This window comes from Mesorhizobium sp. CO1-1-7 (assembly GCF_020164885.1).
Lineage (GTDB): Bacteria > Pseudomonadota > Alphaproteobacteria > Rhizobiales > Rhizobiaceae > Mesorhizobium > Mesorhizobium australicum.
Window position 1 is genome coordinate 115,344 of the sequence record NZ_JAIUHA010000007.1, and the last position, 109,410, is coordinate 224,753.

119 protein-coding genes, 4 tRNA genes and 1 pseudogene (2 of these 124 running past the window's edge) are annotated in these 109,410 nt (G+C 62.2%); 67 read left to right on the forward strand and 57 right to left on the reverse strand.

Features of this window, described 5'->3' with window-relative positions; genetic code table 11:
• A protein-coding gene (locus LB516_RS16685) for a DUF1993 family protein (RefSeq protein WP_015318115.1) crosses the window boundary here: on the forward strand, positions 1-412 show its 3' portion. Its footprint begins 95 nt before the window's first position; the window shows 412 of its 507 coding nt (coding positions 96-507); its start codon lies off the left edge, out of view; it ends in the stop codon at positions 410-412.
• A 50-nt stretch (positions 413-462) separates the two neighbouring features.
• Here LB516_RS16685 and LB516_RS16690 read toward each other — a convergent pair whose 3' ends face one another.
• Positions 463-627, reverse strand: coding sequence for a hypothetical protein (locus LB516_RS16690; protein WP_015318114.1), 165 nt, complete (start codon positions 625-627; stop codon positions 463-465).
• A gap of 334 nt (positions 628-961) precedes the next feature.
• Between LB516_RS16690 and LB516_RS16695 the strand changes: the two genes are divergently transcribed.
• The 3 genes from LB516_RS16695 (at position 962) to LB516_RS16705 (ending at position 3,970) form a co-directional block, all read left to right on the forward strand.
• Entirely contained in the window at positions 962-1,471 is a 510-nt protein-coding gene (locus LB516_RS16695; protein WP_015318113.1) for a hypothetical protein, read from the forward strand.
• A 120-nt stretch (positions 1,472-1,591) separates the two neighbouring features.
• On the forward strand, positions 1,592-2,659 hold the full coding sequence (locus tag LB516_RS16700; RefSeq protein WP_224720015.1) for an aldo/keto reductase: 1,068 nt from the start codon (positions 1,592-1,594) through the stop codon (positions 2,657-2,659).
• Positions 2,660-2,701: 42 nt separating this feature from the next.
• Positions 2,702-3,970, forward strand: coding sequence for a cysteine desulfurase-like protein (locus LB516_RS16705; RefSeq protein WP_224720017.1), 1,269 nt, complete (start codon positions 2,702-2,704; stop codon positions 3,968-3,970).
• Positions 3,971-3,983: 13 nt separating this feature from the next.
• Here LB516_RS16705 and LB516_RS16710 read toward each other — a convergent pair whose 3' ends face one another.
• From LB516_RS16710 to LB516_RS16730, 5 genes are read right to left on the reverse strand one after another with little or no spacing between them, the layout of a single operon-like run.
• Positions 3,984-5,012, reverse strand: coding sequence for a histone deacetylase family protein (locus LB516_RS16710; RefSeq protein ID WP_224720018.1), 1,029 nt, complete (start codon positions 5,010-5,012; stop codon positions 3,984-3,986).
• Entirely contained in the window at positions 5,009-5,545 is a 537-nt protein-coding gene (locus tag LB516_RS16715) for a GNAT family N-acetyltransferase (RefSeq protein ID WP_224720019.1), read from the reverse strand. The genes LB516_RS16710 and LB516_RS16715 overlap by 4 nt, the downstream gene beginning before the upstream one ends.
• Before the next feature lie 4 nt (positions 5,546-5,549).
• Positions 5,550-6,479 carry a 3-keto-5-aminohexanoate cleavage protein gene (locus tag LB516_RS16720; protein ID WP_140717409.1) on the reverse strand — a complete coding sequence of 310 codons (930 nt, stop codon included), beginning with the start codon at positions 6,477-6,479 and terminating at the stop codon, positions 5,550-5,552.
• A 5-nt stretch (positions 6,480-6,484) separates the two neighbouring features.
• Complete coding sequence (locus LB516_RS16725) at positions 6,485-7,864, reverse strand: aspartate aminotransferase family protein (RefSeq protein WP_224720020.1); 1,380 nt, start codon at positions 7,862-7,864, stop codon at positions 6,485-6,487.
• Between the two features lies 1 nt (position 7,865).
• The gene (locus tag LB516_RS16730; protein ID WP_224720127.1) at positions 7,866-9,506 is read right to left on the reverse strand and encodes a N,N-dimethylformamidase beta subunit family domain-containing protein; all 1,641 of its coding nucleotides are present in this window, start codon (positions 9,504-9,506) and stop codon (positions 7,866-7,868) included.
• A 155-nt stretch (positions 9,507-9,661) separates the two neighbouring features.
• Between LB516_RS16730 and LB516_RS16735 the strand changes: the two genes are divergently transcribed.
• From LB516_RS16735 to LB516_RS16745, 3 genes are all read left to right on the forward strand, one after another.
• Positions 9,662-9,910 (forward strand): ParB N-terminal domain-containing protein, encoded by a 249-nt coding sequence (locus LB516_RS16735; protein ID WP_140617245.1) that lies wholly within the window; start codon positions 9,662-9,664, stop codon positions 9,908-9,910.
• A 118-nt stretch (positions 9,911-10,028) separates the two neighbouring features.
• Positions 10,029-10,514 (forward strand): SRPBCC family protein, encoded by a 486-nt coding sequence (locus tag LB516_RS16740; RefSeq protein ID WP_140717407.1) that lies wholly within the window; start codon positions 10,029-10,031, stop codon positions 10,512-10,514.
• A 25-nt stretch (positions 10,515-10,539) separates the two neighbouring features.
• On the forward strand, positions 10,540-11,496 hold the full coding sequence (locus tag LB516_RS16745) for an alpha/beta fold hydrolase (protein WP_140717406.1): 957 nt from the start codon (positions 10,540-10,542) through the stop codon (positions 11,494-11,496).
• Between the two features lie 49 nt (positions 11,497-11,545).
• Here the strand turns inward: LB516_RS16745 and LB516_RS16750 are convergent, their stop codons facing one another.
• On the reverse strand, positions 11,546-12,574 hold the full coding sequence (locus tag LB516_RS16750; protein ID WP_140717405.1) for an isopenicillin N synthase family dioxygenase: 1,029 nt from the start codon (positions 12,572-12,574) through the stop codon (positions 11,546-11,548).
• Between the two features lie 114 nt (positions 12,575-12,688).
• On the opposite strand from LB516_RS16750, the gene LB516_RS16755 reads away from it, so the two are divergent.
• From LB516_RS16755 to LB516_RS16775, 5 genes are all read left to right on the forward strand, one after another.
• Complete coding sequence (locus LB516_RS16755; protein WP_015318101.1) at positions 12,689-13,084, forward strand: GFA family protein; 396 nt, start codon at positions 12,689-12,691, stop codon at positions 13,082-13,084.
• 151 nt (positions 13,085-13,235) lie between these two features.
• Positions 13,236-13,433: a hypothetical protein gene (locus LB516_RS16760; RefSeq protein WP_140616965.1), complete on the forward strand. Its 198-nt coding sequence runs from the start codon at positions 13,236-13,238 to the stop codon at positions 13,431-13,433.
• A gap of 194 nt (positions 13,434-13,627) precedes the next feature.
• Complete coding sequence (locus tag LB516_RS16765; RefSeq protein WP_015318099.1) at positions 13,628-14,500, forward strand: undecaprenyl-diphosphate phosphatase; 873 nt, start codon at positions 13,628-13,630, stop codon at positions 14,498-14,500.
• A 146-nt stretch (positions 14,501-14,646) separates the two neighbouring features.
• Positions 14,647-15,273, forward strand: a complete 627-nt coding sequence (locus LB516_RS16770; protein ID WP_015318098.1) for a transglutaminase-like cysteine peptidase — start codon at positions 14,647-14,649, stop codon at positions 15,271-15,273.
• A gap of 111 nt (positions 15,274-15,384) precedes the next feature.
• Positions 15,385-16,176 carry a phosphodiester glycosidase family protein gene (locus LB516_RS16775; protein WP_140616962.1) on the forward strand — a complete coding sequence of 264 codons (792 nt, stop codon included), beginning with the start codon at positions 15,385-15,387 and terminating at the stop codon, positions 16,174-16,176.
• Between the two features lie 28 nt (positions 16,177-16,204).
• On the opposite strand, the gene LB516_RS16780 is transcribed toward LB516_RS16775, so the two are convergent.
• Entirely contained in the window at positions 16,205-16,837 is a 633-nt protein-coding gene (locus LB516_RS16780; RefSeq protein WP_318011820.1) for a DedA family protein, read from the reverse strand.
• A 332-nt stretch (positions 16,838-17,169) separates the two neighbouring features.
• Between LB516_RS16780 and LB516_RS16785 the strand changes: the two genes are divergently transcribed.
• Positions 17,170-18,243, forward strand: a complete 1,074-nt coding sequence (locus tag LB516_RS16785) for a GH25 family lysozyme (protein ID WP_140720606.1) — start codon at positions 17,170-17,172, stop codon at positions 18,241-18,243.
• A 36-nt stretch (positions 18,244-18,279) separates the two neighbouring features.
• Here the strand turns inward: LB516_RS16785 and LB516_RS16790 are convergent, their stop codons facing one another.
• The gene (locus LB516_RS16790) at positions 18,280-18,468 is read right to left on the reverse strand and encodes a hypothetical protein (protein WP_140662059.1); all 189 of its coding nucleotides are present in this window, start codon (positions 18,466-18,468) and stop codon (positions 18,280-18,282) included.
• A 149-nt stretch (positions 18,469-18,617) separates the two neighbouring features.
• On the opposite strand from LB516_RS16790, the gene LB516_RS16795 reads away from it, so the two are divergent.
• Entirely contained in the window at positions 18,618-19,070 is a 453-nt protein-coding gene (locus LB516_RS16795; protein WP_224720023.1) for a lysozyme inhibitor LprI family protein, read from the forward strand.
• 142 nt (positions 19,071-19,212) lie between these two features.
• On the forward strand, positions 19,213-20,193 hold the full coding sequence (locus LB516_RS16800) for a DUF3592 domain-containing protein (protein ID WP_224582947.1): 981 nt from the start codon (positions 19,213-19,215) through the stop codon (positions 20,191-20,193).
• 3 nt (positions 20,194-20,196) lie between these two features.
• Here LB516_RS16800 and LB516_RS16805 read toward each other — a convergent pair whose 3' ends face one another.
• On the reverse strand, positions 20,197-20,565 hold the full coding sequence (locus tag LB516_RS16805) for a hypothetical protein (protein WP_140717398.1): 369 nt from the start codon (positions 20,563-20,565) through the stop codon (positions 20,197-20,199).
• Between the two features lie 184 nt (positions 20,566-20,749).
• Here LB516_RS16805 and LB516_RS16810 point away from each other — a divergent pair, with 184 nt between their 5' ends.
• From LB516_RS16810 to LB516_RS16820, 3 genes are all read left to right on the forward strand, one after another.
• On the forward strand, positions 20,750-21,271 hold the full coding sequence (locus tag LB516_RS16810) for a hypothetical protein (protein WP_224594585.1): 522 nt from the start codon (positions 20,750-20,752) through the stop codon (positions 21,269-21,271).
• Between the two features lie 4 nt (positions 21,272-21,275).
• On the forward strand, positions 21,276-21,884 hold the full coding sequence (locus tag LB516_RS16815) for a hypothetical protein (protein WP_224720024.1): 609 nt from the start codon (positions 21,276-21,278) through the stop codon (positions 21,882-21,884).
• A gap of 170 nt (positions 21,885-22,054) precedes the next feature.
• Positions 22,055-22,501, forward strand: a complete 447-nt coding sequence (locus LB516_RS16820; protein WP_224531112.1) for a hypothetical protein — start codon at positions 22,055-22,057, stop codon at positions 22,499-22,501.
• A 130-nt stretch (positions 22,502-22,631) separates the two neighbouring features.
• Here LB516_RS16820 and LB516_RS16825 read toward each other — a convergent pair whose 3' ends face one another.
• The 6 genes from LB516_RS16825 to LB516_RS16850 all read right to left on the reverse strand — a co-directional run bounded on the left by LB516_RS16825 (position 22,632) and on the right by LB516_RS16850 (position 30,476).
• Positions 22,632-26,426 (reverse strand): vitamin B12-dependent ribonucleotide reductase, encoded by a 3,795-nt coding sequence (locus LB516_RS16825; RefSeq protein ID WP_224720025.1) that lies wholly within the window; start codon positions 26,424-26,426, stop codon positions 22,632-22,634.
• Between the two features lie 672 nt (positions 26,427-27,098).
• Positions 27,099-27,410: a PilZ domain-containing protein gene (locus LB516_RS16830; protein ID WP_015318086.1), complete on the reverse strand. Its 312-nt coding sequence runs from the start codon at positions 27,408-27,410 to the stop codon at positions 27,099-27,101.
• 91 nt (positions 27,411-27,501) lie between these two features.
• On the reverse strand, positions 27,502-27,990 hold the full coding sequence (locus LB516_RS16835; protein WP_015318085.1) for an NUDIX hydrolase: 489 nt from the start codon (positions 27,988-27,990) through the stop codon (positions 27,502-27,504).
• A gap of 210 nt (positions 27,991-28,200) precedes the next feature.
• Entirely contained in the window at positions 28,201-28,701 is a 501-nt protein-coding gene (gene gpt, locus LB516_RS16840; RefSeq protein ID WP_015318084.1) for a xanthine phosphoribosyltransferase, read from the reverse strand.
• Positions 28,702-28,816: 115 nt separating this feature from the next.
• Positions 28,817-29,650, reverse strand: coding sequence for a universal stress protein (locus LB516_RS16845; protein ID WP_224720026.1), 834 nt, complete (start codon positions 29,648-29,650; stop codon positions 28,817-28,819).
• An 82-nt stretch (positions 29,651-29,732) separates the two neighbouring features.
• Entirely contained in the window at positions 29,733-30,476 is a 744-nt protein-coding gene (locus LB516_RS16850) for a competence/damage-inducible protein A (protein ID WP_224720027.1), read from the reverse strand.
• Positions 30,477-30,840: 364 nt separating this feature from the next.
• On the opposite strand from LB516_RS16850, the gene LB516_RS16855 reads away from it, so the two are divergent.
• The gene (locus LB516_RS16855) at positions 30,841-31,125 is read left to right on the forward strand and encodes a hypothetical protein (protein ID WP_015318081.1); all 285 of its coding nucleotides are present in this window, start codon (positions 30,841-30,843) and stop codon (positions 31,123-31,125) included.
• 70 nt (positions 31,126-31,195) lie between these two features.
• On the opposite strand, the gene LB516_RS16860 is transcribed toward LB516_RS16855, so the two are convergent.
• From LB516_RS16860 to LB516_RS16870, 3 genes are all read right to left on the reverse strand, one after another.
• Complete coding sequence (locus tag LB516_RS16860; protein ID WP_015318080.1) at positions 31,196-31,435, reverse strand: DUF2188 domain-containing protein; 240 nt, start codon at positions 31,433-31,435, stop codon at positions 31,196-31,198.
• A 29-nt stretch (positions 31,436-31,464) separates the two neighbouring features.
• On the reverse strand, positions 31,465-31,743 hold the full coding sequence (locus LB516_RS16865) for a DUF982 domain-containing protein (protein WP_032935880.1): 279 nt from the start codon (positions 31,741-31,743) through the stop codon (positions 31,465-31,467).
• Between the two features lie 84 nt (positions 31,744-31,827).
• Positions 31,828-32,931, reverse strand: a complete 1,104-nt coding sequence (locus tag LB516_RS16870) for an NADH:flavin oxidoreductase/NADH oxidase (protein WP_224682280.1) — start codon at positions 32,929-32,931, stop codon at positions 31,828-31,830.
• 155 nt (positions 32,932-33,086) lie between these two features.
• On the opposite strand from LB516_RS16870, the gene LB516_RS16875 reads away from it, so the two are divergent.
• Positions 33,087-33,665: an NUDIX domain-containing protein gene (locus tag LB516_RS16875; protein WP_224682279.1), complete on the forward strand. Its 579-nt coding sequence runs from the start codon at positions 33,087-33,089 to the stop codon at positions 33,663-33,665.
• Between the two features lie 22 nt (positions 33,666-33,687).
• Here LB516_RS16875 and LB516_RS16880 read toward each other — a convergent pair whose 3' ends face one another.
• Positions 33,688-34,227 (reverse strand): J domain-containing protein, encoded by a 540-nt coding sequence (locus LB516_RS16880; protein ID WP_015318076.1) that lies wholly within the window; start codon positions 34,225-34,227, stop codon positions 33,688-33,690.
• A gap of 209 nt (positions 34,228-34,436) precedes the next feature.
• Between LB516_RS16880 and LB516_RS16885 the strand changes: the two genes are divergently transcribed.
• The 3 genes from LB516_RS16885 (at position 34,437) to LB516_RS16895 (ending at position 36,567) form a co-directional block, all read left to right on the forward strand.
• Positions 34,437-34,724, forward strand: a complete 288-nt coding sequence (locus tag LB516_RS16885; protein ID WP_224682278.1) for a PilZ domain-containing protein — start codon at positions 34,437-34,439, stop codon at positions 34,722-34,724.
• A 287-nt stretch (positions 34,725-35,011) separates the two neighbouring features.
• Positions 35,012-35,611, forward strand: coding sequence for a carbonic anhydrase (locus LB516_RS16890; protein WP_224643686.1), 600 nt, complete (start codon positions 35,012-35,014; stop codon positions 35,609-35,611).
• 200 nt (positions 35,612-35,811) lie between these two features.
• Positions 35,812-36,567, forward strand: a complete 756-nt coding sequence (locus LB516_RS16895) for a DUF4239 domain-containing protein (RefSeq protein WP_224682276.1) — start codon at positions 35,812-35,814, stop codon at positions 36,565-36,567.
• An 82-nt stretch (positions 36,568-36,649) separates the two neighbouring features.
• Here the strand turns inward: LB516_RS16895 and LB516_RS16900 are convergent.
• Positions 36,650-36,735: transfer RNA gene (locus LB516_RS16900), tRNA-Leu, on the reverse strand.
• Positions 36,736-37,018: 283 nt separating this feature from the next.
• On the reverse strand, positions 37,019-37,681 hold the full coding sequence (locus tag LB516_RS16905; RefSeq protein ID WP_224682275.1) for an outer membrane protein: 663 nt from the start codon (positions 37,679-37,681) through the stop codon (positions 37,019-37,021).
• 187 nt (positions 37,682-37,868) lie between these two features.
• Between LB516_RS16905 and LB516_RS16910 the strand changes: the two genes are divergently transcribed.
• Both LB516_RS16910 and ade read left to right on the forward strand, forming a co-directional pair.
• On the forward strand, positions 37,869-38,246 hold the full coding sequence (locus tag LB516_RS16910; protein WP_224720028.1) for a SecDF P1 head subdomain-containing protein: 378 nt from the start codon (positions 37,869-37,871) through the stop codon (positions 38,244-38,246).
• A gap of 84 nt (positions 38,247-38,330) precedes the next feature.
• The gene (gene ade, locus LB516_RS16915) at positions 38,331-40,148 is read left to right on the forward strand and encodes an adenine deaminase (RefSeq protein WP_224720029.1); all 1,818 of its coding nucleotides are present in this window, start codon (positions 38,331-38,333) and stop codon (positions 40,146-40,148) included.
• 24 nt (positions 40,149-40,172) lie between these two features.
• Here the strand turns inward: ade and LB516_RS16920 are convergent, their stop codons facing one another.
• Both LB516_RS16920 and LB516_RS16925 read right to left on the reverse strand, forming a co-directional pair.
• Positions 40,173-41,333 carry an alpha/beta hydrolase gene (locus tag LB516_RS16920; RefSeq protein ID WP_224682273.1) on the reverse strand — a complete coding sequence of 387 codons (1,161 nt, stop codon included), beginning with the start codon at positions 41,331-41,333 and terminating at the stop codon, positions 40,173-40,175.
• A gap of 143 nt (positions 41,334-41,476) precedes the next feature.
• Positions 41,477-42,550, reverse strand: a complete 1,074-nt coding sequence (locus LB516_RS16925; protein ID WP_224682272.1) for an alpha/beta hydrolase — start codon at positions 42,548-42,550, stop codon at positions 41,477-41,479.
• A 397-nt stretch (positions 42,551-42,947) separates the two neighbouring features.
• Between LB516_RS16925 and ilvA the strand changes: the two genes are divergently transcribed.
• Positions 42,948-44,204, forward strand: a complete 1,257-nt coding sequence (gene ilvA / locus LB516_RS16930; protein ID WP_224682271.1) for a threonine ammonia-lyase IlvA — start codon at positions 42,948-42,950, stop codon at positions 44,202-44,204.
• The gene (locus tag LB516_RS16935) at positions 44,201-44,755 is read left to right on the forward strand and encodes a DUF1697 domain-containing protein (RefSeq protein WP_023773109.1); all 555 of its coding nucleotides are present in this window, start codon (positions 44,201-44,203) and stop codon (positions 44,753-44,755) included. The genes ilvA and LB516_RS16935 overlap by 4 nt, the downstream gene beginning before the upstream one ends.
• 47 nt (positions 44,756-44,802) lie before the next feature.
• On the opposite strand, the gene LB516_RS16940 is transcribed toward LB516_RS16935, so the two are convergent.
• Together LB516_RS16940 and gloA are read right to left on the reverse strand one after the other, a co-directional pair.
• On the reverse strand, positions 44,803-45,096 hold the full coding sequence (locus tag LB516_RS16940) for a DUF2218 domain-containing protein (protein ID WP_224682270.1): 294 nt from the start codon (positions 45,094-45,096) through the stop codon (positions 44,803-44,805).
• 127 nt (positions 45,097-45,223) lie between these two features.
• Positions 45,224-45,664, reverse strand: coding sequence for a lactoylglutathione lyase (gene gloA, locus LB516_RS16945; protein ID WP_015318065.1), 441 nt, complete (start codon positions 45,662-45,664; stop codon positions 45,224-45,226).
• Positions 45,665-45,881: 217 nt separating this feature from the next.
• Between gloA and LB516_RS16950 the strand changes: the two genes are divergently transcribed.
• The 3 genes from LB516_RS16950 to LB516_RS16960 are packed head-to-tail and all read left to right on the forward strand — an operon-like array spanning position 45,882 to position 47,848.
• A complete protein-coding gene (locus LB516_RS16950; protein WP_015318064.1) occupies positions 45,882-46,475 on the forward strand; it encodes a cold-shock protein in 594 nt (197 codons plus the stop codon).
• A gap of 23 nt (positions 46,476-46,498) precedes the next feature.
• Complete coding sequence (locus LB516_RS16955) at positions 46,499-47,059, forward strand: DUF192 domain-containing protein (protein ID WP_224720030.1); 561 nt, start codon at positions 46,499-46,501, stop codon at positions 47,057-47,059.
• Between the two features lie 21 nt (positions 47,060-47,080).
• Positions 47,081-47,848, forward strand: coding sequence for an alpha/beta fold hydrolase (locus tag LB516_RS16960; protein WP_015318062.1), 768 nt, complete (start codon positions 47,081-47,083; stop codon positions 47,846-47,848).
• 50 nt (positions 47,849-47,898) lie between these two features.
• Here the strand turns inward: LB516_RS16960 and LB516_RS16965 are convergent, their stop codons facing one another.
• Positions 47,899-48,495 (reverse strand): hypothetical protein, encoded by a 597-nt coding sequence (locus LB516_RS16965; RefSeq protein WP_224720031.1) that lies wholly within the window; start codon positions 48,493-48,495, stop codon positions 47,899-47,901.
• 133 nt (positions 48,496-48,628) lie between these two features.
• Here LB516_RS16965 and cysE point away from each other — a divergent pair, with 133 nt between their 5' ends.
• Together cysE and LB516_RS16975 are read left to right on the forward strand one after the other, a co-directional pair.
• On the forward strand, positions 48,629-49,477 hold the full coding sequence (gene cysE, locus LB516_RS16970) for a serine O-acetyltransferase (protein WP_015318060.1): 849 nt from the start codon (positions 48,629-48,631) through the stop codon (positions 49,475-49,477).
• 139 nt (positions 49,478-49,616) lie between these two features.
• Entirely contained in the window at positions 49,617-49,820 is a 204-nt protein-coding gene (locus LB516_RS16975; RefSeq protein WP_006200852.1) for a DUF3126 family protein, read from the forward strand.
• 52 nt (positions 49,821-49,872) lie between these two features.
• On the opposite strand, the gene LB516_RS16980 is transcribed toward LB516_RS16975, so the two are convergent.
• On the reverse strand, positions 49,873-50,604 hold the full coding sequence (locus LB516_RS16980) for a hypothetical protein (RefSeq protein WP_140823585.1): 732 nt from the start codon (positions 50,602-50,604) through the stop codon (positions 49,873-49,875).
• Between the two features lie 147 nt (positions 50,605-50,751).
• On the opposite strand from LB516_RS16980, the gene LB516_RS16985 reads away from it, so the two are divergent.
• The gene (locus LB516_RS16985; protein ID WP_263485710.1) at positions 50,752-51,078 is read left to right on the forward strand and encodes a DUF6949 family protein; all 327 of its coding nucleotides are present in this window, start codon (positions 50,752-50,754) and stop codon (positions 51,076-51,078) included.
• A gap of 19 nt (positions 51,079-51,097) precedes the next feature.
• Positions 51,098-51,625, forward strand: coding sequence for a gamma carbonic anhydrase family protein (locus tag LB516_RS16990; RefSeq protein ID WP_015318057.1), 528 nt, complete (start codon positions 51,098-51,100; stop codon positions 51,623-51,625).
• Positions 51,626-51,661: 36 nt separating this feature from the next.
• On the opposite strand, the gene LB516_RS16995 is transcribed toward LB516_RS16990, so the two are convergent.
• The 4 genes from LB516_RS16995 to LB516_RS17010 form a co-directional block, all read right to left on the reverse strand.
• On the reverse strand, positions 51,662-52,225 hold the full coding sequence (locus LB516_RS16995; RefSeq protein WP_015318056.1) for an ankyrin repeat domain-containing protein: 564 nt from the start codon (positions 52,223-52,225) through the stop codon (positions 51,662-51,664).
• A gap of 220 nt (positions 52,226-52,445) precedes the next feature.
• Positions 52,446-53,054: a transglutaminase-like cysteine peptidase gene (locus LB516_RS17000; RefSeq protein ID WP_224682267.1), complete on the reverse strand. Its 609-nt coding sequence runs from the start codon at positions 53,052-53,054 to the stop codon at positions 52,446-52,448.
• 283 nt (positions 53,055-53,337) lie between these two features.
• On the reverse strand, positions 53,338-53,955 hold the full coding sequence (locus tag LB516_RS17005) for a PilZ domain-containing protein (RefSeq protein WP_015318053.1): 618 nt from the start codon (positions 53,953-53,955) through the stop codon (positions 53,338-53,340).
• 119 nt (positions 53,956-54,074) lie between these two features.
• Positions 54,075-54,707, reverse strand: coding sequence for a PAS domain-containing protein (locus LB516_RS17010; RefSeq protein ID WP_015318052.1), 633 nt, complete (start codon positions 54,705-54,707; stop codon positions 54,075-54,077).
• A 430-nt stretch (positions 54,708-55,137) separates the two neighbouring features.
• On the opposite strand from LB516_RS17010, the gene LB516_RS17015 reads away from it, so the two are divergent.
• A complete protein-coding gene (locus LB516_RS17015) occupies positions 55,138-55,893 on the forward strand; it encodes a rhomboid family intramembrane serine protease (protein ID WP_140665519.1) in 756 nt (251 codons plus the stop codon).
• A gap of 86 nt (positions 55,894-55,979) precedes the next feature.
• A complete protein-coding gene (locus LB516_RS17020; protein WP_015318050.1) occupies positions 55,980-56,411 on the forward strand; it encodes a CBS domain-containing protein in 432 nt (143 codons plus the stop codon).
• Between the two features lie 44 nt (positions 56,412-56,455).
• On the opposite strand, the pseudogene LB516_RS17025 reads toward LB516_RS17020, so the two are convergent.
• A pseudogene (locus LB516_RS17025) lies at positions 56,456-56,712 on the reverse strand (YjhX family toxin).
• A 267-nt stretch (positions 56,713-56,979) separates the two neighbouring features.
• On the opposite strand from LB516_RS17025, the gene gatB reads away from it, so the two are divergent.
• The 3 genes from gatB to LB516_RS17040 all read left to right on the forward strand — a co-directional run bounded on the left by gatB (position 56,980) and on the right by LB516_RS17040 (position 59,819).
• Complete coding sequence (gatB, locus tag LB516_RS17030; RefSeq protein ID WP_224720032.1) at positions 56,980-58,479, forward strand: Asp-tRNA(Asn)/Glu-tRNA(Gln) amidotransferase subunit GatB; 1,500 nt, start codon at positions 56,980-56,982, stop codon at positions 58,477-58,479.
• 4 nt (positions 58,480-58,483) lie between these two features.
• Positions 58,484-58,972 (forward strand): GNAT family N-acetyltransferase, encoded by a 489-nt coding sequence (locus LB516_RS17035; protein WP_224720033.1) that lies wholly within the window; start codon positions 58,484-58,486, stop codon positions 58,970-58,972.
• Between the two features lie 148 nt (positions 58,973-59,120).
• On the forward strand, positions 59,121-59,819 hold the full coding sequence (locus LB516_RS17040) for an AIM24 family protein (RefSeq protein ID WP_015318046.1): 699 nt from the start codon (positions 59,121-59,123) through the stop codon (positions 59,817-59,819).
• A gap of 134 nt (positions 59,820-59,953) precedes the next feature.
• On the opposite strand, the gene panC is transcribed toward LB516_RS17040, so the two are convergent.
• Entirely contained in the window at positions 59,954-60,805 is an 852-nt protein-coding gene (gene panC, locus LB516_RS17045) for a pantoate--beta-alanine ligase (RefSeq protein ID WP_140792531.1), read from the reverse strand.
• Entirely contained in the window at positions 60,802-61,644 is an 843-nt protein-coding gene (gene panB / locus LB516_RS17050) for a 3-methyl-2-oxobutanoate hydroxymethyltransferase (RefSeq protein WP_015318044.1), read from the reverse strand. The genes panC and panB overlap by 4 nt, the downstream gene beginning before the upstream one ends.
• Before the next feature lie 229 nt (positions 61,645-61,873).
• Here panB and LB516_RS17055 point away from each other — a divergent pair, with 229 nt between their 5' ends.
• From LB516_RS17055 to LB516_RS17065, 3 genes are all read left to right on the forward strand, one after another.
• The gene (locus LB516_RS17055; RefSeq protein WP_015318043.1) at positions 61,874-62,272 is read left to right on the forward strand and encodes an NADH:ubiquinone oxidoreductase subunit NDUFA12; all 399 of its coding nucleotides are present in this window, start codon (positions 61,874-61,876) and stop codon (positions 62,270-62,272) included.
• A gap of 138 nt (positions 62,273-62,410) precedes the next feature.
• Entirely contained in the window at positions 62,411-63,007 is a 597-nt protein-coding gene (locus tag LB516_RS17060; protein ID WP_224720034.1) for a DUF2155 domain-containing protein, read from the forward strand.
• 63 nt (positions 63,008-63,070) lie between these two features.
• Positions 63,071-63,454, forward strand: a complete 384-nt coding sequence (locus tag LB516_RS17065; protein WP_140616926.1) for a hypothetical protein — start codon at positions 63,071-63,073, stop codon at positions 63,452-63,454.
• Between the two features lie 9 nt (positions 63,455-63,463).
• On the opposite strand, the gene aat is transcribed toward LB516_RS17065, so the two are convergent.
• The 6 genes from aat to LB516_RS17095 form a co-directional block, all read right to left on the reverse strand.
• On the reverse strand, positions 63,464-64,081 hold the full coding sequence (aat, locus tag LB516_RS17070; protein ID WP_224720035.1) for a leucyl/phenylalanyl-tRNA--protein transferase: 618 nt from the start codon (positions 64,079-64,081) through the stop codon (positions 63,464-63,466).
• Between the two features lie 26 nt (positions 64,082-64,107).
• Positions 64,108-65,451, reverse strand: coding sequence for an acetyl-CoA carboxylase biotin carboxylase subunit (accC, locus tag LB516_RS17075; RefSeq protein WP_015318039.1), 1,344 nt, complete (start codon positions 65,449-65,451; stop codon positions 64,108-64,110).
• Between the two features lie 10 nt (positions 65,452-65,461).
• Positions 65,462-65,914 carry an acetyl-CoA carboxylase biotin carboxyl carrier protein gene (gene accB, locus LB516_RS17080; RefSeq protein WP_015318038.1) on the reverse strand — a complete coding sequence of 151 codons (453 nt, stop codon included), beginning with the start codon at positions 65,912-65,914 and terminating at the stop codon, positions 65,462-65,464.
• A gap of 26 nt (positions 65,915-65,940) precedes the next feature.
• Positions 65,941-66,375 (reverse strand): type II 3-dehydroquinate dehydratase, encoded by a 435-nt coding sequence (gene aroQ / locus LB516_RS17085; RefSeq protein WP_015318037.1) that lies wholly within the window; start codon positions 66,373-66,375, stop codon positions 65,941-65,943.
• Positions 66,376-66,520: 145 nt separating this feature from the next.
• Positions 66,521-67,339: a DsbA family protein gene (locus LB516_RS17090; protein ID WP_140792535.1), complete on the reverse strand. Its 819-nt coding sequence runs from the start codon at positions 67,337-67,339 to the stop codon at positions 66,521-66,523.
• Between the two features lie 69 nt (positions 67,340-67,408).
• Positions 67,409-68,803: a M48 family metalloprotease gene (locus LB516_RS17095; RefSeq protein WP_224720036.1), complete on the reverse strand. Its 1,395-nt coding sequence runs from the start codon at positions 68,801-68,803 to the stop codon at positions 67,409-67,411.
• A gap of 147 nt (positions 68,804-68,950) precedes the next feature.
• Between LB516_RS17095 and LB516_RS17100 the strand changes: the two genes are divergently transcribed.
• Both LB516_RS17100 and LB516_RS17105 read left to right on the forward strand, forming a co-directional pair.
• Positions 68,951-70,099, forward strand: coding sequence for a pyridoxal phosphate-dependent aminotransferase (locus LB516_RS17100; protein WP_224720037.1), 1,149 nt, complete (start codon positions 68,951-68,953; stop codon positions 70,097-70,099).
• A gap of 4 nt (positions 70,100-70,103) precedes the next feature.
• Positions 70,104-71,051, forward strand: a complete 948-nt coding sequence (locus LB516_RS17105) for a glutaminase (protein WP_224720038.1) — start codon at positions 70,104-70,106, stop codon at positions 71,049-71,051.
• Between the two features lie 94 nt (positions 71,052-71,145).
• On the opposite strand, the gene LB516_RS17110 is transcribed toward LB516_RS17105, so the two are convergent.
• On the reverse strand, positions 71,146-74,079 hold the full coding sequence (locus LB516_RS17110; RefSeq protein WP_224720039.1) for a ribonuclease E/G: 2,934 nt from the start codon (positions 74,077-74,079) through the stop codon (positions 71,146-71,148).
• A gap of 649 nt (positions 74,080-74,728) precedes the next feature.
• On the opposite strand from LB516_RS17110, the gene LB516_RS17115 reads away from it, so the two are divergent.
• The 7 genes from LB516_RS17115 to LB516_RS17145 all read left to right on the forward strand — a co-directional run bounded on the left by LB516_RS17115 (position 74,729) and on the right by LB516_RS17145 (position 83,007).
• Entirely contained in the window at positions 74,729-76,006 is a 1,278-nt protein-coding gene (locus tag LB516_RS17115; RefSeq protein WP_224720040.1) for an N-acetylmuramoyl-L-alanine amidase, read from the forward strand.
• Between the two features lie 214 nt (positions 76,007-76,220).
• Positions 76,221-78,665 (forward strand): penicillin-binding protein 1A, encoded by a 2,445-nt coding sequence (locus LB516_RS17120; protein WP_015318030.1) that lies wholly within the window; start codon positions 76,221-76,223, stop codon positions 78,663-78,665.
• A gap of 124 nt (positions 78,666-78,789) precedes the next feature.
• A protein-coding gene (gene prfB, locus LB516_RS17125; RefSeq protein WP_015318029.1) for a peptide chain release factor 2 occupies positions 78,790-79,921 on the forward strand; the annotation gives its coding sequence in 2 pieces (ribosomal slippage) (positions 78,790-78,855 and positions 78,857-79,921; 1,131 coding nt in all).
• Positions 79,922-80,511: 590 nt separating this feature from the next.
• A complete protein-coding gene (locus tag LB516_RS17130; RefSeq protein WP_224720041.1) occupies positions 80,512-80,880 on the forward strand; it encodes a hypothetical protein in 369 nt (122 codons plus the stop codon).
• Between the two features lie 115 nt (positions 80,881-80,995).
• Positions 80,996-81,364: a GFA family protein gene (locus LB516_RS17135; RefSeq protein ID WP_224720043.1), complete on the forward strand. Its 369-nt coding sequence runs from the start codon at positions 80,996-80,998 to the stop codon at positions 81,362-81,364.
• A gap of 133 nt (positions 81,365-81,497) precedes the next feature.
• The gene (locus LB516_RS17140; RefSeq protein WP_015318025.1) at positions 81,498-82,148 is read left to right on the forward strand and encodes an OmpA family protein; all 651 of its coding nucleotides are present in this window, start codon (positions 81,498-81,500) and stop codon (positions 82,146-82,148) included.
• 253 nt (positions 82,149-82,401) lie between these two features.
• Complete coding sequence (locus LB516_RS17145; RefSeq protein ID WP_318011821.1) at positions 82,402-83,007, forward strand: hypothetical protein; 606 nt, start codon at positions 82,402-82,404, stop codon at positions 83,005-83,007.
• Between the two features lie 153 nt (positions 83,008-83,160).
• Here LB516_RS17145 and LB516_RS17150 read toward each other — a convergent pair whose 3' ends face one another.
• Both LB516_RS17150 and LB516_RS17155 read right to left on the reverse strand, forming a co-directional pair.
• Positions 83,161-84,744: a DEAD/DEAH box helicase gene (locus tag LB516_RS17150; protein WP_181173048.1), complete on the reverse strand. Its 1,584-nt coding sequence runs from the start codon at positions 84,742-84,744 to the stop codon at positions 83,161-83,163.
• A gap of 192 nt (positions 84,745-84,936) precedes the next feature.
• Positions 84,937-85,710: an NAD kinase gene (locus tag LB516_RS17155; protein WP_224682436.1), complete on the reverse strand. Its 774-nt coding sequence runs from the start codon at positions 85,708-85,710 to the stop codon at positions 84,937-84,939.
• Between the two features lie 306 nt (positions 85,711-86,016).
• Between LB516_RS17155 and LB516_RS17160 the strand changes: the two genes are divergently transcribed.
• Positions 86,017-86,238 (forward strand): hypothetical protein, encoded by a 222-nt coding sequence (locus LB516_RS17160; RefSeq protein ID WP_083883050.1) that lies wholly within the window; start codon positions 86,017-86,019, stop codon positions 86,236-86,238.
• Positions 86,239-86,371: 133 nt separating this feature from the next.
• On the opposite strand, the gene glf is transcribed toward LB516_RS17160, so the two are convergent.
• Positions 86,372-87,556, reverse strand: coding sequence for a UDP-galactopyranose mutase (gene glf, locus LB516_RS17165; RefSeq protein ID WP_015318020.1), 1,185 nt, complete (start codon positions 87,554-87,556; stop codon positions 86,372-86,374).
• 15 nt (positions 87,557-87,571) lie between these two features.
• Complete coding sequence (locus LB516_RS17170; RefSeq protein WP_224720046.1) at positions 87,572-88,456, reverse strand: hypothetical protein; 885 nt, start codon at positions 88,454-88,456, stop codon at positions 87,572-87,574.
• Between the two features lie 203 nt (positions 88,457-88,659).
• Between LB516_RS17170 and LB516_RS17175 the strand changes: the two genes are divergently transcribed.
• On the forward strand, positions 88,660-89,583 hold the full coding sequence (locus LB516_RS17175; protein WP_224720047.1) for a hypothetical protein: 924 nt from the start codon (positions 88,660-88,662) through the stop codon (positions 89,581-89,583).
• A gap of 137 nt (positions 89,584-89,720) precedes the next feature.
• Here LB516_RS17175 and LB516_RS17180 read toward each other — a convergent pair whose 3' ends face one another.
• Genes LB516_RS17180 through LB516_RS17200 form a run of 5 tightly spaced genes read right to left on the reverse strand, consistent with a single transcriptional unit; the run spans position 89,721 to position 94,289 of the window.
• Positions 89,721-90,482, reverse strand: a complete 762-nt coding sequence (locus LB516_RS17180) for an MBL fold metallo-hydrolase (RefSeq protein WP_224720048.1) — start codon at positions 90,480-90,482, stop codon at positions 89,721-89,723.
• A 2-nt stretch (positions 90,483-90,484) separates the two neighbouring features.
• Complete coding sequence (locus tag LB516_RS17185; RefSeq protein WP_224720049.1) at positions 90,485-91,549, reverse strand: ABC transporter ATP-binding protein; 1,065 nt, start codon at positions 91,547-91,549, stop codon at positions 90,485-90,487.
• Positions 91,546-92,328 carry an ABC transporter permease gene (locus LB516_RS17190; protein WP_224720050.1) on the reverse strand — a complete coding sequence of 261 codons (783 nt, stop codon included), beginning with the start codon at positions 92,326-92,328 and terminating at the stop codon, positions 91,546-91,548. Before LB516_RS17190 ends, LB516_RS17185 begins: the two co-directional genes overlap by 4 nt.
• Positions 92,329-92,330: 2 nt before the next feature.
• On the reverse strand, positions 92,331-93,191 hold the full coding sequence (locus tag LB516_RS17195) for an ABC transporter permease (protein WP_224720051.1): 861 nt from the start codon (positions 93,189-93,191) through the stop codon (positions 92,331-92,333).
• Positions 93,192-93,203: 12 nt separating this feature from the next.
• Complete coding sequence (locus tag LB516_RS17200) at positions 93,204-94,289, reverse strand: spermidine/putrescine ABC transporter substrate-binding protein (protein WP_224720052.1); 1,086 nt, start codon at positions 94,287-94,289, stop codon at positions 93,204-93,206.
• A gap of 91 nt (positions 94,290-94,380) precedes the next feature.
• Here LB516_RS17200 and LB516_RS17205 point away from each other — a divergent pair, with 91 nt between their 5' ends.
• Positions 94,381-94,995 (forward strand): TetR/AcrR family transcriptional regulator, encoded by a 615-nt coding sequence (locus tag LB516_RS17205; RefSeq protein WP_140616911.1) that lies wholly within the window; start codon positions 94,381-94,383, stop codon positions 94,993-94,995.
• Between the two features lie 127 nt (positions 94,996-95,122).
• Positions 95,123-95,692 carry a DUF2569 family protein gene (locus LB516_RS17210; protein WP_224720053.1) on the forward strand — a complete coding sequence of 190 codons (570 nt, stop codon included), beginning with the start codon at positions 95,123-95,125 and terminating at the stop codon, positions 95,690-95,692.
• 104 nt (positions 95,693-95,796) lie between these two features.
• Here LB516_RS17210 and LB516_RS17215 read toward each other — a convergent pair.
• Positions 95,797-95,872 (reverse strand) — tRNA-Thr (locus LB516_RS17215).
• A gap of 156 nt (positions 95,873-96,028) precedes the next feature.
• Here LB516_RS17215 and LB516_RS17220 point away from each other — a divergent pair.
• The 3 genes from LB516_RS17220 (at position 96,029) to LB516_RS17230 (ending at position 97,221) form a co-directional block, all read left to right on the forward strand.
• Positions 96,029-96,196, forward strand: a complete 168-nt coding sequence (locus LB516_RS17220) for a hypothetical protein (RefSeq protein WP_140717303.1) — start codon at positions 96,029-96,031, stop codon at positions 96,194-96,196.
• Positions 96,197-96,397: 201 nt separating this feature from the next.
• On the forward strand, positions 96,398-96,622 hold the full coding sequence (locus LB516_RS17225) for a hypothetical protein (protein ID WP_224720054.1): 225 nt from the start codon (positions 96,398-96,400) through the stop codon (positions 96,620-96,622).
• Between the two features lie 293 nt (positions 96,623-96,915).
• The gene (locus LB516_RS17230) at positions 96,916-97,221 is read left to right on the forward strand and encodes a BA14K family protein (RefSeq protein ID WP_041163844.1); all 306 of its coding nucleotides are present in this window, start codon (positions 96,916-96,918) and stop codon (positions 97,219-97,221) included.
• 67 nt (positions 97,222-97,288) lie between these two features.
• Here the strand turns inward: LB516_RS17230 and LB516_RS17235 are convergent, their stop codons facing one another.
• Together LB516_RS17235 and bhcR are read right to left on the reverse strand one after the other, a co-directional pair.
• Positions 97,289-97,711 (reverse strand): hypothetical protein, encoded by a 423-nt coding sequence (locus LB516_RS17235; RefSeq protein WP_224720055.1) that lies wholly within the window; start codon positions 97,709-97,711, stop codon positions 97,289-97,291.
• A 101-nt stretch (positions 97,712-97,812) separates the two neighbouring features.
• Positions 97,813-98,634, reverse strand: a complete 822-nt coding sequence (gene bhcR / locus LB516_RS17240) for an HTH-type transcriptional regulator BhcR (RefSeq protein ID WP_224720056.1) — start codon at positions 98,632-98,634, stop codon at positions 97,813-97,815.
• Between the two features lie 208 nt (positions 98,635-98,842).
• On the opposite strand from bhcR, the gene gcl reads away from it, so the two are divergent.
• The 3 genes from gcl to LB516_RS17255 all read left to right on the forward strand — a co-directional run bounded on the left by gcl (position 98,843) and on the right by LB516_RS17255 (position 102,611).
• A complete protein-coding gene (gene gcl / locus LB516_RS17245) occupies positions 98,843-100,624 on the forward strand; it encodes a glyoxylate carboligase (protein WP_140616909.1) in 1,782 nt (593 codons plus the stop codon).
• A gap of 172 nt (positions 100,625-100,796) precedes the next feature.
• Positions 100,797-101,594 carry a hydroxypyruvate isomerase gene (hyi, locus tag LB516_RS17250; protein ID WP_224720057.1) on the forward strand — a complete coding sequence of 266 codons (798 nt, stop codon included), beginning with the start codon at positions 100,797-100,799 and terminating at the stop codon, positions 101,592-101,594.
• 105 nt (positions 101,595-101,699) lie between these two features.
• A complete protein-coding gene (locus LB516_RS17255; protein WP_224720058.1) occupies positions 101,700-102,611 on the forward strand; it encodes a 2-hydroxy-3-oxopropionate reductase in 912 nt (303 codons plus the stop codon).
• Between the two features lie 120 nt (positions 102,612-102,731).
• Here the strand turns inward: LB516_RS17255 and LB516_RS17260 are convergent, their stop codons facing one another.
• Positions 102,732-103,580: a TrmH family RNA methyltransferase gene (locus LB516_RS17260; protein WP_140823557.1), complete on the reverse strand. Its 849-nt coding sequence runs from the start codon at positions 103,578-103,580 to the stop codon at positions 102,732-102,734.
• 200 nt (positions 103,581-103,780) lie between these two features.
• Between LB516_RS17260 and LB516_RS17265 the strand changes: the two genes are divergently transcribed.
• Positions 103,781-103,865: transfer RNA gene (locus LB516_RS17265), tRNA-Tyr, on the forward strand.
• An 89-nt stretch (positions 103,866-103,954) separates the two neighbouring features.
• Positions 103,955-104,028, forward strand: a tRNA-Gly gene (locus LB516_RS17270).
• A gap of 78 nt (positions 104,029-104,106) precedes the next feature.
• On the opposite strand, the gene LB516_RS17275 is transcribed toward LB516_RS17270, so the two are convergent.
• Positions 104,107-104,571, reverse strand: coding sequence for a YidB family protein (locus LB516_RS17275; RefSeq protein WP_015318001.1), 465 nt, complete (start codon positions 104,569-104,571; stop codon positions 104,107-104,109).
• A gap of 131 nt (positions 104,572-104,702) precedes the next feature.
• Between LB516_RS17275 and LB516_RS17280 the strand changes: the two genes are divergently transcribed.
• On the forward strand, positions 104,703-104,960 hold the full coding sequence (locus tag LB516_RS17280; RefSeq protein WP_015318000.1) for a GlsB/YeaQ/YmgE family stress response membrane protein: 258 nt from the start codon (positions 104,703-104,705) through the stop codon (positions 104,958-104,960).
• Between the two features lie 109 nt (positions 104,961-105,069).
• On the opposite strand, the gene LB516_RS17285 is transcribed toward LB516_RS17280, so the two are convergent.
• The gene (locus LB516_RS17285) at positions 105,070-105,957 is read right to left on the reverse strand and encodes a DMT family transporter (protein WP_023773054.1); all 888 of its coding nucleotides are present in this window, start codon (positions 105,955-105,957) and stop codon (positions 105,070-105,072) included.
• A gap of 293 nt (positions 105,958-106,250) precedes the next feature.
• On the opposite strand from LB516_RS17285, the gene tuf reads away from it, so the two are divergent.
• From tuf to LB516_RS17300, 3 genes are all read left to right on the forward strand, one after another.
• A complete protein-coding gene (gene tuf, locus LB516_RS17290; protein WP_015317986.1) occupies positions 106,251-107,426 on the forward strand; it encodes an elongation factor Tu in 1,176 nt (391 codons plus the stop codon).
• A 289-nt stretch (positions 107,427-107,715) separates the two neighbouring features.
• Positions 107,716-109,242 carry a hypothetical protein gene (locus tag LB516_RS17295; RefSeq protein WP_224720059.1) on the forward strand — a complete coding sequence of 509 codons (1,527 nt, stop codon included), beginning with the start codon at positions 107,716-107,718 and terminating at the stop codon, positions 109,240-109,242.
• Between the two features lie 96 nt (positions 109,243-109,338).
• Positions 109,339-109,410: the beginning of a group II truncated hemoglobin gene (locus LB516_RS17300; RefSeq protein WP_224720060.1), read on the forward strand. The gene runs 411 nt beyond the window's last position; the window shows 72 of its 483 coding nt (coding positions 1-72); the start codon lies at positions 109,339-109,341; its stop codon lies off the right edge, out of view.

A 109,410-nucleotide genomic window follows, 5' to 3' on the forward strand; every position in this document is an offset into this window, starting at 1 on the left:
TGACCGCAAGATCGACCCGCAGGTGTTTTTGACGGCGCGGCTGGCGCCCGACATGTTCGCACTTGCCAGGCAGGTGCAGATCGCAACCGACCATGCCAAGGGCGCGCCTTCACGGCTGGCCGGCCGCGAAGTGCCTAAATATGAAGACAATGAAGCAAGCTTCGCCGATCTCGAAGCGAGGCTCGCCAAGACGGTCGCCTACCTGGCGACTTTTTCCGCAGCCGATATCGACGGGTCGGATGACAGGATGATCGAACTGAAGCTGGGGGGCCGGGAAACGACGCTGAGCGGCATGCAATATCTGCTGCATGTGGCCATGCCCAATTTCTATTTCCACCTGACCACCGCCTACGACATCCTGCGCCACAATGGCGTGCCGCTGGGCAAGGCGACATTCCTCGGATCGCGTTGAGATCAGACTTTGAGATGTCCCGGGTCGATCCGGGACGTCTCGCAACCTGCTTAGCGGATGGACATTTCGCGGGCGATGCGCGGGAAATCGGCGGGCTTGATGCCGATATCGGCGCGCTCGGCATTGCTCATCGAATAAAGGAGCGCGAGCGCCGCGCGATATCTCAGATGTTCCTGCGGGCGCGGCCGGGCGAACATTTCCGTGAAGAAACCCATGATTCAGGCTCCTGGTTGGTCCTCCACATCGGTAATATAGGTGAATCGTGAAGATTGTGCAGTGCAGCATATGCATGCCTGCCATGTCCGGATGGTTTTTTTGAAATTTTTTTGCAGCAAGGTGAAACTCTTGCGCCGCGCCCAACGTAGGCTTCGAAGCTGGTACATGGCCAGTTTTCCTCGCCACTCCTGGCGAATTTCCGGACTGCATGAACATGCGGTCCGGCTTTTGCCGGCGCCTCCGGCAACGATCCCCTGAAGGGAAATTAGTTAAGACCGGCGGCATTTATTTTTAACGAGCTGGTTCTATGGTCTGAAACTCGAACTGTCGGGCATGGGGGAGGCTGATATCGCTACTGGCGCCAAGCGGGATTTTGCGTCACTGCTCGACGACCTCTTCGTTGCCACCGACAAGGGCAACGGCGGTGAGGGCGTAGAGACCGGCGCGCGCCCATCCATCCCGTTCGACTATCTCTCGGTCGCCGATGAACTCCATTCCGGCCGCATCAAGGTATCCGCCGCGGAATATCGGGAGGCCGGCGCTGATCTGGCCAGCGAATTTGCCGCCGTGCTTGAACAGGCAAGGCTGGCGCTGGCTGGCGAAGAGCCGAAGCCGGAAGAAACATTGCCGCCAATCGATCCTGAATCGATCGCGGTCGAACTGGGTCTGGAGCAGTCCAAGAGCGCCGCCGACTTCGGCCGCATGCGCCGCAGCTTTGCTTTCGCCAACCATCCCGATCGCGTCGCCCCGCATTTGCGCCAGCGCGCCATGATCCGCATGCAGGTGGCCAACATGCTGATCGACGAGGCCAAGCGCCGCGCCGTGGCCGCCGCACGACGCTAACCCCGCTTTGCTCACGCAAAAGTCGGCCTGGCAAGGCTTGGAGAGCGCTTCTGCTTTTCCTATAAGATGCGAACTCCTCCCCGCGCAGCCGCGCATACATGCCCTCCGGAGCAGAATTCCATGCACAAACGCCGTCTCGGTCGGACCGATCTTCTTGTTACCCAGATCTGCCTTGGTTCGATGACCTGGGGCCAGCAGAACACCGAGGCCGAGGGCCATGCCCAGATGGACCTTGCCTTATCGCGCGGCGTCAATTTCATCGACACCGCCGAACTCTATCCGATCCCGCCCAAGGCGGAGACGCAAGGACGGACCGAGAAGATCATCGGCAGTTGGATGAAGGCCAAGGGCAACCGCGACAAGGTGATCCTGGCCTCCAAGGTCGTCGGCCGCACGGCCAACAGCTGGTTTCGCGGAGACCGGCCCTCGCAATTGGTGCGGGCCGATATCTTAGATGCCATAAACAAGTCGTTGGCCAAGCTTGGCACTGATTATCTCGACCTTTATCAAATCCATTGGCCGGAACGGGACATCCCCTGGGGCGCCAACCCGACGCGCGTCGGCGCCGTGGCGCGGCGTGCCGATTCTGTCGGCGCGCCGGTCGGTGAAACGCCGATCGCCGAGACGCTCGCGGTGTTCGATGACCTGGTGAAGGCAGGAAAAATCCGCCATTTCGGTCTCTCCAACGAGAGTTCCTGGGGCGTGATGCGCTTCCTTGCAGAGGCCGACAAAGGGATCGGTCCGCGCGTCGCCTCGATCCAGAACGCCTACAATCTCGTCAACCGTACTTTTGAGGTGAACCTCGCCGAGGTCTGCGAGCGCGAAGGGGTGTCGCTGCTTGCCTATTCGCCGCTGGCCCAGGGTTATCTGACCGGCAAATACGATCATGGCGCCCGCCCGCAGGGCTCGCGCTCGCAGCTGTTCAACCGCGGCCAGCGTTACGAGACGCCCAATGCCGCCGAAGCGCAGCTCGAATACAATGAGCTGGCACGCTCTTTCGGCCTGGAGCCGGCGCTGTTTGCCAATGCCTATGTCTCGAGCCGGCCCTTCGTGACCTCCAGCATCATCGGCGCGACAACCATTTCCCAACTGGAGATGGCGCTGTCTTCGGTGGATGTCGTCTGGACTGAAGAAATGCAGAAGGCGGTGGATGCCGTTCACCAGAGGGTCGGCAATCCCTGCCCGTGACCGAGCCCGGAATTGTCGTGTAGCAGCAAAGGGATGGAGACGATGGTGGATTTTTCGATCGAGGCCGTGCGTGGAAAGTTCCCCGCTCTCTCGCTGACCGACAACGGACGTCGGCGCATCTATCTCGACAATCCTGCCGGCACGCAGGTGCCGCAGGTCGTGGCCGACGCGGTGTCGCGCTGCCTGCTTACGACCAACGCCAATCTGGGCGGTTATTTTGAAACGACGATCGCGGCGCAGCAGGTCGTTGACGAGGCGCATCTGGCGATGGCCGACTTCCTCGGCGCGGCGAGCCCGCAGGAGATCGTAATCGGCGCCAACATGACGACGTTGACCTATCATATGTCACGCACGCTCGGCCGCACGATGAAATCAGGCGACGAGATCATTCTCACCCGCATGGATCATGAGGGAAATGTGTCGCCCTGGCTGCAACTGGCCGAGGACCTCGGTCTCGTCGTGCGCTGGCTGCCGTTCGACGAAAGGACCTGGCAGATCGAGGAGGCGACGCTCGCCGGTCTGCTGTCCGGGAAGACAAGGCTGGTGGCATTGAACTACGCCAGCAATCTCACCGGCTCGATCAACCGGGTCAGGTCCTTGACCCAACTTGCAAAACGGGCCGGCGCGCTGGTTTATGTCGATGCGGTGCAATTCGCACCGCATGGGCTGATCGATGTGCAGGAACTCGGCTGCGATTTCCTGATCTGCTCGGCCTATAAATTCTTCGGTCCGCATATGGGTATCTTGTGGGGCCGGCGCGACGTCATCGACGGTCTGCAAGCCTATAAGTGCCGTTGCTCCTCGAACGGCTTGCCCGAGCGGTTCGAACTCGGCACGCCGCAGATCGAACTGATGGCCGGCTTGACCGCCGCGGTCGACTATTTCGCCGAGCTCGGCGCGGCGGCAGGTGAGGGTGGTTCAAGAAGGCAGAAGATCGCCAGGGCGTTCCAGATCTCCATTGCCCATGAAAACCCGCTGGCGCAAAGGCTGATCGATGGCCTGTCCGACATTTCCGGGCTGACGGTCCGAGGCATCACCGACCCGAAACGGCTCGGCGATCGTGTGCCGACTGTCTCCTTCACCGTCGATGGCATTGTCCCCGAAACGATCGTGCGGCAGATGAACGCCGAGAACATCTTCGTGTGGTCGGGCCACAACTATGCCTGGGAGATCGTCCATCAGCTCGGCATTCCGGCCGAGCAAGGCGTCGTGCGCATCGGCATCGCGCATTACAATACCGCGTCCGAAATCGACGAGACGCTGGAGAGCGTGCACCGGGTGATTGCCATGGTCAGGCAGCAACGCTCCTGACTTGGGTTTGAACTCACCGCGCCTTGCCGCCAAAGCCGGTGAGGAAGGCGGTGAGATTGTCGCCGAGTTCGTCACAGAGATAGCCGCCTTCCTGGACGATGACCGCCGGCAGGCCGAGCCCGGCGATGGCCTCGCCGATGCGCGAGAAGCCCGGCGTCGTCACCGAAAGCCCGCCGAACGGATCGCCCTCGAACGCGTCGAGGCCGAGCGCCACGACCAGCGCATCGGGGGCGAAGGCGCGGATACGCTGGAACGCCACGCCGAGCCCTTCCAGAAACGCCGCATCCGCGGATTTGCGTGGCAGCGGCAGGTTGAAATTATAGCCAAGCCCGGGACCTTCACCGCGCTCGTCGGCATGGCCCCAGAAGAACGGGTAGAACCGCACCGGATCGGCATGCAGCGACACCGTCAGCACGTCAGGTCGCGCATAGAAAATGCCTTGCGTCCCGTTGCCGTGATGCAGGTCGACATCGAGGATCGCCACGCGGGCCGCCTGCCTGCGCAGCACTTGCGCCGCCACGGCTGAGTTGTTGATGAAGCAGAATCCGCCGGCGACATCGGCGAAGGCGTGGTGGCCAGGCGGGCGGCACAGCGCATAGGCGGCCGGCGCTCCGGCCATGACGGTTTCGGCGGCCTCCACCGCGCTCCAGGCGCTCCACAGCGCGCTCTGCCATGTCTCGCCCGAGATCGGGCAGGCGGTGTCGGCCATGTGGTAGCCGGCCTGGCCGACGGCGGAGGCCGGATAGGAGCCGTTGCGGGCGATCGGGTGGATGTTGGGAATGACCTCGGCCGACGCCCCTTCGATCCGCTGCCAGCGCTCGAAAATATGTTCAAGGAAGTCGAGATACTCGGGTGTGTGCACCGCCGAGATCGGGCCGAGGCCGTGATCGCGCGGTCGCTCGATCGTGCAACCGGCGGATTTTGCGCCGGCCAACAACCGTTCGACGCGTTCCGGTTTTTCAGGGTTGGGCTGTGCCGCGCCACTGGAAAGAAAGGCCTTGGGATCGTGGCGCTTCTGCTCCTGCGCATAGAAGGCCATCATTGCTGCTCCCCATTTTCCGGCGCGTCGGCGAAGGCGAAAAAGGCCTCACCGATGATTTTCTGCGTCTGCTCGTAGCTCGACCAGGCAATGCCCAGCCGTTCGTAAAAGGACTTGGCACCCTCATTGTCGGTGTCGACCGACAGCCTCAGATACACGCCGCCCTCTTTGCGGCACTCGGCAGCCACGCGTCGCAGCAGGCGTTCGCCGATCTTGCGGCCACGAAACCGGTTCTCGACATAGAGGTCCTGCACATAGACGCCGGGACGTCCCATCCAGGTCGAGAAGATCGGGAAATGCAGGCACAGCCCGGCGAATTCACCGTCGACTTCTGCGATCAGGGTCGAGAAGGCGGGTTTTTCGCCAAAGCCCCAGCTTCTGAGATCGTCCGCCGTCGAGATGATTTCCTCGGGCGCCCCGATATGAGTGCCAAGCTTCAGGATCGCCGCGTGAATGGTTTCGACGTCATCGATGGTGCCGGGGCGAAGGATAACCGCACGCGTGACAGGTACAGTGGCAGGACCGGGCGCTGTCATCTCGTCAAAAAGCCACCCTGTCGCCGCCCTTGAGCGCCAGCATGTCACGCGCTTCGGCCGGCGTGGCGACCTCCAGCGACAGTCCATCGAGAATGCCACGGATGCGCCGCACCTGGTCGGCGTTGGACTTCGCCAGCTGGCGGCCATCATAGAGGCTGTCCTCCAGTCCGACCCGGACATTGCCGCCCATGGCTGCGGCGATCGAGATCAGCGGCATCTGGTTGCGGCCGGCGGCCAGCACCGAAAACTGGTAGCTGTCGCCGAACAATTTGTCGGCGATGCGCTTCATATGGATGAGGTTGTCCGGGTCGGCGCCGATGCCGCCCAGGATGCCCAGCACGAATTGGATGAACAGCGGCCCCGAAACCAGCCCCCGATCGCGGAAATGCGCCAGCGAATAGAGGTGGCCGACATCGTAGCACTCGAACTCGAAGCGGGTGCCGCAGCCCTTGCCCAGCCGCTCGATCACGCCTTCCATGTCGGCGAAGGTGTTCTTGAAGATAGTGTCGCGGGTGGCTTCGAGCAGCTTCGGTTCCCACTCGTGCTGCCAGTCCCTTGGCTTGTCGAGCATCGGGAACAGCGCGAAATTCATCGAGCCCATATTGAGCGAGCACATTTCGGGCTGGGCCCGAAGCGGCGCCGCCAGCCGCTGGTCCAGCGTCATCAGCGAGGAGCCGCCTGTCGTGATGTTGATCACCGCATCGGTCGCCTGCTTGATGCGCGGCAGGAACTGCATGAACACTTCGGGATCGGCGGTCGGGCGGCCATCTTTGGGATCGCGGGCGTGCAGATGCAGGATTGAGGCGCCGGCCTCGGCCGCGGCGATAGCGTCCGCGGCGATCTGGTCCGGCGTCACCGGCAGATAGGGCGACATCGACGGCGTGTGTACCGAGCCTGTAACGGCGCAGGTGATGATGACTTTTCGCGGCGCCATTTCCGCTACCCCCGGCCTTCGACCGGCAGGTCGAATTCGCCCGCCAGAACCTCAAGCGAGTCGCCGATGATGGAGATGATCTCGCCGACCTGCTCGCCGGTGACGATCATCGGCGGCGCGACCATGAAATTGTCGCCGTCGACGCCGCCCTTGACCCTGCGGCCATAGATGATCAGCCCGCGCTCATAGGCGAGATCAAGCAGGCGCTGCGTGGCTTTTTTGCCCTGCTCGATCGGTTTCAGCGTATCGGGATCGGCGACCATTTCGGCGCCCGTAAGCAGCCCCTTGCCACGCACATCGGCAATGAAGGGGAACCGCTTCGCAAGTTCCTTCAATCCGTCCATCAGCACGTTGCCCATGGCAGCCGCATTGGCAATCAGGTCGAGCCGGTCCATTTCGCCCAGCACCGCAAGCCCGGCGGCGCAGGCGAGCGGATTGCCGGCATAGGTGTGGCCATGCTGGAAGCCGCCGGAAGCGAGCAGCGGCTCGACCAGTCGCATCGGTGCGGCCAGCGCGCCGAGCGGCGCATAGCCCGAGCCGAGCCCCTTCGACAGCGCGACGATGTCAGGCTTGCAGTTCCAGTGGTCGCCGCCGAGGAATTTGCCGGTGCGGCCGGCACCGCTCATCACCTCGTCGTGGATGAGCAGGATGCCGTGGCGATCGCAGATTTCGCGGATGCGCGCATAATAGCTGTCGGGTGCCACCAGGGCCGCGGTCGCAGCACCCCCGATCGGCTCCATGATGAAGGCGACGACGCTCTCGGGACCTTCGGCGAGGATCTTCTCCTCCAGCATGTCGGCGTAGCGGACGCCACGCTGCTCCATCGAGAGATTGTCGCGGTCGCGCCAGGCGGTCGGTGCCGGCACGGTCGGCATCACCCGCATCATCGGCGTAAAAGTTTCGGCCAACGCGTCGTCGCCGGTGATCGAAAGCGAACCAAGCGTGCCGCCGTGGTAGGAAGGGAACCGCGTGATCACTTTCCAGCGGCTGGCCTGGCCGGTGGCCACGGCCCATTGCCGCGCCAGCTTGATGCAGGATTCCGTCGCTTCCGAGCCGCCGGACACGAAAAAGATGCGGTCCATGCCTTCCGGCAATTTTCCAGCCAGTTCGCGCGCCAATTCTTCCGCCGGCTCGTTCTCGAAATGCAGTCGATAGGCGAAGGTGGCGCGGTCCATCTGCCGCTTCATCGCATCGAGCACATTGCGGTTGGAATGGCCGATATTGGCGACCATTGGGCCGCTCGATCCGTCGATGAAACGGCGGCCGTCCTGCGTCCACATGTAAATGCCTTCGGCGCGGTCGATCAGCGGCCGGCGCAGGCTGGAGAGGTAGAACAAATGCGATTGGCGCCGGGGGTCTTGAACGGCGGTCTGGGCTTTCGACATGTCAGGACTTTCCGAGATAGCGGTCGAGGACATTCTGGGTGACCCGTTCGACCATCGGGTCTTGTCTTAGCAGGCCAGCGACCCATTCGCAGCTTCCGGCATGGAACACCTCGCCCTTGCCGCGTGGAAAATTGACGATCATGCCATTGCCGCGTTTGACCTTTTCGAGATTGGCGTCGCTTGCCTCGCCAAACAAGGTTTCGGCGGTGAAGCGGCCATCCTCGTCGGTGAGGAACTGGTCCTCGATCGGAATGTCGGCGCTTTCCTCGACCTGGCTGGCCATGCCGACGGCCAGCACTTGCAGGCCGTCAGGCGCGCCGCTGTCTGGCGTGGGGTAGGGCAGCCCGCCGCGGATCTCGAAATCGAGCCCGTCGACCTCATAGCCATAGACATGGCTGTCGGCGCCCAGCAGGTCACCATAGTAGACGCCGGTGCCGGCAAAGGCCCAGTGCTCCGGCCGATAGACCGGAAAGCCGCGTACGCCACGTGGCGCGCAGCCACCCCAGCCGGCATAGACGCCCCGTGTCGCATTGAGCCCGAAGGTCGCCGAACCCGGCCGGCCGATTTCCGGTGCTTCCCAGGAATTGGTGGCGCGGGTCACGTCGCCGCCGCGATAGGCCGGGTCCTCGGTGCGGGCGCGATATTTGTAGCAGACCTGCCGGCGGCCCTCATCTTCCAGCCGCGTCTGCCACATGAAATTGCCGGCAAAACGCGCCGCATGGCCGCCGCGTTCGACATAGAAGTCGACCGCGTCGCGCATCTCCCAAGTCCAGTATTCGTCATGGCCGACGAAGACCGCGCAGTCATAACCGTCGAGAATCTCGGGCGAGAAGTGGAGGTCATGCTGACTGGCGAGGTCGACGCCGTAGCCTGATCGTTCGGCGAAGCGAAAAAAATGACTGTCGTAGCTGGCCCAGCCCGACGAGGCGTATTTCTTCGAATGGCCGGTGGCGAGCGCCCATTCCATGTGCGGATAACGCGGCACGGTCTTCGGCGGCACCGCCACCTCCAACGGCACGCGCGGTGCATCCCCGGGCAACACGACGAAGCCGCGGCACCAGGGGCGCTGCGTCGACACGATGGGCGAGTACTGGTCGCGGTCGGGCCCGGTGATGCCCTGATAATGGTTGGAGCCGCCCCAGGTGTTGTAGGCAAGCCAGGTGCCCGTCGCCGCCACCTGCAGCACACGGCCAGGTTTCTTGCCGGGCTGGGGAGAGACGACGAAAATGTGGTGACTTTGGATCGGCTTGCCGTGGCGTCCGTCGGCGGTCAGCGTTATCAGGTAGCCGCCGGAGGGCCAGTCGCTCTCCACGCGAAATTCGAAGGAGCCTTCCCAGCCGCAGCCTTCGACAGAGCACTGCTCCGGGCTGTCCTGCCAACGCGCCGCAATGCCTGATTTCTCGAATACTCTCGTTTCGGTGCCGCCGTCTCGAACGATCGTCATGCCGAAGGACGGAGCGGTCGAGCTGACATGCAGCGTCACTGTCTCACCGGCGCGATACGAAAACCGGTCGCTGTAGCACCAGATTTCGCCGCGCTCGCCATCCATACCCGGCCACTCGTAATAGTGACCGCGCACCGCGTGGCGGCGCTGCTCGGCTGTTAGCCCGAAATCGGGGAATTCGGTCGGCGGATTGATCATGAAGTCCTGGCCCATCTGAGGCCCATTTCGGCGATCCGCCCGCTAGGCGTCAAATGGAAACGATCATGCCAGCATTCGTTAGCCGCACCCTTGGCCGCCTTCGCCAAACCGACTATCTCAGGAAGACGGCGGCAGTTCCGCCATGGGGACAGGGCATGCTCAGGGTTCAACAGGTCAAGGTCGACGACATCTACGTGCCCACGGCGCGGAAGAAGACGCTGCACCCCGAGACCGTCCGGCATCTGGCCGAGGACATACTCGAGAACGGCATGAAGACGCCGATCCAGGTCCGCCACGATGGCAAGCGGCACATACTTGTCGAAGGCCTGCACCGGCTCGAAGCCGCCAAATGGCTGGGCGAGACCGTAATCGACGCCTACCTGGTGCAAGCCAAGCGCCACTGACACGCGCTCCGCTCGCGGTTTTCAGCCTGCGTTTCCAGAATTTTTCGCGGGCGATGTCGGTTTGCTTTACGTCGGCTCGTCCTTGGGACGGAAGCCAGATCAAACCGAGGAGACCACCGTGGCCACCAAGCTCGACATCGCCCCCGCCGACGACCGCGAACTGGTTCTCGCCCGCATCATCGATGCACCGCGCGGGGAGGTCTATCGCTGCTGGACCGAACCGAAATTGATCACGCAATGGTTCGCGCCAAAGCCGTGGACGACGCCACGTGCCGAGATGGATGTGCGCACCGGTGGCAACAGCCTGGTCGTCATGGCAGGGCCCGACGGCAATGAGTTCCCCAACCCCGGCGTCTTCCTCGAGGTCGTTCCCGGCGAGAAGATCGTCTTGACCGATGCTTATACCCAGTCATGGGTGCCATCGGAAAAACCGTTCATGACAGTCGTACTGACCTTCGAGGACGAGGGCGAGGGCAAGACCCGCTACATCGCGCGCGTCCGGCACTGGAGCGTCGCCGACCGCGAGCAGCACGAGGCCATGGGCTTTCACGCCGGTTGGGGCCAGTGCACCGATCAGCTCGAAGATCTCGCCAGGACGCTCTGACAGAGCCACACCGGAGGAGTTCGATATGTCCAAAGTTCTGTTTTTTGCCATTTTTGCCTCGGCCGCTGCGTTTCTCGCTTGCCCGGGCACCATCAATGCAGAGGAGACAAAGCCTGCCATGACGACCGAAACGAAAACACTGCCGAAGCCACAAAAGTCCGGCCTGCTGCCGATCAATGGCGTGAATTACTATTACGCCGTCTATGGCAAGGGTGAGCCGCTGCTTCTGCTGCATGGCGGCCTCGGCTCCACCGACATGTTCGCGCCGATCCTGCCCAAGCTTGCCGAAAACCGCACCGTCATCGGCGTCGACCTGCAGGGGCATGGCCGCACCGCCCTTGGCGACCGGCCATTCAGCCTGCAGGCGATCGGCGACGACATGGCTGGTATCGTCAAGACACTCGGCTACGACAAGGTCGACGTCATGGGCTATTCGCTGGGCGGCGGGGTTGCCTTCCGCATGGCGGTCCAGCATCCCGAGGCCGTGCGCCGGCTGGTCCTTGTTTCGACCGGTTATGCCGCCGACGGCTTCTACGACGAGATGCGTCCGCAGCAGGCACAGGTGAGTGCCGCCGCCGCGACGTACATGAAAGACACGCCGATGTACCAATCCTACGTCGCCGTCGCCCCGCATCCGGAGGACTTCCCGAAACTGCTCGACGCGCTCGGCAATTTCATGCGCCAGAACTACGACTTCTCGGCCGACGTTCCCAAGCTGAAGATGCCCGTGATGCTCGCCTATGGCGACAGCGACATGTACAAGCCCGAGCACGAGATCAAGTTCTACCAGATGCTCGGCGGCGGCCTGAGGGATGCCGGCTGGATGCGCGAGAACCTGTCGCAGAACCGGCTGGCCATCCTGCCCAACCGCACCCACTACGATGTCTTCTTCGCTCCGGAACTGACGGCCGCCGCGCTGCCGTTCCTCGACGGCGAGACCAGGGTGAAGAGCTGGGACGAGGTGGTCGGCGAAGCCGAATGACCCCTGCCTTCTCCGCCGGCCGTCTCCAGCGAGACAGCCGGCGTGCTGTTCAGGAAGCCTTGGCCCGGCGCGGCTGCCTCAGATGCTTGATGCCGCTCATTTCGACGAAGTTCGTCGCCGACTCCCAGAGATAGTCGCCGTAAAGAAACGGCGCGAAGGGTTCGGCGCCGTCCAACGGTAAAGGCGAGATTTCCGCGTCGACGCGTGGCTCGTAGAAGAACGGGATCGAGAACCGCACCGTTTTTGGCGCAATGACCCGGTGCCGTGTCGCCCGCACGCGGCCGCCGGTCCAGCGTTCAAGCAATTGGCCGAAATTGACCGCCAGCGTGCCATCGGCTGGAGGCACGTCGATCCATTCGCCGGCGAGGTTCTTCGCCTGCAAGCCCTCGACGCCGTCCTGCGCCAGCAAGGTGACGAAGCCTGAATCGGCATGTTCGCGGCCTATGATGGTGCGCGTCTCGCCTTTGTGGGTCACCGAAAACTCGGGCCCACTGGTATCGACGCCCGCACTGGCGTCGCGCAGCGGATAGCGGATCAGGCGCAGCGTCGAGATGCCACCGTCGAAATAGGCATCGAAGGTCATCTCGGGCAGGCCAAGCCCGCGGGCGATCGACCGCATCAGCATGGTGCCGACCATTCCCATCACGCGATAGTAGTCGGCTGCGGCAGCGCGCCAGCCGGGCAGGGCATTCTCGTCCGGCAACGGTGTCGGCTCGCACAAAGGATCGTCGGAAGCCGTGCCTCGCGCCGCATCGGCAAGGTCTGGCCCCATGTCGATGCCTTCCTTGTAGGAAACGGCTTGCGGCTGCAGCGGAAACCAGCCGCGGTAGAAATTTTTCTTGGTGTGATCGAAATTCCAGCGCAGCAATTCCTGTTTCTCGGCGTCAGGAAGCGCGAAGATGCGCAGCAATTGCGCGCGCTTGTCGGGCGTCAGCCAGTCATCGCCGGGAAAATCCCGGACCGCCAGGAAGCCGATGCCGGCCGCCGCGGCCATGATCCCGGCGTCGGCACGGTCGCGCGCGGGCGAGGGCGACCCGAACAGGGCCGCGATGCCGATCGTTTCGATGTCGGGTGTCATGACAATCCTGCTGCATCACGATAATCGATGACCTTGTATCAAAGCTTTTCAATTGACCCAATCGACCTCGCCGTTACTTTTGCCGCCTGTTCACTCCACCAATGGATCCAGGCGATGGCAAAATACGAGGGCGGATGCCTGTGCAGGGCCGTGCGCTATCGCACCGATGCCGCCTCCATCAACGAGCGCATCTGCCATTGCCGGCTTTGCCAGAAGGCGATCGGCGCGGCGTTCAATGCGCGTGTTCTTTTCCGCATCGACGATGTGACGGTCGAGGGCCCGTTGGCCACGGTCAACACCTCGCCGGACCTCAAGCGCGGGTTTTGTCCGGCCTGCGGCACGACCCTGTTTTCGCGGCGCGATTCCGCCGGCATCATCGGCGTGACGACCGGTTCGCTTGACGACCCGTCGCTGTTCAGGCCCCAGATGCACATCTGGACCGTCTCGAAACAGCCCTGGGTGATGCTGGATGACGGCCTGCCGCAATTTGAAGGCGCTCCGCCGGCCTAGCTTCCTTCTTCCCCGTGAAGGGAAAGGACGTGCCCCAGGATGACCAAAAATTAATCCAAAGAGACACGTGATAGCCGGCAAAGCGTCATTGGCGGGCCATCTTTGTCTCCCTATCTAAGCGTCGCGGGCCCGGCATTCGAGGAGACGACGGATGAACGACAGCATCAGCACCCTGGACGAGCTTTTGAGCGATCCTATGGTCCTGCTCGTGATGGAACGTGACCGTGTGCGCCCGGAACAGGTGCGCATGCTGCTCGAGCGGGCTCGCCGGCCCTCCACGGAGGAGCCTGTCGTGCCGCCCGCCCATGTTATTGCCAGGACCTGCCAGAAACTTTGGCTCTGCCCATAATCGTCTTGCCAACCTCCAGCCATGGGGGCATCGCCGGCCCTTCGGGCCGGTTTGAACCGTGCGCGTCCGACGCGGCGGTGCCAGCTTACAAATCCGTAAATTGATTATCCGCCGCATGACGGTATGCCTTGCCGGGCACCGATCTCCTCCGATGGTGCCTTTGCAACTCCGATCTCTCCCGGATGGAACCCGACATGGCTGATATCTGCACGCAAGGCGTCGACACGGGCTTTGTCGGCCTTGGATTTGCCAAGGTCGCATTCCTCGGCCTGGTGCAAGGCATAACCGAACTGCTGCCGATTTCCTCGACCGCCCATATGCGCATCGTGCCGGCGGTGCTTGGCTGGCAGGATCCGGGTTCCGCCTTCTCCGCCGCCATGCAGCTTGCCGCCCTTGCCGCCGTGGTCAGCTATTTCTGGGGCGATGTCAGGGATCTCCTGTTCGGTTCGATCGACGCTCTCACACGGCGCGATTTCGCCGATCGGCATTTCCAACTGGCTTCCTGGATCGTGCTGGCGACAATCCCGATTGTGATCGCCGGCGTGGTACTTTCGGGTGTTCTCAACACCTGCAATTCGCCGTTGCGCAGCTTGAGCGTGATTGGCTGGGCCTGCATAGGCATGGCTATCCTGCTGGCCCTGGCCGAGATTTTCGCCCGCCACAAGCGCACCATCGGCGAAGCGTCGCTCGCCGACGCGCTTCTTGTCGGTGTCGCCCAGGTCGGCGCGCTGATCCCGGGCGTCTCTCGCTCCGGTTCGACGCTGACGGCGGCACTGGGGCTCGGCTTCAAGCGGGCCGAGGCGGCACGCTTCTCGTTCCTGCTCGGGCTGCCGGCCATCGCGCTCGCCGGCCTCAAGGAATTGTGGGAACTGCACAAGGTGCATCTCGATGCCCATGGATGGTCGGTTCTTGGCCTGGGGCTGCTCGTCGCCTCGATTTCGGCCTTCTTCGCCATTTGGGGCCTGATGCGTGTGCTGGAACGCTTCTCCGCCTGGCCCTTTGTCATCTACCGTGGCCTGCTTGGCGTCGTCCTGTTGCTGGGTGTGGCGATGGGATGGCTCGTCTAGCTCCCTAGCCCGAACCTCGGTGTTGCGCTGCTGCAACCCTCGAAGGGGCATGCGGCGTCCCTCCAAGATGTGATCGGCCGGTTTGGTTGACTTCGGGATACAACCGCCCTTAACGTTCTGTTAACAAAACAGATGGGCGGGGCCGGATGGCATCCTCGATGGGTTGGCGCCGGAAGGCGAAGGGGCTGGGGCTTGCGATTGCCCTGATTGCTTTCTGTTCGGCGGCGAATTCCGCCTACACGGCTCCCGTTTCCATGGCTATCGGCGGCTCGACGTCCCAGCCGATCGGCCACTATGATTTTTGCAAGATTCATGCCGCCGAGTGCTCGATCCGTTCATCCGACAGCGAGCCGGAACAGATGACTGGCAAGCTGTTGCGGGAGATCAGCGCCGTAAACCTCTCGGTCAACGCGCGCGTCAAGCCGATGAGCGACATGGACAATTACGGCAAGGAGGAATGGTGGGCCTATCCGGACAATGGCTTCGGCGATTGCGAGGATTACGCGCTGGAAAAGCGGCGTGAGCTCAACAGCCTGGGCATCGCCATAGCCAATCTCCTGATGACGGTGGTTCGCAAGCCGGACGGCGAAGGCCATGCCGTGCTGACGGTGCGCACCGACAAGGGCGACTTCATCCTCGACAATCTCGTCGACAAGGTTCGCCTCTGGAACCAGACCCCGTATCGCTATCTCAAAAGACAGGCGAGCGACAATACCGGGCGCTGGGTCTCCATTCTTGCCGGCGAGGAGAAGCTGGTCAGCGCGGTCAAATAATCGCTGCCCGAAGTCCGGGTTATAATCCATACTTCTTTCAGCAAATCCTTCATCGTGCCGGCAAGCGGTGCTATCCACGACAGTTCGTTGGAATGGCAATCCGGAACGCGCATGGATTTTTTGACCGTCCTGTATTCGGCGCCCTTGCTGCTGAGCTTGTTCAAGGCCGCGTTGCCGTACGCGGTCGCCACGACAGCGGCATTCGGCCAGTGGTTCGCTTCGGTGCCGCCGTGCCGCGACGTCTCCTTCGAGGCTACGAGCTTCCTCGTCTGCGAGGTCGATCCGAAGCTCTATTCGATCGAACTGTTCTGGAAAGACCCGGCAGGCAAGCCTTTTCAGTCGCTGCACAATCTCGACAACGCCCAGCGCATGGCGGGCCGGACCATGCTGTTTGCCATCAATGCCGGCATGTACCACCCCGATCTCAGGCCGGTCGGCCTTTACGTCGAACGCGGCCAGGAAATGGCCGGTGTGAAAACGGGATCGGGAAGCGGCAATTTTTCGCTGCAGCCGAATGGCATTTTCTATATCAGCCGCGGCAAGGCCGTGGTGCGGGCGACCAAGGACTTCGTCAGGCAGCGGCCAGCCACCGACTATGCGACACAATCAGGGCCAATGCTGGTGATCGACGGCCAGCTTCACCCGAAATTCCAGGCCGACGGCACCTCGCGCAAGAGCCGCGACGGCGTCGGAGTGCGAAAGGACGGTGTTGCCGTCTTTGCCATCTCGAACGGCACGGTGACGTTCCATGCCTTCGCTCGCCTGTTTCGCGACGCGCTCGGCTGCGACAACGCGCTCTTTCTCGACGGCACGATATCGAGCCTGCTCGCTCCGGCCATCGGCCGCAACGACGACTACTGGAATCTGGGGCCGATGATCGGCGTCTTCAGGAAGCGCGGCTGATGCACGGCGCCCTCAATCGCGAGACGCGCTAAATCCGTGCATCATGCCTGCCGCGCAGTCTGACGACCAGCACGGCGACGATGATCGCTACCACCATGGCCGCGATCACCGCCAGGCCGAACAGGCTGGTCGAGTCGAGTTCGGGCAGATTGTCGGCTCCTTTCGCCACCAGCCATCCAGGCGACAGCACGACCGGCGCCCAGATGATCGCCGACAGGATGTTGGCGACCTGGAAGCGCCGCCTGTTCATGCCCATCATGCCGGCGACCAGCGGCACGGTGGCACGCACCGGACCGAAGAAGCGGCCGACGAAAACGGCGGCGACACCGTAGCGATGGAAGAACAGGCGCGCCCTGGCGATCTCGCGGCGATAGCGGTTGAGCGGCCATTTGTGGACGACGCCACGCCCCAGCCATTTGCCGAGAAAATAGGAAATGGTGTCGCCAAGCGCCGCGCCGAGCATCGCGGCGAGGAGAACGGGCAGGGGCTGGACGATACCGGCGCCCACCAGCCCGCCGACGATGATCAGCACCGTGGTGCCAGGCAACAGGATGCCGACCAGCACCAGCGACTCGCCGAAGGCCAGCAATCCGACCACGAGACCCGCCCAGGCCTGATGGTTCTCGATGAAACATACGCTCTGGTCGATGAACGACTGCACGCAAGCTCCGTGTTGAAAGTGTTCCTCAGCTGCCCTGTCGAGCAAGATCCTGAGTTCGTCGAGCTTGCCGTCGACGAGCCAGCCGTAATAATTCTCGACCGGCAGCTTGCGGCCCTTGGCGCGGGCAGGGCCGCCGCGCCGCACCCCGTTCTCAACAGCCACATCATGGCCCTGTCAAGGCTTGGCCGGGCCGCTGCCGACGACTGTCAGAACGCGGCCACAGCTATGGTAAAAAACTTGATTCAAACTTTATTGGTAATTTCTCGTTCATAACTCGTCTGGTTGTCCGTCGGCCGTCGCCTTCGGTCTGTTGTGTTCGAGTACAGGTCCAGATGCGGTTACCAGGCGTCGTGAGTTTCGTGATCGCATCGCTCTGCCTTGCCGGCTGTTCGTCGACATCGGGCATGGATGCGCTCGACATGCAGAAGCCGTCCAATGAAGTCACCAGTTCGGTGGTGCGTCCAAGCGCGCCGATCGCGTCCGTTCCGGTGGCCAGGGCAAACGCGGCGCGCAAGCGGATTGAGGCTGCGGCAGAGGATACCACCGCTCGGCCTTATGGCCTTGCCGAGGAAGAGACGGTGGCGTTTCCCGCACCCGAACTGCCCGACAGCGTCGAGCCGCCGATCGAGGAGGCAGCCCTGGTGTCGCCGCCGAAGCTGTTGTCGCGGGCGGCACCGTCCATGCTGGCCGGCCCGGTCACGCGTTATGGCTTCCGCGATGCCAAGCCGATCAATTTCGGCCGCTCGTCGCCCCGTCACCTTGCCGTGCACGGGGTGGACGTGTCGCGCTGGCAAGGCAACGTCAACTGGGAGAAGCTGCGCGCCCAGGGCGCCAACTTCGCCTACATCAAGGCGACCGACGGCGGCGACCACCTCGACCCCCTGTTTATGAAGAACTGGCGTGATGCCGACGCGGCGGGCCTGAAGCGCGGTGCCTATCATTTCTTCTACTGGTGCCGCACCGCCGGCGAGCAGGCCGACTGGTTCATCCGCAACGTGCCGAAGGTCGACGGCGCGCTGCCGCCGGTGATCGACGTCGAGTGGAACGGCGACTCCAGCTGCCAGCGGCGCCCGTCGCGCGAAAAGGTCCTGGAGAAGATGCAGGTGTTCATGGACAAGCTGGAGCGCCATTACGGCCAGCGGCCGATCATCTACACGGCGCCCGATTTCTATCGCGACAACCTTCAGGGCGCATTCCCGGATTACCCGTTCTGGCTGCGCGCCGTGGCCCGGCATCCGTCAAAGGTCTATCCCGATCGCAAATGGCTGTTCTGGCAGTATTCCGGCTCCGGCCTGTCGCATGGCGTAACCGGCCGCATCGATCTCAACGTCTTCCATGGCGATGAGCGGCAATGGCGCGCCTGGGCCGGCGGCGGAGGTCGGGCCATGATGGCCGACGCGGATTAGAACCGATGCTTTCGCGTCGGCGCTCGTCCTGTCCACCTATTGGAACTGGTTGCTCCCGCCGTTCTTTTCCTCGCTCAACCGCAGCCGCGCCCTCAAGCCCATGATCTCGGCGATCGCGGCATCGATCATGGCGAGAAGGGTCAACGTGTCGTGCTGGGTCGGATCGGCCCTGACATAGGCGAGCTGGTTCAGTATATCGGTGTCATCTTCGGTTTGTTCGCTCATGCGCATCGTCCCGGCTGTTGTCTCCTGGATCTCCGTCCGATCGGATCGACCATCCCTTTTATCACGTCATCGTGCGGATGGCCCGCCGCGTTGGCCACCAGTTCCTGGCGCGGTTCCCACCGTGCTTCGGATACGTCCTCGGAGGCAAGATGGAGAACATCGGTGTGAGGCTTCGGCTCGGTGGGGCACTGGTCTGCCTGATGACTTTGCTGTTGCCCGCGAGCCCGATGGCCGCGGGTCTGAAAGACGCCGCCGCCGATACGCTCGACCGGTGCCTAGATGATCCAGCCAATGGCTCTACAGCAGGCCAAACCGACTGCGAGGCCACGGCATCAAGCGACTATGATCGCCGCATGAATGCCGCTTATGCAACACTCCTGCGCAAATTACCGCGCCACGCAGCGCAAAATCTTCGTCTGTCACAACGCGCCTGGCTGGCCTTCCGCGACAGCGAGGCGAAGACACGGGGCGCTCTCTATGAAACAAGGCAAGGCACGATGTACGTGCCCATGCAGGCTGCCGACGCCACCAACATCATCCGGGATCGCGCCCTTCAGCTGGAGGGCTATGTTCGTGTCATGGCAATAGAGGATGCCGAATAGCGGCTGGTCGCCGCTCCCATGGCCACGCGACAGCATTGAACCTTGCCGGCGGTCATTTCCTGATCTTGCGAATAGACAAGACATTGCCCTCGCCATGCTGTCTATATGCGTGCTGCTGTACTCTAGTCGTCGGGGGGACGAGTTGGAGCTCAAGTTTCTGTTGGTCGGCTTTGCCTGCGCGGTCGCTGGCATGCTGTCGATCGTCACCTTCCTGAAATGGCTTGAGGTCAAGGCGGCCAGCCGCTGGTTGCCGACGCCTGGAAAGATCGTCTCGTCGCGCGTCGAGGCGCGCGAGGTGACAAGCTCGGGTACCGGCTCGGAGAGCAGCACCTCGACCGAAATCCGCAACTTTCCGGCCATCACCTATGAGTACAAGGTGGGCGGCAAGACATTTCAAAGTTCGCACTACAGCGTGCAGGAGAACCTCGGAAATTTCGAAGTCGCGGAAACCCTTGCGCGGTTTCCGCGTGGCGCGGCGGTAACCGTGTTCTATGACCCGTCCAGCCCGGGCAAGGCCGTGATCGAGCGCACCATGCCGGACGGCGCCTTCAAGTTCATGGTCCAGCTTTCGGCGGGGCTCGTGGTTGGTGCGCTGGTGTTGGTGTTTTCGGTCGGTGGCGTGCTGGAGGCTATCGGGCCGCATCTGCCCAAGCCGCGGAACCTCGGTGCGGCGGCATTCCTGCTGTTCATGGGGCTTTTTGTGCTGCGCATGGGCTTTGCCCAAAGATCGATGGCCGGACAAGCGGCAACATGGCCGACCGCTGCCGGCCGTATCGATGCGTCCGGCCTGCAGGCAATCAAGACCCGCGACCGGTTTGAGGGCGGTGGGTACCGGCCTTGGCGCACGGTGTTCAAATCCCGCATCGTCTACAGCTATGGTGTCGCCGGACAGCGCTACAGCGCCGATCGCGTCGCTTTCGGCGCCAGCGTGACGGCCTCGCTGCCCGGCCTCGTCGGCGGTCAGGCGCGGCGCTATGTCGAGGGCAGCAAGGTCGACGTTCGCTATGACCCCGCCAACCCCGCCTCGGCGGTGCTCGAATGCCGGGTGCGTGGGCTATGGCTGCTGTGGGTCTGCTCGGCAGGCTTTCTCGGCGGCGCGGCCTTGCTAGTCGGGTTGGTCTGAGTGTCACCGCCTTGAGCAGCGCACGAGAGGTCCGCTGTCGAATCCGCGCCAGCTCAACCGCACCGTCGCGCCGTCGATTTTGATATGGATGGTGCGAGAAAATGGCTCGTCGAGCGATGGGTCCGCGCCGTAGCACTGGCTGGCACGAACCACCCAGCCGATGGCGGTTTTGCGAAAGATCGCGTGCTCGCAGCCGAGGTTGGGAAACGACAGGGCCGACTGATCCACAGTGAAGACAGTCTGGCGCTGGACGTCGGCGGTCGCATGGCAGTTCAACCTATCGCTGGACCACGTCCCGACATAGGGCGCTGCCGCTACGGCCGGCACAATCGCAGTTGCGGAGATCGCTATGATCAGTGCCAAACGCTGCATCTTTTGTCTCCTGGGCCGCTGCGTTCGATCATACAGATTGCGGGTTTGTGTGGCGCAAGTTTTCGATCGAGGCACGATAAACGCAGCGGCTCCGGATTTCGCTTATGGTTTTGTACGGATGATGCGACTGTGCGGCCCGGCACGCAGCCGGCCTTGCTTCACAAACACATTGCCCGAGATATCGATGATCATTCGCAAACTGGCCTTCGTTGTCCTGGGTTCGCTCGGGCTCATGCAAGCGGCGAGCGCCAAGGAATGCCTCCTGAGCCACGCCACCTATCAGGAGCCACGCTCGGGCGCGGTCATGCAATTTCGGCCGCTGGGCAACGAACCGGCGGCACTGACGACGCAGGTGTTCTCGCTGGCCGTGCCTCATACCGGCATAAGCCTGCCGGCCGATATCACCTGGACCAATGGCAAGAATTCGTTTCCGCTCGGTACCATCCGCCACCCCTGCACCGACGACGACCGCGAAGCGGGTCTGCAAGACGATAGCGGGCTTTGCCGGATATGGGACGGGCAGGTCTATGCCCTGACCGGAGGCGGCGCCGAGCAACTGAATTCGCACGAAGCGACACCGGCGCCGAAAGGGTTGCTGTTGCCGGATTTCGGCGCGGCTTTCACCGAATGGGCCGATTTCGCCAATGCCAATCCGGATGGCTGGGCATGGGATGCCTTCACTTTGACGGGATGCAGCGATGAATAGCGCCATGAGATCGATCGTCTGGACCTGCGCCCTGTTCGCGTTCGTGACGGTATCTGCCGGGGCGCGCGCGGAGGAGCCGGCACCATCGCGGCCGCCGATCGACAAATGCGTCTGGGAAAAACTGACAGACAGGACGATCGGTCTGGTCGCATGGGCGCAGCGCTGCGATTTCGGCTTTCGCCAGATCCATTTCGAGTTTGTCGGCAATGCGCTCGCCATCAAATACAGCGATGGCGGTGCGCCAGATCCGCTTGTCGAGGTGCTCGACATCCAGCCTGGCGAAACCGCGGAGGCTGCCATGCGGCGCCTGTTCCTGGAAAAGACCGACAAGGCCGTCAACGCCCGCTGCGAGCTCGCGCCTTACACGGAGGGCACCGTGCCCGCCGGCGTCAAACGCTACGCATTCAGCCCCGACGCCGCTTATGCGAAAGAGCTGAAGGCGCGGGCCGACCCTGACGAGGTCCCCGACCCGCTCTGCGGCGACTGGGGCGAAATGCCTAACGGTATCCAGTATTTCGAGGTACCGGCGGGTGAGGGGCGGAAGGTGCTATTCGTCCGCGTGGGCCAGGATGAGCCGTTGTTTGATGAGCAGACGCTGCGGGTGTTGCCGTAGGGTGAGGAGCCGCGGTCAAGCCAGATCCTAGCCACACAGATCGTGGCTGCAACTGGCAGGCTATATTCGCGGAAGATTAGTGATGATCTGCCTCTAGGCAGTGAGTTCATAAACGCCGAACGGCCCAAGATGAAATTGAAAGCAGACGATGAGCTTGCTATTCTCCAAACATGAAGCATGACCGCCTTTGCGCAATCGCTCACAACTTCGCTGACTCAATGGCAAGTGGGCTGGGTTTTGTTGTCGGCTTCTGCCAAACCGAGGTGTTCGAAGAGGCTGCGATCAGCCCAGGTGGAGTAATCGAGATCGACTTCCTGCGTGGACGTGTTGTTAGAGGTCGCGCTTCGCAACGGTTGGAAAGCGCCGCGATCACATTCGGGCAAGCCTTCCCCGACTTCTGCAAGAAAAACGGCGCCGAAGCGACTGATTTTCAGAGCTTCCTAGCCGCGTTTGATGCCAGAGGAGAATGGCGCCGTGCGATGCTGACCGTTGTAGACAGCAAGGGCCGCCGTTCACTTACAGAGTATGGCGGCGTCCCGTTGAAGCGGTTGAGAGTTCTGGACACTCTGGGCCGTATACGCCGAAAAACAAGGCAGATCGAAAAGGCGGGCCAATAGCAAACGTCGCAAACGGGATCGATTTCCCGATTGGGGCTTTCAAGTTGTCCCGTATGCCGCTTTCAACGACGCCGAAATCCAGAGTTGTCGGCGTCGTTGCATTTACGACCTTTGGGCTCGAACAAACCCCTCAGCTGCACCCGCTCGTGGCGCCGCAAGTATCGCACTTCTCGCAGGTCCCGTTCCGCACCATCGTAAAGTTCTGGCATTCGGAGCAGGAATTGCCGGTGTAGCCCTGCAGCAGCGACTTGGCGCGGCGGTCGGCGGCGAGTTTCTTCGCTTCGGCCGCTTCATGGGCCGCCGTATCGGTGAACAGCGCCGCGGTGGTATCGGTGGAGGCATCGGAGGCCGCTTCCTCAAAGGCGATGTCTTCGGCCAATTCCCTAGCCCGCTCCTCATAGTCGCGCTTGTAGGCGACCGCCTCGTCGGTTGCGGGCTTCAAGGCCAGCACGTTGGAGCCGGAGAAGGCTGTCGGCGCCGAGCGGGCAGGGGTGCCGGAGCCGGCAAAGCCCTTCGGCTCACTGCCGCTTGCCCTCGACACCAGCTTCACCGGCGAACCGCGGGTCAGGCCCTTGGAAACGGCGTCGGTCTTGCCTTCGCTGATGCCACGGCCGAGTGCGGTATTGGAGAAATCCGACTGGTCGACATGGGCGAGATCGTTGCGGCCGAGATACGAAATGGCCAGCTCACGGAACACGTAGTCGAGGATCGACGTCGCGCTCTTGATGGCATCGTTGCCGATGACCATGCCGGCCGGCTCGAACTTGGTGAAGGTGAAGGCGTGCACATATTCGTCGAGCGGCACGCCATACTGCAGGCCAAGCGAGATCGCGATGGCGAAGTTGTTGAGAAGGCCACGCAGGGTGGCACCCTCCTTGTTCATGTCGATGAAGATCTCGCCGAGACGCCCATCGTCATATTCGCCGGTGCGCAGGAAGATGGTGTTGCCGCCGATTTTGGCCTTCTGTGTATAACCCTTGCGGCGGCCGGGCAACTTTTCCTGCTCACGCGACACGCGTTCGATGATGCGTTCGACGATGCGCTCGGTGATCTGCGCCGCGCGCGCCGCCGCCGGTGCCTGGATCAGCTGCTCGACCGCATCATCCTCATCCTCCTCGCCATCGGCGAGCAGCGAGGCATTGAGCGGCTGCGACAGCTTCGAGCCGTCGCGGTAGAGCGCGTTTGCCTTCAGCGCCAGCTTCCACGACAGCATGTAGGCGCTCTTGGCGTCCTCCACCGTCGCGTCATTCGGCATGTTGATGGTCTTGGAAATGGCGCCGGAAATGAAGGGCTGCGCCGCCGCCATCATCTGGATATGGCTGTTGATAGACAGCGAGCGCTTGCCGATCTTGCCGCAGGGGCTGGCGCAGTCGAACACGGGGAGGTGTTCGGCCTTGAGGAAGGGCGCGCCTTCCAGCGTCATCGCACCGCAGACATGGATGTTGGCGGCCTCGATGTCCTTCCTGGAGAAACCCAGTGCCGGCAGCATTTCGAACGAGAAGTCGTTGAGCTGCTCGTCGGTGAAACCGAAGGTCTCCTTCACCCAGTCGGCGCCGAGCGTCCACTGGTTGAAGACGAACTTGATGTCGAAGGCCGACTTCAGCGCCGCGTTGAGCGCCGCGATCTTGTCGTCGGTGAAGCCCTTGGCCTTGAGCGAGCCGGGGTTGACGGCCGGCGCCTGGTTGAGATTGCCGTGGCCGACGGCATAGGCCTCGATCTCGGCGATCTGGCTCTCGGAATAGCCCAGCGTGCGAAGCGCTTCCGGCACGGCGCGGTTGATGATCTTGAAATAGCCGCCGCCGGCGAGCTTCTTGAACTTCACCAGGGCGAAATCGGGCTCGATACCGGTGGTGTCGCAATCCATGACCAGGCCGATCGTGCCGGTCGGCGCGATCACGGTTGCCTGTGCGTTGCGGTAGCCATGCTCCTCGCCGAGTTCGATGGCGCGGTCCCAGGCGGCCTTGGCATGGATGGCCAGATCCTGCTGCTTCAGGTCCGATGCGACGAGAGGCACAGGATTGACGGCCAGCTTCTCGTAGCCGTCCTTGTCGCCATAGGCGGCGCGGCGATGATTGCGCATGACGCGCAGCATGTTCTGGGCGTTGCGGTCATAGTCGGGAAAGGCGCCGAGTTCGGAGGCCATCTCGGCCGAGGTGGAGTAGGCGACGCCGGTCATGATGGCGGTCAGCGCGGCACAGATGGCGCGGCCCTCGTCGGAATCGTAGGGAATGCCCGACGTCATCAGCAGGCCGCCAATATTGGCGTAGCCGAGGCCCAGCGTGCGGTAGTCGTAGGAGAGCTTGGCGATCTCCTTCGACGGGAACTGCGCCATCATGACCGAAATTTCCAGCACCATGGTCCACAGCCGCACGGTGTGCTCGTAGGCTGCGATATCGATGGTGCCGTCGGTGTTGCGGTAGGGCAGCAGGTTGATCGAGGCGAGATTGCAGGCCGTGTCGTCGAGGAACATGTATTCCGAGCACGGGTTGGAGGCCCGGATCGCACCGGCCGAAGCGCAGGTGTGCCAATCGTTCATCGTGGTGTTGAAGTGCAGGCCGGGATCAGCCGACGCCCAGGCGGCGTAGCCGATCTTTTCCCAGAGGTCCCGCGCCTTCAGTGTCTTCAAGACCTTGCCGTCCTTACGGGCGGTCAGATGCCAGTCTGCGTCCTCTTCAACGGCGCGCAGGAAATTGTCCTTCAGCGACACCGAATTGTTGGAGTTCTGGCCCGAAACGGTGAGATAAGCGTCAGAATCCCAGTCGGTGTCGTAGGTCTTGAACGCCATCGAGGTGTAGCCCTGCTTGGCGAACTGGATGACGCGGTAGATGTAGTTTTCCGGCACAGCCGATTTCTTGGCCAACTTGATTTCGCGCTTCAGCGCCGTGTTGATGGCCGGATCGAAGCAGTCGTCGTCATGGCCTTCGCAGTTCACGCAGGCCTTCATGATCGCTTCGAGATGCTTCTTGACGATCTTGGAGCCGGTCACCAGCGAGGCGACCTTCTGCTCTTCATTGACCTTCCAGTCGATGAATTCCTCGATATCGGGGTGGTCGGCGTCGACGATGACCATTTTCGCCGCACGGCGCGTCGTGCCGCCCGACTTGATGGCGCCGGCGGCGCGGTCGCCGATCTTGAGGAAGCTCATCAGGCCGGACGAGCGGCCGCCGCCGGACAGCTTTTCGCCTTCGCCGCGCAGCAGCGAGAAGTTCGAGCCGGTGCCGGAGCCATATTTGAACAGGCGCGCCTCGCGCACCCACAGATCCATGATGCCGCCCTCGTTGACGAGGTCGTCCTGCACGCCCTGGATGAAGCAGGCATGCGGCTGCGGATGCTCGTAGGAGGATTTCGACTTGGTCAGCTTGCCGGTGAACGGGTCGACATAGAAGTGACCCTGGCTAGGACCGTCGATGCCATAGGCCCAGTGCAGGCCGGTGTTGAACCATTGCGGCGAGTTCGGCGCGACGCGCTGGGTCGCCAGCATATAGGCAAGCTCGTCACGGAAGGCGCGCGCGTCTTCCTCCGAAGCCTTGAAGTAGCCGCCCTTCCAGCCCCAATAGGTCCAGGTGCCGGCCAGCCGGTCGAAGACCTGGCGGGCGTCGATCTCGGAGCCGTAGCGCTCGGCCTCGGGAAGCTTGGCGAGTTCGGCTTCGTCGGCGACGGAACGCCACAGGAAAGAGGGGACGTCGTTCTCCTCGACCTTCTTCAGGCGCGCGGGAACGCCGGCCTTGCGGAAATATTTCTGAGCCAGGATGTCGGCGGCGACCTGGGAAAACTGCGCAGGCACATCGATGTTGTCCAGGCGGAACACCACCGAGCCATCCGGATTCTTGATCTCGGAAAGCGCCTTGCGGAATTCGATCTCCGCATAAGCGGCCCCTTCTTGGCCTGCATGTCCTGGCTTGGTGAAACGACGCTCGATGCGCATTGGTCCGGTCCCTTTTGTCTACATATAGCGCTTTCATCAGGGGATTTCTGCCCCAAAAGACGAAACGCGCAGTCCGCCGTTTGCCGGCATTGCGAACAATGCCGGCATCTCCTCTTCGCAGGCTCGGCCACGCACACGACAATACGCCTTGCCAGGCATCTGCCGAGGCTGCCAACCGGCCCGCGGGCCCCTCAAAACTGAATTTTTCGATTCCCTCACTCGAGGGAAATTCACACTATCTAGCGTCGAACTTAGCTGCAAACACTAAATATAGTATTAACAGACAATTTATTCCAGTCCGACAATTCTCCCTTTCGTCGCCCACCCAACCCACGATCCCAACGCTTCCGCCGGCCTCGTAAACAGGCGGAAATGCGGGCAAAACGCACATAATCCGGGAAAAAGACCGGGCTCAGAACTTTCCGGTCGCGCTCTCAACAGGAGCGCATGGCCTATAAAAGGCGACTCGTTTCGAGCCGTCAAGGATTCGTTTGCGTAGCTTTTGTGACCCCAACATCTTGTGTGTCACACATGTGGATAACGGGGATAGAATCGACCCGCCGTCGGCCGTCGGCCCGGCGGCAAGCCGGTGCGATCGTTGGCCAGCGGCACGGGCGCTGCGAAACATTTGCTGGATGCCGCAAAAAGCCAGCCAAGCCGGTGGGCCGGGCCTCAGCCGTAGTGTAGCTTCGGCTTGGGTTCGGTCCCGTTGAACTGTACGCCGATCCGGTCGCTGCGGCGCCAGCGGACCTCGCAGCGATAGGCGACGCCGTCGAGCGGTATGTAGAGAAGGAAATGATCGGGAACCCTGGCTTCGGCCGGTAATTTCAGTTCGGCGCCGCCTGCATGCTGGTTGCGCACCGTACAGGCGACTTCGGAATTCTGGATCCCCGTGATGACTGTTCCACCTTTGAGCACGCGCGGGCGATGCTCGCGCTGCGGCTCGCCGGGGTCGTGCTGAAGTGGGTCTGCGGGATTCGCCATCGATCAAACGCCAGGAACGATCGATCCTAACCACCAAAAATTAGCAAACCCTTGCGGCACAAGGTTGTGCGTCTGCCGCGAAAGGCGTCGATCAGGAGAACCTGCGTGGGTCGGCACAGAAATAGGCGATGATCTGGCAAAGGTCGGGTTCATTGACCATGCGCACCGCTTCGCTGGAGCTGACCCATTTGCGGGTGCGGGAGTGCTTTTCCTTCCAGCGGTCCGCGATCTTGTCGACGTGCAGTGGGAACACCAGAACCTCGCAAGGCACTTCTTCGCCCGAAGCCAGCACCTTGGCATAGAAATAGCGGCCGGCTTCGAGATGAGAGATGTTTCCGCGCAAACCGGCTTCCTCGGCGGCCTCGCGGGCGGCCGCTTCGCAGAGCGGCTCCCTGGCTTCCGGCCAGCCTTTTGGAAGCACCCAGCGGCCAGTATCACGGCTGGTGATCAACATGACCTCGACGCCGTTCCCGACATCGCGCCAGGGCAGGGCGGCAACCTGCAGACGGCACGGCGCCGTGCCAAAGAGTCGCCTGACCCTTTCAGCAAGGTGGTTGTGCGTCGTTGGCCGTGTCAACATCGGAGAAGCTAGCCCCAGCCTCCAGAATCGTTTGCCGTCTCATGAATCTTACGGCTAATTGTGACCAATAAAAGTAAAAACTTCGGTCACGCTGGCTGATTTCCGCCAACAAGGGTCGATTTCACAGGATATCTTGGCGGCGGATGCCTTCGCGCAAGCAAATATTGCCGTCGGCGCTGGCTTGATTGGAAAAAAGCAGCTTGCCGCGAATCAGCCGGCGTGATCGTCGGCGATCGGCTTCTGATAGGTGAAACCCATGTCCCAAGGGAAATAGATCCAGGTATCCTGGCTGACCTCGGTGACGAACGTATCGACCAGCGGCCGGCCTTTCGGCTTGGCGTAGACTGTCGCGAAATGGGCCTTCGGCATCATTGCCCGCACGATGCCGGCGGTCTTGCCGGTGTCGGTTAGGTCGTCGACGATCAGCACGCCGGCGCCATCGTCGGCCAGCAAGGCCGGCGTGATCTCCTTCAGCACCTGCAACTGCCCTTGGCTGGTGTAGTCGTGATAGGAGGCGACACAGACCGTCTCGATCACGCGGATGCCGAGTTCGCGCGAAATGATCGCCGCCGGGACCAGGCCACCACGCGTGATGCACACGATAGCCTTCCACTGACCTTTGCTGGTGCCGGCAAGCCGCCAGGCAAGTGCGCGCGCGTCGCGATGGAACTGGTCCCAGGAGACCGGGAAGGCTTTTTCGGGAAGGGACATGTCTCGCGCACTCCACGGCACGCGGCGGCCGCGTGCAAGAAACAGGGGAATGCGCGCGGAATTAACTGGAAACCCCCGGACTTGGCAAGGGTGGCCGGCAGCAATCGCTGTGGACTTATCGCGACAGGAAGGCCGCGACCTGTGCCGAGCGCAGCACCGAGCGTGTTACCCCGCCGAAGAGCAGCTGGCGCAGCCAGGAGTGGCTGTAGGCGCCAAGCACCAGCAGATCGGCGCCGGTCTCGGTGATCCTGTTCTGGATTATGTCGTCGACCGAGGTGCCGCCCGATTTCTGCACCGAGACGCTAACGGTGGCGCCGTGGCGCGACAGGGCCGACGCGATTTCGGCGCCCGCGGCCTCCGGGCGCTCGTCGAGCGTATCGGGCGGATCGATGACCAGTATGTCGGTTTTCTCGGCCTCGATGATGAAAGGCAAGGCATCGAAGGCGGCGCGCGCGGCCTCCTTGCTGCCGTTCCAGGCAAGCAGCACGCGTTTGAAGGTGGTGACCAGCGGACCCGCACTCGGCACCACCAGCACCGGCCGGCCGGCGTCGTAGACAAGCGTATCGACGTCGGCGCTCGGATCGCCGCCGGTCTCGCGTTGGGCGGCGATGATGAGATCGGAGGCGCGCACGCTTGAAATCCCGGTCAGTGCGCTGTCGCCGGAGAAGCTCTCCAGGCTGCGCCATTCGAAGGAAAGGCCGGAATCCTCGATCCGCTTCAGGAAGACAGCCTGGAGTTTGTCGGCCCGCTCCCGGTTCATGTCGGCGGAAACCTGCAGGAATTCCGTATCGGGAAAGCCCGTCGCCGACGTGTAGGGCACCGGGAGCGCCTCGGCATGGATGCCGATCAGATGGCTCTCGAAGCGGCTGGCAAGCGGAATGGCGCAGTCGAGCACCCGCTCGGCGTCCTGCTCGTTCTGCAGAATGGCAACGATGGTCTTGAAACGCATGATGACCCCTCGATCGTGCGAGCGACGAGCCCCGCGCCATGGAAACGCTGTAGCGTCGTTCTTGGTTCCGGTTTGCAGCGGATCAGCTCGCCTCAGCCGCGAAGCCTGCCACCATGGCCTCGACGTCGGCGCGCGCGGCTTCGAGCGCCTTCGCGCTGCGGGCACGAACGACCAGTTCGGTCCAGAACTTGCCGTCGCCATACTTAGGGTAGGAGCCGATGATCGTATCCGGATGGGCTTTCTGGATCTCGCCCAATGGCCCGCCGACAAGGCCCTCGCCGAACGGACAGTGCACCGTGGCCGACAGCATTTTGGTGCCGGCTCTCAAGGTCGGCACGACATTGTCGAGCATGGCCTGGAAGATCGAGGGCACGCCGGCCATGACATGGACGTTGCCAATGCGGAATCCGGGCGCCACGGAGACGGGGTTGTCGATATGGTCGGCGCCGCGCGGCATCCGCGCCATGCGCTTGCGTGCCTCCGTGTATTCGATGCCGCGCGCGGCATAGCTCGCCTCCAGCAGGGCATAGGCCTTGGCATCGTATTCGCAAGGCACGCCGAACGCCTTGGCGATCGAATCGGCTGTGATGTCGTCATGCGTCGGGCCGATGCCGCCGGTGGTGAAGACATAGGTATAGCGCGCGCGCACGGCATTCACCGCCGCGACGATCTCGTCTTCCTCGTCGGGAACAATGCGCACCTCCTTCAGGTCGATGCCGATCGCCGTCATGATATCGGCGAGATGGCCGATGTTCTTGTCCTTGGTGCGGCCGGACAGAATCTCATCGCCGATGACGAGCATGGCGGCAGTGACGATTTCAGGCATGGAACGCTCCGGCAGGACGGGTCGCCTGAAATAGCGCGGCGGATGGGCGGCGGCAATGCCGTCCAAAGGCGAACGATCCGACACGTCCACCACACCTGCATTGCAGTACCAAGCGCGGCTTGACCAGGATGGGAACAAGCCCTTCCGGATTGTCCTCGGTCGCGGAGGGCGACCAGGGCCGAGGTGGTGCCGCAATCCGTCGCGCCCGAACAGGTCACAGCCTTCGAGCGCATGGCGGCACGCGCTTTTGTCACCCGACATCACCGCCACTTCACGAGAATTTCAGGGAACCATTCGGCTGACGGTCAGGTTTACCCCGTGTCGCATCCCAAGGCGGCCAAGATCAAGATACGGAGTAAAATCAATGTACAGGAAACTTTTCGCAGCATCCGTCCTGACGATCGGTCTCGCCACATCGGCGATGGCCCAATCGTCGGACGCTACCTATTCCAACCATCACAATTGGTGGCTGTTCGGCAATGAGGATTCCTCGGCCATCGACCAGAGCACCACTGGCAGCATCAACGCCGACGGCTCCGGATTGAGTACGCTTGGCAACCCCGGCCCGGCCGGGCCTTGTGCCTCAAGCACGCCAGGCCCCGATGCGAACGCTCAGGGCAACGTCAACGATCAGTATTGCGGCAAGTAAATAGGCAGCCGCGTATTGCCTGCCGCGGGACGCCGTCTCTCCTAGCGTCCGCGGCTGGCGCAGGGCTGGATCAATCCGAGATTTCAGTCTGAGGCCGATCGCGGCCGTCGGCCAGTTCCTCGTGCCATTTGCCCTCGGCGTCCTCATACTGGATACCATCGGTGGAACCCGCCACCTGCTGTTCGGCCGAAGCGATCTCGGCGGCACGCAATGCATCCTGATGGGTCGGAAATGTCTCCGAGAAGGTCGCACCGACCTTGTAGGCCCAGCCACCGTCATGCTCGACGATCTTGTAAGTCAGCTTCGCCATCAAAACCTCCAGTTAAAAGGTCCGCCTGCTCAATGCAGCCGGTCGTCGGGCAGCTTGTCGTCGGGCACCAGCACTTCCGATTCCCTGGCCGCCTCGATCAGTGCCCGGCGCGCTTCCGCTGTCGAACGATAACCTTCCAGCACTTTGAGGCAAGTGTCGAGGGCATCACGATGACGAGGCCCGCGATTGAGCGGCCACACCGTCATCAGGCACTCGGCCGCCTCCTGGGTCGAGCGGATATGGCGATATTTGCCGACATGGCCAAGCTCGACCACGACCGGCGTTTCAAAGGGTTTGTTGTCCATCATCATGGCCGCAACGCAAAGCAGCCAATTTGGTTGCAAAAGTGGCCTTCGGCCTGCGCCCAAAGGTCGCGACGGGAGAAAGGGGGATCAGCCGGTGGCCTTCATCCAATGTTCCATCGTCGTCACCGAGCGGGCGAGCTGCGGCGCCGGATGAATTTTTTCGCTGAACGTGGCGGCCGCACGCCATCCCCAGCGCGGATCGGCGAGGAAGGCTCGCGCCAGCGCCACCATGTCGGCGCGACCCTCGGCGATAACAGCCTCGGCCTGTTTCGGGTCATCGATCAGGCCGACCGCCCGGGTCGGGATGCCCGCGCCCTTGCGCAGGGCTTCGGCCAGATGCACCTGATAGCCGGGGCCGGTGGGTAATTTCTGCAATGGCGAATTGCCGCCGCTCGAGCAGCAGAGATAGGCGACGCCTTCGGCCTTCAGCGCTTTCGCCACCTCGACCGCGTCCGCGACGTCAAAGCCGCCATCGACCCAGTCCTTCACCGACAGCCGTGCGCCGAGCATCAGTTTCGGCGCGGCTTTCTTCACCGCCCTGGCGATCTCGACGGCGAGACGCATCCGGTTTTCCAGTGAGCCGCCCCAGCGATCCGTGCGCTGGTTGGACAGCGGCGACAGGAACTGGAAGATGAGGTAGCCATGCGCCGCATGCAGTTCAATGAAGTCGAAGCCGGCACGGTCGGCCCGCCTTGCGGCGTCCGCGAACCGCTCGACGAGCTGCAGGATTTCCTCGTCGTCCAGGGCGCGCGGCACGTTCCAGCCGGCGTCGTAGGCGATGGCCGAGGCCGAGACGGTCTGCCAGGGATCCTCGTTTGGCTGCAACGGGCCGCCGCCTTCCCAAGGCTTGCGGTTCGAGGCCTTGCGGCCGGCATGCGCCAGCTGCGTGCCGAACTTAGTGCCGGGTGCGGCCACGCGCTTGGCCGCATCCAGCGCGCGCCGCGCGGCGGCTTCATTGTCTTCGGAATAGAGGCCGAGACAGCCATGGCTGATGCGCCCGCGCCGCTCGACGTCGGTCATCTCCACCGTGACCATGCCGGCACCGGACATGGCAAGGTTCATCCAGTGGTAAAGATGCCAGTCGCTGGCCGAGCCGTCCTCGGCGGAATACTGGCACATCGGCGCCACGGCGATGCGGTTGGGGAAGGTGAGCCCATCGAGGGTGATCGGCTGGAAAAGCGATGTCGTCATGGAAAAACTCCGGGAAGGGGAATGCGCTATCTAGGCGACGGCACCCGTCCATACCACACACGAGACGGTGAAGCGCGCGCTGGACCAATCGCCGGATTGCGCCTGTTCCGCTTCGCGGCTACGCCTGCGTCCGCCAGCCAGCATCGAGGTGTCATATGGAAGACCGCGTTCGTATCCGCTCGGAAGAGGTTCTCTCCGACGACTGGGCGGTCCTGAAAAAGACCGTGCTCGACTATCGCCGGCGTGACGGTCAATGGGAGACGCAGGTCCGCCAGACCTATGATCGCGGCGACGGCGCGGTGATCCTGCCCTATGACCCCCAGCGTTCGACTGTGCTTCTGGTGCGCCAGTTCCGTTATCCCGCCTATGTCACCGGCCACCGCGAGCCGCTGATCGAGGCCTGCGCCGGCTTGCTGGACGAAAACGATCCGGAAACCGCCATCCGCAAGGAAGCCGAGGAAGAACTGGGTTACCGGTTGAAGGACATCGAGCGGCTGTTTTCGCCTTATATGAGCCCGGGCAGCGTCACCGAGCGGCTCTGGTTCTTCGTCGCGCGCTACTCGCCCGCCGACCGCATCTCGGCCGGCGGCGGCGCTCCGGAGGAGGGCGAGGACATCGAGGTCCTGGAAATGCCGCTCGACGAAGCGCTGGCCGGCATCGCCGGTGGCCGCATTGTCGATGCCAAGACCATCATCCTGATCCAGCACCTGAAGCTGAATCCGGTGACGGCTTGATCAGAGACCGAGCGATCTCAATTCAGCCCGCGTGACCCAACAGTCGGGTGGTGGCCGCGTCACGATGATGTTCGGAATTAACGCGATCGACGCCTTCGACGGTTATGGCGAACGTGCCGTTTTCCGTCCTGGCTATCCAGCCCTTTGCTTTCAGATACCAGAGGTGAAACTCGAGGTGCTCTTGCGGACAGCCTGACATTCGTTCGAGTTCTTCATCGCCTATCCCGGGATGATTGACGTCCTGCCGGCGTTTTACATACAGCAGTGACAGCACTTTGGCTTGAATGACGGAATCTCGATCGAAGCCCTTTGTGTTGCTCGCCTCATCGGTCAGCTCGGCCCGGTGGTTCAAATGCGCCTTGTACTGAATGTCGTACTGCGCACGCTTGACCGGATCCTTGAGCGTGTTGTGAGCCTCAAGAATATCGCTGAAGCGTGACTCGTTCCCAGTGACTTGGTTGTCGGGGTGGTAGCGCATGGCAAAATGCCGAAAAATGCGTTCTATCGTTTCCGAATTGGCATTCGGACTGATTTCCAGCATTTCGTAGAAGTCGATGAACATACCTGGCTTCCCCATGCCATTTTCGCCGTCTGTGTCTCAGCGTCAGGTGACAATTTTGGCGACGACCATAGAGTATATATTTCACGATTTACTAATGTGCCGAGCGTACAAAGGGTCAGATACACGAATTAAGCGAAAACGTCAGACCTTTGCGTCCTGAGCTGCAGACCTTGGTCTGGTAGCATTTCGCTCGTCGGAGGCGGCTTGCCATGACCGATAAACCTTCTGAACCTCCAGTAGAGCGTCGAACGCACTTACGCGAGGTGGTTTTGAAGGAGGCGTTCATAATCGCGCAGGATGGCGAAATAGGCTGCGCCGTCAGAAACCAGCATGAGCATGGCGCCGAGTTGCGTGTCGCTGTGGGGGTTGAAGTGCCAAATACCTTCCGGCTGCGCGTGCCGTTGGACGGTGCGACTTATCGAGCGGAAGTGCGCTGGAGAAAGGGCGAGCGACTGGGCATCCAGATCCACGGCAATTTCTCGCTGAAGGTCACCTAAAGGCGGTAAGCCGGTTGATATGAGGGCACCCAGCACTGCGTTGCCGGTGGCTTTCGTCGTCTCGCATCCCGCCGCCATCTCATCAATTCTGACGTTGTCGCCGATCGCTTGCTATATATTAGAGCAAGCGCATATTATGCCTTGGGGACCAGGGCGGGGAATTGAGAATGTGCTACACCTGTGATGGCAAAGCGGTCGACCGGAGGGACTTCCTCAAAGCCGGCGCGGGGCTCGTTGCATTCGGCGTTGGTGGGGCCACATGGTCGGCGCGCGCGGCCCAAGGTGCGGTGACCGCGCTGAGCCTCGATGACGCGCTCGCCGCACTGAAATCCGGCAACGAACGCTACGTCGGTCACCCGGAACTCTGCTCGATAGACCTTGCCGCGCAGCGGAATGCTGTTGCCGCACACCAGGCGCCCTGGGCCACGATCATCAGTTGCGCCGACAGTCGCGTTCCGCCTGAACTGATCTTCGGCGGTCACGGCGTTGGAGAGCTGTTCGTCGCCCGGAATGCTGGCAACCTCGTCGACACTGCCACGCTCGGCACGGTCGAATACGGGGCAGCGGTGCTCGGCTCGCCCTTGATCGTTGTTCTCGCGCACACAAACTGCGGCGCCGTCAAGGCGGCGTGCGACGTGGTGACCAAGAACGCGACCTATCCTGGCGCGATCGGTCCGATGATCGAACCGATCCTGCCCGCGGCGATAGCAGCGCGGAGCGAAGCGGGTGATTTCGTCGACAACACCGCCAAGGAAAGCGCACGGAGGACCGCGAGGCGACTGGCCGCCTCGAGCAAGGTGCTGGCCGGCCTCATCAAGGCGGGGAAGCTGAAGATAGTCGCGGCAATCTATGACTTGCAAACGGGTGCGGTGACTTACATCGAATGACACACCCGTCATCGAGATCGAAGGCTCTGGGGGCCTCGATGCGTCGGCGTCTGGTTTGGCTTGCCTTCCGTGGGGCGGTGACGGCCACCTATCTCGGCTACAAGGGGCGCGGCAGGCGTTCGGCAGGGCGCAAGGACGCGCCGGAATAGTGATGGCGGTCATCAACTGACGCCTTGCCATTGCCAATCGGAATGAGCGGCATGCGCGAAGCTTTCATCGCAATGGTAATCTTCCTATGCCTGACGGTGGCCGCGCTCGCCAGCACGGCGATATGGCCAAAATTGCCAGCCAAACATCGTGATGACGACACGAACACCGTGGTTCGGCACGCCGCGAACCTGTTCGGGGTCATGACCTCGCTGATGCTCGGCCTGATGATCAACTCGGCCAGGAACACCTTCGAATCGATCGACCGCAACGTGCACGCCTATGCGACCGAATTGATCCTTCTCGACAGGACCTTGCGCCAGTATGGCCCGCAAACCGACACGGTACGCCAGCCGCTGGTCGTCTATGTGCAGCGCGTGGCGGGTGATTCTTCGCCCACCAGCGAGACGCTGGTCGCCGCCAACCGGCTCTCTGAGCAGTTGCTGGCGGAAATCGGCACCCGGCTGAGTGCGCTGGCGCCGACCGACGATGCGCATGGCTTCATTGTGCAGGACGCCCGCCAGCATTTGCAGAAGGTGCTGGAGTTGCGCTGGGTGCTCATCGAGCAGTCGGAGGGCACGATCCCGGTGCCTCTGATCACGCTCCTGGTTACCTGGCTGGTGCTGATCTTCGCCAGCTTCGGCTTCAGGGCGCCACGCAATACGATCACCGTTTCGACCTACGCGGCATCGGCGGCTTTGGTTGCCGGGGCGATCTACCTGATCTTCGACATGGACGTGGCTTTTTCCGGCCCGATCCAGATTTCAATGGCCCCGATGCAGAGGGCGCTGTCCGAGTTACAGCAGTGATCCGCAGCAGTGGCACGCCGGCTAAATGATGCTGCGGCGGTTCAACAGAGAAAAAATCCAAACAAATCTGAAGACTTTTTTCTGGTGCGGACGACGGGAATCGAACCCGTACGATCAGAGATCGAGGGATTTTAAGTCCCTTGCGTCTACCAATTCCGCCACGTCCGCAGGCACGTCCTTTTCAGATGCCAGACACAGCCCGTCAAGTCGTGTTCTGCGGTGGCCGAACGCGCACCCAGAGGAGGTGGCATAACGATACTGGCGCGATCGCGGAATTATGCGCGCCGCGGGCATCGGTAAATATCTGCGTGGCGGATTTCATCCGCCTAGGCCGGCGCCTCTCAGGCCAACCCATCCCCCCGCCCACTTGGGGGCGCCGGCCGCCCCCTTTCCAGCAAGTAGCCGCCGCCGTTGTAAACCTGGGCCGTAAACGTCACGCGTGGAACTGCGTTCAGAATTTGTAGCTGAGATTGATGCCGACCGTGTTCAGTTTCACGCTCTGATCGCGGTCGTTGAAGGGGGCTGGCGCCTCGTGGTTCTCTGAGCCGAAGTCGTAGTAGCGATATTGCGCGCCGACGACGAACTTGTCTGTCAGCGCGTAGTCGACGCCTGCGCCCACGGTCCAGCCGACATTTGTGCCCGTGTTGTCGAACCCTGGCCCCGAGGTCTGCGACGTCTCGATGCCGGCAAAGGCAATGCCGCCGATGCCATAGACCAGCAGGCGGTCCATGGCGAAGCCGGCCTTGGCGTTGACCGACCCGAACCACTTGATGTCGGTGCCGAACGTGTCTCCCAGGCCCGATTGCGCCGTGCCGTCGACCGAGGAATAGTTGAGGTCCGCCTCGGCGCCCAGCACTGCCTGATCAAACTGCCAGAGGCCGGCGACATGGCCGCCGACGAACCCGCCGCCGACGTCCGGCGTGATGGAAAACGGCGCGCCTTCCGTCGTGGTGATCTCGGAGCGGCCCCAGCCATATCCTGCCTGCAGGCCCGCATAGTAGCCGGTCCAGTCGAAGCCAGGCGCGGTCATCGGCACATCGACTGTCGCGTCGGCAGCAAATGCCGGCAAGGACAGGGCAAGAAGACCGGCACTTGCGACCATCAGGCGATGCATCGAACTCCCCGAGAAGAGTCATAGATCCCAGGTCGGAGCCTAACCTGATTTTCGGCAAAACGGAATCGGATTTCTGCAAACGCGGTTAGCGTCCTCGCGGGTCTCAAGGAGTCGGCGGGTAGCGCCCTGCCGCGATTGCGGTGGCGCGCGCCTCGTGCGAAACACCGCCATCGTGAGAGGATCCTTCATGCGCATCTTGTTCCGCTTGGTCGCGGCCGTCGCGGCGGTGGTGCTGGTCGGTCAGGCCGCAGTGGCCGAACCACTGACGCTCATCATTGCCAAGGCCGTCGCCGTTCCCGATTCAGTTTCGGGGCAGGCCAAGCTCAGCCTGAAGCTCACTCCCGACAGCGGCAAAGCCTTTGCCAGGTTTACGGGGGCAAATGTCGGCAAGATTGTCGATCTCAGCATCGACGGCGCCGTGGTGACGTCGCCGCGCATCGTGGAGCCGATACGCGGCGGCGAAATCATGGTCAGCGGCACGTTCAAGGGCGGCGAGGTCGAGCGTATCGCCGAGCGGATTTCAGCCGGCGACGCCAAGGTCGAAGTTGACGTGAAACCGGAGTAATCCGGCAATCTCCAGGCAAATCCATTCTTCCTCGCTGGCCAAAACGCCGTCGGCTTGGCACAGTCGGACAAACAGGAGTCTTTGATGATCAGGAAGCCGCCCGTCCGCGCGACAAAACCCAAACCGTGGACCGAAATGGCGACCGATCTGGTCGATGTCGCGATGGGCCGCAAACCCGCCGATCTGGTCATCCGCAACGGGCGCTGGGTGAACGTCCATTCGGGCGAGATCATCGCCGGCACCGACATCGCCATATCGGGCGGCCGCTTCGCCTATTGCGGGCCGAATGCCAGCCACACGATCGGGCAGGGCACCAAGGTGGCCGACGCCGGCGGCCGCTACCTCGTGCCCGGCCTTTGTGATGCCCACATGCATGTCGAGAGCAGCATGGTCACAGTCACCGAATTCTGCCGCGCCGTCATCCCGCACGGCACCACCTCGATGTTCATCGATCCGCATGAGATCGCCAATGTGCTGGGCCTGCCAGGCGTGCGGCTGATGCATGACGAGGCGGTGGCGATGCCCATCAACGTGCATGTGCAGATGCCGTCCTGCGTGCCGTCGGCACCGGGGCTGGAGCATGCCGGCGCCGAGCTGACGGTCGCCGATGTCGCGGAAGCAATGACCTGGGAAAACATCATCGGGCTCGGCGAAGTGATGAATTTCCCCGGCGTCGCCGCCAACGATCCCGTCATGTCGGGCGAGATCGCCGCCACGGTTCAGGCTGGCAAGACGGTTGGCGGCCACTATGCCTCGCGTGACCTTGGCTTGCCGTTCCATGGCTACGTCGCCGGTGGCCCAGAGGACGACCACGAAGGCACGCGGGCCGAGGATGCCATCGCGCGCGTGCGCCAGGGCATGAAGGCGATGCTGCGGCTGGGCTCGGCATGGTACGACGTTGCCTCTCAGATCAAGGCGGTGACGGAGAGCGGCATTGATCCGCGCAATTTCATCCTCTGCACCGACGACAGCCACTCCGGCACTCTTGTCCAGGACGGCCACATGGACCGGGTGGTGCGCCACGCCATCCAGCAGGGGCTGAAGCCGGTGACCGCGATCCAGATGGCAACGCTCAACACCGCTCAGCATTTCAAACTGGAACGCGAGATCGGTTCGATCGCGCCGGGGCGGTTGGCCGACCTGCTGGTCGTCTCCGATCTCGCCGCAATGAGCATCGACGAGGTCTATGCGCGCGGCGTCAGGCTGGCCAAGGGCGGCAAGCTGGACATCGATATCCCGGCCTATGATTATCCGAAGACGGCGAAGAACACCGTCAAGTTGGGCAAGAAACTGAAGGCCGGCGATTTCGATATCGCGGCACCCAAGGGCGCCAACGAGGTGCGGGTGCGGGTGATCGGCGTCATCGAGAACCAGGCACCGACGCGGGCCCTGGAGGCCGATCTGCCGGTCGAGGACGGGCTGGTCGCGATGGACCGCCGCAACGACGTCTGTCAGATCGCGTTGGTCGAACGGCACAGGGGCACGGGTGGCGTCACCAATGCCTTCGTCTCCGGTTTCGGTTACATGGCCGACTGCGCCATGGCCTCCAGCGTCGCCCATGACGCCCATCACATCATCTGCGTTGGCACCAACAAGCAGGACATGGCGCTGGCCGTGAACCGACTGGGCGAAGTCGGCGGCGGGGTCGTGCTGTTCTCCAGGGGCAAGGAACTGGCGCTGGTCGAAATGCCGATCGCCGGACTGATGTCGGACGAGCGGGCCGAGATCGTCGCCGCCAAGGCCGAGAAACTGACCGAGGCGATGCACAAGATGGGTTGTTCCCTGAACAATGCCTACATGCAGCACTCGCTGCTGGCGCTGGTGGTCATTCCCGAGCTCAGGATTTCCGACGTCGGCCTGATCGACGTGACGACGTTCCAGAAGGTCGATCTGTTCGTCTGAGACCAGCCGTCCGCTCGTGGCTGCTCACCCGCCGGTGGCGATGGTCAGCACCTTGAACGGCGTCGTGATGATGACTTCTGCGGCGGAGCCGACGACCTTTCCCAGGCCCTGACCGATATTGGCGAGCTGTGCCGGGTTCTCGTCCGCGGCGAGCCCGGCCGGCGTGCGCAGCCGGTCGCCCAGCAATTGCACCAGGAACGGGTTGTCGGCGAATTTCGCGTGGTTGAGGCCGCCGTCACCGCCTTTCGTTTTGGTCAGATCGACCACCGACACGCCATAGGAGGCGAGATCGGCGGCATCGCCATAGTCGCCGACGCGCGGTTTGTCGCCGGAGATGAACGAGGACAATTTGAGCGCCCGGTCGTCGCCCGAAAGCAGCACGGCGAACGGCTTGTTGGGTTTGCCATAACGGATCATCTGCTTCTTGAACACGTCGACATCGATGTCCGGTGAGGCAAGGATGACATAACCCAGTTTGCCGCCGAGATCGCGGTCGCCGGTGATGGCAAGTTGGCGCAGCGCCTCCATCGTCAGCCAGGTTCCCATCGAATGGGCGATGATGTCGATGCTCTTGACGCGCGTCTTGGCGAGCATCCTGAGCGTTGCCTCGAGATCGTCACGGGCGGCGGTGGAACTGTCCTTGTCGTAGATGTAGCCCGTCGTCTTGGCGCTCGATGCCCATGAGAACAGCACCGGAGTGCCCGGATATTTGGTGTCGTGGGCGATCTGCGTCAGCCGGTAGATGCCATCGTCGAAACCATTGTTGAAGCCATGCACGAAAACCAGCGCCCGGTCGCCGCGCATGGCGATGTCGGAGCCGACCGCCTTGGCGAATTGCGGCGCGCCTTCGTAGAAGGTGACGTCCGTGGCCGCAAAATCCTTGGCCGGATTGCTGTTGGCGGAACCCTTGGCGCGCTCGATGTTGCCGACCTGATGGCTCTTCGGAACCGTGACATCGACCCGCGCGAAACTGGTGGTCAGGGAACGGTCGCCGTCGAAGACCTGTCGCGTGTCCTTCACCGCTTTCTGGCGGGTGGTGGCGACAAATATCTCATGGGTGGCCGCAATATCGGATGCTGGTACGGTGACCGTCGTCTTGTTGAGCAGATCATGCGTATTTCCGGCGCAGCCAGCGACCAGCAGCGCGAACGCGACGACACCGAAACTCTTCAAGCCCAAGGCCACGCGTCGGCTCCCGCACAGGGGGACGTCAAACGCATGACGTCGCTCGATACTCCGATAAGGCCAGAGGCGGGCGCGGTCCAGTTCAAAGTGAGCCGATCGTTCGGCGATGCTGAACAGGCACGGCGAAATCCGCTGCGCCGCATCTACCGCCCAAGCAGGCTGATGCGGTCGGTCACGTCCCGGTCGCTGGCGAAACCATCGTCCTCGCGCAGCCGCTGGCCGATCATCTTCACCAGTGCCGGATTGTCGGCGAATTTCGTGTGGTTGAAGCTGTCGCTGCCCTTGACCTTGGAGAGATCGACGACCGTCACGCCATAGGAGGCAAGGTCCGCGGCATCCTTGTAGTCGCCGACGCGTGGGCGCGAGCCGGCGATCAGGCCGGACAATCTCAGCGCGCGATCGTCATCAGACAACAGCAGGATGAACGGCTTGTCGGGCTTGCCATAGCGGCGCATCTGGCTCTTGAACACATCGACGTCGATGTCGGGAGAGGCGAGCACCACGTCGCCGAGCTTGCCGCCGAGGTCGCGGTCACCGGTGATGGCGAGCTGGCGCAGTGTCTCCATCGTCACCCAGGTTCCCATCGAATGGGCGACGATGTCGATGCGCCGCGCGCCGCTCTGCGCCAGCATGCGCAACGTCACTTCGAGCTGGTCGCGGGCGGCACTGGCACTTTCCTTGTCATAGACATAGTCGGTGGTCTTGGCTCCCGAGGCCCACGAGAACAGCACCGGCGTTCCCGGATAGCCGGAATCGTGGACGATCTGGGTCAAGCGGTAGACGGCGTCGTCGAAGCCGGTGTTGTAGCCGTGGACGAAGACCATGACGCGGCCGCCGCGTGCCGCTATGTCGGCGCTGAGCGCGCTGGCGAATTTCGGCTGCGTGTCGTAGCCGACGACTTCGGAAGCCATGAAATACTTGGCGGGATCGTTCGATTTGCCGCGCGAGCGCCGCTCGATCTGCCCGGTCTGGTGGAGACCGGGAACGGTGACGTTGACGCGGGCGTAGTTCAGCGTCGCCGAGCGTTCGCCGTCGAAAACCTTGTTTGGATCGTCGGAGGCCTTGCGGGTCGTGGCAATGAAGATCGAGTGGTTGCCCGCGATTTCCGTCACCGGCGCGGACATGACCGCGCTGCCGAGCAGTTCCTCGGTTTTGCGGCCGCCGCAGCCCGCCACCAGCAGCGCAAGCGCAAGAATGCAAATCGTCTTCAAATGCACGTCAAAAAATCCACTCGAGCCCAAAAAGGGCCAATCCACCCTCCGCGATATCTCCCCAGCAGGCGAAGTGCGGCGGAAGTAAGTCGTGTCCAGCCAAAATGCGGTCGGCGCCGCGCGACCGCCGGCGCAGTGTTGCGCGAAAGCCAAAGCGGGCAGCAAGGCCGCAAGGTCGCACAAGACAAGCACCTGCAACTGGCCGGATGTCGAACTTCCGCGTCCACCAATGCGCGGCTCAGCGCGACGAAGAGGCATGAACAAACGTCCCCAAGTGCTTGCTAGCATTTCGGGAAGGCGCCGTTGCGGGCACGGGCTCGACCGGGCAATGGTCTTGCGGGGCCGGATGTGTAATAGGGTTCTCCTCTAACTCGCCCGCAGGCGATCCCGGGATGATCTTGCCATGACCAGCTTTTCCTCGCGCGTCGCCACCGCCGCCTCCGCGATCCGCCAGATCTTCCCGGAAACGCCGCTGCAGGAAAATGACTATCTGTCGAAGAAGACCGGCGCGCGGGTGCTGCTGAAGCGCGAGGATTTGAGCCCCGTGCGCTCCTACAAGATCCGTGGCGCCTTCAACTTCTTCCGCAGGGCGCTTGGCGAAGGCAACCAGGCCGAGCTGTTTGTCTGTGCGTCCGCCGGCAACCACGCGCAGGGCTTCGCCTTCGTCTGCCGCCATTTCGGCAAGAAGGGCGTGGTGTTCATGCCGGTGACGACGCCGCAGCAGAAGATCGACAAGACCAGGCTGTTTGGCGGCGATTTCGTCGAGATCAGGCTGGTCGGCGATTTCTTCGACGACTGCTACCGCGCCGCCTTCGAATTCACCGAAAGATCCGGTGCCCACATGGTGCCGCCCTTCGATCACAAGGATATCATCGAGGGCCAGGCGACGGTCGCCTACGAGATCGCGGACCAGATGCCGGGCGGGCGCATGCCCGACATCGTCATGCTGCCGGTGGGTGGCGGCGGGCTCGCCGCCGGGGTGACGCACTATTTCGCCGATCAGGGCCGCGAGGCGCGTTTCGTCTTCTGCGAGCCGGCCGGCGCGCCGAGCCTGCGTGAGAGCCTCGCCGCGGGAAAACGGCTGAAGCTCGCCAAGGTCGACAACTTCGTCGACGGCGCGGCGGTTGCCGAGATCGGCCGCGAACCTTTGCGCTATCTCAAGGAGTTTGCCGCCGACAGCGTGCGGCTCATCCCGGAAAACCGGCTCTGCGCGACCATGATCGAGATGCTCAACATCGAAGGTGTGGTCCTGGAGCCCGCCGGCGCGCTGGCGATCGACGCGCTGAAGGATTTTTCCAGGAAGGAGATCAGGGGCAAGACCATCGTCGCCGTGGTGTCTGGGGGCAATTTCGATTTCGAGCGGCTGCCGGACGTCAAGGAAAGGGCGCTGCGCTTCGAGGGCCTGAAGAAATATTTCATCATCCGTTTTCCGCAGCGGCCGGGCGCGCTGCGCGACTTCCTCGACATGCTGGGTCCCGACGACGACATCGCCCGCTTCGAATATCTGAAGAAGTCGGCGCGCAATTTCGGCTCGGTGCTGATCGGCATCGAAACCAAGGATCGGCGCAATTTCGATCTCCTTGAGGCAAATTTCGAGGCCGAGGGCGTCCAGTATCAGGACATCACCGAAAACGAGACATTGGCCGGGTTCATCATATGAGCGGAAAGATCTTCATCGCCCTGTTTTCCGGCATCAATGTCGGCGGCAACCGCATCGTCAAGATGGCGGAGTTGCGGGCCTTCTTCGAGGATCTCGGCTTTTCCGATGTCGCCACCTATGTGCAGAGCGGCAATGTCGTGTTCCGGGCCGACAAGGGTGATGCGGCCGCGCTGACCAAACGGATCGAGGCGGCCTTCGAGACAAAATGGGGTTTCCATTCGCGCATCATGGTGCGCGATTTCGAATGGTTCGAAAGGCTGGTGCGCGAAAATCCATATCCGGAAGCGGCCGCCGACCACACAAAGCTCCACGCCTATGCGCTGGAGCGAGAGCCGACCGCCGACGAGGTGGCGCGGTTGGCGGAAAAGTGCACTGGTCCCGAGCGTTTCGAGGTCAAGGGCGACGTGCTCTACCTCAGCGCGCCGGACGGGCTCGGCAAATCGGTGTTCGCCAACCTCATTCCGCGCACGTTGAAAGTGCCGGGCACGGCACGCAATTGGCGTTCGGTGCTGGCGCTGCTGGAGATGGCGGGCAAGTCCGGCAGCGATTGATCCATGCGTCTCGCCGGAAATGCGCGGCGGCGACACGCATGAACGAACTATGCCGCGTCGGCGCGTTTCCAGTCGAAGGCCAGTTCTTCGCGGAACGCAAAGCGCTTGATGTGGTCGGCAACGACGCTTTCGAGGCGCTCGATCGAAGCGGGCTCGTCGGTCGATACCGTGATGTGCAGCGCTGCCCCGTCGGCGTCCATGACCGTACGGCCGAGTGAAAGGTCGATGATGCCGTGGTTGGGGTCGAACTCGACGGGAAACTTGTGCGCCCAATGCTTGCACAGCTGTTGCAGATAGCGGCTTGCATGGGCCGTGGCGACATTGGCATGGCTTGTCGGCATGAAGGTTCTCCGAAGCTCAATCTCATACGAGGCGCCGCTCTTCCGGGCAGGCGCCATGGCTGCATAGATAGGCACAACCTCGCCAAACACCATCGAGTGGCCGCCGGCCACTCGAAAAGGTGATCGATTACCAGCTTCCGGTATTCGCCATCGATGCCCACGGCTCGGCCTTGGCCTTCGCTGGGCCTTTTTGCAGAAGCTCGATGGAGATGCCGTCAGGCGACTTGATGAAAGCCATGTTGCCGTCGCGCGGCGGCCGGTTGATGGTGACGCCATTGTCCATCAGATGCTGGCAAGTGGCGTAGATATCGTCGACCTCATAGGCGAGGTGACCGAAGTTGCGCCCGCCCTTGTAGTCTTCCGGATCCCAATTGTAGGTGAGTTCGACCAGCGGCGCCTTCTCGTTGATGCCGCTCTGCTCGTCTTCCGAAGCGGCCAGGAAGATCAGCGTGAAGCGGCCCTGCTCGTTTTCATAGCGGCGAACTTCCTTCAGGCCGAGCTTGTTGCAGTAGAAATCGAGTGAGGCATCGACATCGGCGACGCGGACCATGGTGTGCAGATAGCGCATGTGTTTTCCTCGATCTGTTGGGTTGCGGCGCAACATAGGGTCGGCCCGGTCAAAGGGCAATCGTGAGGCGGCAAGCGGTGCCGGCAAAGAACAAATCCGGTATTCCCGCAATGAACCGTGAAAAAAGGCACGTCAGGTCTTGCACACACCGGAAGCCGCGGTGTTAATCTGGTGTCAAGAATCAGTTGCGGTGTTCTTGAATAAAGGGGGCATTCTTATGGGGGAAAAGGCCTCTTTGACGGGGCGGGCCAATACCCTTGGCGACGCTTTGTCTCACGACGAAGGCGGCGATGCCGACCTGGCCGAGATTGCCGGCGCCATCAAATGGTTCGATGTGGCCAAGGGCTATGGCTTTATCCTTCCCGATGACGGTGTTTCGGGCGATATCCTCCTCCATGTGACTTGCCTTCGACGGGACGGCTTCCAGACTGCCCTGGAAGGCGCGCGCGTGGTCTGCCTTGTCAAGCAGGGTGAGCGCGGGCTGCAGGCGTTCCGTGTGCTTTCCATGGATGTCACCACCGCCGTCCATCCCGCGGAAATGCAGGAACAGCGCACCCACGTCTCGGTGACTCCGGAGAGCGGGCTCGAACGCGCTTTGGTCAAATGGTTCAACCGCACCAAGGGGTTTGGTTTTCTGACGCGCGGCGAGGGCACCGAGGACATTTTCGTCCATATGGAAACCTTGCGGCGCTACGGCATCACCGAGCTTCGGCCAGGGCAGGTCGTGCTTGTCCGTTTCGGCCGCGGTGACAAAGGCCTTATGGCCGCCGAAATTCACCCCGATATGGGCACCTTGCCGGTCTCGCACTAGGGCGATCCGGCCGAGGATTTCATATGACACACAGGAACGGGCTGACGGCGGGCGTGATGTGCGCTGTGGCTGCCGTCATGGTCGCCGCCGCCGCATTCTTCTATTTCCAGATACCCAGCGCGGCCGATGGCCGGGCCATGGTCCTTCCCGTCGATCCCGCGCCGCTGGTTGTGGCGACGAAAAACGGAGATCGCTCGTTTTCCATTGAAGTCGCCGACACCGACGCGGAGCGGGAGGCCGGGCTGATGTATCGCCAGGAGATGGCGGACGACCATGGCATGCTGTTCGTTTTTCCGATCCAGCAACAGGTCGGCTTCTGGATGAAGAACACGCCGATGCCGCTTGACCTGATTTTTATTGGTCAGGACGGCAAGATCCGGGCTGTCAAACAGGGCGTACCGCAGTCCGAGGCCGTCATTTCACCTGGCGTACCCGTGCGTTTCGTACTTGAACTCAAGGCCGGCACGGCCGCCAGGAACGGCATCGAATATGGCAATCTGTTGAGCCATCCGGCCATCGGCACGGTCTCCGGTCCGAGCGCGCCGCCGGCGGACGACGGCGATGCGCCAAATGGCGGCGGCTGAGTGCCGATGGTGGTGTAGCCGATGCAGTTTTTCTCTCATGACGGGTTCGATCTGGCTTTCCTCGACCGTCAGCCGGCATCGGGCGAGGGCGATCCGGTGCTCATGATCCACGGCTTTGCATCGAGCCATTATGTCAACTGGGTGTCGCCCGGCTGGTTCAAGACGCTCAACGATGCCGGCTACCGCGCCATTGCCTTCGACAATCGCGGCCACGGCTCGTCATCCAAGAGCTATGAGGAGGCCGACTATACACCGGCGAAAATGGCTTCGGACGCGGCAGCCCTGCTCGGTCATCTCGGCATCGAGCGCGCCCATGTCATGGGTTATTCGATGGGCGCGCGCATCGCGGCCTTCCTGGCACTGTCCGACCCGGACAAAGTGGCGACGCTGGTTTTTGGTGGCCTCGGCATCGGCATGATCGATGGAGTAGGCGATTGGGATCCGATCGCGGCCGCCCTTCTGGCCGAGGATCCGGCCGCGACCACCCATCCGCGCGGTCGCTCTTTTCGCGCCTTCGCCGACCAGACCCGCAGCGACCGCCGGGCGCTTGCCGCCTGCATCGTGACCTCACGGGAACTGCTTGATGAGCAGGATATTGCCCGCATCGCCCAGCCGACGCTGATCGCGGTCGGTACCACCGACGACATTGGCGGATCGCCGGACGAGCTTGCGGCGCTGATGCCGAACGCCAGGGCCTTCCACATCGAGGGCAGGGACCATATGCTGGCCGTCGGGGACAAGACCTTCAAGCAGCGCGTGCTGGAGTTTTATGCCGAAAATCCGCTCTGAGGCTCCGGCGTTTGGGGGACGAGCGTCTCGGGTCGCGAAAATGATCTAAATCAGGTCAAGGCCTGCAGCGACCGTGCCATGTTCCGCCTTGCCTGCGGCTCGAAGCGCTGCCGGAACTCCTGCGTGTGAAAAATATGCGGGCGGGCAAGGAAGCCTTTCAGCACCGCACCGCGCCCGGCACGCCACATAGCCTCTTCCACCCAGCCATATTCGCGGCGAACCGCGCGTTCATAGGCGTCGAATGCATCCGGTGCGGCACCCAGGATCGAAAGATCCATGTCGAGGAACAAGCTGGCGTCGCGCGTCGCCGCAACGTCGTCGAACAGCGGCACCTGGTGCGTGGCGGTGGCGAGGATCATTGCGCTGACGCGGCTCAGCCGCCCGGCATCGATGCGGCCGGCGAGCTTTTGCTCGGCAAGGGCGGCACTTTGCGCTTCGTTGTCCTTGGCCCTGCTGTCATACACGGCGTCATGGAACCAGATCGCCGCTTCGACGGCCTCGGGGTCGTCCAGAAGCGTTCGATAGTCATCGGCCAGCTCCAGCATCGCTTCGATATGAGTGAGGTTGTGATAGTGGCGATCGCCGGCCTTGTAGAGGACCGAAAGCTCGGTTTTCAGGGCATCGTCGATCAAGGGTTCGTTTTCCATGGCTGCTTGAATTCCCGCGAACCAAATCCATTTGACACAGCACTAAGGAAAATTGAGTTCAATCATGCTATGAACTGGCTTATATGTGCGGCCAGATGGCAGGCAGACTAGCAGGACGCAGGACGAGACGTCGATGAACAGCATCAGCATTTCCCGCCAAAGCGCGTTGCAGCCGGTCGATCCGATCTGGCGTTCGATCCGCGACGAAGCGATGGAAGCGGTCAACCGCGACCCCTTGCTGGCCGCGTTCCTCTATTCCACGATCCTTAACCAGGAGAGTCTGGAAGAGGCTGTTATCCATAGGATCGCGGAGCGGCTTGCTCATCAGGATATCGGCTCCGATCTCATCCGCCAGACCTTCAAGTCGATGCTCGCCGACGACAAGGACTGGCCGACCACGGTACGCGTCGACATCCAGGCTTATTATGACCGCGACCCGGCTTGCGACCGGTTCATCATGCCGGTGCTCTATTTCAAGGGCTTTCATGCCATCCAGACCCACCGGCTGGCGCATTGGCTGTGGAACCACGGCCGCAAGGATTTCGCGCTCTACCTGCAGAGCCGCTCGTCCGCGGTCTTCCAGACCGACATCAATCCGGCCGCGCGCATCGGCAAGGGCATCTTCATCGATCACGCCACCGGCCTCGTCGTCGGCGAGACGGCGGTTATCGAGGACGACGTGTCGATCCTGCATGGCGTGACGCTGGGCGGCACCGGCAAGGCCGGCGGCGACCGCCATCCCAAGATCCGCCACGGCGTGCTGATTGGCGCCGGCGCCAAGATTCTCGGTAACATCGAGATCGGCCATTGCTCCAAGATTGCCGCCGGATCGGTGGTGCTGTCGCCTGTGCCGCACAACAAGACGGTAGCCGGCGTGCCGGCCCGCGTGGTTGGCGAGACCGGCTGCGACCAGCCTTCGCGCCAGATGGACCAGCTTCTGCCGTCGCAGAAGATGGACCATGTCATCAGTTTCGATATCTGATTTGCCGGCAGTTGCCCCGGATGAATGCCCGGCAGCGCTGCCGCTTCCGGTGCAATAAGACCGGCTTGCCTTTACATCGCCATTGTCGACGTGCCAGAAGCGCCGTTCAAACGAGCAAGCCGATGATCGGAGAAGACTGTTGAAGCCGGACGAAATCAGAAAGCTGGACGCCTATTTCAAGCGCGTCTTCCAGAACCCCAAGCTTGAGGTCAAGGCACGGCCGCGCAAGGAAGATTCGGCCGAGGTCTATGTCGGTGACGAATTCCTCGGCATCGTCTTCAAGGACGAGGACGACGGCGACTACAATTTCTCGATGGCGATCCTGGACATCGACCTGGCCTGAGCCCGCAATGCCACGGCAGGCCGCATCGAGCGCGGCCGGCCTCTTCTGCCTGTCAATGTCCGGTCTTTAGGATTCGCCCCGCCTTGGCCGTGATTGCCGCGTCTAGCGTCTGCCAGTCGTCAAGGAATTCCCTTGGGAAGCGATAGGTAAGGCTGAGATCGTCCCCGACATGGATATCCCGCTCGCAGGGCGCCAGCGATTCGCCGGCGCTCGGCCCGCTGAGGCAGCGGGCCACGAAAGGGTCGGTGCCCGCGCGCTTGCCGACGACCAGCACCTCGTTCAGGTAGCCTGATTTCTCATTGAACCCGTAGACCGTCGTGCCGCCGGGGCCTGGTATGCCGGGCTGGATGATGAGCGCGCTGTAGATCGGCCCGAACCGGCCGCTCATGTCGCGCGACATCATCTGCTGCTCGAAGGACAGGAAAATGATGTTCCTGTTGGCTCCGGCGTGATTGAAATCATCGCGCGACGCCTCGCTGTAGCCGTCCATCTGGGGATAGCGCATATAAAGGTCGAGGCGCGTGGCGACGCCGTCGCGCCGGGCCTGCTCGAACCGGATGAAATTGGCCGGCACGGTGATGACGTTCTTGCCGATCACCACTTCGCGCACGGTCGCGTCGTCGGTGTAGCCGGCCATGGCAATGGAACGGCCGAACCATTTGCCGCCAAGGCTGATGGCTATCGACAGCAAGGCCAGAGCCGCGAACGCGTAGAACACCCGCTTCATCAGCATGGAATCGACCACGGTCAGTTTCGGGCCGTCGGCGATCGCTGCCTGCTTCATCTCGGTCCTCGTTCCACCGCCAAACGGCCATCCGTGTGTCCGCGGTCCAAGTGTCCCTTGACGGCACACTTCGCACGGCACGGCCCTTGCAGACTTCCTGAAACGACTGTGCGATTGCATGGTAAATGGAGGGTTAATGTGGCCCAGATGGAACTCTTGCTGTTCGCTTTTGTCGTCGGCTTGACGGTTTGCGGTCTGGCGGGCTCGACAATGGAGCTGGTATCGGGTCGCAAGGTCGCCTTCACCGAACCCTATGTGTCGCCCGCCCATGTGCTGCGCTCGCTGGCTGTGACCGCGGGCGCCGGGCCGTTCATGCTGGTCAACGATGCGCTTGACGCCAGGCGCGCGAACCGCATCTCGACAGTGGCGCTCCTGTCATGCGGCTGCACCGCTATTGCCTGGTCGTTGGCGCTGGGCATCGTCGTACTGGCCATTGCTTCCTGGGCCGTCGGTCTCCTAGGGTTTCCAGCCTGAGGCGATTCGGAGACCGACAATGCCGCTTTATGCGATCGATGGAACGGAGCCGAGCTTCGCCGACGCGGACTCGAACTGGATCGCGCCCGATGCGACGCTGATCGGCGACATCAGGATCGGCCGCAATGCCGGCTTCTGGTTCGGCGCCGTCATCAGGGGTGACAACGAGCCCATCGTCATCGGCGCCGACACCAATGTGCAGGAACATACCGTCATGCACACCGATCCCGGCTTTCCGCTGACCGTCGGCGAGGGCTGTACGATCGGCCATCGCGCCATGCTGCATGGCTGCACGATTGGTGACAACAGCCTGATCGGCATGGGCGCCATCGTGCTCAACGGCGCCAGGATCGGCAAGAATTCACTCGTCGGCGCCGGCGCTCTGGTCACCGAAGGCAAGGAATTTCCGGACAATTCGCTGATCGTCGGCTCGCCCGCCAAGGCGATCCGGGTGCTGGACGACGCGGCGGTCGAGCGGCTGCGGGCCTCGGCCGCGCACTACGTCGCCAACGCCAGGCGCTTCAAGCTCGGGTTGAAGAAGGTCTGAGGTCTCGGCCGGCATGCCGTCGGCCACCGGCGCCTATTAATCCCGGCTGCCGGTTGAGCGCTCCGCAAGGGCTGCCCGCAGCAGCGACGCGCCCACCTCGAACCCTGCAATCTCTGCTTCTTCCAGCGCTGTCGTGCAGTGGTCGATGCGAGTCCTCAAAGAGGGATCCGCGCCGGCGGCAAGAAGCAGGCGGATCGCCTCGGCGTCTCGCATGGCCACGGCGTGATGGAGCGGCGTCCAGTCGTTGACACCTCGCATGTCCGCATCGGCGCCGTGATCGATGAGGATGCGGATGATGTCGAGCTTGTCCGCGCGCTCGGTGGACAGCGCCGCGATGATCGATGGAAATCCGGCATGATCGTCGTAGTTTGGGCTCGACCCGGCGTCGAGCAGCGCCACGACGAAGGCAAGCGGGCTCCAGTAGATCGCGTATTCGAGCGGATGGCCAAGGCCGAGCTCAAACGGCATGCGCTCGTCAAACCAGCGGGGCGAACGACCCAGGGCGGTGCCGAGGGCCACGAAGTCGCCAGCCTTGAAGGCATCGTCGATCGCCCTGAACAGACGATGGCGTTCGCATCGATCTTCCGGAATTTCCTGCATCGGCTGCGGTCCAGAAGCGGAGTTGCCGACTGATAATATCTCGATCTTCCGCCTGTGGAAATTTATACCACAATGTACTGATGTCTTCCCAGAAATGGCGGAGCCGGCCCGGGGACGGGGCCGGCTCCTTTGACCCGGTCGTTGGGGACGGGGAGGGTGGGGACTCGACCGGGTTTCTCGTTAAGCGCGTCGTGCAACGCGCCTGATCTCATTGGCGTCCTCAGCGGACGCTGGCGACCGCGTCGGAACGGCCGTCGTTGATCGTCACCCAAACGCCGGAATTCTCCGTCGATTGACGCTTGAGATAGGTGTAGTCGGTATCCGTCCAGGACAGCACCTTGGTTTCAAGATTGTCGAGGACGAACTCGCCGAGGCTGGTGCGCACGGTCAGCACCGCGTGGCCGTCGCCATTCGGCTGGCGCGCAACCGTCATCAAGAGGTCGCCGGCCGGCACGCCCGCATCCATCAACTCGCGGCGCTTTTCCAGCGCGTAGTCCTCGCAATCGCCATAGCCATTGTCCGGGTAGGCCCAGTATTCCTCGGCACCGTAGTTTTCCATGTCGGTGCGCGGCTTGATGCGGGTGTTGACCGAATTGTTGATGCTCACGATCGTCGCCCAGAGCTTGCGGCTCAGGTCGACAGGCGCCCCCTTGGCGGTCTTCTCGTTGCATTCGCCGGGGATGCGTTGGCAGAATTCATAGTGGCCAACAGGCTGCGTCGTGCGTCCGCCGGTATGCATATAGGCCGGTCCCGCGGCATATGCTGATCCCCAGGCGGAAAGCTGCATCGCCATTGCCATCAGCAACAGCTTGCCCCTCGTTTTTTTCATTGTTCAGTCTCCCCGTTCGAAGGAGACAGTGCCACATCTGGATTTATTCGACGCAAAGGTCCGGAGTAGATTTTAAGTAAAACGTCTATAGAATAAACATAAAATTTGAATCATTTTAGTATTGAATTGGTTGGATTGCTGCGCTGGGGTTTCGGCAAATTCGGCCTCCCGCGGACCATTTCCGACTATGGCGACCTGCCATCCAAGACCTATCAATCGCCGCACCCCGAAATCGAAAAAGCCGGCCGCGAGGCCGGCTTGACGGGCATGCTTTGCGGCCCGATCAGGCGCGCGGCGTGTTGAATTCGGAATCGAGCGTCTCGGGGCGCTGGATGACGGCGAATTCGATGGCGACGCCATCTTCGAAATGCCGGACGATCTGACCCCGCATCGTGCCGAGCATGACCTGGACGCCGATCGCCGGTTTCACGTCGATCTCGATCGCGGCGCCCGACAGCGACAGATCGATGATCCGGCACTGATACTGGCGGCCGTCGGTGAGCTGCAGCACGCTCGTCGGGTTGCGGGGCGAGACGCGCTCGTGGCGGCGGTCTTCCGGCAGGTCGAGTTCGTGCTTGTTGGCAAGCCATGTCAACTGCGCGGCGAGTTTGTCCTTCTTGCGGTCGGACGCGATCACCGTCATTGCGAAGCCATCCGGCAGCGTGCGTGTCAGCACACCCTCGATGCGGCCGATATGGTCGATATAGGCGATGACTTTCTCGCCGGGCATGCCGATGCGGTCGGTGCGAAGCGCCACGTTGCCGGGCGACATGTCCACCACCTGGCATGGGTGCTCGGTGCGGTCCTCCAGCATGAAACGTCCGTAGATTTTGACCCGGACGCGCTGAAAGTTACGCCTTTCAGCTTGGGACGGCGCGTAGTCGACCGCCGCTGACCTCATGACTGCCTACACCCCGTTTGGCATTCCCGCGCGTGGATGCGAGGAACTTCAGCAGAGAACTACAACAAATCGGGTTAACAAAGGGGAAAAACGAGCCTGCAAGACCATGCGATCGTCAACTATTCGTCCCGCCCGCCATCGAAAACGACGAGATGGCGGATGCGGCGGGCACGGCCGAGCGCGGAGATCGTTTCGGGCGCCTCGATCTCGTCGGGAACGAGCGAGGGAACGTTGATCGCCGGACGGCTGTTCAGCAGTTCCTTCTCCGGGTCGATGACGCGGATGGAATCGATCAAGGCGTCGGTGATCGGATCCGCGCCCAGCCAGAACGGCTTCTCCACGGCGCTGATCACGCCGAGGCAGCGTGGATTTTCGATGCCGCCGTCGAGCGGCAAGGCGAGCAATTCGAACTTGTTGGAGCGGCCGTTGCGGCTGAAGCCCTCGAAAATGATCAGCACGACCGATTTCTGCTCGAAAACCCCGTGAATGAGCCGCGAAACCAGCCTCTGGTCCTTCTCCCGCCACAGCGACGGGAAGGAGAATCCCTTGAGTTCGCGGCCGTAGGAGGCGCAGAGCCTGGTGCCGGCCAGGCGAAATACAGGCTGCCCACGCGTGTCCTTTTCGAGGATGAACGTATCGGCCAACAGCGACTTGATATCGGCCGGCTCGACTTCCGATCGCTTCGGAGCGGGGCGTCCGTCACGCAGGCGGTTCCAATAGTGGAACAGCGTGATCGATCCGTTTTGGTTCATACTACAAAGCTCCGCGCATTCTGTCGTCTGATGTCCCATCGGTGAACAGAAGGGCGCCCTCCGATGACCTACATGCGTTGGGGAGCAGGAAGCGTGCCAGCGTCGTTAACACTTGTTCACGGGTCGGGGCCGTTAAGGTTAACAACTGGTTTACGTTGCGCCCGGGGCCGCCGCGTGGCACACCAAAACCACTCCAGAAGCGGTCGTTTCGCGACGATCGGCAGCACTTCAGTCAAGAGTTTTAGGGGAGCAGGGGCTCGACCGGCCGTTCAGGGGAAACCTTGGACGGCTTCTTTTTTGATTCGCCCCTTTGATTCGGAGCGGGACGATTCGCCGTTTGCGGTTCCATCGGCGGTGATCTAGATGCTCGCCAGACCGAACCAGCCCAGTCGAACCAGCCCCGTCGAACCAGCATCGAGTGCGATTGCAGATGAGCGAACAGCAAAATCCGTCCGAGCCCGAACCGGCCGAGACCATGCCGCCACCGGTGCGTGAGCCGGTGTTCAATCTGCCGCCGATCGTGCTGGCGGTGATCGGCATCTGCGCGGTCGTCTACCTGCTGCAGCAATATGCGCTGAACGACGCCCAGCAGATGACGCTGCTCTATGACGGAGCTTTCATTCCGGTCCTCTATACCGGCCGGTACGGGTTCGACTGGTTTCTCTTCACGCGGCCTTTCACCTATGCCTTCATGCATGGCGGCTTTGCCCATATCGCCATCAACATGGTCTGGCTTGCCGCCTTCGGCTCGCCGCTGGCCAATCGGCTCGGCGCGCTTCGGTTCGCGTTGTTCTTTGCCGCCACCGGGTTGGCTTCGGTGGCGCTCTTCTGGGCGATGCATCCGTACGGAGAAGCGCCGCTGGTCGGCGCATCGGGCGCCATATCGGGCATGATGGGGGCTGCGGCGCGCTTTGGCTTCCGCACCGACCGCTCGGCCGGCAAGGCTGCTTTCGCCGGCCCGGTGCTGCCGGTCGGGGTCGTGCTGCGCTCGCGCGGCGTCGTCATCTTCCTGGCCATGTGGATGATCATCAATCTGGCCACCGGCCTTCTCGGCTTCGCGCCCGGCGTGGATGGCCAGGTCGCCTGGGAGGCCCATATCGGCGGCTTTGTCGCGGGCTTCTTCGGCCTGCGCTGGTTCGACGGGATATGGCAAGCGCCCGAATGGGAGACCTCCGACCGGGCTTGAAATGCAACCGATCACGGCGCACGATGTTCACTCTTATGTGAAAGCCGGTCAGGCAGGAACCGGTTGGCAAAGTAGAGGAGGACGCCATGACGGTTAAGGCCATTCTCGAGCAAAAAGGCCATGACGTGTTGACGCTCGGGCCGAACGAAAAACTGAGCGAAGCCATCCGCATCCTTGCCGAGCACAGGATCGGCGCGCTGGTCATCACCAATGGCGATCGCAAGATCGTCGGCATCCTTTCGGAGCGCGACATCGTGCGCGTGGTAGCCAGGGAAGGCGGTGCCGCCCTCGATATAGCAGTGCGCTCGGCGATGACGCCGAAGGTGAAGATCTGCAACGAAAACCACACCGTCAACGAGGTGATGGAGATCATGACCAGGGGCCGCTTCCGCCATCTCCCGGTGGAAAAGGACGGCCTGCTCGATGGCATCGTATCCATCGGCGACGTGGTCAAGCGCCGCATCGAGGACGTCGAGCGCGAGGCCGAGGAAATCCGGGCCTACATCGCTACCGCCTGAGCGGCCGGCAACTACCGGCCGGGTGTCGGCCCGCGGCACCAAGGCTACCTGTTGTCGAGTTCGGAGCGAACGAGTTCGAGCCCGCGCTTCGTGATGCGGTAGGGCCCGCCGCCGGACGACGAAACCGCCTTCTTGCGTTTCAATTTCGAAACAGGTCGAGATCGACGCCGGGGTAATGCCAGCCGTCGCGGGTCAGGCATTTGACCGAGGCGATCCGTTTCTTGTCGTTCCTTTCGATTTCAATGCGTCCGCCCTGCGCGAGCAGGTGCAGGATGCGCTGTTCAATGCGCGAAATATCCATGTGAAGAGTTCCCGGAAAACGAAAAATACCGCGCCGCGAAGCTTCGCGGCACGGGGTTTCAGGTTTTCTGCCCTGCCTCGCTACGAGGTCAGGGCCTCACCGGGACTGCGCGTAAGTGGACATCCACTCTCCATTGAGACGAACGGATACAGGCGAAAGCGGTCGAAGAGGCCAGCCCCCGGCTTTGCGCCCGCGGCTTTGCGCTTGTCTCTTTTGGCGGTTTGCACTAGCGAAGTTGCATTAATGCACTTCAGTCCGTAGGCCACAATGAGCATCATCGACACTCGCACCCCTGACGCAAAACGCCTGATATCCGGCGCCACCGGCGACTGGGAGATCATCATCGGCCTCGAGGTGCACGCACAGGTCATCTCGGAAGCAAAGCTGTTCTCCGGCGCTTCGACCGCGTTCGGTGCCGCGCCCAATGCCAATGTCAGCCTTGTCGATGCGGCGATGCCAGGCATGCTGCCCGTCATCAACGAGGAATGCGTCAAGCAGGCGATCCGCACCGGCCTGGGGTTGAAGGCGCAGATCAACCACAAGTCGGTCTTCGACCGGAAGAATTATTTCTATCCGGACCTGCCGCAGGGCTACCAGATCTCGCAGTTCAAGCAGCCGATCGTCGGCGAGGGCACGGTCATCGTCTCGGTCGGCCCCGACCGCCAGGGCGAGTTCGAGGACATCGAGGTTGGCATCGAGCGCCTGCACCTGGAGCAGGATGCCGGCAAGTCGATCCACGACCAGCACCCGACCATGTCCTATGTCGACCTCAACCGCTCCGGCGTGGCGCTGATGGAGATCGTGTCGAAACCCGACATGCGCTCCGGCGATGAGGCCAAGGCCTATGTGACCAAGCTGCGGACCATCATGCGCTATCTCGGCACCTGCGACGGCAACATGGACGAAGGCTCGTTGCGCGCCGACGTCAATGTCTCGGTACGCCGGCCAGGTGGCGAATTCGGCACCCGCTGCGAGATCAAGAACATGAACTCGATCCGCTTCATCGGCCAGGCCATCGACTACGAGGCGCGCCGGCAGATCGCCATCATCGAGGATGGCGGCAGGATCGACCAGGAAACGCGGCTGTTCGACGCCGTAAAGGGCGAGACGCGCTCGATGCGCTCCAAGGAAGAGGCGCACGACTATCGCTACTTCCCCGATCCCGACCTTCTGCCGCTGGAATTCGACCAGGCCTATGTCGATACGCTGGCCAAGGAATTGCCGGAACTGCCCGACGACAAGAAGCTGCGGCTGATCTCCTCGCTCGGCCTCTCGACCTACGACGCCGCGATCCTGGTGTCGGAAAAGCCGATCGCCGATTATTTCGAGAAGGTGGCGGCCCGTCGCGACGGCAAGCTCGCCGCCAACTGGGTCATCAACGATCTGCTGGGTGCTCTCAACAAGGCCGGCAAGGACATTGAATCCGCTCCGGTTTCGCCAGACCAGCTTGGCGCTGTCATCGATCTGATCAAGGAAGGCACCATCTCCGGCAAGATCGCCAAGGACCTGTTCGAGATCGTCTGGAACGAGGGTGGGGATCCGCGCCAGCTGGTCGAAAGCCGTGGCATGAAGCAGGTCACCGATACCGGGGCCATCGAGAAGGCGGTCGACGAGGTGATCGCGGCCAATCCCGACAAGGTCGAGCAGGCTCGCGCCAAGCCCACCATGGCCGGCTGGTTCGTCGGCCAGGTGATGAAGGCGACTGGCGGCAAGGCCAATCCGCAGGCCGTCAACGACCTCGTCAAGGCCAAGCTGGGCATCGAGTAAAAGCATGTTCGTTCGCACCGCCGGGGATCGCGACCTCGCAGCCGTCCGGGCGTTGCTGGTCGAGACCTGGCATGCGACGTATGACGCCATCTATGGCGCTGAACGGGTCACCGAAATCACCAATGAATGGCACTCCATCGCCTCATTGAAAGCCAGGCTGGTAAAGCCGAGCAGCGAGTTCCTCGTTGCCGATGACGGCAAGCGCATTGGCGGCATGGCGTTTGCCGAAGCCGTCGATGGCGGCGGCGTGGTCATGCTCAGGCAGATCTACGTGCTTCCCTCGCTGCAGGGCCGCGGTATCGGCGGCATGCTCCTCGACGAGATCATCGAGAGTTTTCCGGAAGCTCACCGCATTCGGCTCGAAGTGGAAGAGAAGAACACCCGCGCCGTTGCCTTTTATCAGGCCAACGGCTTCGTCGGCCGCACCGAGAATTGCGGCTCCGCCAGCTCTGCCATCCCGGCGCTGATCTATGAACGGGTACTTGCCGCCTGAGCACCGTGGCGGCGTGATCACCTTCGCGCGAGCGCGCGTCGCGGGATCTGTTTTCGTTTGACGGCCCTGGTGTCCGGCACCAAAGCTGCCTAGGCCGACCCGTGTGAAGCCGGAATAAACCGACACAAGGATGGCTTTGGGGGGAACCATGCCAAGTCTGCCGGAACTGATGCCGACCGAGGTGTCGGATGAAACCTTTGGTGGCGTCACCTATCACATAGCGGGCGAACTGGTGCCCGTGCTTTCCGTCGATGTGACGCGGATGCCTGTCTATTTCGAGCACCACATCCTGCTGTGGAAGAATTCCACAATCACCATCGGCCTGAAATCGCTGAAGGGCGCGCTGAAGCGCATGATGGCCGGCATGCAGATCTTCGTCACCGAGGCGTCGGGGGCGGGCATCATCGCCTTCAGCCGTGATGGGCCGGGTCACATCGTGCCGATTCACCTGCGGCGAGGCGAGGAGATCCAGGTCCGCGAGCACCAGTTTCTAGCCGCCACCAGCAATGTCGACTACACGTTCGAGCGTGTACGCGGCCTGGCGACGATGCTGTTCGGCCAGAGCGGCTTCTTCATCGACCGGTTTCGCGGCGATACCGGTGACGGCATCGTCTGGCTGCACGGCTATGGCAACGTTTTTGAAAAGACGCTCGCTCCGGGCGAGATCATAGACATCGAGCCCGGCGGCTGGCTGTTCAAGGATGCCTCGGTCAGGATGGAGACCAAGATCGACCGGCTGTCGAGCGGCTTCTTCGGTGCCAACTTGAATTTCATCGTCAACCGCTTCACCGGGCCGGGCAGGGTCGGCATCCAGTCGATGTACCTGCATATGCCGACCGAGGAATAGGCTGGGAGCCAGAAGCCAGACGGATGAAAGCCTGGCCAGCGCGAACGCGGCGGTGACTTATCAGCGGATCGGCTCCCCGTGCCATGGCATCGGCAGGGCGAGCCTTCGACCTTGATTGAGAATGCCAACGCCGATCAGGCGGCGGGAACTTCCACATTGTCGATCAGCCTGGTTTTTCCCAGCCAGGCGGCGGCGAGAACGCGGCCCGCGCGGTCGCGCCGCCATGGCGTGAGTGTCAGGCTTTCGCGGGCCTCGACATAATCCACCTTCTGGAAGCCGGTCGCGACCAAGACGCGGCTTGCTTCGGCGATCGTTTCCTCCTGTCCTGCGCCCGCCGCCAGCGCGGCAGCTGCCTTGCGCAGAATGACGTTGAATTGGCGAGCGATCTGGAGGTCGGCTTCATCGAGATAGGCGTTGCGTGACGACATGGCGAGGCCATGCGCGTCGCGTATGGTCGGCGCGCCGATGATCTCGACGGGCAGGTCGAGGTCGCGGCAAAGCTGCCTGACGACGCAAAGCTGCTGGTAATCCTTTTCGCCAAAGATGGCGAAGTCGGGTGCGGCCTGCAGGAGAAGCTTGGCCACCACTGTGGCGACGCCGTCGAAAAAGGTGGGGCGAAAGTCCGTTTCGAGCCCGGCTGACGGGCCGCCTACCGAGATCTTCGTGGCAAAGCCTGCGCGATACATCTCGCTGACACCGGGCGTGAACGCAAGGTCGGCTTTGGCCGCGGCCAGCATGTCGAGGTCGCGGGCCAACTGGCGCGGGTACTTGTCGAGATCCTCGGTCGGTGCGAACTGCGTCGGGTTGACGAAGATCGACACCACGCAACGATCAGCCCTTTCGAGGGCGATCTTGACCAGCGAAAGATGCCCGTCATGCAAGGCGCCCATGGTCGGCACCATGGCGATGCGTTGTCCGTCGCGTCGCCAGTCGCGGATTCGCGCGCGAAGCGCGGCAACGCTATCGACGACGTGGGGCCGGCTCACGCGTCATCCCCGCCGTTGGTTTTTGAAAAGACGTGGGCGGGCCCGGGGAAAACGCGATCCCGCACCTCCGATGCGTAGCGCTCCGCGGCATGCGTGATCACGCTGCGCAGGTCGGCGTATTGCTTGACGAATTTCGGCACGCGGTCGACCGTCAGCCCGACCATGTCGTCGACGACCAGGATCTGGCCGTCGCAATCGTCGCTGGCGCCGATGCCGATGGTTGGAATGGCTATGCGGCGGGTGATGTCGGCGGCGACCGTCTCGATCGTGCCTTCGATGACCACCGAGAACGCGCCGGCCTTCTCGACCGCCAGCGCGTCGGCGATCAGGGCGGCTACAGTCTCGTCCGTGCGGCCCTTGATCTTGTAGCCGCCATCCTTTTTCACCGATTGAGGCTGCAGGCCGATATGGCCCATGACCGGGATATCGGCGGCCACGATCGCGGCAATCTGACGAGCCATGTCGACGCCGCCTTCGAGCTTCACCGCCTGGCAGCCGGTCTCGCCGACGATGCGCCGTGCCGAGGCCAGGGCTTGCACGGCGGACCCCTCATAGCTGCCGGCCGGCATGTCGACGACCACGCAGGCCCGGGCCGAGCCCCTCATCACGGCTTGGCCGTGCGCGATCATCATCTCCAGCGAGGCGCCCAGCGTCGTCTCGTGGCCATGCACGACCATGGCGACGCTGTCGCCGACCAGGAGCAGGTCGACATGGGGATCGAGCAGGCGGGCGATCGGATAGGTGTAGGCGGTGAGGCAGACGATCGGTGTGCCGCCCTTGCGGCGGCGAATCAGGTCGGCGCCGACGCGAATATCGGTGGTCGGCAATTGCGTGGCCAATCGTCGCCTCCTTCAGCCCCAGCGGGACAGGATTTTCGCATGGGCGCGCAGAGCTTTAGAAAGAGCGGCAAGGCTTGGCAAGCGCGCATCCGGTCACCCCCGGGGGATCACAGGCTGGTGTCGGGTCCCTGGCGCGCCATTTGCGCGCTCCTCGTGGCAAAACCCTTGCCTTCCCGAAGGCCTGACGCCATAAGCAGGAAACGGGCGCCGCCAGCGCGAGGGTTCTGAGATGAAGACTTTCCTGACGCAGTTTTTCACCTGGTGGAACAGCCAGACGCTGGGAACGCGCCTGCACACATGGCGCTACGGCAAGAGGGTCGGCCAGGACGAGGCCGGCAATGTCTATTACGAAGGCGGTATCGATTCGGAAGGCCGCACGCGTCGCTGGGTCATCTACCGCAACTATTCGGAAGCTTCGGCCATTCCGCCGGGCTGGCACGGCTGGATTCACCATCGTGTCGATATCGCTCCCCCCAGCGATGACTACCGGCCGCGCGACTGGCAAAAGCCGCATTTACCCAATCTGACCGGCACGCCATCGGCCTATCGTCCGAAGGGCTCGGTGCTGACCAATCAACACCGCCCGCAGGTCACCGGCGACTACGACGCCTGGACGCCGGGCTCGTAACGGCGCGAGTTGCACAGGTAAGGTGCAGGCCGGTCCTTTATCGCCACAATTGGTGTTTAGCTGCTTGCTGATCAGAAAACGGCGACTAGCCTTGGCGATCGACGGAATCACCTGGGCGCGAACCACCGGTACCCTTGCATGAGCTTTTTCAACCCGATATTGACGGGCGGCCTGACGTTAGCAGCCAGCCTCGCCGTCAGCACCATCGCCTTTGCGGCTTCACCCGCGCCCGCCGCCCCGGCGCCGGCGGCGCCCGCGGGATCGGATCGCATCACCAACCCGGTCGCCGAGTTCGCCGGCATCGACAAGATCACCGGCCGCATCATCACCTTCGATGTCTATATCGACGAGACGGTGCAGTTCGGCGCCCTGCAGGTAACGCCGCGCGTCTGCTATTCCCGGCCGCAGAACGAACAGCCGAAAACAGATTCTTTCGTCGAGGTCGACGAGATCACGCTCGACCGCAAGATCCGCCGTATCTTCACCGGTTGGATGTTTGCCGAAAGTCCGGGGCTCAACGCCGTCGAACATGCCGTCTATGACGTCTGGCTGAAGGAATGCAAGCAGAAGTCGGATGTGCCGGCGCCCGATGCTGGCAAGAGTGGCTCGACCAAGGCCGATGGGGCGAAAGCCGACGCGTCGAAGCCAGCCGCGACCAAGCCAAAGCCCCCGGTCGCTCCCGACGCGGCACAGCCCGACGACGCCGTGGAACCGGCTACGACGGACACCAACTGATCTCTTGGAACCGCCATGGCTGGCGCGCGTTGGACCACCACCACGCGCGTTGAGGATACGCCAATGTCGGACAGCAAGCGGATCATGGCCAACAAGGCCGAGTTGCTGGAGCTCGAAAAGGGGTTCTGGACGGGCGACACTGCCTACTATGCTGCCAATGTCGACACCGAATGCCTTGTGGCGTTTCCACAGATGGCACAGGCCATGGACAATGCCGATCTGGCCAAGACCGCAGCCAAACCCAACCGCTGGCGCGACCTCGACATCGAACTCAAGGGAATAATCGAACCCGGCAGCGATATCGTCATGCTGACCTATGAAGCGCATGCGACGCGCGAAAATGGCGAGCCCTATGCGGCGCTGGTCAGCACCGGCTACGTCCATCGCGTCAATGGCTGGAAGATGATGTTCCATGCGCAGACGCCGATCGAGGCGTCGCCCAAGTAGGGCCTGATCCTACGGAAAAAAGACCGCTTCGCCTTTTAGCGCGTCTGCCAGCATCTTTTCGTATTTGCCGCGCGGCACGTCGATCGCGCCGAAACGCTTGAGGTGCTCTGTCGTGAACTGCGTATCGAGCAGCGCGAAGCCGCGTGCCTTCAGGCGCTCGACGAGATGCACTAGGCAGGTCTTCGACGCGTCCGTCTCTTTGGAAAACATGCTTTCGCCGAAGAACACCCGCCCGAGCGAGACGCCATAGAGGCCGCCGACCATACGCCCCTCGCGCCAGGCCTCGACCGAGTGGCAATGACCCATGCGGTGCAGTTGCACATAGGCTTCGCGGATCGGCGCATTGATCCAGGTAGAGCGGCGCTCCTCACGCTTTTCGGCGCAGCCATCGATCGTCGCCTCGAAATCGAAATCGAAACGGATTTCGAACAGGTGCCTGCGGATCGTCTTCTTCAGGCTTTTGGGGGTGTGAAAATCATCGAGCGGGATGATGCCGCGCGTCTCCGGCCGCACCCAGAAGACTTCTGGGTCACCAGCACTTTCGGCCATGGGGAAGACGCCCGAGGCGTATGCCTTGAGCAGAAGGTCGGTTGGGATGCGATAGCCTGGCGCGTAGGGACGGGTCATCGCGTCATTATAGCGGCAAGTTGAGGCTATTCGCCCTTGGCCAGATATTTTTCCAGCCAGTGGATGTCGTAGTCGCCATTGGCGATGTCGGCATTGCCGACGAGATCGCGAAACAGTGGCAACGTCGTCTTGATCCCGTCGACGACGAATTCGTCGAGTGCCCGCCGCAGCCGCATCATGCATTCGACGCGGTTGCGGCCATGCACGATCAGCTTGCCGATCAGGCTGTCATAGTAGGGTGGGATCTTGTAGCCCGAATAGACGCCGGAATCGACGCGGATGCCGAGGCCGCCCGGCGTGTGAAAATGCGTGATCGTGCCGGGCGAGGGGGTGAAAGTGCGGGGATCCTCGGCGTTGATACGGCATTCGATGGCGTGGCCGTTGAACTTGATGTCTTCCTGCTTGACCGAAAGGCCGCCGCCGGACGCGACGCGGATCTGCTCGTGGACCAGATCGATGCCGGTGATCGCTTCCGTCACCGGATGCTCGACCTGCAGGCGCGTGTTCATCTCGATGAAATAGAACTCGCCGTTCTCGTACAGGAACTCGATGGTGCCGGCGCCCGAATAGCCGAGATCGGCGATCGCCTTGGCGCAGATACCGCCGATGCGGGACCGCTCCTCGGCGTTGAGCGCCGGCGAATTGGCCTCTTCCCAGACTTTCTGGTGGCGCCGCTGCAGCGAGCAGTCGCGCTCGCCGAAATGCACGCCGCCGCCGAAGCCGTCGCCAAACACCTGCACCTCGATGTGGCGCGGTTTCTCCAGGTATTTCTCGATGTAGACCGCGTCGTCGCCGAAGGCCGCGCCCGCTTCCGAGCGTGCCGTCTGCAGTGCGATTTCGAGGTCTGCCTCCGTATGCGCTACTTTCATGCCGCGTCCGCCGCCGCCGGCCGACGCCTTGATGATGACGGGATAGCCAATCTCGGCGGCGATGCGCCTGGCTTCTTTTTCCTCGGTCACCGCACCGTCGGAACCGGGCACAACCGGAATGCCGAGGCGTTTTGCCGTGCGCTTGGCCTCGATCTTGTCGCCCATGATGCGGATGTGGTCGCCGGACGGGCCGATGAAGGTGATGTTGTGCGCCGCCAAAATGTCGGCGAACTTGGCGTTCTCCGACAGGAAGCCATAGCCCGGATGCACGGCGTCGGCGCCGGTGATCTCACAGGCCGCGACGATCTGGTGGATGTTGAGATAGCTGTCGCGCGACGGCGGCGGACCGATGCACACGCTTTCGTCGGCGAGCCTGACATGCATGGCGTCAGCGTCGGCGGTCGAATGCACCACCACCGTCTGGATGCCAAGCTCCTTGCAGGCGCGCAGCACCCGGAGCGCGATTTCGCCGCGATTGGCGATGAGGATCTTCTGGAACATCAGGTCCGCTCTACTCGATCACGACGAGCGGCATGCCGTATTCCACCGGCGTCGCGTCCTCGAACAGGATCGCCGTCACCGTGCCCGCGCGCGGCGAGGGGATCTGGTTCATCGTCTTCATCGCCTCGATGATCAGCAGCGTCTGGCCTTCCTTGATCTTCTGGCCGACCTCGATGAACGGCTTTGCGTCCGGCGACGGCGCCAGATAGGCGGTGCCGACCATGGGCGAGGTCACCGCGTTTTTCGACACGTCGACCGCCGCCGGGGCGGCCGCGGGCTGGGTTGCCGTTGGTGCATAGGTGGGCTGCGGGGCCGCAATCGCGTGAACGGCGGGCGCCTGCCGCGACACCCGTACCTTCAGGTCGCCGAGTTCCACCTCGATCTCTGTCAGGTTGGTGTCGTTCAGTATGCCCGCCAGATCGCGGATCAGTTGCTGGTCAACACCGGTCTTCTTTATCGACATTTTCGAGCCTTCTGTTTGTTGGCCGGTCATAGGCGTGCGGCGAGCGCTTGCAGCGCCAGCGTGTAGCCGAGCGGCCCAAAGCCACAGATCATGCCGACAGCGACCGGCGCGACCATGGAGACGTGGCGGAACGGTTCCCGCGCGTGAATGTTGGAAAGGTGAACTTCGGCAACCGGCAATGGCGCGATCGAACGGATGGCGTCGTGGATTGCGATCGAGGTATGGCTATAGGCGCCTGGGTTGATGACGATGCCGGCGGCTTTGTCGCCGGCCTCCTGGATCCAGTCGACGAGATCGCCCTCATGGTTCGACTGACGGAAATCGATCTCGATCCCAAGCGACGCACCTGCCTGCTTGCAGTCGTCAGCGATGGCGGCAAGCGTCTTGCCGCCATAGATGCCCGGCTCGCGCTTGCCGAGTGCGTTGAGATTGGGACCGTTCAGGACAAAAACCGTTTTCAAAAAAACCGACCTTTTCCGGCGCCGGCATCAAGCCGGCGCGCTGGGCCTCTATACCGGGCATAGTCGCCCGCGGAAAGAGCGCAAGTGCGTTCTTTCACTGTCCACAACAGGCCGAAATGCGCCCGTGAAGAAAACCGCTTGCCGCTCAAAGCGCGGCTTTCGCCGCCTCGATCTTTTCGGCAAGCACTTCCTGCCCGAGCGCCCCGAACACGACCTCGTTGCCGACGACGTAGGACGGGGTTCCGGTGATCTGCAGTTTGTTGGCAAGATCGTAAGTTTTGGTGAAGGCCTCGGTGATCGATGGGTCCTTCATCTTCTCGTGCAATGTCGCCTCGTCGGCGCCGAGCGAAAGCGCGATCTTGATCGCGGTTGCCTCGGTGGCGCGCCCCTGGCCGCCGAGCAGCGCATTGTGGAACTCGCCGTATTTCTCCGGCATCATCAGGTGAAACGCCATCGAGACGACGCTCGCCTTCTGCGAATCCGGGCCGAGGATCGGGAATTCCTTGAGCACGAAACGCAGGTCCGGATCGGACTTGGTAAGCGCCCGCATGTCCTCGATGGCGCGTTTGCAGAAGCCGCAATTGTAGTCGTAGAACTCGACGATCGTGACCTTGCCGTTCGGGTTGCCGACGACGCCGTCGAAGGTGGAATTGAAGATCTGGTCCTTGGCGTTCTTGATGACGCCCAGTGCCGCGAGCCGCTGTTCCTCCTTCTGCTTGGCCTCGAGCGCGTCCTGCACTTCCAGCAGCACTTCCGGATTCTTCAGGAGATAGTCGCGGATGATTCCCTCGACCTCGGTGCGGTCGATTTTGGTATCGGCCGCCGTCTGGACAGGCTGAGCCGTCTGGACAGCCTGTGCCGTTCCGGCCTTCGCAACCTGCGGACTGCCGGCCACAAAACCGAAAGCCAGCATGGCAAGGGCGACCGCAACCCCCGTGGTGCCCAGCAGCAGTGCCTTTTTCATCGTTGTCGTTCCTTCTGCCTGTTTTCCGGTCTAGCTGTGTCGCAGCACGCGGCCGGAAGGTTCATGAGATTACTGGCTCTTGCCTGACGATTTGTAGTTTATGATGTCCTGGGCGCGTATCCAGCGCGGCTCGCCGCGCTTCATCTGCTGTTGCGCCCGCATCGCGAAGATCTTGGCATCCTTGTAGTTGCCGGAATAGAAATGGCCTTCGGCGGTGGCAAGCTCCGCGCCCGGTATGTCTCCCAGCTCCCCGTAAGCCTGCGCCAGATAACGATATCCGGTGGAGTTTTCCTTGTCGCGGCCCAGGCCATTGTTGATCTGCACGACAGCTTTCTTCAGCGAGTCTGGCGTGCCGACCGCCATCAGCGCCTGGCCAAGCGAGACAGGCAGCAGGCCGGACCGTGCCGGGTCGAGGCTGACCGCTTTGGAATAAGCGTCGGCAGCATCCGCGGGCTTGTTGGCTTTCATCAGAATATCGCCGAGCAGCTCCTGGAAGTAGGCATTCTTGGGCTGCGCCTTGATCAGGGCGTTGGTCTTGGTGAGCGCCGCGGCGATGTTGCCGTAGAGATAGGCCGACTGGGCATCGCCATACAGCGCCGCCATGCTGCCCCGCATCTTTTGCATCAGCCGCGTCGCGGCGGCCTGGCCTTCCATGTAGACGGCAATCTTCACCCGCATCATGTCGTGGCGCTGCTGCAGTGCCGGCGCGTCGATCTTGTCGACATTGGGGCTCTGTTTGACCAGCACCTCGAGGTTGGCGATGCGGTCCTGCGGCATCGGGTGGCTGATCCGGTAGGGATCGACCTGCGCGCCCGACAGCGATAGCGCGGTCTGGAAGCGGTGGAAGGTCTTCAGCATGCCCATGCCGGACTGGCCGGTGGCATTGAGATAGGTGATGGCCGAGCGGTCGGCCGTGATTTCCTCGGTGCGCTGATACGCGAGGATGCTGCGCTGCGCCATCTCGCCGCCGCCGGCCGCCACGCCCATGCCGGCGCCGGCAAGGCCGCGGCTGTTCGTGGTCGCACCGGCAACGATCGCGCCGGCACCGAGCAAGGTGGCGATGATGGCCATGGTCTTGGCGCGTTCGAGCTGGTCGCGCAGTTTCTGCTGGTGGCCGCCGGCGATATGCCCGGCTTCGTGTGCGATGACGCCGATGATTTCGTTCGGCGTCTCAGCCGTCATCAACGCGCCGGTGTTGATGAACAGCCGGCGCCCGGTGACGAAGGCGTTGAAGCTGGAATCATTGACCAGCACGATGTCGATGCCATCATTCGCCAGCCCGGCGGCCCTGAAGATCGGCCGCGCATAATCGCGCACCAGGGCTTCGATCTCGGCGTCGCGGACCACTGGCACGCCTTGGGCGAAGGCGGTCTGCGAACCCGCAACCGCAACCGCGGCGCCAAGCGAAACCGTTGCGAAGACACGCGCTGCCCGGGCAATCGTCGATCTGGGTCGGCTCAACATAATGTGTCCACTGGTAGACGAGCGGGCGAAAGATGAAAAGTCGGCGCCTGAAAAACTTCCTCAACTTGTGATCCTCACATCAATCGGGCATTTGTGCGGCGCATGCGTCAGGACCTGGCGCGCTCAATCCTCGGGACAGGGGTAAAAATGGTCGTTTCGCTCTCCCATCGCGGCAATGTCGAGCCGTTCCACGCCATGGATGTGCTGGCCGAAGCGAACCGGCTGAGGGCTCAGGGCGTGCCGGTGATCTCCATGGCGGTCGGCCAGCCATCCGATCCTGCGCCGGCTCGGGTCCGTGCCGCCGCCGCCAAGGCGCTGGAGAATGGACGCATAGGCTATACCGACACCTTGGGTCTGGCCTCGCTGCGCAAGGCGATCGCCGGGCACTACGCGGATCATTATGGCCTCGATGTCGACCCCGGCCGGATCGCGGTAACCACCGGATCGTCGGCGGCCTTCAATCTCGCCTTCCTGGCGATGTTCGACCCGGGCGACCGGGTCGCCATCGCCGCGCCCGGCTACCCCGCCTATCGCAACATCATGGCCGCTCTTGGCATCGATGTGGTCGAAATCGAGCTCGGCGACGCGGCTTATCTGCACGCTGGCCATCTGGAAGCCGCGCATCGCGAGGCGCCGCTGAAGGGCGTGCTGTTCGCAAGTCCGGCCAATCCGACGGGCGCCGTCATCTCAGCCGACGAGCTGGCGACGCTGGTCACCACGGCGGAATCGCTCGGCATCGCCGTCATTTCCGATGAGATCTACCATCGGCTGGCCTATGGCGCCCCCGACACCACGGCACTCGCCTTCAGCGACAGCGTGACGGTGATCAACTCCTTCTCGAAATACTACTGCATGACCGGCTGGCGCATCGGCTGGATGGTTTTGCCGGAAGAACTCGTGCGGCCGGTCGAGCGCATCGCCCAAAGCCTCTACATCTCGCCGCCGGAGCTGTCGCAGATCGCCGCGATCGAGGCTTTTGCCGCAACCGAGGAACTGGAGGCGGTGAAGGGACGCTATGCCTGGAATCGCGAGCTCTTGATGAAGCGTTTGCCGGAGCTGGATTTTCCCCTGGCGGCGCCCATGGATGGCGCCTTCTATGCCTTTTGCGATGTCACCCGGCACAGCAACGACAGCATGGTCTTCGCCCGCAGGATGCTTGCCGAGGCGCATGTTGCAGCGACACCCGGCCGCGACTTCGACACCCGGGCGGGGCATCGCACGATGCGGTTTTCCTACGCTGGCAGCCACGACGACATGGTCGAGGCGATGGCGCGCATCGAACGCTGGTTGAGGTAGCGTCATGCCGGAACTCGAACAGGCCCCCAAACTTGATCAAGCATTGGCGGAAGTCGCGGCGGAAATGGCGGAACGCACCGATCGCGGCGATGTCGCGACCTATATTCCCCAACTGGGCAAGGTCGACCCGAAGAAATTCGGCATCGCGGCCGTTACCAATGATGGCCGCACGCTCGTGGCCGGCGATGCCGACCAGGCGTTTTCGATCCAGAGCATCTCGAAGGTGTTCACGCTGACGCTGGCGCTCGGCAATGTCGGCGATGCGCTGTGGAAGCGGGTGGGGCGCGAGCCCTCCGGCAACCCGTTCAACTCGATTGTCCAGCTCGAGCATGAGAACGGCATTCCGCGCAATCCGTTCATCAATGCCGGTGCCATCGTCATTTCCGACATCCTGCTTGCCGGTCACCAGCCGCGCGAGGCGATCGGCGAGATACTGCGCTTCATCCAGTTCCTCGCCGACGACGAGACGATCATCATCGATCGCGAGGTCGCGGCTTCCGAACGTGCCACTGGTTACCGCAATTTCGCGCTCGCCAACTACATGAAATCCTTCGGCAATCTCCATCATGCGCCGGAACTGGCGCTGGGCGTCTACTTCCACCATTGCGCCATTGCCATGAGCTGCCGGCAATTGGCAATGGCCGGCCGCTTCCTCGCCAATGGCGGCAAGAACCCGGCGACCGGGCATTCCGTGGTGTCGGCGGAGCGGGCGCGGCGCATCGGCGCCATGATGCTGACCTGCGGCCACTATGATGGCTCTGGCGATTTCGCTTTCCGCGTCGGCATCCCCGGCAAGAGCGGCGTTGGCGGCGGCATACTGGGCATCGTGCCGGGTGTCGCCTCGCTCGCCGTCTGGTCGCCCGGCCTCAACGCCAACGGCAATTCCAAGCTGGGTTCGATCGCGCTGGAAAAACTCGCCAGGATGATGAACTGGTCGATCTTCGCGCCTTAGAAACGTGACCTGCCGATAAGAAAAATCCCGCGCCGTTCATTTCGATCGGCGCGGGATTTTTTTGTCGAAGATTCAATTCAACGATTTGAAAAGCTTAGAAAAAGCCTTTCCGCTGCCACCAGCCGGCACGCTTCGGCTTTTCTTCGGTCTTGACTTCAGGCTCATCAGCGACGGTCGAGGAAACCACCGGTACGACAGGCGTATCAGCGGCTGCCGCCTTGCGGCGGGATGGCCGAGCCTTCGGCGTCTCCTCGGCGGCCGCTGCCTCGTCCGATGCCGTGGCTGGCGTTTCGGCGGGTGCCTGCACGGCCAGGTCCGCGGTCGGCTCATCGGCGACGGCTTCGGCGGCCGCCTTCTTCGGCTTGGCTGCGCGACGCGGTTTCTTGGGTTTCTCGGTGCTTGGCACCTCGTCGCTCACGGTAGCCGCGGGTTGTTCGACGGCGGTGGCAGCCACCGGCTCGATCGACACAGGCTCGCTTAGCGAAGCGTCCGCTTCGGCGGGCTCGGTCGTTTCGCCGGCTTCCGCCTCGGTCTCGCCTTCACCGTCTTCGCGACGGTTGCGCTTGCCGCCGCGCTTGCCGCGCCGACGCTTCTTGCCCTGGCCATCGTCGGGCGCTTCCGCCGTTTCGACGGTCCCGGTTGCGGCGACCGCAGCCTCGTCGTCCACCTCGGCATCGCCATGGTCCGCAGCGCCTTCCGGCGCGGAGAAACCGTCATCGGACGTGGCGAGGGAAGCGCCGTCGGTCGGGGCGCCATGCTCGCGGTCGCGGTCCTTGCCGCCACGCCGCCTGCGGCGCTTGCGGCGTTTGCGATCGCGGCCTTCGCCGTCCTCGCCGGATTTGGGCTGCTGATGCTGCGGCTGTTGGGCGTGGCGCGGCTGTTCGGCCTGGGCCGGCGCCTCGTCTTCCTCCTCGGCGACGATGATCTCGTCCTCGGGCTCTTCCGGCTCGACATAGGCCGGCAGGCTGCGCACCTCGACGAAACCTTCCGGCTTTTCGGCCAGCGCGCCGCGGAAGATCGCGTAGTGCTGGGCACCGACCGCATCGTCTGCCTCGATGGTGATCGTCAGGCCGAAGCGGCTTTCCAGTTCCACCAGCGTGCCGCGCTTGTGGTTCAGCACGTAGAGCGCGGTCGCGGCCGGCGTGCGCACCGTGATGTGGCTTCGCGAATCCTTGAGCAGGAACTCCTCGATTGCCCGTACCACCATCAGCGCCACCGACGAATCGGACCTGACATGGCCGGTGCCGCCGCAATGCGGGCACGGCTTCATGGTCGATTCCAGCACGCTGGCGCGGATGCGCTGACGCGACATCTCCATCAGGCCGAAATGCGAGATACGGCCGACCTGGATGCGAGCACGATCGTTCTTGAGGTGATCCTTCAGCCGCTTCTCGACGGAGCGGTTGTTGCGGTTCTCCTCCATGTCGATGAAGTCGATGACGATCAGGCCGGCAAGGTCGCGCAGCCTGAGCTGGCGGGCGACTTCCTCGGCTGCTTCCAGATTGGTGTGGAGCGCGGTGTCCTCGATCGAGTGCTCCTTGGTGGAACGGCCCGAATTGACGTCGATGGCGACCAGCGCTTCGGTCTGGTTGATGATGATGTAGCCGCCGCTCTTCAGCGTCACTTGCGGCTGCAGCATGCGGTCGAGCTGCGCCTCGATGCCGTTGCGCACGAAGATCGGCGTCGTGTCGCGGAACGGCTGAACCACCTTGGCGTGGCTCGGCATCAGCATGCGCATGAAATCCTTGGCCTCGCGATAGCCCTCTTCGCCGGAGACGAGAATCTCGTCGATGTCCTTGTTGTAGAGGTCGCGCACCGAGCGCTTGATCAGGCTGCCTTCCTCATAGACAAGGGCAGGGGCCGTGGACTGGAGCGTGAGATTGCGCACGTTCTCCCACAGCCGCATCAGATATTCGTAGTCGCGCTTGATCTCGGCCTTGGTGCGGCTCTCGCCTGCGGTGCGCAGGATGACGCCCATGCCTTGCGGCACTTCGAGATCGGCGACGACCTCCTTGAGGCGCTTGCGGTCGACCGCGCTGGTGATCTTGCGCGAAATACCGCCGCCGCGCGCCGTATTCGGCATCAGAACGGAATAGCGGCCGGCGAGCGACAGATAGGTGGTGAGCGCCGCGCCCTTGTTGCCGCGCTCTTCCTTGACGACCTGCACCAGCAGGATCTGCCGGCGCTTGATCACTTCCTGGATCTTGTACTGGCGGCGCACCGGCTTGCGGCGATTGCGCACTTCCTCGAGCGCGTCCTCGGCGCCGACCGATTCGATCTCATGATCGTCCGGATGGGAAGAGGATACTTCCTCCAGCATGCCGCGATCATTGTCGGTGGAGGTGGCTTCGCTGCCCTGTTCGGCATGCGGGATGGGCTCGGAAATCACGTCGCCTTCGACGGACGCGGCGATCGACTTGGGGGGGCCGTCGTTGGTCTCGCCTTTATCCTGTTCGGAAGAAACCTCGTCCTGTTCGGATGCGTCGGCGTATTCCGAGGCGTCGGATGCGTGTTCCGTGGTCCCGGAAACGTCAGCCATGTTCTCGGCGACAACGTCCGGGCCATTGTCATCTGGCCCATTGTCGTTGTTTTCGTCTGCCTCGCCGGATTCGGCCGCGCCGGCATCGCGCCTGTTTTCACCACGGTCGCGGGGCTTGCCGCCGCGCCGGCGACCGCGCCGTCCACGATCCCGGCTCTGGCGATCATCGCCTTCGCCGTCCTCGTTCTCTTCGTCCTCGGCCTCCTGCGCTTCCGCGCGCAGCAGTGCCTGACGGTCGGCGACCGGAATCTGGTAGTAATCGGGGTGTATTTCACTGAAGGCGAGAAAACCGTGACGGTTGCCGCCATATTCGACAAAGGCTGCCTGAAGGGAAGGTTCGACGCGCGTTACACGGGCGAGATAGATATTTCCTTTGAGCTGCTTCTTGTCCTGGGATTCAAAGTCGAATTCTTCGATACGGTTACCGCGTATGACGACTACGCGTGTTTCCTCCGGGTGGGAGGCGTCTATCAGCATTTTGTTGGGCATTATTTCGTTTCCTCCCGGCAGCCGTCAGCCGCAGCTTGCAAGGCAAAGCCCGCTGCTGCGTTTCTGGTGTGTGGGTGCCGGATGTCTGAATGTCCGCCGGACGCTGCGTGCGTGTCATGGCGGTGCCGCCCGCAGCCATATTGGCGCGGTTTGATGCGGACCTTTCCATGATTGCGCTTGAAGCCATCGTCACCAGCAGAACCTTTTGAACCAAAGCCCGGAAACCGGACCAGCTTGTTTGCTCATACAGAGCCGGCGCGGGAACAAACCCGGCCGTTTTCCTCACGCAGGCGATTCCCCCGCCACGGGAGCACACCTGCGAAATTCGTCGCAATCACCTGAAGCCTTTTCGCGTGAAGCGAAAGGAGCCGCCTTTCATCTGACCCTGTAGCAGGAAGCTGCGGAGGAGGGCGGTTCCAGGATTGCAGTGATCCACCATCGCTTTTATGATTTGGCGGGTTGGAAGGCAACCCCGATTTCCGATGCCGGCAAAAAGCAGTTCCGTAGCGTAAGCCTGGCCCCGTCCTTGCGTGAAAAGGCTTGGTTAACCTTCTCTGGATACCAATCGTTAATCGAGCTCGCGGCCTAACCGGCATGTTGACGAAACGAACCGGCGCCTGGCGCCAAACCGGGAGCGACTGGAAGAAAGATGGGACTGGCGGACTTCACAGACAAGGGATGTCGTGTTGGCGGCCAGGTTCTCCGTGCCTTCTGTCTCCTGCTGCTGGTGGCGATTTCCCAAGTCTTTTCCCCTGTAGCCTTTTCCATGGTTGCCAATGCGGCCGACGCTCCGCTCATGGCCAAGGGCTACAAAATGGCCGGCGATGCCACCAAGATGCGCATCGTCATGGATTTCGATCGCGAGCCTGACATCAAATGGTTCCTGCTGCGCGGACCCAATCGCCTTGTCATCGATCTTGCGAACACCCGATTTGCCATCGATGCCAAGGATCTGAAGCCGCGTGGCCTGGTCAAGGGCGTGCGGCTCGGCGAGCTCGGCGAGGGCGTCTCGCGACTGATCCTCACCGGCAAGGGGCCGTTCGCCGTCGACAAGCTCGATGTGCTCAAGAACGAGGACGGAACCGGCTACCGCCTTGCCGTCGACATGTCGGCGGCCTCCGAACGTGAGTTCGACGCCGCTCTTGCCAATCAGGCGCTGACCACCGGTTCCACGGTTTCGACCGACAAGGGCGGCCGGGTCGGAACCGGGCCTGTCTCCAATCCAGGCCACCGATTCACCGTCGTCATCGACCCCGGCCACGGCGGCATAGACGGCGGTGCCGAAGGGTTGAACGGCACCATCGAGAAGAACGTCACGCTGGCCTTTGCCACGGAGCTGCGCGACAAACTCGCGGCCGCCGGCCGATACGATGTCTTCATGACCCGGGATACCGACGAATATCTGCGTCTGGACGACCGCGTCCGCATCGCCCGCCAGCATGAGGCCGATCTTCTGATTTCGATTCATGCCGACACGATCAGCGTCAAGGGCATCCGCGGCGCCACCGTCTATACCGTTTCCGACAAGGCCTCCGATCCGGAAGCGCAGGCGCTGGCCGACCGTGAAAACCTGTCCGACCAGTTCGCCGGCATGGTCATCAAGAACGACAGCAAGGAAGTGACCGACATCCTGATCGACCTGATCCGGCGCGAGACGCACACCTTCTCGATGAGTTTTGCCCACACATTGGTCGGTCAGCTGTCGACCAGCGTCGGCCTTATCAACAATCCGCAGCGTTCGGCCGGGTTCAAGGTGCTGAAGGCCCCCGACGTGCCGTCCGTGCTGGTCGAGCTCGGCTATCTCTCCAATGCCAAGGACGAGGCGCAACTGCTTGACGCCGAGTGGCGCGGCAAGGCAGCGCAAAGCATCACCAATGCCGTGGCATTGTTCGCTTCCGCGCGTGCCGGGGCTGGAACCGGAGGTTGACAATGCCCGGCGGCGCCTGCAACCAGAGGCGGCGTTGCGCGATGACAACACCCTGCGCTTTTATTTCGGGCTTGCGGCTGCGAAATCAGGCCTTGCCGTATTTTGTCCACATGGTGGCGACATGGGTTTTCGATTACGGGTTGGGACCGGCTCGAAAGCTTGCGTGAAAGGCGGCTTCGTTTAGGAAATTCCCGAACCAAGGACTGGAGCGGGTATGATTCGTCTCATTGGCTATTTCTTCGGCATAGGCACGACGCTGGCCCTCCTGGCCGCGGCGGGCGTTGCCCTCTACATCGGCCATGTAGCGAAGGATCTGCCTGACTACGAAGTGCTGGCAAAGTACGAGCCTCCGGTGACCACCCGCATCCATGCCTCGGATGGCGCGCTGATGGCCGAGTACGCGCGGGAACGGCGCCTGTATTTGCCGATCCAGGCTATCCCGGATCGCGTCAAGGCTGCCTTCCTGTCGGCTGAGGACAAGAACTTCTACAGCCACCCCGGTGTCGATATAACGGGATTGGGCAGAGCGGTTATCACTTACGTTTCGGGTGGCCCCATGCAGGGCGGCTCGACGATCACCCAGCAGGTTGCCAAGAACTTCCTGCTCACCAACGAGCGTTCCCTGGAACGCAAGGTCAAGGAGGCCATCCTCTCGTTCCGCATCGAACAGGCCTATTCCAAGGATCGAATCCTCGAGCTCTATCTCAACGAGATTTTCTTTGGCTTCAACGCCTATGGCGTTGCCGGTGCGGCACTGACCTACTTCGATAAATCGGTGAACGAGCTGACCGTGGCCGAGGCCGCCTATCTGGCATCGCTCCCGAAAGGTCCGGCCAACTACAATCCCTTCAAGCACGCCGACCGGGCAATTGAACGGCGAAACTGGGTCATCGGCCAGATGGTCGAGAACGGTTACGTGACGCCTGAAGAGGGCGCAAAGGCGAAGGCCGAGCCGCTTGGCGTTGCTCCGCGCCGCAGCGGCTCCTACCTTTTCGCCGGCGAGTATTTCACGGAAGAGGTTCGTCGGCAGATCATCGCCCGCTATGGCGAGAACGCGCTCTATGAGGGCGGGCTGTCGATTCGCACCACCCTTGACCCGAAGGTCCAGCTCATCGCCCGCAAGGCGATGCAGAATGGATTGATGAAATACGATACTTTGCGTGGCTATCGCGGGCCGTTGAAGACGATCGACGTCTCCGGTGACTGGGGTGTGCCGCTGGGCGCCGTCAAGGGACTGGAAGATGTTCCCGAGTGGTCGCTGGCCGTCGTGCTCGACAGTTCGGCGTCCGGGCTGTCGATCGGCCTGCAGCCCGCACGCCAGGCGTCGGGCGATATCGTGAAGGAACGCGTCGAAGGCACCGTCAGCAAGGAAGACATGGGCTTTGCCATGCGCCATGTGGTCGACGGCAAGACGGTCAAGGCCAAGTCACCGGCCGACGTGCTGAAGCCGGGCGACGTCATCTTCGTCCAGAAGAACGACGGCTCCGACAATACCTACAGCTTGCGCCAGGTTCCCGAGGTGGAAGGCGGACTGATCGCGATGGATCCGCACACCGGCCGCGTGCTGGCCATGGTCGGCGGCTTCTCCTATTCGCAGTCCGAATTCAACCGCGCCACCCAGGCGATGCGCCAGCCGGGTTCGTCATTCAAGCCCATCGTCTATTCGGCCGCGCTCGACAATGGCTATACCCCGGCCTCGGTGATCATGGACGGACCGATCACCATCCAGAGCGGCAACACCACCTGGACGCCGAAGAACTATGACGGCACCGTCGCCGGGCCGGCAACGCTCCGCTCCGGCATCGAGAAGTCGCGCAACCTGATGACGGTGCGGCTTGCCAACGACATGGGCATGAAGCTGGTCGTCGAATATGCCGAGCGCTTCGGCGTCTATGATCATCTGGCGCCATATCTGCCGATGGCGCTGGGCTCGGGCGAGACGACCGTCATGCGCATGGTTTCGGCTTATTCGATCATGGCCAATGGCGGCAAGTCGATCAAGCCGTCGCTGATAGACCGTATCCAGGACCGCTACGGCAAGACCGTGTTCAAGCAGGACGAGCGTGGCTGCGAAGGCTGCAACGCTCCTGAATGGAAAAACCAGCCCGAGCCGGAACTGGTCGACAATTCCGAGCAGGTGCTCGATCCGATGACCGCCTACCAGATCACCTCGATGATGGAGGGCGTCGTCCAGCGCGGCACCGGCGCCACAATCGGGGAACTTGGCCGCCACATCGCCGGCAAGACCGGCACCACCAACGACGAGAAGGACGCATGGTTCATCGGCTATACGCCGAACCTCGTGGTTGGGCTCTATATGGGCTACGACACGCCGCGCGGCCTCGGCCACGGTGCCACCGGCGGCGGTCTTGCCGCCCCGATCTTCAAGGACTTCATGCGTGTGGCGCTGGACGGCACGCCCAATGTCGACTTCAAGGTGCCTGACGGCATGAACCTGATCGCCATCAACCGCAAGACCGGCATGCGCTCCTCCTCGGGCGATGCGGGCACCATCATCGAGGCTTTCAAGCCGGGCACCGGCCCCGCCGACAGCTACTGGGTGATCGGCATGGGTGCCGATGGCTCCAACGCCTCGGGCGGCGCGCTGTCGCCGCAGGCCAACCAGGCCATCCAGGACGGCGGCGGCGGCCTTTACTGACGAATTCACGCGTCCAGTTGGGCCAGCCTCCGGCTGGCCCATTTCGCTTTACACATGGCGGCACCGTCCCTATGTATCGCGCCGACCGAAGCGTCATTTCAGCAACAGGACAAAACATCAGGCCATGCGCGCGGAAACGCAGAATATCGTCGACGAGATCAGGCAGGCGATAACCCTGCTGAGGAGGCATCTTTGACTGGGATCAGGCCATAAAGCGGCTTGAATACCTGAACGTGCGGGCCGAGGACGCCAGCCTCTGGAACGAACCGCTGGAAGCGCAGAAGCTGATGCGCGAGCGCCAGGGCCTCGAGGAAGGCATCGCGGCGGTCAAGGGCCTGACCCAGGCGTTGGAAGACAATATCGGTCTCATCGAGCTCGGCGAGGAAGAGGGCGACGAAGGCGTCGTCGCCGAAGCCGAAGCCGCGATCCGTTCGATGCAGGGCGAGGCCAAGGCCCGACAGGTGGAAACGCTGCTCTCGGGCGAAGCGGACGCCAACGACACCTATCTCGAAATCCATGCCGGCGCCGGCGGCACCGAGAGCCAGGATTGGGCCTCGATGCTATTGCGCATGTACACGCGCTGGGCCGAGCGCCGCCGCTTCAAGGTCGAGGTGCTGGAAGTGCATGACGGCGAAGAGGCGGGCATCAAGTCCGCGACCTTGCTGATCAAGGGCCACAATGCCTATGGCTGGATGAAGACCGAATCCGGCGTCCACCGCCTGGTGCGCATCTCACCCTATGACAGCAATGCGCGCCGTCATACGTCCTTCTCCAGCGTCTGGGTCTATCCTGTGGTCGACGACAGGATAGAGATCGACGTCTCCGAATCCGACGTGCGCATCGATACCTATCGTTCATCGGGTTCGGGCGGCCAGCACGTCAACACCACCGATTCGGCTGTGCGCATCACCCATATCGCCACCGGCATCGCGGTCGCCTGTCAGGCAGAACGCTCGCAGCACAAGAACAAGGCCAAGGCCTGGGAAATGCTGCGCTCGCGCCTCTACGAGGAAGAGCTGAAGAAGCGCGAAGCGGTGGCCAATGCCACTGAGGCATCGAAGAGCGACATCGGCTGGGGTCACCAGATACGCTCCTACGTGCTGCAGCCCTATCAGCTGGTCAAGGATCTGCGCACCGGTGTCGAAAGCACCAGCCCCTCGAGCGTGCTCGACGGCGACCTCGACGACTTCATGGAAGCTTCGCTATCGCAACGCATCGAGGGCGGCGCGGGCGAAGCGGTGGCGGATCTGGATTAGGCTGCTTGCGCGGGCAATGATCGCGAGCCGTCGCAAAAGCGGACGTATTGTCGTGCGGCGCCCGGTGTTGGCCTCAAGTGTTCGCCGGTGCGGCGCGACAAGTTCGCGGTGATCGCAAGGGGCCTGATTCTGCTTGTTGCTCTGGTGCGGGAAGCGGCTTTTCTTGCTCCCAAAGCGGGCGCGGCGCATGTTCGCCGTTCGGCCGGCTGCTCATACCTTCATCGGCTGCAGGGCGACTGATTCTCCTTTGCGGACGATCGTCGGCACTGTCACCGGCAATCAAGAGCATGTGATTGGATTTGACCGGCTGGAACCACTCCGGGCCAATCCCGTTGTTTGCATGCCCCGCCTGCCGGGAACTTACCTGGCTTGAATCTCGTCAGCGGTAGCAGTGTGTTGATGGCGTGCGCCCATATCTGGGCGCAGCGGCTTCTTGCGCCGACCAAGGAATCAGCCCAGCATCCAAATGCTGGGAGACAAAAAGCATTTATGGCCGGACGCGGCATATCTGCGACTGATGATCCGGCCACTGGGAAGACACGTTCCGGGAACGGGCAGGCGAAATGCTTGACGCTCGAAAGGAACGTCCCATGTCTGCTGCCATGCCCAGATCGGCCCGAGCCGTTCAACCGGCCGGCCGACTTATGTTTTCTCTGTTGGCCGTCGCGATGTTCGCGCCAGCGGCCTTTGCTCATGACGCCAAGCCCACGGCGGCAAAGCCGCAGGGTTGGAGCTATCCGTTCGCCTGCTGCGCCAACTATGACTGTCGTGCCACGCATACCGGCGAAGTGCTGGAGAAGCCCGAGGGCTACGTGATTGCCGGTACCGGCGAAGTCGTTCCGATGACGGACAAGCGCGTCAAGGACAGCCCTGACGGCGAATTTCACTGGTGCGCTCATCAGGCCGGTCTCGATGCCGGCAAAACGATATGTCTGTTCGTGCCGCCGCGCTCATTTTGAGCCGCGCCGACAGTTGAAGTGCATTGGCGCAAAAGCCTGCTGACGGCCAGTTGTCAGGGTCGCTTCTTTATGGTGCCTTGCCGCTTGGGCGGCGGACAATGGAGAGGTGATAGTCATGGCCATCAAGGGAAGCTGCCACTGCAAGGCGACGATGTTCGAGATGTCGGAAGCGCCGCGGACGGTGACGCAATGCACCTGTTCGTTCTGCTCGAAACGCGGCTCGCTTTGGGCCTACTATACCCCATCGCAGTTCAAGCTCGTCACGCCGCTGAAGAATGTTTCCTTTTATCAGTGGGGCTCAAAAACCGTAAAGCATGGTTTTTGCGCAACCTGCGGCTGCGGTACCTTCACCGAAACGCCGGACTGGTCGACCGGCGAGCCGGATTTCGACAATCCGAAGATCAGCGTCAACGCGCGGCTGTTCGATGATTTCGATCTCGACAAGGTCGAAGTGGTGGTCATTGACGGCAGGAATCTCTGGTAGCCACACCGGGCTGCCAACTGGATAATCGGCAGGCGCTTTTCCCGTTCCGTTTTTCGCCGCATTTCATGCTACAAGTCGCGGCAAGGGCTGATTTGGCGCCATCGTAAGGCGTGACTTGGAGAGGGACCATCCTATGAAGAAGACCGTGCTCGTCGTTATGGCGACGGCTCTGCTCGTGACCGCGTGCACCACCACCGATCCGTATACGGGCGACCAGAAGATTTCCAACACGGCGGCGGGCGCGGGCCTTGGCGCTTTGGCCGGTGCCAGCCTTGGTCTGCTTGCCGGCGGCAATGATCGTCGCAATGCGCTGATCGGCGCCGGCATCGGCGCGCTGGCCGGCGGCGCCATTGGCGCCACTATGGACCAGAACGAGGCGGAACTGCGCCGGCAGCTCGAGGGCACCGGCGTCAGCGTCACCCGCAGCGGCGACCAGATCATCCTCAACATGCCGTCCGACATCACCTTCAACACCGACCAGGACGCGGTGAAGCCCGGCTTCTACCAAGTGCTGAATTCGGTGGCGCTGGTGCTGAAGAAGTTCAAGCAGACCACGGTCGACGTTTTCGGCCACACCGATTCGACCGGTGGCGACCAGCACAATTTCGACCTGTCGCAGCGCCGTGCACTGGCGGTCGCCAATTATCTCTCCGGCCAGGGCGTCGATCAGCGCCGCTTCGCAGTCACCGGATTTGGCAAGACGAGGCCCGTCGCCTCCAACGCCACGGCCGAGGGCCGGGCCCAGAACCGACGCGTCGAGATTCAGCTTTCGCCGCTCACCTGAGCAGGGCCGTGTTTGTCACGCTAAACGGCCCCCAATGGGGGCCGTTTTCATCCAGGCGTATACTGGCGGTGCCAGTTTCGTGACAGCAGTCAAATAAAATTAGCAATATCTAATAAGTTCTTTTCCGCAGCCGTGGAAAGGATTAGCATTGCCGCGTTCCAAAGGGATGGGGCGGTTTAATCGGCCGCGCAATCAACGACTTTGCCGCCGCCTCGGTCTTGCACGGCCAGATCATGAAATCTGGGAGGAATGCATGACAAGAACAGCCAGCCTTGGGCGCTGCGGCGTCCTCGCTTTGACAGGTGTTGTAGGTGCATGGTTGGGCCTCGCCACGGCTCATGCCGAGGACGCCAACAAGGCCGACATCGACGCGTTGAAAAAATCGCTCGCCAAATATCAGGACTACACCGCCGCCGTCCGCGATCTCTATTTGTCGACGGTCGGCTGCGTCTACTACAGCGGAGAAAAGATACCCGGCTCCATGGACTATCCCAAAGGCGCCATGGGCATTCATTTCGTCAATGTTCCAAGCGTCGGCCAGAAACTCGACCCGATGAAGCCAAACGTCCTGATCTACGAGCCGACTAAGAAAGGTCTGAAGTTGGTCGGTGTGGAATGGCTGGTGCCGCTAACCCCGGACATCAAGGCGCCGCCGAAGCTGTTCGGTCAAACCTTCATGGGCCCGATGGAGGGACACTATCCGCTCATCCCGAAGGAGTTCGTCCACTACGATCTTCACGCCTGGCTCGATGACAATCCGAACGGCATGTTCAGTCCGACGAACCCAAGGGTGAAATGCAACAAGGCCGAGTTTCCGATGCTGGAAAAACCGACCAAGATGATGCCCGGGCCGATGTGAACTGGAGCGGATCAGCGTTCGCCTGAATCGCCCCACCTGCTTGTTTCCACGCAATTCGCGACGGAAGAGCGCTACGCGGCTTTTCCTCGAATTGCTGTCGGCTGCAGGGCAAAAAAGAAGGCAAGCCGCCCCTAGGCGGCTTGCTCGCTGGAATCAGACCTTGGCGACGATGCGCATGAAGGCCGGCATGTCATCGCCGAAGCCGACCGTGGCGTCGTTGTCTTCCTGATGGTGGCGGGCAGGGCGGCTGTTGCTGCGCTGCGGCCTGGTGTCGCCGCGCTCAGGGGCGCGCGGCTCATTGCGGTCGGACGATTTGCGCTCGGTGTTTTCCGAGCGGATTGCATCCTTGCGGGCGCGCCGTTCGACAATATCGGCCGTCTCGGCCACATCGGGCTGCTCCTGCGGCTGAGCACCCACGGCCGAGGCATCTTCCTCGCTGTGTCTGCCGCGACGCTCGCCGCTCTTCTTGCGCCCGCCCCTGTCGTTGCGGTCCTCGTCCTTGCGGCCGGCGCGGCGTGGCGCGCCTTTGCCGCGGCGCGGAGCATCGTCCTCGCCTTCGCTGGCAACCACCGTCGACAGGTCGCCGTCATGCCACTCGATCTTGGTCCCGATCAGCCGTTCGATGGCGTCGATATACTTGGTGTCGGACTTGGTCGCGATGGTGAAGGACTTGCCGGAGCGTCCGGCGCGGCCGGTGCGACCGATGCGGTGGACATAGTCCTCGGCATGGATCGGCACGTCGTAGTTGAAGACATGGCTGACATCGGGAATGTCGAGGCCGCGCGCGGCGACATCCGAGGCGACGAGATAGCGCAGCTTGCCGTCACGGAAATTGGCCAGCATCTGCATGCGCGCGCGCTGGTCCATGTCGCCATGCAGCGCACCGGCATCGAAATCATATTTCAGCAGCGAGCGGAACAGCTCCGAAACCTCGATCTTGCGGTTGCAGAAGATGATCGCGTTCTTCAGCTCCGCATCCTCGGCCTTGATCAGGTTGCGCAGCGTTTCACGCTTGTCCCAAGGCTTCGAGCCCGATTTGACCAACCGCTGGATGATGTTGGTGGCCGCCGAAGCGGCCTTGGAGACCTCGACGCGCACCGGCGCATGCAGGAATTTTTCCGTCAGCTTGGTGATCTCTGGCGGCATGGTCGCCGAAAAGAACAGCGTCTGCCGGGTGAACGGGATCATCTCGCAGATACGCTCGATATCGGGAATGAAACCCATGTCGAGCATACGGTCCGCCTCGTCGATGACGAGGATCTCGACGCCGTTGAGCAGCAGCTTGCCGCGCTCGCGATGGTCGAGAAGACGGCCAGGCGTAGCGATCAGCACATCGGCGCCGCGCTCCAGCTTTTTGTCCTGTTCGTCGAACGACACCCCGCCGATCAGCAGCGCGATGTTGAGCTTGTGGTTCTTGCCGTATTTGACGAAGTTTTCTTCGACCTGCGCGGCAAGCTCACGCGTCGGCTCCAGGATCAGCGTGCGCGGCATGCGGGCGCGGGCACGGCCCTTTTCCAGCCGGGTCAGCATCGGCAGCACGAAGGATGCGGTCTTGCCAGTGCCGGTCTGGGCAATGCCCAGCACGTCCTTGCCGAGCAAGGCGTGCGGGATCGCACCAGCCTGGATCGGCGTCGGCTGGAGATAGCCGGCATCGGTGACTGCGGAAAGCACCTTCGGCGACAGGCCGAGGTCTGAAAAGGTCAACGCTTCTTGAGCGATCGTCGTGTCTGAGGACAAGTGTTGCTGTCTTTGGCTGGTTCGGGGAAGCGCAACGTCATTCGTCGCGGCAAGCGCCACGCGCCTGCAAGATTGGTATTGCGATTAGGCGCAAGCCCGCGATTTGTCAACAGAAACGGGTAGGATTGGCGCGATTGTGAAGTTGTAACCTTAATCGCGATGCTTAATCCGGCCTCGTGTCACTGTGCCGGCTCAGTAACGGAACTGTTCGGCCAGGATGCGTTCGTTCCAGGAGTGGTTGGGATCGAACAGCAAAGTCGCGGTGGCCGTTGGCGATTCCCGCACCGTGACCGAGGTCACCGCCTTGACCTCCGTGTGGTCGGCGGCCGCGTTCACCGGCCGCTTTTCCGACTCCAGAATGTCGAAGCGCACGGTCGCCTTGTTGGAAAGCAATGCGCCGCGCCAGCGTCGCGGACGAAACGGGCTGACCGGCGTGAGCGCCAAAAGCGGCGCGTCGAGAGGCAGGATCGGGCCGTGCGCGGAAAGATTATACGCGGTCGATCCGGCCGGCGTCGCGATCATGACGCCGTCGCAGTTCAGTTCCTCGAGCCGTATTTGGTCATCGATGCTGATGCGGATCTTGGCCGTCTGGTAGGATTGGCGCCACAGCGCCACTTCGTTGATCGCCAGTGCCGTGACGTGTTCGCCATCCGAGGTGGTTGCCAGCATCTCCAGCGGGCGGATCGTTTCGGCGACCGCCGCCGCGATGCGCTCGGTGAGCCCCCCGGACCGGTATTCGTTCATCAGGAAGCCGATGGTGCCACGGTTCATGCCGTAGACCTTTTTTCCCGTACCCATCGTGTCGCGCAATGTTTGCAGCAGAAAGCCGTCGCCGCCCAGCGCCACCACGACGGTCGCCTCGGCGACCGAAGATTGGCCATAGCGCGCCGACAGGCTATCCAGCGCCGCCTTGGCGTCTGCTGTGTCGGACGAGACGAAGGCGATGCTGTTGGTGGCTGTGCTCATGGCTCCCCGATCGCGACCGATTGGCGCCGGCAGGTTCTGGCGCGCCAGCGCCGAGGTAGCATGGGGCATGCAGGTCTGCAAAGAGAGCCTCTGTCAGCCCATGAGACGAGGGTGCGGCAGTGCCGCCGCACCAGCCGGTCGCGGTTGATGTCACGGCGCGAGCGAATGTGATGGTTAAGGCAGGGCTTAAGCTCTCGTAAAGCCGGGTCGATCATGTTAGCCGGCATGGGGTGGCGTGGGGCGCCCGCAGCACTACCTTGCCACTTCGGGACGCAAAGGACGCTGCGGCAGTTCAGATATGCGTGCATGAACCCGCGGTTCTCGATGCCAGGGGATATGCGCCAGCCAGACGAGGCCGACATATTGCCGGTAGCACGCCTGATCATCGTCTTTCTCATGTTGGGAAGTTTCGCGCTTGTCTTCGCAGAACTGGTGCGCCAGTCGGAAGAAACGAGCGCCAGGCCGATCCCCACGGCGTCGCGTTGCGGCGATGCCGCCGGCATGCCTTGCCCGCAAAGGGCGCTATAGGTCAAACACCGCATCGATCCGCACCAGGGGATCCGGCGTACTTTCGAATGGTTCAGGAAGCGGATAGCCGCCGATGGCAAATCGGCGGCGACGACCTGAAAACCGGAGATTTGCGGCTTCAGAACCCGGCCCGTCATGTCGAACGCGAGACGGAATCGAGCCGACCGGCGAAATAGGGCTCGAGCACGGTTTCGAAGACCTTAAGGGCGGCGCCGATCGCCTGATGCATATCGAGATAGCGGTAGGTTCCCAACCGTCCCCCGAGGTGCAGGTTTTTCTCCGCACCCGCCCGGTCGAGATAGCGGCGATAGACCGCCTGATCCTTGCGCGTGTCGATCGGATAATAAGGCTCGTCGGCGCGGCCTGCGAAACGGGAATACTCACGGCCGATGAGCGTCTTGGCGCTCCCGTGCTGGCGCTCCGGGTTGAAATGCCGGAATTCGACCACGCGGGTATAAGGCACGGCCTCGTCCGCGTAGTTCATGATCGCCGTGCCCTGATGGTCCGGCGTGTCCATGACCTCCAGATCGATATCAATGGTTCGCCAGCCGAGTTCGCCTTCGCTATAGTCGAAGTAGCGGTCGATCGGCCCGGTGTAGACGACCGGCAGGTCCTTCGGCAGCAAGGACTTGATGTCGAAGAAGTCGATGCCAAGCCGTGTTTCGATAAGCTCCTGCGCCAGCATCTTTTCGAAGATCGCCGTGTAGCCGTCCACAGGCTGGCCCTGGAACCGGTCGTTGAAATAGCCGTCCTCGAATGTGTAGCGAACCGGCAGGCGCGCGATGATCTGCGCCGGCAGTTCGCGCGGATCCGTCTGCCATTGCTTGGCGGTGTAACCCTTGATCAAGGCCTCGTAGAGAGGGCGGCCGACCAGGGAGATCGCCTTCTCCTCAAGATTGGCCGGCGGACGGTCGCCAACTTCCGTCGCCTGCTCGGCAATCATGTCGCGTGCCTCGTCCGGACTTAGCCGCCTGCCGAAGAACTGGGACATCGTGGCAAGGTTGATCGGCAGCGGATAGACCTTGTCGCGATATGTCGAGAATGCACGATGGCGATAGGCGGTAAAACCGGTGAAGGCACGCAGGTAATTCCAGACCTCCTCGTTGGATGTATGGAACAGATGCGGCCCGTAGCGATGGATCTCCACACCGGTGACAGGATCTTGTTCGGTGTAGGCATTGCCGCCGATGTGCCGGCGCCGGTCGATTACCAGCACGCGTCGCCCGAGTTGCGTGGCGATGCGCTCGGCAAGCGTTGCACCATAAAAACCAGCGCCGACAATGAGGATTTCGGCCTTGCCCAGCAGGGTCCTGTCCATTCGCGTATCCGAACCTTAGGGCTTGAGAATTATTTGGGACAAGTCGGCGGACTTGGAATACTGCCTGCGCAGAAGGCGCCATAACAATTCCATCAATCGATTCGCCTGGCGAAAGGCTTTCCTGTCCAAGAGATAGTCGGCCACCATACGCAGGCCGATCATCGATTTCGACCGCCAGCGCCGGCCTTTTCGATCGACGGCCTCATAGGACAAAGGAAAAAGCTCGCCAAATCCATATTGCGACGCCAATTGGCGATATTCCTTGTCGGGCGTTCTTCCTGACTCGAGCATCGCTGTTTTCAGGTGAGCTCCCACCGGCCGGGTGTGGCGGACCGGCAAGGCGTCGAACACGGCAGATGTTCCACGGTTTTCTTCGGCAAGCCTGGTCCACAACAAGTCCAGACCAAAACCGCTCATGGAGTGTTTGAACAGAGGCAGCATCTTGGCCGCTACATCGGCTCTCAGGCAGGGGGCCATGATCTCGATCGTGTCTACCAGGCGAAACTCGAAGCTCCTGCAGCGGAGGAACGGGAGGTGGGAATAATAGCTGTCCAGCGTCAGTGACGGCTGGCCGATATGGAGGCCAAGCCGGCGCATGTTGGCGAACATCGCCTCGATGGTCGCCCGGTCCGCTTCCAGATCGTCGTCCGGCAGCCAGACATACTGGTAGCGGTCAAGAAGTTCGGGCTGTTGGCTCAGCAGAGCATGGATGCCATCCCATTTGCCGCCCTTGTAGTCGACTCGGTTTTCAAGCGGCAGCCGAAACGCAGATGGATCACTTCCGAAGTAGCTGACGATCAAATCAAATTCACAATTGGGATCGTCCGCCCCCCATCCACGATGGAGAGATTTGTCGCCTGCCCTGACTATCACGAGATTGCGGTGTGTGGTGTTCGTCAAAGTCCTGCTTCCGACACTCATACCCTCAATCCGGGTCCTCGGCGAGCCCTACACGAAAGCAAGTTGAATGCTAAGGGCATGAGGAAGATCTCCTGGCGTTACCTGAGCACGATGTCTTGCCGGCATAACGGGTGTATTTAAACGTCATGACGTCAAGATTCGCTTATATACGGGACTCTGATTTTACAGGAACCAGGAATTCTATGAAACTGATCGTTGTCACCCCGGCCGGTCGTGAGAAATATCTGCGTCTGCTTGGCCATCATGTTTTGAAAAACCCCGATGTGCATGAGTGGCACCTCTGGGACAACTGTCGCAACGAGGCTGACCGGGCCTATCTACAAAGATTGGCGGCCTCCGATCCGCGTTGCAAGATCAAGCGGCTTCCACATGCCGATGGCGGGATCAACGTCATCGGCGATTTCTATCGCTTTTGCGACGATCCCGGTGCTTTCTACCTACGCCTCGACGACGATGTAGTTTTTGTCGAGGACGGCTTCTTTCGAAAATTCATGGCAAGGGTCATGGCCGAAAGGGGATCGGCCATCTGGTACGCCCCGTTGATCGTCAACAACGCAATCTGCAATTCGCTGATCAAGCAGCTTTCCAGGGTGCGGGTGGATGGCCCGCTTACCTGTCAGGCGTCATGCGAATTCTCCTGGGCGCATGCGACCTTTCCGCAGGCCATACACCCGGTGTTCATTGAAGCTGTGCGCTCCAATCGGCTCCAGGATTTTCGCGTGCCGGACCGGGAGATCAGGCTGTCACGCTTTTCGATCAATGCAATCGGTTTTTTCGGATCGGACATTGTCGATCTCGGAGAGCACTTTCAACCGCGCGGCGACGAGGAAGAGTGGTTGTCGGCGACGCTTCCGGCCAAGCTGGACCGGCCGGGCAAGATTTTCGGTGACCTGCTCGTCGCGCATTTCAGCTTCTATACACAGGAACGCCAGTTACTGCGCACCAACATTCTCGAAGGTTATTATGAGCTCGCCGGCCTGGCTCCCCCTGTCTACGAAAAACCGCCAGTCGGCTGGAGGGAGCAGCTGAGGCAATGGAGGAGACGCCGCAGGGGATCGGCGCCACCGCGCTATACAATCTCGCTTCCGGCACCCATTCCCGAGTGACGCACTGGCTCCGGCCGTTCGTGTCGCGAGCCGGTCGCCCACTGTGTCACCACCAGCGCACTGCGAGGGGTGGTGACGGGCTCGTGCCGCCCCAGGCCTTCCCACGCCATTTCGACTTGATGCCGTAACTCCAGCCCTCAAGGGCGCTGCCGCAGATGGCAGCCGGCCTGACGTTTCTGTTCGAGATATTCGTCGATCAACTGGCGGTAGCGCACCTTGCCGAAGCTCGAGAAATGGCCGCCATGGACGACCGAGACGTCGAGATCGCGCATGGCGAGCAGCGTCGCCATGTAATCTGGTATGTCCGAGTGGTAGACATCATCGATCAGCGGGCCATCATAGATGATGTCGCCGGACAGCAGGATGCCGGTCTTCTTCTCGTAGAGCGCAATGCCGCCCGGCGAATGGCCTGGCGTGTGGACGACCTCGAAGGCCCGGTCGCCCAGATCGATGATGTCGCCATGCGCGAGCATACGGTCGGCCGGCGCGGGCTGGATGCGATAGCGCGCCGTGTCCCAGCCCCGCGGCATGCCATCGAACATCTCTTCTGTCGCATAGGTGCCGGCAGCGGTCCATTCGTTGCGCGGATCGGCCAGGATTGCCGCTTCGGCCGAATGCACGCAGCGATCGGAAAACTCATGGTGGCAGCCGATATGGTCGAAATGCGTGTGGCTGGCAACGCAGGTCAGCTTGCGCTCGCTCACCAGGGACACATGGGTGCGCAGGCTGAAATGACCGAGGCCGGTGTCGAACAGGAGATCGCGGTCGCGTCCGCGCACATGCCACATATTGCAGCGGAAGAACGGTTTTATCCATGGCTCGTGGATCAGCGTGATGCCGTCGGCCATGCGGATTGTTTCGTACCAGTCCGGTGCGTCGATGGCCGCAAGCGTGCTCATGTTCAATCCGTCAGCAAGATGATCTGGTCGGTATCACAGGAAATCGCGACCCTGTCGCCCGCATGGACGATGGAGGTCGCCGGCAGCTTGGCGATGAACCGCAGGGAAGGCTCTTCGACGGAGGTCGCCAGCACGCGCTTGAAACTGCCCTGGAAAACGACGTCGCTCACATCAGCCTCGCCGAGCTTCGTGCCAGCCGACGCAGCGCCAAGCACAAGGTGCTCAGGGCGTATCGCCAGTGCGGCAGTAGACCCCAACGGCAAGGCACTGGATAAGGAAACCGGTCCGACCGGTGTCGTGACGGTGCTCGTCCTGTCCCCGGTCTCGATGACAGTGCCGGCAAGGATCGTGCTCTCGCCCATGAAGGTCGCGGAAAAACGCGTCGCCGGCCTCGCATAGACGCGCTCGGGCGGCCCCTCGTCCTCGATGCGGCCGTCATTCATCACCACGCAATGGTCGGCCAGCGCCATCGCTTCTTCCTGGTCGTGAGTGACATGGATGAAGGCGGTGCCGACCCGCTTCTGGATCGCCTTCAGTTCGTCCTGCATCTGGCGGCGCAGTTTCAGGTCGAGCGCCCCGAGCGGCTCGTCGAGCAGAAGCACCGCCGGCTCGATCACCAGGGCGCGCGCCAGCGCCACGCGTTGGCGCTGGCCCCCGGAAAGCTGGTGCGGCTTCTTGTCGAAGGCGGCGGCGAGGCCCACCAGGGCCAGCGCATCGCGCGCTTTTGCTGCCCGCGTCGCTCCATCGACACCTTGCATGCGCAGCCCAAAACCGACATTGCCGCCGACGCTCATATGCGGGAACAGCGCATAATCCTGGAACACCGTCGTCGTCGGGCGTTTGGCGGGCGGCACCGAGGTGCAGTCCTGGCCGCGGATGAGAACCTTGCCTTCGCTCGGATTGACGAAACCGCCGAGAATGGAGAGCAGCGTCGTCTTGCCGGAACCGGATGGTCCAAGCAGGATCGTATAGCTGCCGGCCGCTATCGTCAGCGAGACATTCTTCAGCACGGGATGCTGGCCGAAGCGGTGCCAGATGTCGCGGATATCGACCAGGGGCGCGTTCATGCCGATTTCCTTCGCAGCAAGGTCAGTTCGAAGAACACCACCAGCACGATCGAGACGGCAAAGACCAGCGAACCGACCGCATTGGTCTTGGGGTTGAGGCCGGAGCGCAGCAGGTTCCAGATTTCCACCGGCAGCGTGGTCTCGAAGCGCGTCAGCAGGAAGGAGATCACGAACTCGTCCCAGGAGAAGGTCATCGACAGGAAGAAGCCGGCGAAAATGGCCGGCGCCGTGACTGGCACCGTGATCAACAGCAGCACCTTCCATTCCGGCGCGCCGAGGTCGCGCGCTGCGCGCTCGATGTTGATCTGGTGGTCGCCCAACTGGCTGTAGATGATGGCGAAGCACAGCGGCAGGTTGATAACCACATGGCCGATCCCGGCGGCAAGCAGAGATTTCGGCACGCCGGCCCAGTTGAACAGCACCAGCAGCCCCATGCCGATGATGAGATAGCTGACGGTGAGCGGCAAGGTGATCAAACCGCGCAGCAGGCCCGAGCCTGGCAGGACGAAGCGCGCGAACCCCCAGGCCGACAGGAAGCCGAGCATGACGGCTGCGGCCGAGGAAAGAACCGCGACCAGCAGCGAATTGGCCAGCGCCGAAGTCAGCCGGTTATCGGAAAGAACCGCCTCGTACCAGCGCAGCGATGGGCCTGTGAACGGGGGAATGGGGAAGGACGTCGACTGCAGCGAGAACAGCACCAGCACGACGACCGGCAGGAAGATGAAGCCGTAGACGGCAAGCGCGTAAATCCAGGAAGCGATGCGGCCAATGCTGCGCATGATCAGGTCCGCTCGATCTTTAGCCAGCGGGCGCAGGCGAGATAGGCGATGGTCACGACCGCCATCAGGATGATCGACAGCGCCGAGGCCAATGGAAAATCGCCGCGCCGGCCGATCTGCATCATCACCAGCTGCGGCATCAGAAGCTCGTTGTTCCCGCCGAGGATCTGCGGCGTGATGTAGTCGCCGATGCACAGCACGAAAGTGAGAAAAGCGCCGACCATGATGCCGGGCAAGGTCAATGGCAGGATGACATGCAGGAAGGCGCGCACCGGTCCGGCGCCGAGATCGGCGGCGGCCTTGCGGTAACTGGGGCTGAGCTGCTTCAGATTGGCGAAGATGGTCAGCGTCAAAAGCATGACGAAGAAATGCACGAAGCCTGTGACGGTGGCCAGGCGCGTATTGGCGAGCTGCAGCGGTTCGGAGACCACGCCAATGCCAGTCAGTACCCGGTTGATGACGCCGTTCTGCGCCAGCACCAGCAGCCAGGAGTAGGAGCGCACGACATAGGAGGTCCAGAACGGCAGCACGGCCAGCATCAGCGCCAGCCGCTGCCAGCGTTCAGGAACCTGTTCGGCCAGAATCCAGGCGAAGGGATAGGCAAGCAGCACGGAAACCACGGTGACGATGGCGGTGACCTGCAGCGAGTTCACCATCGCCTGCCAGTAGGCGGGGTTGGTGAAGAATTGGCTGTAGTTGGACAGGGTGCCCCCGCCGCCCTCCTGCGCGGTGAAGCTCGAAAGTCCCATGGCGACGAAGGGCAGCACGAAGAAGAGAAGCGTCCAGCCAAGTGCCGGTGTGACCAGCGCCCAGGGAAGGGCACGGCCTGTCCGCGCGCCCTCACTGTTTCCCGCGGCGCTCATCAGCGTATCGGCTCACTTGGCCTGCAGCATTTCGGTCCACATATCCTGCATCTTCTTGTCGAGGTCGGCGCTCGGCGCCGGATAGGCCTGCGCACGGGCGAGGAAGCCGGGCTGCTCGTCGAAGCGCAGGACCTTTTTCTGGTCGTCGGTCAATGCGGCCTTGGTGTTGGACGGCATGCCCCAGTAACAGGACGAGGTGGCGAGCAGTGCCTGGCCCTCGGGGCTCAGTATGTACTGGATGAATTTCAGCGCCATGTCCTTGTTCCTGGAATCCTTGAACATGGCGAGCGACTGCGACCACAGCACCGCACCTTCTTTTGGAATGGAAAAGTCCAGCGCCGGGTTTTCCTTGGCCAGCCCTGCCGTGACCCATTCGCCGCCGCCGACCAATATGTCGACCTCGCCGGTCGCCAGCGCCGTCTGGCTGGCGGTGACTTCACCGACCAGCTTGGCATTGGCCTTCATCTTGAGCAGCTCTTCCTTGAGCGCGGGCAGGTCGGCTTCCGTGAGATCGGCCGTCTTCTTGCCGATGGCCAATGCCGCCATGCCGATGACGGGGAGATAATAATCGTAGATGGCGACCTTGCCCTTGTACTTGTCTGATGTCAGCGAGGCCAAGGATTGCATGTCCGCCGGATCGACCTTTGTCTTGTTGAAGCCGATCGTGTTGTAACCGAACTTTTCGGTGATGCCGTAGCGCTTGCCGCCGACAATGGTCGAGCCGTCCATCTTCACCTGCGGGAAGAGATCGGCGAACGGCAGCTTGTCTTCCGGCAGCGGCTCGAACAGGCCTTTCTCGACGCCGCGCGGCACGTCGATGCTATCGATCACCATCACATCCCAGTCGCCCGGCTGCGACTGCTCGATGATGGCCAGCCCAGCCCCGGTGCCTTCGAATTCCTTGACGTTGACCTTGACGTTGTTGGCCTCCTCGAAAGGCTGCAGCAGCGCCGGATCGGAATGGTCGCACCAGATCAGCGCGTTGAGATCGGCGGCTTCGGCGAGGCTGCCCGCCGCAAGCAGCAATGCCGTGGCGGCACATGCAGCGTGCATCTGGCGCTTCAGGACGGAAAGCGGATTGCCGGATTTGACGGACATCGAGTGTTCTCCCTTGCCTTTGTGGCTTCTTGCAAAAAACTGAACCAATTCTAAAATTGAGTCAATTCTGTTTTTGTGACAAGAGGCTGATATGAGCGGATTGCGGGCAAGGCAAAAGGCGGATCGCCACCGGCGTATCATCGAGGCGGCGGCGGCGCTTTTTCGCGAGGCCGGGTATGAGGGCGCCAAGATCGAGACGATCGCCGCGCAAGCCGAAGTCTCGATCGGCACCATCTACAATTACTACCAGAACAAAGGCGATATTCTCGGCGCCATCGTCTCGATGGAAGTCGACGAGGTGCTCAATGCCGGGCGCGGCGTGGTCGCCCGGCCGCCCGCCAATGTCGGCGACGCCCTGGACACGCTGATCGGCATCTATATCGAGCACTCGCTGCACTATCTCAGCAAGGAGATGTGGCGGCAGGCGATGGCGATCTCGACGCAACTGCCCGACAGCCCGTTCGGCCAGGCTTATACTGGCCTCGACCGCTCGCTCACCGAACAGATCCGCGCGCTGATCGCCCGCCTTCAGGAGATCGGCCTGGTGCGGCAGGATATCGACGGCACGGCACTCGGCGAATTGATCTTCAACAACATGAACATGATGTTCATCGAATTCGTGAAGCGGGATGAAGCCAGGATACCGGAGTTGAGGGCCGCGATACGGCGGCAGAACCGGATATTGGTGGCGGCGATCGGAGTGTGAGGGCGTCAGGAGCAGGCAGGAGAAGTTGTCGCTTCGGCATCGGACGGCGTCTTACGCGATGATTGGCTCTTGAGTTGAGTTTGAAATCTGCTACAACTTATAGGGGTATAAAAAGGGGGAAGGGTAAATGGGGACGTTTTCCATCTGGCATTGGGCGATCGTGCTGCTGCTGATCGGCGTGCCTGTTTTCTTTGCTGTCCGGTCAGCCGCGAAGCCGTCGCAGAATCCTGAGTCACTTGTGGGCTTCGGTGGCTGGCTGATGCTGCTGGCTATCGGTCAGACATTGTCACCGCTGCGCACGCTCGCCGATTTCGGCAATTCCGCCGACGGCTACCAGCAACTCATGACCTTCCCAAACGGCTCTCTGGCTGTGTATGGCGAGGTTGCCCTCAATCTGGCATTTCTGGCGCTTCAGCTGGTGGTGCTGGTTTCAATGCTGCGGCGAAGCCGTCGATTCCCGCAATTGTTTCTCTGCCAATGGTTTGCGATTCCTGTTGTGTTTATCCTGGATACGATCTGGATTTCGTCAATCCTGGGCGTTCCGGTAAACAAGGTGCTCGCTGGCAACGCGCTGGCGGCCCCCATGGCTTCGTCTGTGGTGACCGGCATCTGGGCCGCTTATGTCTATAAGTCTGTGAGGGTGAGGAATACGTTCACCAGGACGAACGTGTCGGCCCAAATCGCGAGCGCTTCGTAAAGGGGGGTGGCGACGTAATCGCCCTACAAGGGGGTTTTCGGAGGACACTCCTGCGTCTCTACGGGCTTGGGGTGGCCTGCCACCCGGAGCTCGAAGAGCGTAGGTGGTGCCCCCGGACGGAATCGAACCGCCGACCTTCGGTTTACAAAACCGCTGCTCTACCAGCTGAGCTACAAGGGCACGGCGCTCCGGTTAGCATATTTGTTGCGCCAGTAAAGACAAAACTCCGTTTTTGGGCATCAGCCGTGGTGGAGGATGCCCACGCGTCCGCATGCTGAAATCCGCGAACGCGCTTCCTACATCAGGGTAAGTGCAATGCGCTGAACGGAGTGTCGCATGATCAGGCTTGTCATCATTCTCCCTATCGTCGTCGTGGCGTGGATGCTGCTGGTGAAGCTCATCAGCGATGTGAAGAAGGCCAATGTCGACTGGACAGGCGTCACCACCTTCATCGGCTTTATCGCGCTCGCCTTCTGGCTTCGGCATGTCACCGGCATGGGCTGAGTGGGGGAGTGGGGAGTGGGGAGTGGTGAGTAGTGAGTAGTGAGCAATTGCTGCCGGTCATGGCGCGAGCCGGTGCTGCCTACCCAGTTTCGCCAACAGTGCGCCAAAAAAATCTCCAGATCTGTCGAACCTTTCGCCGCGGCGCGCCGACTGATCCTCAGAGGCGAATGGTCGCCTCGATCAGAGATCCAGGAGATCATCATGTTCAAGCGCAGTTTCGTTTCCAGCATCATCGCCATCGTCGTTGCAACCGGCGCGCTCGCCGGCACCGTTCAGTCTTCGTCGGCTCACGGCATGCATCATCATCATCGTCATTTCGACGACTACCTCTACTACCAGGATTACCCGGACTATCCGGATTACTGGTGGGTCTATGGCCATCACCATCATCGTCATCACCACCACCGCCACATCATCCTCTACTGAGCGCAGCCTGGCGGCTTGATTGAAACCAATCCAGAAAAGGGCGGCTTCGGCCGCCCTTTTCTCATCGAACGCGGCGCTTCCAGTCGCCGTCACGGACGATGACCGATCGGCGCAAGGTGCCTGAAGTGCAGGAATGGATGATCAACGTCGGCGAGGGCCGCCACGCCTTTTCAGCCAGCGAATTCCTGCTCTTCGAAAAAAATCAAAACCCCGTCGAACCTTTTTCCTTGCCGCAACGACAGATCATCAAGAGGCGGATGGCTCGCCTCTCCAAACGAAGCAAGGAGATCATCATGTTCAAGCGCACACTCGTTTCCGGCCTCATCGCCACCACCGTCGCCGCCACCGCTTTGGTCGGCACCGTCCAGCCCTCTGCTGCCCACTCGCATCACCACGGCCTCGGCATCGGCATCGCCGCCGGCGTCGGCGGTTTCGTTCTCGGCAGCCTGCTTGCCCAGCAGCAGCCGCGCACCGTCTATGTCGATGAAGATGGCGGTTCCTGGCACGTCCGCCGCTGCTTCGATCGCTACTCCAGCTACGATCCGGACTCCGACACCTATATCGGCCGTGACGGCTACAGCCATTACTGCCGGCTCTGAGTGGCGGCGGGCGACTGGAAAGAGGGGTTGCGAGGCAGCCCCTTTTCGTCGTTTGAAGACCGTCTTTCTAGAGGTGCATCTTCGAGTCGAGGATCGGCAGACCGGCCGCGCGGCAGGTGCCGCCAATCTGAAGCCGGGCAGCCTCGGTCTCGTCGCCCATCGCGACCAGTTCGAAGCGGCTTGCGGCGTCCGGGTAGACCTTGGCGATGAACGGCTTGTCGCCGGCGCCGGACGAGGTTTTGGCATTGACGGTGCCGCAAACCACGATCTCCTCGCGGCCATCAAGCATTCGCTCGCCTGCTAACATGGTTCCGAACCTGGCGGAGGCTGAATCCGGCAGCCGCTGGCGGATACCGGCCGTGATGATCTCCTCCAGCGCGAGCGAGATCGGGATGGGATTGACCCGCTGGTCGCCGGTATCGGGTCGTGGTGCCGCCGCCACGCATCCGCACAGCGAAACGGCAAGCAGAAGCTGAACCACTTTCCTCATGCGCGCCCTTTCGCATGCATTCGAACGCGACGGCAAGACGGTCAAATCCCATGCAGCCGGCGGCATGCAGCGATTTTCGGCGCGTCTAGTCTATCCCTTGATCAGCCTGCCTTCGAGCCGCCGATCATTTTCGTCACTTCGGCCGCCGCGTCGCGCACCAGCGGGCCGATCTCGGCCAGCCGCTCGGGCGTGACCCGCACCGTCGGCCCGGACACGGAAACGCCGCCGATCGGCTCGCCATACTCGTTGAAGATGGCGGCGGCCACGCATCGCATGCCGGGATGGCGCTCCTCATCGTCGACCGACCAGCCGCGATGCTTGATGACGGCCAGATCGTGCGCGAGGGCGGAGATGTCGGAAAGGGTCTTGTCCGTATAGCGCTGCAGGCCCGCCTTGCGCAGGATGGTTCCGACGCGCTCCGGTTCGAGATGTGCCAGCACCGCCTTGCCGATTCCCGAGGCATGGAAAGGGCTGCGCGTACCCGGCCGGAAGAAGGCGCGGATCGCCTGGTGCGTCTCGACCTGGTTGACGAAGACCACGCAATCGTCTTCCGCGACGCCGAGATTGGCGGTCTCGCCGGTCTTCTCCATCAGTTCCTGCATGACGATGCGGGCGCGGTCGACCAGCTTGCGGCGGTGCAGGAACGCCGCGCCCATGCGGTAGGTCTCGACGCCGATCGACCAGAGCTGGTCCGATGTATCGAACTCGACCATGCCGTGGTTTTCGAGTGTCGTCAGCATGCGGTAGGCGGTGGAGGCGGCAAGCCCGCTCTGCGCCGATATCTCGCTCAGCGACAGGCCGCTGCCTTCCGCGACAATGGCCAGGATACGCAAGGCCCGGTCGAGCGACTGCACCGAGGCAGCTTCGGCCGGACCATTGAAGGCGCGCGGGCGGCCACGCTGACGTTTTTCGCTCGTTTCCATGGGCTGGCATTCTCGACCGTTTCTCCCAACATGCAACGAAAAAGTTTTTCATGAAATTCTCGGTGCAAATCCTGGAAAAGGGAAAAGGAAACAAAATCAGTTGGTAAGAGCCGTTTATTAGAAATGAAAAAATATTCTGAAAAAATTGAAAAAGCGCCCGCCCGATGACATCCTTAGCCATCCAACAATCATCTCGTGGAGGCTGGAAATGGCCAGGATGCGCGCTGTCGATGCCGCTGTTCTCGTTCTCGAAAAGGAAGGCATGTCCTGTGCCTTCGGCGTGCCGGGTGCGGCGATCAATCCGCTGTACTCGGCATTGAAGGCGAGGGGCACGATCCGCCATGTCCTTGCCCGCCACGTCGAGGGCGCCTCGCATATGGCTGAAGGCTATACCCGAGCCAAGGCGGGCAATATCGGCCTCTGCATCGGCACATCAGGGCCGGCCGGCACCGATATGATCACCGGGCTCTATTCGGCCGCGGCCGATTCCATTCCGATCCTGTGCATCACCGGCCAGGCGCCGCGCGCGCGGCTGAACAAGGAGGATTTCCAGGCTGTCGACATCGCCGCGATCGCTGCGCCCGTCGCCAAATGGGCGGTGACGGTGATGGAGCCCTATCTGGTGCCGATGGCGCTGCAAAAAGCGTTCCATTTGATGCGCTCGTCGCGGCCGGGTCCGGTGCTGATCGACCTGCCGGTCGACGTCCAACTGGCCGAGATCGAGTTCGACATCGATGCCTATGAGCCGCTGACACCATTCAAGCCGGCGATGACGCGCGCCCAGGCCGAAAAGGCGCTTGCGATGCTCAACGCGGCCGAGAAGCCGCTGATCGTTGCCGGCGGCGGCATCATCAATGCCGACGCGTCCGACCTGTTGATCGAGTTTGCCGAGATCACGGGCGTTCCGGTCATTCCGACGCTGATGGGCTGGGGCGCGATTCCTGACGATCACCGGCTGATGGCCGGCATGTGCGGGCTGCAGACCTCGCACCGCTACGGCAACGCCACCATGCTGGAAGCCGATTTTGTCTTCGGCATCGGCAACCGCTGGGCCAACCGTCACACCGGTTCGGTGGACGTCTACACCAAGGGCAAGAAATTCATCCATGTCGACATCGAGCCCACACAGATCGGCCGTGTCTTTGCCCCCGATCTCGGCGTCGTTTCGGATGCCGGCGCTGCACTGAAGATGCTGCTCGACGTCGCCACCGAGTGGAAGACGGCGGGCAGGCTGCGCGATTGGTCGGGCTGGGCCAGGGAATGCCAGGGCCGCAAGAAGACGATGAAGCGCAAAACCCACTTCGAACAGGTGCCGCTGAAGCCGCAGCGTGTCTACGAAGAGATGAACAAGGCGTTCGGCCGTGACGTCACCTATGTCACCACCATCGGCCTGTCGCAAATCGCCGGCGCGCAGTTCCTGCATGTCTACAAGCCGCGCAACTGGATCAATTGCGGCCAGGCCGGCCCGCTCGGCTGGACCTTGCCGGCCGCACTCGGCGTGCGCGCCGCCGATCCCGAGCGCACCATCGTGGCGCTGTCTGGCGACTACGACTTCCAGTTCATGATCGAGGAACTGGCGGTCGGCGCGCAGCACAAGCTGCCCTATATCCACGTCGTCGTGAACAATGCCTATCTCGGCCTCATCCGCCAGGCGCAGCGCGGCTTTTCGATGGACTATGAGGTCAGCCTTGCTTTCGAGAACATCAATCGGGCCGACGATCCGGAGGCGGGCTATGGCGTCGACCATGTCGCCGTCGCCGAGGCAATGGGCTGCAAGGCAGTCAGGGTGCGCAAGCCGGAGGAATTCGCCGGCGCCTTCAAGCAAGCGCAGCGGTTGCTGAAGGAACACCAGGTTCCGGTCGTGCTCGAATTCATTCTCGAACGGGTCACCAACATCTCGATGGGGACCGAGATCGACAAGATCACCGAATTCGAGGACCTTGCCGAACATCAGGAAGATGCGCCCACCGCGATCGTGATGCTGGACTAAGCCATGCTGATATTCAGGTGAGGCCGGCCTGCAAACGGCGGCTTCCTGCGCTTCCGGTGCTCACGTACGAAAAGTACGCTCCGCTCCGGTTCTTGGAAACCACCATTTTCGACTCGGCCTGACCTGAATCTCAACACGGCTTTGGTTCCAGGCAAGAAAAGGAGAAAAAAGAATGCCGCGTTTTTCAGCCAATCTGTCGATGCTCTTTGGCGAGCATGATTTCCTCGAACGTTTCGATGCCGCCGCCCGCGCCGGCTTCAAGGGGGTCGAATATATCGGCCCTTACGATCATGCGCCCGAGGTGGTCGCCGCCCGACTGAAGAAGAACGGCCTGACGCAGGTGCTGTTCAACCTGCCGGCGGGCGACTGGGCCAAGGGCGAGCGTGGCATCGCCGTGCTGCCGGACCGCGTGCCCGAATTCCGCCAGGGCATTGCCAAGGCGATCGCCTACGCGCAGGCACTTGGCTGCGGGCAGGTCAACTGCCTGGCCGGCATCGCGCCAGCCAACGTCGACCGCAAGGTGCTGGAGGATGTCTTTGCCGAGAACCTGGCTTTCGCGGCGGAGAAACTCGACCAAGCCGGCATCAAGCTGCTGATCGAGCCGATCAACACCCGCGATATCCCGGGCTTCTTCCTCAACTATTCCGACCAGGCGCTGGCGCTGATCGACCGCGTCGGCTCGAAGAACCTGTTCCTGCAATACGACATCTACCACATGCAGATCATGGAGGGGGATCTCGCCCGCAAGATCGAGGCAAACCTCGACCGCATCGCGCATATCCAGCTTGCGGACAATCCCGGCCGTCACGAGCCGGGGACGGGCGAGATCAACTACCCCTTCCTCTACGAGCATATCGACCGGATTGGTTATGCCGGCTGGATTGGCGCGGAGTACAAGCCCAAGGCCGGCACCGAAGCAGGGCTAGGCTGGTTCCGGGATCTGGCCGGGCAGGGGAGCGCGGCGGCCTAGGAGCTTCCTTCTCCCCGTCTCTATACGGGGAGAAGGTGCCGGCAGGCAGATGAGGGGCAGCGCCACCTTCCGATAATTCGAGCCAAGATTCTCTGGAGAAAACACATGGAAACCATCGGCTTCATCGGGCTGGGCATCATGGGCGCGCCGATGGCGGGGCATCTGCTGGCGGCCGGCTACAGCGTCATCGCCAGCGACCACCGCTCAAAACCACCGGCCGATCTCGTCGCCAAGGGTCTGAAGTCGGTCGCCGGCCATGCCGCCGTCGCGAAGGCCGCCGACATCGTCATCCTGATGGTTCCCGACACCCCGCAGGTGGCCGATGTGCTGTTCGGCAACAACGGCGTCGCCTCCGGCCTGGCCAGGGGCAAGCTGGTGATCGACATGAGTTCGATCTCGCCGATCGAGACAAAGGAATTCGCAAAAAAGATCAACGATCTCGGTTGCGACTATCTCGACGCGCCGGTTTCCGGCGGCGAGGTCGGCGCCAGGGCGGCTTCGCTCACCATCATGGTCGGTGGTGAGGAACCGGCCTTCGAGCGTGCAAAACCCGTGTTCGAGAAAATGGGCAAGAACATCACTTTGGTCGGGCCCAATGGTGTCGGGCAGACCACCAAGGTGGCCAACCAGATCGTCGTCGCGCTGACCATTGAAGCCGTCGCGGAAGCCCTTGTTTTTGCATCAAAAGCGGGGGCCGACCCAGCCAAGGTCAGGCAGGCGCTGATGGGCGGGCTGGCCGCCTCGCGCATTCTCGAAGTGCATGGCGAGCGCATGGTCAAGCGCACCTTCGCGCCGGGCTTCCGCATCGAACTGCACCAGAAGGATCTCAATCTGGCGCTGGAGGGTGCGAAGGCGCTTGGTGTGTCGCTGCCCAACACCTCGACCGCCCAGCAACTGTTCAATTCCTGCGCCGCCAATGGCGGCGCGAAGGAAGATCATTCCGCGCTGGTCAGGGCGCTGGAGCGGATGGCGAATTTCGAAATCGGCAAGGAGGCAAAAGAAATCAAAGCGGCATAGGCCGGAAGAGGGCGGCGTAACGTTCCCAAGCCGTCAACTTCCGTCTTAACCCAGGAACGGGTTCCGGCGAGCATCGCCGGGACCCGTTTTGATTTCTGGCGGGAGGCTTGCCGCTTCCAGTCAGCCGCGCTTCAGAAATGCCCGCGCCGCATAAAGGCTCACCGCCGCCGCGTTCGAGACATTGAGCGAGCGGATGGCGCCGGGCATGTCGAGGCGGGCCAGCGTCGTTACCGTCTCGCGCGTCTTCTGCCGTAGGCCCTTGCCCTCGGCGCCGAGCACCAAAGCGATCCTGTCGCCGGCAAAGCTGGTTTCGAGCTCAGCCGGCCCGTCCGAATCGAGTCCGATGGTCTGGAAACCCGCTTCGTGCAACTGGCCGAGCGCATCGGCGAGGTTCTTCACCTCGACCTGGTCGATATGCTCAAGCGCACCGGAGGCGGATTTTGCCAGCACGCCTGATTCCTGCGGGCTGTGGCGCGCCGTGGTGATCAGTGCGCCAGCACCGAAAGCGACCGCCGAACGCAGGATGGCGCCGACATTGTGCGGGTCGGTGACCTGGTCGAGCACCAGCACCAGCCTTGTGTCGCCAAGCGCATCGAGGCGCTTGGGCTTCAGCGGCTCGGCCTCGATCAGCACCCCCTGGTGCACAGCGTCCGATCCGGTAATCTTGTCGATGTCCCTGGGTTCGACCAGTTCAGCCTTGAAGGGCAGGGCGGCGAGATCGGCGATCTCGAGCCGTTCGGCCGCATTGCGCGTCACCAGCATTTTCTTGATCCGGCGGCGTGGATTGTCGAGCGCCGCACGCACCGTATGCAGGCCATAAAGCCGCACCAATCCGTCGGCTGCGTTTTCGCCTGGTGGCACTGGTTGCCGTGGCTTGAACGCCGGCGCGCCGCCGCTCTTCTCGTCGCGAAAGGCGCGGCGCAGCTTGGCGTAGTGGGTGTCTTTGGGGGTGTTGGAATTGTTGCTCATGGCCGGCTTCTATAGCCGTCTCCTCCGGCCAAGGATATGCCCTGTCGCCGCAGCCGGCGAACAACATCGAAAAACCGTGGCCGCGCGGTTGACACCCAATGGGCTTGCCGCCATAAGGCGCTTCGCTGGTTTCGGAGAAGACATCTATCTCGGGTCCGGATCGGCAAGAATGCCTCGTTGCATGGCTCCGGCGGCAGACTGGAGAGGTGCCCGAGTGGTTAAAGGGGACGGACTGTAAATCCGTTGGCTTAGCCTACGTTGGTTCGAATCCAACCCTCTCCACCACTGCCGGCCCGGAAGCCTGAAACGTGAAAGCATCGGAGGCGAAAAGCGCATGGCGCTTTTCCGGGAAATCCGATACTTCAGTGCAAGGCGCGGGTATAGCTCAGTGGTAGAGCAGCAGCCTTCCAAGCTGAATATGCGGGTTCGATTCCCGCTACCCGCTCCAGATTTTCAGCGAAACAACCGGCAAGCCGAAACACTGCGCGGCAGGCGCGCAGCGCTTCAGGCATTGGTGGGCGCCGCGTCAGCTGTTGAAGGCGGAGGCGACCTGGTGCTGTTGCGGTACCTGGCCGTTCGGGGTCAGCTTGTCGACGATGCCGGGCAAGGCGGCCGATAGCTGCTTGAGCAGCTCCTGCTCGTCGAGCCCCGTCCTTTGGGCGATCTCGCGAATGACCTGCGGTCCGATCGCGTTGCCCAACTCATTGGCCCCGATTGACTGGTTCTGCCCGGTGCCGACCCAGGAGTCGGCGACATTGCCATGGCCGGCGTTCTTGAGCTTGTCGAGCAGCCCGCCCAGTCCGCCGAGCAGCCCACCGTCACCGGACGCGGTTCCGACAGGCGTGGGATCGGCGGGCGCCGGCGCCTGAGCCTGGTCCGGCTGTTCGGCGCTTCTGCCGCTCAGCATCTTCCCAACCAGCAGCGCACCGAGCGCGATCATCAGCGGTTTGGTGATATTGCCGCCGGGAACGGCGTTGTCAAAAAGTCCCATAGTGGATCCTCCATTTCAACCAAGCCCAGCCCGTCTTCAACAATGGCGCATTCGGGGGGAATTTCAAGCTGGCTTGAGCTTTTGACAATCATATGAAAATGTCCGGTTGGCGGAGGAATGGAGAGGAAAAAATGGGTATCATCAGCTGGATCATTCTCGGCGTCATTGCCGGGTTCATTGGCAGTAAGATCGTCAACAAGACCGGTCAGGGCATGATCATGGATATCGTGCTCGGCATTGTCGGCGCCATTGTCGGCGGGCTGATCTTCAGCGCCTTCGGTGCTTCGGGTGTGACCGGCCTGAACATCTATAGCCTGATCGTCGCCGTCGTGGGTGCCGTCGTGGTGTTGTGGGCCTATCATCAGTTCGCGGGCAAGCGGACCATCTAGACGCGATCGGCGGATTATCGGCTGCCGAATCCTGAATTGCGCTAACCCGCCGTCGGTGCTGACCGCGCTCACGGTATCGGAAACTATTATGCCGGTGCGCCGCCGCGGATCAGGCGACCACGGCCAGCCGACGCTTGCGCTGGTCCAGCGACACGATGGTCAGCCCACTGGCGACAACCAGCAGGATGCCGCAGACCGCCAGTGCATTGGGGAATTGCCCGAACACCAGCAGGCCCGAAATGACGGCCCAGACCGTGAAGCAGTAATAGAACGGCGCCACCGCGCCGGTCGGCCCGACGCGATAGGCCATGAAGATGAAGAAGTGGCCGAAGATCAGGAAGAAACCGGCTCCCGCCATCAGCATCAGGTGGTGCGCCTCCGGCGCCACCCAGCGCTCGGAAACCAGATGCGCGGCGCCTGCGCCGATCAGGACCACGACGACCGCCGAGATCGCCACGATCATTCCTGGCACTTCGGCGGCGATCTTGCGGCCGGCCAGATCGCGCGCGGCGGCGAACGTCGCGTTGCCGAGCGCCAGCAAGGCATAGACCGAAATGCCTTGCATGGTCGGCTGCGCCACCATCAGCGCGCCGATGAAGCCCAGCCCGATCAGCGCCATGCGTTGGCCGCCGATACGCTCGCCAAACAGGATCGAGGAGCCGACCAGCATCAGCAGCGGCGTGATCTGCCCCAACGCGGTGGAATCGGCGATCTGCATGTTGGCGAGCGCGACGACGTAACAGAGGATCGCCGCCAGTTCGAGGAGGTTCCTGCGCAGCACCCGCCTGTCGAAGATCAGCGGGATCTGCTTGCCGTAGCCGAGCGCAAACAACAGCGGAAGGCCCCACAGCGTTGCCGCGGCACCACGCAGGAAGAGCACTTCGTAGGAGGGCAAACCCGACGTGGCGAGCTTCATCATCGTGTCGTTGACCAGATACGACCCGGTCGAGACGATCATGAACAGCGGGCCGCGAACGGCAGTCGGGATGAAATGCATCGGCGCAGGAAATCAGACGCGGATCGCTGCCGCAATGGGCCATGAACCGCCGACAAATCCGACAGCGACTGACGTGGAGACCCGAGCAATCCTCGCTTTGCTCCCTCGGTTTTCGCCCATTCCATTTTCAACGACGGATCCCCATATCAGCGCCACATCCCCGCAATCGGATCATGGGTTCTGGCCGAGTGAGATGGCGCCCGGGCAAAAGACGCTTGTGTTTTTTGGCCTTTATCGCTAATCGCCCCGCATTCGACTGAACTGAAGGTCCAGGCCGTCCAAGGAAAGAGACTATGGCAAAAGGTAAATTCGAGCGCACCAAGCCTCATGTGAACATCGGCACGATTGGTCACGTCGACCATGGCAAGACGTCGCTGACGGCGGCGATCACCAAGTATTTTGGCGAATACAAGCGCTACGACCAGATCGATGCGGCGCCTGAAGAGAAGGCGCGCGGCATCACGATCTCGACGGCTCACGTCGAATACGAGACCGCCAACCGCCACTATGCCCACGTCGACTGCCCCGGCCACGCCGACTATGTGAAGAACATGATCACCGGTGCCGCGCAGATGGACGGCGCGATCCTGGTCGTGTCGGCCGCCGACGGCCCGATGCCGCAGACCCGCGAGCATATTCTGCTGGCCCGTCAGGTCGGCGTGCCGTCGATCGTGGTGTTCCTGAACAAGGTCGACCAGGTCGACGACGCCGAGCTGCTCGAACTGGTCGAGCTCGAGGTTCGCGAACTGCTGTCGAAGAACGAATTCCCCGGCGACGACATTCCGATCGTCAAGGGTTCGGCGCTGGCCGCTCTGGAAGATTCGGACAAGAAGATCGGCGAGGACGCGATCCGCGAGCTGATGGCTGCGGTCGACGCCTACATCCCGACGCCGGTTCGTCCGCTGGACAAGCCGTTCCTGATGCCGATCGAGGACGTGTTCTCGATCTCGGGCCGCGGCACGGTCGTCACCGGCCGCGTCGAGCGCGGCGTGGTCAAGGTCGGCGAGGAACTGGAGATCATCGGCATCCGTCCGACGACCAAGACGACCTGCACGGGCGTCGAAATGTTCCGCAAGCTGCTCGACCAGGGCCAGGCTGGCGACAACATCGGCGCGCTGCTGCGCGGCGTTGATCGTGAAGGTGTCGAGCGCGGCCAGGTTCTGGCCAAGCCGGGCACGGTGAAGCCGCACAAGAAGTTCGTGGCCGAAGCCTACATCCTGACCAAGGACGAAGGTGGCCGTCACACGCCGTTCTTCACCAACTACCGTCCGCAGTTCTACTTCCGCACGACCGACGTGACCGGCATCGTGTCGCTGCCGGAAGGCACCGAGATGGTGATGCCCGGCGACAACATCACGGTCGATGTCGAGCTGATCGTGCCGATCGCCATGGAAGAGAAGCTGCGCTTCGCCATCCGTGAAGGCGGCCGCACCGTCGGTGCCGGCATCGTCGTCACCATCAAAGAGTAATCGATCCGGCTGCTGCCGGTCTCAAAACGAAAGGGCGGTCTTCGGGCCGCCCTTTTTCGTTTCAGACGCCTCGCAACGCAAGCATTGCGCGTTTGTTTCAAAGCTGTTGCAAGCGCCATGGCTGCAACTAGTATAGGTTGCACTGAGGGGAGCTTTGCCGACAGTGGTTCCAAGGCACCGTTTCGATGAGAAGGCATGGCGGTTATGGGCACTAGTTTGCCTCGCCGTCGCCATGGCTCTGCCCGTTTTGACAGCGCGAGCGGAGGATGGGCCTCTCGACATCCCGCCCATGCGCTTCGTCGTCGTGCGCAGCAACGCTCCGGGATGCGAACCCAATTGTCCTGAATGGATATCGGCGGACGGCACCATCGACGCGGGCACGCCGTCGCTCCTCAAGCGCACGCTCAAGGCGCTCAAGGGAAGGCAATTGCCAGTCGTCGTCAATTCGCCCGGCGGCAACGTCGACGCCGCGCTGGCACTCGGCCGTATGATCCGCAAGAACAAGCTCGATATCGCCGTCGGCGTGACGGTTTTTTCCGATTGCCAACCGCAAACAAAAAACTGCGGGGACAACAAGGGCAAGAGTGCCGATTATTTCGGTACGGCCTATGACGACGGAGCCATGTGCAATTCGGCCTGTCCGCTAATGTTTTCCGGCGGTGTTCGCCGCTTCGTCGGAGATTTCGGCTATCTCGGCGTCCACCAGATCACCACCACATACCAGCGGGAGAAGCTGCTCTACCGGACCACGTACCGGATCGTGAACGGCAGGAAGAAGATCATCAGCACCAAGGTGGTCAGCCGCAAAAACGCTGGCAGCTACAAAACCTACGAAATGAGCAGGACCGTCGAGAAGACGCTTTCGGCGTACCTGAAGGAAATGGGGATAGCAGACGGCGTACTGGAAATCATGAAGGCCACGCCGGCCAGTGAGATTCGTCAGATTCCCCTCGACGACATGGTGAGGATGAAGTTGGTCACCAGCCGGGACGCAGTGGATCTGTTGACCGCCGCCAGCCTCTGCGGCCTGGCCCAGCCGGCCACGAACTGCCGGCAAATAGCTGGACCCGCAAGCAAGACGACGCCATCGGCCGCAGCCAGGCCGATGGCTGCCGTAACCGTTCAACCGGACACCGCGAAGACCGGCGGGGACATGCGGTTTGTCGTCGTTCGCGGCAGCAATCCGCTGTGCAATCCCGATTGTCCGGAATGGATATCGGCCGAAGGTGCGATCACGAACCAGGCGACACGGAAGCTGCGGCAGTTGCTGGCCACGCTTGGCGATCGGCGGCTGCCTATCGTCATCAGCTCACGCGGAGGCGACCTGCCCAGCGCTCTCGCAATGGGGCGGCTTATCCATGAAAGAAAGCTCGACATCGCCGTTGCCCGGACCGATTTCGTCGACTGTGACCCCGACGCGTGGAACTGCCTGGCCACGGAAGGAGCCTATGCCGGATTGAGCATCGATGCGGGGGTGGAGTGTGATTCCGCCTGTGCGTTAGTGGTCGCCGGCGGCGCCAGACGGCTTGTCGGTCCCCGGGCGCGGCTCAGCCTGTATCCGATGGGACAGAAGCTGGTGGTCAAGGCCTACCTCGACGAGATTGCGATCGGCCCGGCTCTGTTCGCAACAATCGAACGACGCTCGACCGAGGGGCAACTTGACCCAGACACCATGCTCAAGCTTGGACTGACAACGGGACCGCAATCGGTCGACACGCTGACCGGCTCCACGATTTGCAAGGCTGTTGCCAAGCCTGACAATTGCCTGGGCCTGCCAGCCGCCAATGCACAGGCCGACGCGCCCGCCAGGCTGTAGAGCACGGTGATGTCAGGGGAACTGCCCATCGAGGCAGGTTGAGCCATATCCGATTTCCGCTATCGTCGCGGCGGCGGGGCCGGCGAAGGATCGAGAATGAGCCAGGACGTTCCGACACTCTACGAATGGGCCGGAGGCAGCGAGGCGCTGAACCGGCTGACGCAAACC

Excerpts from the sequence above, each read along its gene's own strand:
- LB516_RS16690 (WP_015318114.1), bottom strand. The coding sequence starts at position 627 with ATGGGTTTCTTCACGGAAATGTTCGCCCGGCCGCGCCCGCAGGAACAT.
- LB516_RS16695 (WP_015318113.1), top strand. The coding sequence starts at position 962 with ATGGGGGAGGCTGATATCGCTACTGGCGCCAAGCGGGATTTTGCGTCA.
- LB516_RS16700 (WP_224720015.1), top strand. The coding sequence starts at position 1,592 with ATGCACAAACGCCGTCTCGGTCGGACCGATCTTCTTGTTACCCAGATC.
- LB516_RS16705 (WP_224720017.1), top strand. The coding sequence starts at position 2,702 with ATGGTGGATTTTTCGATCGAGGCCGTGCGTGGAAAGTTCCCCGCTCTC.
- LB516_RS16710 (WP_224720018.1), bottom strand. The coding sequence starts at position 5,012 with ATGATGGCCTTCTATGCGCAGGAGCAGAAGCGCCACGATCCCAAGGCC.
- LB516_RS16715 (WP_224720019.1), bottom strand. The coding sequence starts at position 5,545 with ATGACAGCGCCCGGTCCTGCCACTGTACCTGTCACGCGTGCGGTTATC.
- LB516_RS16720 (WP_140717409.1), bottom strand. The coding sequence starts at position 6,479 with ATGGCGCCGCGAAAAGTCATCATCACCTGCGCCGTTACAGGCTCGGTA.
- LB516_RS16725 (WP_224720020.1), bottom strand. The coding sequence starts at position 7,864 with ATGTCGAAAGCCCAGACCGCCGTTCAAGACCCCCGGCGCCAATCGCAT.
- LB516_RS16730 (WP_224720127.1), bottom strand. The coding sequence starts at position 9,506 with ATGATCAATCCGCCGACCGAATTCCCCGATTTCGGGCTAACAGCCGAG.
- LB516_RS16735 (WP_140617245.1), top strand. The coding sequence starts at position 9,662 with ATGCTCAGGGTTCAACAGGTCAAGGTCGACGACATCTACGTGCCCACG.
- LB516_RS16745 (WP_140717406.1), top strand. The coding sequence starts at position 10,540 with ATGTCCAAAGTTCTGTTTTTTGCCATTTTTGCCTCGGCCGCTGCGTTT.
- LB516_RS16750 (WP_140717405.1), bottom strand. The coding sequence starts at position 12,574 with ATGACACCCGACATCGAAACGATCGGCATCGCGGCCCTGTTCGGGTCG.
- LB516_RS16755 (WP_015318101.1), top strand. The coding sequence starts at position 12,689 with ATGGCAAAATACGAGGGCGGATGCCTGTGCAGGGCCGTGCGCTATCGC.
- LB516_RS16760 (WP_140616965.1), top strand. The coding sequence starts at position 13,236 with ATGAACGACAGCATCAGCACCCTGGACGAGCTTTTGAGCGATCCTATG.
- LB516_RS16765 (WP_015318099.1), top strand. The coding sequence starts at position 13,628 with ATGGCTGATATCTGCACGCAAGGCGTCGACACGGGCTTTGTCGGCCTT.
- LB516_RS16770 (WP_015318098.1), top strand. The coding sequence starts at position 14,647 with ATGGCATCCTCGATGGGTTGGCGCCGGAAGGCGAAGGGGCTGGGGCTT.
- LB516_RS16775 (WP_140616962.1), top strand. The coding sequence starts at position 15,385 with ATGGATTTTTTGACCGTCCTGTATTCGGCGCCCTTGCTGCTGAGCTTG.
- LB516_RS16785 (WP_140720606.1), top strand. The coding sequence starts at position 17,170 with ATGCGGTTACCAGGCGTCGTGAGTTTCGTGATCGCATCGCTCTGCCTT.
- LB516_RS16790 (WP_140662059.1), bottom strand. The coding sequence starts at position 18,468 with ATGAGCGAACAAACCGAAGATGACACCGATATACTGAACCAGCTCGCC.
- LB516_RS16795 (WP_224720023.1), top strand. The coding sequence starts at position 18,618 with ATGGAGAACATCGGTGTGAGGCTTCGGCTCGGTGGGGCACTGGTCTGC.
- LB516_RS16805 (WP_140717398.1), bottom strand. The coding sequence starts at position 20,565 with ATGCAGCGTTTGGCACTGATCATAGCGATCTCCGCAACTGCGATTGTG.
- LB516_RS16810 (WP_224594585.1), top strand. The coding sequence starts at position 20,750 with ATGATCATTCGCAAACTGGCCTTCGTTGTCCTGGGTTCGCTCGGGCTC.
- LB516_RS16815 (WP_224720024.1), top strand. The coding sequence starts at position 21,276 with ATGAGATCGATCGTCTGGACCTGCGCCCTGTTCGCGTTCGTGACGGTA.
- LB516_RS16820 (WP_224531112.1), top strand. The coding sequence starts at position 22,055 with ATGAAGCATGACCGCCTTTGCGCAATCGCTCACAACTTCGCTGACTCA.
- LB516_RS16825 (WP_224720025.1), bottom strand. The coding sequence starts at position 26,426 with ATGCGCATCGAGCGTCGTTTCACCAAGCCAGGACATGCAGGCCAAGAA.
- LB516_RS16830 (WP_015318086.1), bottom strand. The coding sequence starts at position 27,410 with ATGGCGAATCCCGCAGACCCACTTCAGCACGACCCCGGCGAGCCGCAG.
- LB516_RS16835 (WP_015318085.1), bottom strand. The coding sequence starts at position 27,990 with ATGTTGACACGGCCAACGACGCACAACCACCTTGCTGAAAGGGTCAGG.
- gpt (WP_015318084.1), bottom strand. The coding sequence starts at position 28,701 with ATGTCCCTTCCCGAAAAAGCCTTCCCGGTCTCCTGGGACCAGTTCCAT.
- LB516_RS16845 (WP_224720026.1), bottom strand. The coding sequence starts at position 29,650 with ATGCGTTTCAAGACCATCGTTGCCATTCTGCAGAACGAGCAGGACGCC.
- LB516_RS16850 (WP_224720027.1), bottom strand. The coding sequence starts at position 30,476 with ATGCCTGAAATCGTCACTGCCGCCATGCTCGTCATCGGCGATGAGATT.
- LB516_RS16855 (WP_015318081.1), top strand. The coding sequence starts at position 30,841 with ATGTACAGGAAACTTTTCGCAGCATCCGTCCTGACGATCGGTCTCGCC.
- LB516_RS16860 (WP_015318080.1), bottom strand. The coding sequence starts at position 31,435 with ATGGCGAAGCTGACTTACAAGATCGTCGAGCATGACGGTGGCTGGGCC.
- LB516_RS16865 (WP_032935880.1), bottom strand. The coding sequence starts at position 31,743 with ATGATGGACAACAAACCCTTTGAAACGCCGGTCGTGGTCGAGCTTGGC.
- LB516_RS16870 (WP_224682280.1), bottom strand. The coding sequence starts at position 32,931 with ATGACGACATCGCTTTTCCAGCCGATCACCCTCGATGGGCTCACCTTC.
- LB516_RS16875 (WP_224682279.1), top strand. The coding sequence starts at position 33,087 with ATGGAAGACCGCGTTCGTATCCGCTCGGAAGAGGTTCTCTCCGACGAC.
- LB516_RS16880 (WP_015318076.1), bottom strand. The coding sequence starts at position 34,227 with ATGTTCATCGACTTCTACGAAATGCTGGAAATCAGTCCGAATGCCAAT.
- LB516_RS16885 (WP_224682278.1), top strand. The coding sequence starts at position 34,437 with ATGACCGATAAACCTTCTGAACCTCCAGTAGAGCGTCGAACGCACTTA.
- LB516_RS16895 (WP_224682276.1), top strand. The coding sequence starts at position 35,812 with ATGCGCGAAGCTTTCATCGCAATGGTAATCTTCCTATGCCTGACGGTG.
- LB516_RS16905 (WP_224682275.1), bottom strand. The coding sequence starts at position 37,681 with ATGCATCGCCTGATGGTCGCAAGTGCCGGTCTTCTTGCCCTGTCCTTG.
- LB516_RS16910 (WP_224720028.1), top strand. The coding sequence starts at position 37,869 with ATGCGCATCTTGTTCCGCTTGGTCGCGGCCGTCGCGGCGGTGGTGCTG.
- ade (WP_224720029.1), top strand. The coding sequence starts at position 38,331 with ATGATCAGGAAGCCGCCCGTCCGCGCGACAAAACCCAAACCGTGGACC.
- ilvA (WP_224682271.1), top strand. The coding sequence starts at position 42,948 with ATGACCAGCTTTTCCTCGCGCGTCGCCACCGCCGCCTCCGCGATCCGC.
- LB516_RS16935 (WP_023773109.1), top strand. The coding sequence starts at position 44,201 with ATGAGCGGAAAGATCTTCATCGCCCTGTTTTCCGGCATCAATGTCGGC.
- LB516_RS16940 (WP_224682270.1), bottom strand. The coding sequence starts at position 45,096 with ATGCCGACAAGCCATGCCAATGTCGCCACGGCCCATGCAAGCCGCTAT.
- gloA (WP_015318065.1), bottom strand. The coding sequence starts at position 45,664 with ATGCGCTATCTGCACACCATGGTCCGCGTCGCCGATGTCGATGCCTCA.
- LB516_RS16950 (WP_015318064.1), top strand. The coding sequence starts at position 45,882 with ATGGGGGAAAAGGCCTCTTTGACGGGGCGGGCCAATACCCTTGGCGAC.
- LB516_RS16955 (WP_224720030.1), top strand. The coding sequence starts at position 46,499 with ATGACACACAGGAACGGGCTGACGGCGGGCGTGATGTGCGCTGTGGCT.
- LB516_RS16960 (WP_015318062.1), top strand. The coding sequence starts at position 47,081 with ATGCAGTTTTTCTCTCATGACGGGTTCGATCTGGCTTTCCTCGACCGT.
- LB516_RS16965 (WP_224720031.1), bottom strand. The coding sequence starts at position 48,495 with ATGGAAAACGAACCCTTGATCGACGATGCCCTGAAAACCGAGCTTTCG.
- cysE (WP_015318060.1), top strand. The coding sequence starts at position 48,629 with ATGAACAGCATCAGCATTTCCCGCCAAAGCGCGTTGCAGCCGGTCGAT.
- LB516_RS16980 (WP_140823585.1), bottom strand. The coding sequence starts at position 50,604 with ATGAAGCAGGCAGCGATCGCCGACGGCCCGAAACTGACCGTGGTCGAT.
- LB516_RS16985 (WP_263485710.1), top strand. The coding sequence starts at position 50,752 with ATGGAACTCTTGCTGTTCGCTTTTGTCGTCGGCTTGACGGTTTGCGGT.
- LB516_RS16990 (WP_015318057.1), top strand. The coding sequence starts at position 51,098 with ATGCCGCTTTATGCGATCGATGGAACGGAGCCGAGCTTCGCCGACGCG.
- LB516_RS16995 (WP_015318056.1), bottom strand. The coding sequence starts at position 52,225 with ATGCAGGAAATTCCGGAAGATCGATGCGAACGCCATCGTCTGTTCAGG.
- LB516_RS17000 (WP_224682267.1), bottom strand. The coding sequence starts at position 53,054 with ATGAAAAAAACGAGGGGCAAGCTGTTGCTGATGGCAATGGCGATGCAG.
- LB516_RS17005 (WP_015318053.1), bottom strand. The coding sequence starts at position 53,955 with ATGAGGTCAGCGGCGGTCGACTACGCGCCGTCCCAAGCTGAAAGGCGT.
- LB516_RS17010 (WP_015318052.1), bottom strand. The coding sequence starts at position 54,707 with ATGAACCAAAACGGATCGATCACGCTGTTCCACTATTGGAACCGCCTG.
- LB516_RS17015 (WP_140665519.1), top strand. The coding sequence starts at position 55,138 with ATGAGCGAACAGCAAAATCCGTCCGAGCCCGAACCGGCCGAGACCATG.
- LB516_RS17020 (WP_015318050.1), top strand. The coding sequence starts at position 55,980 with ATGACGGTTAAGGCCATTCTCGAGCAAAAAGGCCATGACGTGTTGACG.
- gatB (WP_224720032.1), top strand. The coding sequence starts at position 56,980 with ATGAGCATCATCGACACTCGCACCCCTGACGCAAAACGCCTGATATCC.
- LB516_RS17035 (WP_224720033.1), top strand. The coding sequence starts at position 58,484 with ATGTTCGTTCGCACCGCCGGGGATCGCGACCTCGCAGCCGTCCGGGCG.
- LB516_RS17040 (WP_015318046.1), top strand. The coding sequence starts at position 59,121 with ATGCCAAGTCTGCCGGAACTGATGCCGACCGAGGTGTCGGATGAAACC.
- LB516_RS17055 (WP_015318043.1), top strand. The coding sequence starts at position 61,874 with ATGAAGACTTTCCTGACGCAGTTTTTCACCTGGTGGAACAGCCAGACG.
- LB516_RS17060 (WP_224720034.1), top strand. The coding sequence starts at position 62,411 with ATGAGCTTTTTCAACCCGATATTGACGGGCGGCCTGACGTTAGCAGCC.
- LB516_RS17065 (WP_140616926.1), top strand. The coding sequence starts at position 63,071 with ATGTCGGACAGCAAGCGGATCATGGCCAACAAGGCCGAGTTGCTGGAG.
- aat (WP_224720035.1), bottom strand. The coding sequence starts at position 64,081 with ATGACCCGTCCCTACGCGCCAGGCTATCGCATCCCAACCGACCTTCTG.
- accC (WP_015318039.1), bottom strand. The coding sequence starts at position 65,451 with ATGTTCCAGAAGATCCTCATCGCCAATCGCGGCGAAATCGCGCTCCGG.
- accB (WP_015318038.1), bottom strand. The coding sequence starts at position 65,914 with ATGTCGATAAAGAAGACCGGTGTTGACCAGCAACTGATCCGCGATCTG.
- LB516_RS17090 (WP_140792535.1), bottom strand. The coding sequence starts at position 67,339 with ATGAAAAAGGCACTGCTGCTGGGCACCACGGGGGTTGCGGTCGCCCTT.
- LB516_RS17095 (WP_224720036.1), bottom strand. The coding sequence starts at position 68,803 with ATGTTGAGCCGACCCAGATCGACGATTGCCCGGGCAGCGCGTGTCTTC.
- LB516_RS17100 (WP_224720037.1), top strand. The coding sequence starts at position 68,951 with ATGGTCGTTTCGCTCTCCCATCGCGGCAATGTCGAGCCGTTCCACGCC.
- LB516_RS17105 (WP_224720038.1), top strand. The coding sequence starts at position 70,104 with ATGCCGGAACTCGAACAGGCCCCCAAACTTGATCAAGCATTGGCGGAA.
- LB516_RS17110 (WP_224720039.1), bottom strand. The coding sequence starts at position 74,079 with ATGCCCAACAAAATGCTGATAGACGCCTCCCACCCGGAGGAAACACGC.
- LB516_RS17115 (WP_224720040.1), top strand. The coding sequence starts at position 74,729 with ATGGGACTGGCGGACTTCACAGACAAGGGATGTCGTGTTGGCGGCCAG.
- LB516_RS17120 (WP_015318030.1), top strand. The coding sequence starts at position 76,221 with ATGATTCGTCTCATTGGCTATTTCTTCGGCATAGGCACGACGCTGGCC.
- LB516_RS17130 (WP_224720041.1), top strand. The coding sequence starts at position 80,512 with ATGTCTGCTGCCATGCCCAGATCGGCCCGAGCCGTTCAACCGGCCGGC.
- LB516_RS17135 (WP_224720043.1), top strand. The coding sequence starts at position 80,996 with ATGGCCATCAAGGGAAGCTGCCACTGCAAGGCGACGATGTTCGAGATG.
- LB516_RS17140 (WP_015318025.1), top strand. The coding sequence starts at position 81,498 with ATGAAGAAGACCGTGCTCGTCGTTATGGCGACGGCTCTGCTCGTGACC.
- LB516_RS17145 (WP_318011821.1), top strand. The coding sequence starts at position 82,402 with ATGACAAGAACAGCCAGCCTTGGGCGCTGCGGCGTCCTCGCTTTGACA.
- LB516_RS17155 (WP_224682436.1), bottom strand. The coding sequence starts at position 85,710 with ATGAGCACAGCCACCAACAGCATCGCCTTCGTCTCGTCCGACACAGCA.
- LB516_RS17160 (WP_083883050.1), top strand. The coding sequence starts at position 86,017 with ATGAACCCGCGGTTCTCGATGCCAGGGGATATGCGCCAGCCAGACGAG.
- glf (WP_015318020.1), bottom strand. The coding sequence starts at position 87,556 with ATGGACAGGACCCTGCTGGGCAAGGCCGAAATCCTCATTGTCGGCGCT.
- LB516_RS17175 (WP_224720047.1), top strand. The coding sequence starts at position 88,660 with ATGAAACTGATCGTTGTCACCCCGGCCGGTCGTGAGAAATATCTGCGT.
- LB516_RS17180 (WP_224720048.1), bottom strand. The coding sequence starts at position 90,482 with ATGAGCACGCTTGCGGCCATCGACGCACCGGACTGGTACGAAACAATC.
- LB516_RS17185 (WP_224720049.1), bottom strand. The coding sequence starts at position 91,549 with ATGAACGCGCCCCTGGTCGATATCCGCGACATCTGGCACCGCTTCGGC.
- LB516_RS17190 (WP_224720050.1), bottom strand. The coding sequence starts at position 92,328 with ATGCGCAGCATTGGCCGCATCGCTTCCTGGATTTACGCGCTTGCCGTC.
- LB516_RS17195 (WP_224720051.1), bottom strand. The coding sequence starts at position 93,191 with ATGAGCGCCGCGGGAAACAGTGAGGGCGCGCGGACAGGCCGTGCCCTT.
- LB516_RS17200 (WP_224720052.1), bottom strand. The coding sequence starts at position 94,289 with ATGTCCGTCAAATCCGGCAATCCGCTTTCCGTCCTGAAGCGCCAGATG.
- LB516_RS17205 (WP_140616911.1), top strand. The coding sequence starts at position 94,381 with ATGAGCGGATTGCGGGCAAGGCAAAAGGCGGATCGCCACCGGCGTATC.
- LB516_RS17210 (WP_224720053.1), top strand. The coding sequence starts at position 95,123 with ATGGGGACGTTTTCCATCTGGCATTGGGCGATCGTGCTGCTGCTGATC.
- LB516_RS17220 (WP_140717303.1), top strand. The coding sequence starts at position 96,029 with ATGATCAGGCTTGTCATCATTCTCCCTATCGTCGTCGTGGCGTGGATG.
- LB516_RS17225 (WP_224720054.1), top strand. The coding sequence starts at position 96,398 with ATGTTCAAGCGCAGTTTCGTTTCCAGCATCATCGCCATCGTCGTTGCA.
- LB516_RS17230 (WP_041163844.1), top strand. The coding sequence starts at position 96,916 with ATGTTCAAGCGCACACTCGTTTCCGGCCTCATCGCCACCACCGTCGCC.
- LB516_RS17235 (WP_224720055.1), bottom strand. The coding sequence starts at position 97,711 with ATGAGGAAAGTGGTTCAGCTTCTGCTTGCCGTTTCGCTGTGCGGATGC.
- bhcR (WP_224720056.1), bottom strand. The coding sequence starts at position 98,634 with ATGGAAACGAGCGAAAAACGTCAGCGTGGCCGCCCGCGCGCCTTCAAT.
- gcl (WP_140616909.1), top strand. The coding sequence starts at position 98,843 with ATGGCCAGGATGCGCGCTGTCGATGCCGCTGTTCTCGTTCTCGAAAAG.
- hyi (WP_224720057.1), top strand. The coding sequence starts at position 100,797 with ATGCCGCGTTTTTCAGCCAATCTGTCGATGCTCTTTGGCGAGCATGAT.
- LB516_RS17255 (WP_224720058.1), top strand. The coding sequence starts at position 101,700 with ATGGAAACCATCGGCTTCATCGGGCTGGGCATCATGGGCGCGCCGATG.
- LB516_RS17260 (WP_140823557.1), bottom strand. The coding sequence starts at position 103,580 with ATGAGCAACAATTCCAACACCCCCAAAGACACCCACTACGCCAAGCTG.
- LB516_RS17275 (WP_015318001.1), bottom strand. The coding sequence starts at position 104,571 with ATGGGACTTTTTGACAACGCCGTTCCCGGCGGCAATATCACCAAACCG.
- LB516_RS17280 (WP_015318000.1), top strand. The coding sequence starts at position 104,703 with ATGGGTATCATCAGCTGGATCATTCTCGGCGTCATTGCCGGGTTCATT.
- LB516_RS17285 (WP_023773054.1), bottom strand. The coding sequence starts at position 105,957 with ATGCATTTCATCCCGACTGCCGTTCGCGGCCCGCTGTTCATGATCGTC.
- tuf (WP_015317986.1), top strand. The coding sequence starts at position 106,251 with ATGGCAAAAGGTAAATTCGAGCGCACCAAGCCTCATGTGAACATCGGC.
- LB516_RS17295 (WP_224720059.1), top strand. The coding sequence starts at position 107,716 with ATGCGCTTCGTCGTCGTGCGCAGCAACGCTCCGGGATGCGAACCCAAT.